The organism is Paraburkholderia caffeinilytica (assembly GCF_046030355.1).
Classification (GTDB): Bacteria; Pseudomonadota; Gammaproteobacteria; order Burkholderiales; family Burkholderiaceae; genus Paraburkholderia; species Paraburkholderia caffeinilytica_B.
Map to the genome: position 1 here is coordinate 1 of NZ_JAQQCQ010000029.1, position 104,692 is coordinate 104,692.

Genomic DNA, 104,692 nt, shown 5'->3' on the forward strand with positions numbered 1-104,692 from the left:
GCCGCCGTGAGACCCTGCCCGGTGCAGCTCCTGTTCCGTCAGCGTCACGCCCTTCAACATTGCCGGAAAACCCCCGGCAGGGAGTCCCCTGCCATCCTATGTCTCCGATCCGGGTTAGGCCCTTTTCCGCATCGGTGTCTGATATGACAAGCCCGCGGTGAAGCGGTCGAGTCGCTCGCTGGCATCGGTGATCGCCCAAAGGGGGGCGCTGTGTAGTTGCCGATCGTAATTCGTTGCGATTTCGGCGAAAAGCGTGAACCCTGCGCTATCCAATCTCCACTCGCCGGTCTCGCGGCCCGTGTCGAAAACCGCCGACACCACGCTCTCCGCCGCACCGATCTGCTCGGCCGTCGTCGAACCAAAACCGGATTCCGCTAGAAAACCCGTCAATAGCATGACTTGCGTGAGCGTTTGCGCATCGCTCGTGCTGCCGGCGCCGCGGCGCAAGGCGTCGAGCGCCAGATGCACGCGCAGGGCAAGGTCGTCGGCGACCTGCCGGGCGATCGGCAACAGCATGGCTTTGTCGTGACGGGCACGTGCTGCGCCAGTATTGCGGGAAAACGGAATGGGTTGTGCCATGACGGTCCAGTGTTATGCCTGTGCAGATGCAATAACGGCGCCGGCAGAAAAAGGTTGAGTCTTCATATGACTACCGTAACCCGATCCGTTGTCGCAAGCGGCGGCGGGATGGCTCTCCTAATCCAATCGGCATAGGTCGACTGGCACGCCCGAGCTTTCATTTTGGTCGTCCGGATTCCTTTGATCCCCATGGTTTTGTCACAGTATCGAACTGAACAGCCTCTCAAACTGCCAAGTCCCACATCTCAACGATTTCGGACAGACCAGAACTGCTCGATCGTTGTGTCCAGTCGTTTGATCGATCGCGGAAACACTATTAGTACGCTTTCAACCTAGGCAAGCAGCACACACTCCGCTGCAGGCGCCGCAGCATCCGGCCGCGACACCTGTCAAATCGACGTCACTCCGGATCCGCCTCATCAGCCGGCGCCACACTACGCGCCCTCACCCGCCGGCGGATCTCCGAGTCGAGAATCAACCGGCCCCGCAGCTTGCCCTTCATCCGCTTCACATAGCGTGGCGCCTCGGTCATGTGAATCACCATCAACTCACGCACCTTTTCCACGTCGCGTTCGCGTGCCGCTTTCGTGATCGCCTTGTGGATCTTCACGTTGGCGAGACCGAAACGTTCGTGTTCGACCTGCGGCGTGTCGTTACGAAACTCGATCAATTGCCGGATCATTTCGTTGATCAGCTCGCAGCTGAAGCGCAGGAACGGATTGGGATTCGCCGCTGCGAGGATGTCGTGAAAATTGACATCTTCCTGACGTTGCCGAACGATGTCCTGCCCGCCATGTGGCGAGGCCGGCCGATCGCAGCACGCAATGCTTGCTTCGAGCGCTTCGAAGTCCTGCTCCGTCAGATGCGGCACCGCACCCGCCGCGAGCTCCGGCTCCAGCAATTTGCGCACGGTGTAAATGTCGTCGATCGATACGTCCTTGAAGAACAGGTAGTTCTGCAAGAGCTGTAACGTGCGGTCGAGCGGCACTTCCACCACCATGCCGCCGCCGCTTGGGCCCGTGGTCACCTTGATGAGACCTTGCACTTCGAGCGACTTCAGCGCCTCGCGAATCGTGCTCTTGCTCACCGAAAAGAGCTGCTGCAATTCCACCTCGCGCGGCAGGCGGTCACCCGGTTTCAGGTCCTTCTCGGTGATGAGCCGCTTGATCTCCTCGGCGACCAGGTCGCCGCGCTTTTGCTGCTTGATCTCAATCGCGGCGCCAGCCTTGGCGCGATCCATGGCCATTTTCGTTACTCCCAGTTTTGTCCTGCACGTTCTTTCGATGGGTCGCCGGCCCGTCCTAACACGCAAAGCCGTGTCGTTGCCGCCAGGAATTTTGCCTTATTGACACCAGAATTTATTGTACCTACGATCGAGTCCAACCTATTTATCATGATAAATAGAACAAACGCCGTATGGTGGAAAACCTCTCGGCGGCCAGCAAGCATTCGTCCTCGTTGGCGCAGTCTTTCAGTTTCGCAGTCGGTCAGTGCGTGTCTCTTTCCTAAGGAGCGTCATTTTGAATCGCCGAAATATGTTGAAGCTGGCCGCATTGTCGGCCGTTCCGGGGACGTTGGGCTCGCTGGTTTCGCGTAGCGCGTTCGCCCAGGCTGGGGTCTTGCAGTTTGCCTGTCCGGTGCCGATGTCAGGCCCGTTCGCTGCGAACGGCAAGTACGCGGACCTCGGCATGAAGCTCGCTATCGAGCAGTACGGTAAGGTACTCGGTCAACCGCTCGCGTACACGGTGCTCGATACCGAAGGCAAACCCGCGACGGCCGTGCGCCGCGTGCAGGAAATCGCACAGCAGAAGAATGCGCGTTTCTTCGCGGGCGGTATTTTGTCCTCCGAAGCTTTGGCGATGGGCAAAGAAGTGCAGAAAGCCGGTGGCATCTTTATCACCACGGCGGGCGCGGACGAAATCACCGGCAAGGACTGCAACGACGCCACTTTCCGCTGGTCCGTGCCGACCTACGGTGCAATCGAACAGACCGTGCGCCCGTTGATCCAGATGATGCCGAAAGCAAAACGCTGGTACACCATCACGCCGCAATATGTATTCGGCGACGGTTTGCTCTCGGCGGCCAAGGCGATTTTCAAGGAAAAGGGCATTGAGCATGTGGGCAATAGCTACCACTCGCTCAACGAGAAGGAATTCAGCGGTTATCTGACGAACGCAGTCGCCGCGAAGCCTGACGTGTTGCTGATTCTCAACTTCGGATCGCAATCGTCCGACACGTTGCGCCAGGCTGTGAGCTTCGGAATGAAGAACAACTGCACGATTCTGCTCGCGTGGGCTTCTGGTCTGGAGCAGTTCGAATCGCTTGGTGCGGACCTGTGCGACGGCGTCTATTTCGGCGCACAGTATTGGCACGGCATCGACTCGCCGCTCAATCGCGATCTTGTCAAACGCAGCAATAGCGCGTTCAAGGCCAATCCGAACTACAGCCTCGCGGGTTCTTATATCTGCACAAAGATCTTGCTCGATGGCATTGTGAAAGCGGGCACGGTCGATCCAAAGAAAGTGGTTGCAACGCTCGAGGGGATGAAATACGACGGCTTGACCGGCGCGGAGGAAGTCCGCAAGGGCGATCATCAGGTACTGAAGAACTACTATCTTCTGAAGGGCAAGGCGAAGAGCAAGATGAAAAACGCCGACGACTACGCAGATATCGTGAGTTCCGGTCAGTCGTTTCTGCCACTCGACAAGACCGGCTGCAAGATGGCCTGATGCATGCCCGCGTGCCGCAGCCCCACAAGCGAGCGCGGCACGCTCATTAACGACGCCCCATTGCTACACCCTTTAGACGGACGCCATGAACGTTTATCTCCTGCAGATCGTCAACGGCATCGGAGTGGGGATGCTGTATTTCCTGCTTGCGGTCGGTTTGTCGATCGTGTTCGGCCTGCTGCGCTTCGTGAACTTCGCGCATGGCGCGTTCTATTTGCTCGGCGCTTACTTCTGCTATCAGGCGATGCAGTGGTCGATGAATTTCTGGACCGCGCTCATCGTTGTGCCGATCGTTGTCGGCGCGCTTGCATGGGTCGTCGAGAAGTTGATCTTGCGGCACGTCTACGCGCAACAGCATGAGTTTCATATTCTCGTGACGGTCGGTCTCGCCCTGGTCGTGCAGGAGTGCGCGATCCTGATCTGGGGGCCGCTCGGCGACAACGTGCCGGTTCCCGACATGCTGAACGGCGTGGTGATCTGGGGCAGTTTCGTATACCCGAAATACCGTCTGTTCGTGATCGGCTTCACGGCCGTGCTGGCTGCGCTGTTATGGTGGGTGCTGGAAGGCACGCGGCTCGGGAGCGCGGTGCGCGCCGGTAGTGAATCGACGGAGATGGTGTCGCTGCTCGGCATCAACGTGATGCGTGTCTTCAGCCTGGTGTTCGCGCTAGGCGCAGCTACCGCTGCCCTGGCCGGCGTGCTTGCAGCGCCGATTCGCGGCGTCGATCCGTTCATGGGCATCGAGGCGCTCAGCGTCGCATTCGTGGTGGTGGTGGTCGGCGGGATGGGCAATTTTCTGGGTGCGCTGGTCGGCGGGTTGCTGGTTGGCATCGTGCAGAGCGTGATGAGTACATTGTGGCCGGAAGGCGCGCGGCTGATGATTTATGTCGCGATGGCCGCGGTATTATTGCTGCGGCCGAACGGCTTGCTCGGGAGAGCGGCATGATTGATACCTCTAAGCCCGCTGTGCAAGACGCGTCTTTCCAGCCGACGCAGCGCAGCCTGAAGCATGCATTGCATCGTTATCGCTTCCTGCTGCTTGCGTTGCTGGTCGTGTGTGCATTGCCCCTCACGCTGCGTTCGGGATCGTTAGCTACTGAAGTACTGGTGTTCGCTCTTGCCGCACTCGGTTGCAATCTGCTGCTTGGCCATACAGGTTTGCTCTCTTTCGGGCAGGGCATTTTCTTCGGACTCGGCAGCTATTGTGCGGGCCTCGTCCTGACGAAAACAGCCATGCCGATCCCCGTGGCGCTGCTTGCCGCGATCGTGATCGGCGCGGCGGCTGCCGCACTGGTTGGCTGGTTTTCGATTCGTCAGCGCGGCACTTACTTCGTGATGTTGACGCTCGCATTCGGGCAACTGTTCTACTTCCTCGCCTACACCACGCCTGATCTGACCGGTGGTGACAACGGCTTGCTCGATATTCCACGCCCGGCGCTGGGGTTATTCGGAAAAGCACTCGTGCCGTTGACGTCGCCATGGCAGTACTACGCTTTTGTCGCTGTGCTGTTCCTCGTGGTGTTCTGGTTGCTGATGCGCGTCTCGCACTCGGTATTCGGCCGCACGTTGCTGGCGATTCGCGACAATGAGGCGCGCGCGGCCGCGGTTGGCTACGACGTCAAGCGCTTCAAGCTCATGGCCTTCGTGATTTCCGGCGCGGTGACGGGCCTCGCGGGCGCGCTGCATGCGCTGATGACCGGCATCGCGCCGCTGTCCAACATCGACTACCACACGAGCGAGATGATTCTCGTGATGACGGTCATCGGTGGCACGGGCAATCTGTTCGCGTCGGTGCTGGGCGCGGCGTTCTATGTGCTGTTCGCCGATTGGCTGTCCACGTTGTGGCCGCGCTGGCTGTTGCTACTCGGCATTGTGCTGATCGCCGTTAGCCTTTTCATGCAGCGCGGGCTATGGGGCTTGGGCGAACGAATCTGGCAGGCATTGCGGCGCAATTCATCCGCCGGTGCCGACAACAATGCAGATAACCACGCAGATAACCACGCAACCAGGGAGCGCACATGAGCGAAGCGATTCTGCAGGCGAGCGGCGTGGTGAAGCGGTATGGCAAATTCACGGCGCTCTCCGAGGTCAATCTGCGCATCATGCCGCGCACCGTGCATTCGGTGATCGGCCCGAATGGTGCCGGTAAAACGACGCTCTTCCACGTTTTGACGGGCACGTTGCCCATCACCGAAGGGAAGATCATTTTCGCCGGTCATGACGTGACGCATGAACCCGACCACAAACGCGTGCGCCGCGGCGTGGCGCGTTCGTTTCAGGTGACGAGCCTGTTCGCCAATCTGAGCGTGCGCGAAAATCTGCGGCTCGCCGCGCAGGGCGTCGACGCGGTGCGTGCGTTGAACGCGTGGACGCCGCCTCATGGCGCTCTCACCCACGCAGAAACGGTCGACAGTGTGCTTGAACGCCTCGCTCTGCAGCGTTTTAGCGGGGTATCCGCGGGCGCACTGTCGCACGGTCAGCAGCGGCGGCTTGAAGTCGGCATGGCGCTCGCCGCGCGGCCCAAGGCGATCTTTCTGGACGAGCCGACTTCCGGCATGGGCATCGACGACCTCGACGACATGAAGCAACTGATCCGCGGCCTGCGTGACGATTACACCGTCGTGCTGATCGAACACAACATGGGCATCGTGATGGACATTTCCGACACCATCACCGTCATGCAACAAGGACGCGTGCTGGTGGAAGGGCGCCCGGACGATATTCGCGGCGACGAGCGCGTGCGCAGCGCCTATCTCGGCAACATGATCACTGGAGGCCGCGCATGATTCTCGACGTGCAGCAGATTCACGGCTTCTACGGCAAGAGTCACATCCTGCAAGGCGTGTCCCTGCAGATCAACGATGGTGAGACCGTTACGCTGTTAGGCCGTAACGGCGCAGGTAAGTCGACCACGCTGAAAGCCATTGCCGGCGTCGTCACACCGCAACGCGGTACGGTGACATTCAACGGCGTTGCCATTAACGGTATGCCGCTGCACAAGATCGCTTCGCGCGGCGTGTGCTTCGTGCCCGAACATCGCGGTGTCTTTCGTCTGCTGACCGTAGAGGAAAACCTGAGGCTCGGCGCGCGTAAAGACTCACCATGGCAACTCGACGATATCTACCGCATATTCCCGCGTCTGAAAGAGCGGCGCACGAACGGTGGCGCACAACTCTCGGGCGGCGAACAGCAGATGCTCGCGATCGGTCGCGCGTTGATGAATCATCCGCGGCTGTTGATGCTCGACGAACCGGTTGAAGGTCTCGCACCGGTGATCGTCGAAGAGATCGTCGCGCAACTCAAATTGATCCGTGAAGCGGGCGTCGCGATTCTGCTGGTCGAGCAGAACCTGGAAGTTTGCACGCAACTCGCGGATCGCCACTACATCATCGAACAGGGGGTGATCGTCTACGAAGGCGATAACGCTTCGTTCGCCGCCGACGATTCGATCAAGGACCGTTATCTGGGCGTCGGTGTCGTCTGACACTCACGCTGTCTTCACTACGAGGAAGCATCGATGCAAGTTCATGAATCAACAACCGTCGCGACACGCGCTGATCTGCGCGTCGACGGCGCGCGGCTCTGGGACAGTCTCATGCAACTCGCGCAAATCGGCGCGACGGATAAAGGCGGTGTGTGCCGGCTCGCATTGACTGACCTGGACCGCAAGGCGCGCGATCTTTTTATCGCGTGGACGAAAGAGATTGGGTGCAGCGTGCGGATCGACGCGATCGGCAATATCTTCGCGCGGAGGGCGGGTTTGCGTGACGACCTGCCGCCGGTAATGACCGGCAGCCACATCGATACGCAGCCCACGGGCGGCAAGTTCGACGGCAATTACGGCGTACTGGCCGGTCTCGAAGTATTGCGCACGCTGGCCGGTGCCAACATACGGACACTCGCGCCGCTGGAAGTCGCGGTGTGGACGAATGAAGAGGGCTCGCGTTTCGTGCCGGTAATGATGGGCTCAGGCGTATTCGCCGGCGCGTTCACGTTGGAGCATGCCCTTGAACAACGCGATCGCGAGGGCATCTCGGTGCGCGACGCACTGGCGTCAATTGGTTATGCGGGCGACAGTGGAACGCCCCATGCAGTCGGCGCATATTTCGAAGCGCATATCGAACAAGGGCCGGTGCTGGAGGCGCATGACACGACGATTGGCGTCGTACAGGGCGCGTTAGGACAACGCTGGTACGACGTGACGGTGCACGGCATGGAAGCGCACGCCGGGCCTACGCCGATGGAACTGCGCCGCGACGCGTTGCTCGTCGCGGCGGATCTGATTCACGCGGTGAATCGCATTGCCCTTGATCACGCGCCGCATGGACGCGGGACGGTCGGCTGGCTCGACGTGCATCCGAATTCGCGCAACGTGATTCCAGGCCGCGTGACGCTGACAGTCGATCTGCGTGCGGCCGATGATGCCTCGCTCACAGAGATGGATGCCGCACTACGCGCTGCCTGTTTGGCCGCAGGTGAGAAGGCAGGCATCTCCGTCGACGTGGAACAGGTGGTGTATTTTCCGCCTCAACCGTTCGCGGCGGATCTGGTTGCGGCGGTTCAGCAGGGCGCGGATACGCTCGGTTTTTCGTCGATGGACGTTATTAGCGGTGCGGGTCACGACGCGGTTTATCTCGCACGCGTCGCGCCCGCAGCGATGATCTTCGTACCGTGCAAGGACGGCATCAGCCACAACGAAATCGAAGACGCGCGCGCGGACCATCTGGAAGCCGGCTGCAACGTGCTATTGCAGGCGATGCTGAACGCCGCGCAAACGGCGGGGAGCGCCGAAGCATGAAAGTCCTGATTGCAAGGATGAACCACGAGACCAACACGTTCTCGCCAGTGGCCACGCCGCTCGCCGCGTTCGGTCGAAACGGCCCGAGTTATGGCGAAGACGCGTTTAACGAAAACAAGGGCATGCAGACCGCAATGGCTGCGTTCATCGATGCAGCCGAGCGCGAGCATGCCGGCATCGTAACGCCCATTTCCGCATCGGCGAATCCGAGCGGACCGGTGGAGGCCGCTGCTTACAACACGATCTGCGACGCGATCGTTGCGGCCGCAACAGGCTGCGACGCCGTGATGCTCGACCTGCACGGCGCAATGGTCGCTGAGAATACGAACGACGGTGAAGGCGATTTGCTCGAACGCGTGCGCGCCGCGCTGCCGAACGCGCCGATCGCGGTGGCACTCGATCTGCACGGCAACGTCACGCAGAAGATGATCGACAACGCTGACGTGATCGTCAGTTTCAAAACCTATCCGCACGTCGATATGTACGAGACCGGTGCGCATGCGGCGCGTCTGATGTTCGACCTGGTCCACGGCAAGGCGAAGCCGGTGATCGCATGGCGCCAGCCGCCGCTGCTCGCGCATACGCTGCGCAGCGCGACGGCCGAAGGCGCGATGAAGCGTGCGGTAGACGCCGCGCGCGCAGCAGAGACCGATGGCATGCTTGCCGTGTCGGTGCTGTCCGGTTTTTCGCTCGCGGATATCGAGGCGCCGTGTATCAGCGTCGTGGTGGTGGGAAACGGCGAGCGTGAGCAGGCGGAGGCCGTGGCTGAACGCATCGCGCGACAGATCTGGGCTCAGCGCGAGGATTTCGTTTATCGCAGCGCGCCGCTGGCCGAGTCGGTCGCCCAGGGTGCTACGCTCGCACAGGGCGTGGATAAACCCGTGTTGTTGCTCGACCACGGCGACAACTGCATGTCGGGCGGCACGTGCGACACGATGGATCTGCTGGAGGAAGCGCTTAAGCAGAAGCTCGAAGGGATCGTGAGCGGCCCGCTGTGCGATCCGCAAGCCGTCGCGGCGCTGATGGCGGCGGGCGTGGGCAGCACGGTAACGGTGACGATCGGCAACAAGGTCGCAAGCAGCGCGGTGACGCCGCAGCCGCCGGTCGCCGTGACCGGCATCGTGCGCGCGCTGACCGATGGCGAATACGTGATCAGCGGCCCGACCTATACCGGCCAGCGTGCGTTCATGGGGGGCGCGGCGGTGCTCGACACCGGCACAGTCAAGCTCGTCGTGACCGAGCGTACGCACGAACCGTGGGACCTCGGCGTATTCGAGAGCGTCGGCATCGATCCGCGTCGCGCGCGTTTCCTGTTGCTCAAATCACGCATGTACTGCCGCCCGGTCTTTGTGCCGATCGCCGCGGCCCTGGTGGAGTGCGATAGCCGGGGTGTGACGAGTTCGGATTATGGGCTGTTCAAATTCGAGCATGTGAAGCGGCCGGTTTTTCCACTGGATACGCAGACAGAGTGGGCGTCGACGAACTGACGCACGTTGAGCGACGAACGCGCAACGAATTACGCAACGAATCGATGGACACCGTTCGTGAACTTACTTGCGGCGCAGGGCTTGTGCGACGCGCCCGGAGTCTCTATAATTCGCGCCTCTAAAGGCTCGTAGCTCAGTTGGTTAGAGCACCACCTTGACATGGTGGGGGTCGTTGGTTCGAATCCAATCGAGCCTACCAACGCATAAGTGACGTAGACGAAAGCGGTTCCGCTTTCGTCTGCTGTCATGTTCTTGCATCACATCGGCGCACTTCATTATCGTGCGGCTGTTCTGTCAGTCTCCCCTTCCGTATTGCCTGTATTTTGCCGTGGCCCGATTCGTTCGCCGACCAACTCGTTAGAGAGCATGCTGCGATACGTTTCATCGCTTAGAAGCCCAAAGCGACAGCCAATAAACCGCTGACCACCCCGCAAATCACCACCGCCAGCGCCACCACCGTCAGCACGCGCCTGGGGAACGAGCGCCCAAGCATGGCCATTGACGGCACGCTGATCAGCGGCAGCGTCATCAGCAACGCGCCGGCCGGACCGGCAGCCATGCCAAAGGAAAGCATGGCCTGAATGATCGGCACTTCGCCGGCAGTCGGAATCACGAACAACGTTCCGGCGATCGCCAAAGCGACGATCCACAGCAGGCTGTTGTCGATGCCGGGTCCGATGTGCGGAAACAGCCACGCGCGCGCCGCGCCAAGAATCAGCACCAGCACGATGTATTCAGGAATCAGCCGCAGCGTCATGGTTCCGAGGATTTTCACCCAGCGCGTGAACGCGGTGCCCGGTTCGTCGCTGGACACCAGTTGCGCCATGGCTTCGCGCGACGCGTCGGCTTCCTTCGGCGTGACCATGCGGTTCACCAGATAGCCGAGGCCGAACACCATCACAAGGCCAAGGGCGAGCCGCAAGCCCATCCATTGCCAGCCCAGCACGAAGCCCATGAAAATCAGCGTAGCCGGGTTAAGCGCGGTATTGCCGAGCCAGAACGCGATCGCCGCGCCCGGTGCGGCCTGACGGGCGCGCAAGCCGGCCACGACCGGCGCCGCGCAGCACGTGCACATCATGCCCGGCAACGACATCAGGCCGCCCTTCACCACGCTGCTGAAATCGGTCCGGCCGAGCGCGCGCGCGACCCATTGCGGCGGAATCAGCGCCTGCACCGCCGAGCCCAGCAGCAGGCCCAGCACCATGGCTTGCCAGATTGCCTTGCCGTAGGCCAGTGCGTAATCGATGGCCGCCTGCCACGAGGCCGGTGGCGCGCTCGACGCCGTACCCATCAGGATCGACTTGCCGATGGAATGCTGGCCCGCGGCGACGAAGGCGCGGTTGTAGTACGGAAACCACTTCACATAGAAGAGTCCGACGACCGCGATCAGCACAAACACGATCCAGCCGAGGGCGACACGGGGCTGCCGAAGGGTTGATTGCATGATGAATGGTCTTGAATTAACGTTAGTTTTTAGTCAGATGACGGTGAGCGCACTGTTGTCGAGTTGAGCAAGCAGGACTTTCGCCTGTTCAACGATATCGGCGTCGTTGGGCCGAAAACTCATTTCCAATGCATGCGGCAACTGCACGAAATGCTGATGGCTGCTGCGCGCATAAGCGGGATCATAGTGCTGTTCGATCAACTCGTGAGCGAGTTCAGCCCGGCTATTTTCATCCACGAGGTGCTGCCAGCCCGCGATGCGTTCGCGGCTATGCAGGCCGATCATCTTCTGCAGCTGCGCTTTCAGCGCTTCAGGATCGTCGAACAGATGCGCATAGTCGTGCAGCAGGAACGTCGCGCGGTCTTCGCGGCTCGATAACACCTCGACGCAGGCGCCCTGGTGGAACGTGTCGAGGAGCGCGAGCGGCAGCGTAATCGAACCGATCCGCCGGCTCTCCGCTTCGACGAACACCGGCCGTTTGGGATCGAACGTGCGCAGGGCAGTCATGAGTAGCGTGTCGAAGCGCTTTTGCGACGGCTGTACAACCCCGGCCCATGCGCCGAGCAGCGAGCCGCGATGGGCAGCCAGCGCTTCGAGATCCAACGTCTGCGCGCCCGCCTGACGCAGCGCCTCGAGCAGGCGTGTCTTGCCGCTGCCGGTCGGACCCACCAGCGCGATGTAGTTGAACTGCTTCGGCAATGTGTCGAGGGAGTCCAGTGTCGCGCGCCGGTAGCTTTTATAACCACCGTCCAGCTGGCGTGCCGGCCAGCCGATCATATTGAACAACGTTGTGACCGAACCTGAGCGTTTCCCGCCGCGCCAGCAATAGATCAGCGGCCGCCAGTTGCGTGGCCGGTCGGCGAAGGTGGTTTCCAGGTGATGCGCGATGTTGCGCGCAACCAGCGCCGCGCCGATCCGCGTGGCTTCGAATGGCGAGACCTGCTTGTAAGTCGTACCGACCAGAACGCGCTCTTCGTTGCTCAGCACGGGTGCGTTGAGCGCACCGGGAATGTGATCTTCGGCGAATTCGAGGGGCGTGCGCACGTCGACGATTTCATCGAAATCACCGGCTTTGTCGAGGCTGACGAGTAGGTTTTTCAAGGGGTTGCGGACGAAGCGGACCAGCGGGAGAAGCGAAATTATCGCATGCACCGTCAATGCAGGCTGGCCGCGCAGGGCCGCCCCGCTTCCAGACCCTGCGCCTCACCTTCGCCGACGAAACCCGCTCGCAGCTCAGATAACTTCGACTCGTCTGTCTCCACTGACCATTTCGCCGATCACGCATGCTTCGTCGAAACCGTCGGCGCGGAACAGGGCGAGCACGTCGTCGACGGCTTCCGGCGCGCACGAAACCAGCAGGCCGCCGGAGGTTTGCGGATCGGTGAGCAGGGTCCGCGCCGTCGACGGCAATGAGGAAGTCAAAACAATGTCCTTGCCGTAAGCGTCCCAGTTGCGCCCCGAAGCGCCGGTAAAAATGCCGGCCTCCACGAAGCCGGCCACGTCCGGCAGCCAGGGCAGATCCGCATAGCGCACGCGGGCGGTCAGATTCGACCCGCGGGCCAATTCCAGCGTATGGCCCAGCAGGCCAAACCCGGTGATGTCGGTGAGGGCATGCACGCCGTCGAGCGCGGAAAGCGCCGCGCCGGGCCGGTTGAGCTGGGTCGTGGCCGCGATCATCGCGGCATAGCCGTTTGAATCAAGCCGGTTTTTTTTCAGCGCAGCCGACAGCACGCCCACGCCCAGCGGCTTGCCGAGGATCAGCACGTCGCCCGCCCGCGCACCGGCATTGCGTTTGACGCGCCGTGGATCGACCACGCCGATCGCAACGAGGCCGTAGATGGGCTCCACCGAATCGATCGAATGCCCACCGGCGAGGGGAATGCCGGCCTCGGCACAGACGGACTCACCCCCCTTCAGCACCGCCGCGATTACGTCGTGCGGCAGCACATTGATCGGCATGCCGACAATCGCCAGCGCCATGATCGGCTTGCCGCCCATGGCGTAGACGTCGGACAGCGCATTGGTTGCGGCGATACGGCCGAAGTCGAACGGGTCGTCGACGATCGGCATGAAGAAATCTGTCGTGGCGACGACCGCCTGCTCGTCGTTGAGCCTGTAGACGGCGGCGTCGTCGGCCGTATCGTTACCGACCAGCAGATCGGGAAAGAACGGCAGCGGCGCGCTGCGCTTGAGCAGGTCGGCCAGCAGGCCGGGGGCGATCTTGCAGCCGCAGCCTCCGCCGTGCGACAGGCTGGTCAGGCGGGGCGAAGGGCTTGCGGTGGGGCGGGTGTCGGTCATGGGTGGCGCGGATTCCGGATGCTGAATAACCCCATTATGGCGGTTGTACGCGCGCGGCGCAGGAGGGCGTCCGCCCACTCCGCCCACGCCTTGGCGGTTGCGGACACAATCAACGTATGCAAAAGGAATCATGCCCGGTTCTGTTAAACCGGCTGCATCACTTCATATTTAACAATGCTTGGGAGTTGAGCAGTCTGGCTGCAGGACTTCATATCGGCCTCTATAATCGTTATCAGTATCCCAAAAAGAGCCGAGGCCGCTACATGACCCACATGTCCCGGCGACAGTTTCTGAAGGTCTCCGCTACCACGCTCGCCGGATCAAGTTTGGCCCTCATGGGCTTCTCTCCGGCACCCGCGCTAGCCGAGGTCCGTCAGTACAAGCTGTCGCGCACAACCGAAACCCGCAACACTTGCCCATATTGTTCGGTGGGCTGCGGCATCCTGATGTACGGACTCGGCGACAACGCCAAGAATGCAAAGTCCAGCATCATCCACATCGAAGGCGATCCCGATCATCCGGTGAACCGCGGCACATTGTGCCCGAAGGGTGCGAGCCTGATCGACTTCATTCACAGCCCGAGCCGTCTGAAGTATCCGGAGTACCGCGCGGCAGGCTCGAATGAGTGGACGCGCATTTCGTGGGAAGACGCGCTCGATCGTATCGCCAGGCTAATGAAGGAGGACCGGGATGCCAATTTCGTCGAAACGACGGAAGACGGCAAGAAGGTCAATCGCTGGCTGACCACCGGCGTGCTCGCTGCATCGGCCGGTAGTAATGAAGTGGGATATTTGACGCACAAGACTGTCCGCAGTCTTGGCATGCTCGCATTCGATAATCAGGCACGTGTTTGACATGGCCCGACGGTGGCAGGTCTTGCCCCGACGTTTGGCCGTGGAGCGATGACGAACCATTGGGTCGACATCAAGAACGCGGATGTGATTCTCGTGATGGGCGGCAATGCGGCCGAGGCGCACCCGTGTGGTTTCAAGTGGGTCACGGAAGCGAAGGCGCATCGCAAGGCAAGGTTGATCGTGGTCGATCCGCGCTTTACGCGCACGGCTTCGGTGGCGGACTACTACGCGCAGATTCGGACCGGCTCGGACATCGTGTTCCTGGGCGGGGTGATCAACTATTTGCTCACCCACGACAAGATTCAGCACGAGTACGTCAAGAATTACACGGATATGCCGTTCATCGTGCGCGAGGACTTCTCGTTCACGGACGGCCTGTATTCCGGTTACGACGCGGATAAACGCAGCTACGACAAGAGCACGTGGGACTACGAGCGCGGCGACGACGGCTACGCCAAAATCGATCCGACGCTGCAACACCCGCGCTGCGTCTATCAGCTGATGAAGCAGCACTACTCGCGCTATACACCCGAACAGGTCGAGCGGAGCTGCGGCACGCCGAAGGACAAATTCCTCAAGGTGTGCGAGATGCTGGCGTCGACGGCCGTCCCCGGGCGTGCCGGCACGATCCTGTATGCGCTCGGCTGGACGCATCACTCGATCGGTGCGCAGATCATCCGCACCGGCGCGATGGTGCAATTGCTGCTGGGCAACATCGGCATTGCGGGCGGCGGCATGAACGCGCTGCGCGGTCACTCGAACATCCAGGGTTTGACCGACCTGGGTTTGATGTCGAACCTGTTGCCGGGCTACATGACGCTGCCGATGGAAGCCGAACAGGACTTCGACGCCTTCATCACGAAGCGCGCGAGCCAGCCGCTGCGGCCGAACCAGTGGAGCTACTGGCGCAACTATCGCGCCTTCCACGTCAGTTTCATGAAGTCATGGTGGGGCGATAACGCGACCGCCGAGAACAACTTCGGCTATGACTATCTGCCGAAGCTCGATAAGTCGTACGACCTGCTGCAGGTTTTCGAGCTGATGAATCAAGGCAAGATGAACGGCTACATCGCGCAGGGCTTCAACCCGCTCGCCGCGGCGCCGAACAAGGCGAAGATCGGCGCGGGCCTAGCCAAGCTGAAGTGGCTCGTCATCATGGACCCGCTCGCTACGGAAACGTCGGAGTTCTGGAAGAACTTCGGCGAGTTCAACGACGTCGATCCGTCGAAGATTCAAACGGAAGTTTTCCGTTTGCCCACCACGTGTTTCGCCGAAGAACGCGGCTCGCTGGTCAGTTCCAGCCGCGTGCTGCAATGGCACTGGCAGGGGGCCGTCGGTCCGGGCGAGGCGAAGAGCGATCTTGAGATCATGTCGGGGCTGTGGCTGCGGATTCGTCAGGCTTATAAGGAGAAGGGCGGCAAGTATCCCGATCCGATTCTCAACATGAGCTGGCCGTACGCCGATCCGGAAAGCCCGACGCCTGAAGAAATCGCCATGGAGTTCAATGGCCGTGCACTCGCCGACGTAACCGACGCTACCGACAAAACCAAGGTGCTCGCCAAAAAGGGCGAGCAGCTGGCGGGATTTGCACAGTTGCGCGACGACGGCAGCACGGCAAGCGGTTGCTGGATCTTCTGCGGTGCATGGACTCAGGCAGGCAACCAGATGGGCCGCCGCGACAACTCGGACCCGACCGGTATCGGCAATACGCTGAACTGGGCGTGGGCGTGGCCTGCGAACCGGCGGATTCTGTACAACCGTGCTTCGTGCGACGTCAGCGGCAAACCGTTCGACCCCACGCGCAAGCTGATCGCGTGGAACGGCAAGACGTGGAGCGGTCCGGATATTCCCGACTTCAAGGTGGACGAGCCGCCTGAAAACGGCATGAACCCGTTCATCATGAACGCGGAGGGCGTGGCGCGCTTTTTCTCGCGCGACGGTCTCGTGGAAGGTCCGTTCCCCGAGCACTACGAACCGTTTGAAACGCCGCTGGGCTATAACCCGCTGCATCCGGATAACAAGGCGGTTGTCAGCAGTCCGGCAGCGCGCGTGTTCCCGGACGACCGGGCCGCCTTCGGCACGCATGAGAATTTCCCGCATACGGCCACCACGTATCGTCTGACCGAGCATTTCCACTACTGGACCAAGCACGCGCGTTTGAACGCGATCGTGCAGCCGCAACAGTTCGTGGAGATCGGCGAGGATCTGGCGAAGGAAGTGGGCGTGGTCGCGGGGGATCGCGTGAAGGTGTCGTCCAATCGCGGCCATATCATTGCGATTGCGCTCGTCACCAAGCGGATCAAACCGCTGATGATCGAAGGAAAGAAGGTACAGACAGTCGGGTTGCCGCTGCATTGGGGCTTCAAGGGGCTCGCGAAACCGGGCTATCTCGTCAATACGCTGACGCCCTCCGTGGGCGACGGGAATTCGCAAACACCGGAATTCAAGTCGTTCCTCGTCAAGGTCGAAAAGGCATAAGGAAAAGAGATGGCACTGCAATCACTGGATATCAAACGCCTCTCGGCCACGACCTTGCCTGAACCCCAGGTGCGTGAGCCGGTCACGGGCACGGTTGCCAAGCTCATCGACGTATCGAAGTGCATTGGCTGCAAGGCGTGTCAGACGGCCTGCATGGAGTGGAACGATCTGCGCGACGAGATCGGCACGACGACAGGCATCTACGACAACCCGCGCGATTTGTCGGAGCATTCGTGGACCGTCATGCGGTTCTCGGAATACGAGAATACCGAAGGCGATCTCGAGTGGCTGATTCGCAAGGACGGCTGCATGCACTGCGAAGACCCGGGTTGCCTGAAGGCCTGTCCGTCGCCGGGCGCGATCGTGCAGTACACGAACGGCATCGTGGATTTTCACGAGGAAAATTGCATCGGCTGCGGCTATTGCATAACCGGTTGCCCGTTCAACGTGCCGCGCATTTCGAAGAAGGACAACCGTGCGTACAAGTGCACGCTGTGTTCGGATCGCGTGGCTGTCGGTCAGGAACCTGCATGCGTGAAGACCTGTCCGACCGGCGCGATCATGTTCGGCACCAAGGAAGACATGAAGCAGCAGGCAGCGGATCGAATCGTCGATCTGAAGGAGCGCGGGTTCCAGAACGCTGGTCTGTATGATCCTGCCGGCGTGGGCGGCACACATGTCATGTACGTGCTGCATCACGCCGACAAAGCCAACCTGTATCACGGCTTACCGCAGAATCCGAAGATCAGCGCGATGGTTTACCTTTGGAAAGGTCTGGCGAAACCGCTGGCGCTGGCAGGTATTGCGTTCGCTGCGTTAGCAGGCTTCTTCCACTACACGCGTGTCGGTCCGAACGAGGTGACGGAGGCGGAAGAGGCCGAAGCACAGCACGAAGCTGACGAAGCACGCCGTTCGCAGGAGGCATCCGATGAAGCGCACTGAAAATCACGAGCATGTCGTGCTGAAAGACGTGAAAGGCAACAGCCTGATCGAGCGCTACACGCCGAATGAACGGACGAATCACTGGATCACGGCGATCACGTTTGTCCTGCTGGCGCTGTCCGGCCTTGCAATGTTTCATCCGGCGATGTCGTGGCTGTACGCGATTTTCGGCGGTGGGCAATGGACACGGATTCTGCATCCGTTTGTCGGCTGTGTGATGTTCCTGTCGTTCCTGATTCTTGCGTTGCGCTTCTGGCATCACAATCTGCTCGACCGCGCCGACATCCAGTGGATGAAGCAGATCGACGACGTGCTCAACAATCGCGAGGAAAAGCTCCCTGCAATCGGAAAGTACAACGCCGGTCAAAAGCTGTTATTTTTCACCATGGTGATTTGCCTGCTGCTCTTGCTGGCGAGCGGCATCGTGATCTGGCGGCGCTATTTCTCGTTCTATTTTCCGATCGAGATCGTCCGTCTCGCGGCGCTGGTTCATGCTGCGGCTGCGTTCGTGCTGATCGTCGGCATCGTCGTGCATATTTATGCGGCGCTGTGGATCAAGGGATCGATCGGCGCGATGACGCGCGGCACCGTGACCTACGGCTGGGCGAGAAAGCATCATCCGAACTGGTTCAAGGAAATGATCGGCAAGTAGGATCGCTAAAGGATAGGCAGAAGATGCGGTACAACTTGCCGCGCGCCGCATTCCGAGCCGCCGCCCTTGTTCGATGAACGGCGGCGGCTTCTCCGTTTTCAGCGCAGTTTTCAGAGGTCGATACTTTGGTTCAACGCATTCTCGAGGCCGGCGACATCGAGTCGCTCGATCACACGGCGATTCCCCGTATCCGTACGCCGGAGCGGCTGGCGGTCTTTTCGGCGCGCGCCGCGCGGTTGCGTCAACTGGCGGCGCTCAGCAATCCGATTGCCGGCTATTTGCGTCTGATGGCCGTGCTGGCGGACGCGCAGCAAACCGTCATCACCGGCTTCAAGGCGAAGCCGCCCAGCGCCGAGTTGATCGCGAGTGCGCAGCAGCATTCCATGCCGCTGATTCCGGCGCTCTCGGGCGCGCGCGATCCGGCATGGCATGACGTTTTGCTGCGGTTGATCGACAAGGTGCAAGCCGCCGGCCCGCTCACGCCGCCGCTCGAAGCGCTTTTTGAAAAACTGCGAGCACTCGATCAAGCCACGCTCGACCTCCAGGCCGACGCAATCTTCGCGCAGCGCTTCGAGGAAATCGATCCGGCAAGCGCGCCGTTCATCATGGCCGCGCTGCAAGTGGTGTGGACCGATCTCGCCGCCGACATCGACAAGCGCGACGTGCCGTACCTGGAGACGCTCGGCCTGTGTCCGGTATGCGGCTCGCATCCGGTAGCGAGCGTGGTGCGGGTGGGCGGTGCGTATGACAATTACCGCTATCTGCAATGCGGTCTGTGTGCGACGGAGTGGCACATGGTCCGCACGAAATGTTCGAACTGCGACTCGACCAAAGGCATTGCCTATCACGCTGTCGGCTCGCCGGACGCCGACGAGACCACCCGCGAAGCCGATTCCAGGAACGCAGCCTTGAAGGCGGAATCGTGCGACGAATGCCATACTTACCGGAAAATCGGCATTCAGTCGAAGGACTACGATTTCGAACCGTTTGCGGACGATCTCGCCAGTCTCACATTGGACCTGCTGATGGGAGCGGAAGGTTACCGGCGCGCGTCGCCGCATCCGTGGCTCTGGCCGGAACAGGCCGGCCCCGCGGCTGACGACTCTTCCGGCGTATCGGGCTGAAGCGCGACTGAGAAAGAGGATGACCTCGTGAGCGATGTAACCGGCTCTGAATTGCGGGCGTTGATGGCGCGTGTGCCCTCGGTGGAAAAGGTGATGGCGTCGGCGGAGTTTGCGGCGTTGCTGACAGAATTCGGCCGTACGCAGGTGCTGAGCGCACTGCGTCACGCGCTCGACACCTGGCGCAGTAGTGCGCAGTCGGGCGACGCGTCGGTGAACGCGCTCGATATCGCACAACTGCAGGTATCGGTCGAAGCGGCGCTGCGCCGGCGCAACGCCGCACGTTTGCGCAGCGTCTTCAATCTGACCGGCACCGTGCTGCATACCAATCTCGGCCGCGCATTGCTGCCCGACGAAGCGGTGCAAGCCGTCATGAAGGCGCTCACGCAACCGGCTAACCTCGAGTTCGATCTCGGCACCGGCAAGCGCGGCGACCGCGACGATCTGATCGACGAACTCATCTGCGAATTGACCGGCGCCGAAGCGGCGACCGTGGTCAACAACAATGCCGCCGCGGTGTTGCTCACATTGTCCGCGTTGGCCTCGAAGAAAGAAGTGATCGTGTCGCGTGGCGAGCTGGTTGAAATCGGCGGCGCGTTTCGCATTCCCGACATCATGAGCCGCGCGGGCGCCAGGCTGCGCGAAGTCGGCACCACCAATCGCACGCATCTGAAAGACTACGACGAAGCCATCGGTCCGCAAACCGCGTTGCTCATGAAAGTCCACACGAGCAACTACGCGATCAGCGGATTTACCAAAGAGGTTGGGGTCGACGCCGTCGCGGCGCTTGCCCATGTGCGCGGTATCGCCGTTGCGGTGGATCTTGGCAGCGGCACGCTGGTCGATCTGGCGCAATGGGGCTTGCCGCGTGAGACGACTGTGCGCGAAACCATCGAAGCCGGCGCCGATCTCGTCACGTTCAGCGGCGATAAACTGCTTGGCGGCCCGCAGGCGGGGTTGATCGTCGGGCGGCGTGACCTGATCGCCAAGATCAAGAAGCATCCGCTCAAGCGCGCGCTGCGCGTCGGCAAATTGACACTCGCGGCACTGGAGCCCGTACTGCAGATGTATCGCATGCCGGAAAAACTCGCTGAGCGGCTGACCACGCTGCGTTTGCTCACGCGCCCGAGCGACGACATCCGGCTTGCCGCGGAGCGCGTACAGCCGGCGTTGCAGCGCGCGGTCGGAGAGCGCCATGTCGTCGTGACCGAGCCGATGTTCAGCCAGATCGGCAGCGGCGCATTGCCGGTCGACGTGCTGCCGAGCTACGGCCTCGTCGTCAGGATCGCCGGCGGCAAGCGCAGCGGCCGTCAATTGCTTGCGCTCGAGAAGCGCTTGCGCGAGATGGCGCGGCCGGTGATCGGCCGTATCGCGGACGATGCGTTACGTCTCGATTTGCGCTGTCTCGAAGCCGCCGATGAAGCGCAATTGATCGAGCAACTGAAGGACCTGCAGGCATGATCGTAGGGACGGCGGGGCATATCGACCACGGCAAAACGAGTCTGGTGAGAGCGCTTTCGGGCGTCGATACCGATCGTCTGAAGGAAGAAAAGGCGCGCGGCATTTCGATCGAACTGGGCTATGCGTACGTGCCGCTCGAAAACGGCGACGTGCTTGGCCTGATCGATGTGCCGGGCCACGAAAAGCTCGTCCATACGATGACCGCGGGAGCAAGCGGGATCGATTTCGCCCTGCTCGTGATTGCCGCCGACGACGGCGTGATGCCGCAAACGCGCGAACATCTGGCGATTGTGGAACTGCTCGGGATCAGGCGCGGCGCCATCGCGTTGACCAAGATAGACCGTGTCGATGTCGAACGGCTGCGGGACGTGCATGACGAGATCGCGGCGTTTCTGAGTGGCAGCGTATTGCAGGACGCGCCCGTGTTCGACACCTGCGCGACGTGTGACGGCGATCCTGGTGTGGCTGCGTTGAAAGCGCATTTGCACGCAGCGGCGGCAGCGTGGCGCATGAAGCATGACGACGGCCTGTTCCGTCTCGCGATCGACCGGGTCTTCACGCTCGCGGGTCAAGGCACGATCGTGACGGGGACCGTGGTGTCGGGGCGCGTGGCTGTTGGTGACACGATGCTGCTTGCGCCGAAAAATCAGCCCGTGCGCGTGCGCAGCATTCATGCGCAGAATCGTCCTGCGCAGAGGGGAAGGGCAGGCGAGCGTTGCGCATTGAATCTGGCGGGCATCGAGAAGAGCGCAATCGATCGAGGTGACTGGATCGTCGATCCACGGCTATCGCAAGCGTCGGAGCGCATCGACGTCATGCTGACGCTGCTCGCCGATGCGCCGTTGACACTGGAGCATTGGGCATCGCTTCATGTGCATCTCGGCACGCAGCACCAGGTGGCGCACGTCGCGTTGCTCGATGGTGAGACGCTCGGCGCAGGTCAGTCGGCGCGCGCGCAGCTTGTGTTCGAACGGCCGGTATGCGCGCTTCCCGGCGATCGTTTTGCGGTACGCAATGCGCAGGCTGATCGCACGATTGGCGGCGGTCATGTGCTCGATCCGTTCGCGCCTTCGCGCAAGCGTCGCTCGGCTGAGCGGCTGGCCTGGCTCGATGCGATTCAGGTCATGCTCGACACCGGCGCGCTGGATTCGCTGCTCGCAACGGCTCCGCATGGATTGTCTCGCTCGTTGCTGGAACGACTGGCGGGCATGCCGGCGGCCATGTTAGCGCTGCCGTCTAACACGCGCGTTGTGGAGCTTCCGGGTAACGATGCGTTATTGATTGCAGATGCGTCATGGCGTGCCTTGAATGCGCGGCTGCTTGCGACGCTAAAGCAGTACCACGAGCGCTCGCCGGATGAGCTGGGCCCGGATGTTTCGCGCTTACGGCGGATCGCGGCGCCTCTCGTCGACGATGCGTTGTGGCGTGTGCTGGTCGACGATGCGGCGGCGCGCGGTGAGATCGTCAGACGCGGGCCGTGGTTGCATCTGCCGGACCACGCGGTGACGCTCGACGATGCCGATCGCGCGCTCGCCGCGGTACTTCTGCCGGCGCTGAAAGAGGGGCGTTTCGATCCGCCCTGGGTGCGTGATCTGGCAAACGCACATGGCACATCTGAAGACCGCGTGCGGCAGTTACTGCGCAAACTTGCGCGGCAGGGCGAGCTTTTTCAGGTTGTGCGTGATCTTTTCTATCACCATGAGGTGATTCGTGAGCTGGCTTTGATTGCGGGCTCCGAAGCGCAAAAGAATGCCGGTATGGTAGCGGCCGCGCCGTTTCGCGATGTCACGGGTCTTGGGCGGAAGCGCGCGATTCAGCTTTTGGAATTCTTCGACCGGGTTGGATATACTCGCTTTCACCGTGGCTTGCATTTGATGCGCACGGATAGTCGTTGGCTTGATCTGCTTTGATTTAGTGGTTGAGTTGTAGTGCGTGGTTTAGGTGGTTCAAGTAGTTCAGGTAGTTCAATCACCGTAGGAAGGCATTCGTATCCGGTGGTGCGGCTGGATTTCAAATCCAGTTGAGGGCGTCAGACGTCCTTAGGTCGGTTCGACTCCGGCTGCCTTCCGCCCTATAGGCCTTCCGGGCCATTCCGACTTCTTCCGCTGACGTCCTCCAGGTCGCTGATTTTAAAGCGGTTTATGGGTAACGACGTGCTTGCGGCTACCGTTGACGTCCCGCACAATTTCCTCACGAAGTATGGGTAGCGATGTGGGTTTGTGGGTAGGGAGGGCAACATGGCTGGACGACAGTTGCATCGACTCAGCGCACTGCGGGTCGCGAAAGAGGTGACGCCGGGGCATTACGCGGATGGCGGTGGCCTCTACATGCAGATCGCGGACAGTGGTGCGCGTTCATGGGTGTTCCGATTCAAACTGAACGGTCGCGTGCGGGAGATGGGTCTTGGTCCGCTCTCACGGGTCCCTCTGGGCGAGGCGCGGAAGCTGGCTGGCGGGTACCGTGACATGGTCAGGGACCTGATCGATCCCATCCTTGCGCGGCGTGAGCAGCAGCGAAGGCAACTGCTCGACATGTCGCCGGATGCCGACGTGACGTTTCGTGAAGCAACTGAAGCGTTTATCCGTGCGCATGAGCCTCAATGGCGCAATCGCAAGCATGTCCAGCAGTGGGGTAACACGCTCAAGACCTACGCGTATCCAGTGATCGGTGAAGTCCGGGTACGCGACATCGACACCGCGATGATCGTGCGGATTCTTCAGCCTATCTGGACGAAAAGGCGGAAACCGCGAGCCGCGTACGGGGCCGCATCAAGGCGATCCTCGATGCAGAGACGGTGTTGGGTCATCGCATCGGTAGCAACCCGGCACGATACGTTGACCATCTGCAACTTGTGTTGCCGCGGTCGAAGAAACGCTCACAGGTGAACCATCACCCTGCACTGCCATGGGAGGACTTGCCTGCGTTTATCCGCGAGCTTGAGCAACGTCCGCGGCGTGCTGCACGTGTGTTGCATCTGCTCATCCTCACGAACGAGGTGCGTTTTGCGCGGCCCGAGGAGTTTGACCTCGCCGCCCGCACATGGTCAATTCCTGGCAATCGTACCAAGAGCGGCCGACCGCTTCGTGTACCGCTTTGTGACCGTGCGGTCGAACTCGTGCGTAGCGCATTGCCCAAGGCAAAATACGGCTATCTGTTCCCGGGCTGCAAGGAAGGGCGTCCGTTGTCGAACATGGCGATGCTGACGCTTCTGAGACGTATGTCGCGACATGGAATCACCGTACACGGTTTCCGCTTGACGTTCCGCGACTGGGTTGCCGAATGTACGGACTATCCCGATTCGCTCACAGAGGAAGCCTTGGCACACGTCATCGTATCGCAGACAGTGGCAGCCTACCGGCGTCGCGACCAGCTCGAACGTCGGCGCGGGATGATGGCAGATTGGGGACTTTATTGCGGAAGCCCGCGTGAGAACGTTGAGACGGTCAGGGAACCAGTGTCTGCCTAAACATCATTCGCAAATCCGCCAAACCTTCACCGCTGTGGGTGCCGTTCGCGATCAGTTGCGCTGGATGCGTGAGAACCAGTCTTCCACGCGATTGAGCCAGAACAAGAAGTCGCTATGAAGTGCGACCGATGATTTCCCGAAGAGATGATCGAGTGGGAGTTGCATGCGATCGATGAATTTAACAGGGCATAGATGACATCGCCATTTTGGCGGAGAGTTTTGCACGAATCCGCTAGCCGATGACCGACCGCCGCTACGGCTTGCAACACGCTGATAGCCTCTGCCCTTTAGAATGCAAGCAAATTGAAGCAAATTCACTACGACCCCGACGGCGCCCTCACGTCCTCAATGGGATTTTTCAAGTGGCGAGTAAGGACTACGGCAGAGACTGAGAGAGATCCACTAGGAAGTTTCGCAACCATCGGTGCCCCTCATCCGCGTGACTGCGCATGTGCCAATATAGCGAAAGCACGATCTTTGGCAACTGCAACGGGGGCTCATAGACCTTGATTGGTAGCGTCCTCGCTCCGAAGCTCGCCAGGCGAGCTGGTACCGTCGCAATGAGATCGGTGAAGGCGACTACCGATAGTAACGGCACAAAGCTCGGTTGCCTCAATTCGACATGACGGACTAGACCACGCTCGTGTAACGCCATATCGATCGGTGTCGAATACATATTCGCATCGAAAGGAAAAACTTGGACGTGGCGGAGTTCCGCGTAGAGATCCAAGGAAATGGAATCTGACCGAATAGACGGATGATTTTCGCGGGCGATACAGACATAGCGATCCTCAATCATGACGCGCGTGCGTAGCTGTTGCGCGGCGCTCGGAATGAAGCCAATCGCCAGATCAATATCTCCGTCGCTCATTAGGGCTTCCATCCGGGAGACGGGGGATTTGAAAACAATATTAACTGCAGGCGCTTTCCTGGCCAGTTCGACTACCAGCGCAGGTAGCAGAAACTGCTCGACAAAATCGGTGCCGATGACGGTGAAGGTTCGGCGACTGGTCGCAGGGTCAAAGTCGAGCGGGGACTCCAACATGTTCTCGATATCAAGTAGCGCGCGATCCAACTGACCAAGCAGTTGCTCGGCTTTTTGCGTCAGGATCATGCCTCTCGAGGTCCGCACAAGAAGTGGGTCGTCGAACAGAAGACGCATACGCGCCAATGCCGCGCTCATCGCTGGTTGTGTAATGCCAAGCTTATCGGCGGTTCGCGTGACGTGCCTCTCCACGAGGAGTTCGCGTAGCGTCACCAGAAGATTTAGGTCGACATTGCGCAATTTCATCTGGTTAGATTAACACACTCACTTTGGCCGAAACTAATCACTCTGGGGCGTGACGACGAAAGCCTTCTGATGAACAGCAGATGCGACTTCTGAACGACGTGGTAGCACGCTTCGCCAAGGCGTAGCCTCGCAGCATCCGGTAGCGAAGCCCCATTGGTGATCCACGCATTCATCATATTGATGCTCTCTCCGCTCGCCTGTCGAACACGAGATTCAATCCGCCGTCCGGTGGATTGACCGTAGGCTATCAATGGAACCACGGCTGGCCAGCGGTGGCCGCGACGTGGCGGCAAGGTGCTTGAAACCATCCGGTCGCTATGAGTTCTTCCCTTATGATTTGTAAAGCTGAATTTAATAGAAACCCGTTTTTTCCACCATGCTACGCTCGCTGAATGAATCTGCGCCAAATTGACCTGAATCGGCTTGTGGCCCTGCGTGAAGTGCTGACGGAGCGGCACGTCACGCGGGCAGCCGAGAAATTGGGGATCACGCAGCCTGCAATGAGCGCATCGCTGGCGAGAATGCGGGAAGTATTCAAGGATCCTCTACTTGTCCGGAACGGGGCGAGTTTAAGTCTGACTCAACGGGCGGAGAAGGTCCTCGAAAATCTGGACCGAGCGCTCCTCCAGATAAACAATCTTCTGTCGACCCCGGCCGATTTCGATCCGAAGGAAAGTCGCCGTGTTTTCACGATCATCGGCACGGATTTCGTCGAGCAGATTCTCTTGCCGGAGGTCGTCACACCTCTGGCACGCTTTGCCCCGCACACGACGATCGTCTCGCGCCCTCCACTGCAAAAATTCGACGCGCTGATGGGCGATGGCGAAATTGACTTCGCCATCGGCTGCATCCCTAGCGCTGCCCCCAGCTTATTTACGCGATTGCTGCTGACAGAGCGATACGTGTGTATCTCGCGAGATGGACACAGCGGTGTGGGGTCCGACGGCCCCTCCTTGGACGAGTATGTGGCGTTGCCGCACGCGCAGGTATTTCCATTCGATAAGGATATCTACTCAAGTCCAATAGAAGAGGCGCTGCAGGAGAAAGGCTTAAAGAGAAACGTTGTCCTGAGGCAGTCCAGCTTTGTCCCACTGCTCTCGGTTGTCGCAAATTCTGATCTCATCGCTACTGTCCCCGAGCGGCTAGCGCGCTTCGGCGAAAGGATCTTGCCGTTGAAAGTCCACGAACCCCCTCTGGACATTACACCGGTCCCAATTTCGCTCTACTGGCATGCGCGGACGCATGACGATGAAGGACACAGATGGTTTCGGGACTTTTTGGTCGATCATTACCGCCCGATGGAGCTACGTTAATTGCTGGCGGGTACCGCGAGTCCGGGCGGACATCCTGGTTGAGGCATGCGCGACGATCGCGAATACAGGGAGCTGATGAAGTTGTTTCATTGATAAGCATGGTAACGCGAACTCCGGCGAGCTTATCGGGAGGACCTTGGCAATCTTGTGCAAGCGTTCGGGAAAGACGGTTCAACGGAACGAAGCTACGCTCGATTACCCAGTGGACCGGCACTGCATGGCCATCGAGCATCTTGACGCACGGTGCGCGATTCCCGCTCACAACGACATTTACCGACAAACAGGGGACGTCGCTGCCAGGCAGGCCGCCAGTCGTGTCGATGATAGCTCCTGCGGAGGTGCGCCGTCGCGTTGCAGTAGTCCGTGCGGCACCTTTCGGCGCGGGGGGGGCCTCTGGATCGGATGAACGGGTGGTGCTCGTCATGCGCCACCTTGATGAGGTCGCTGTCAGAAAAGGTGACGGATACCCACCCGCGCGAGTACCTGCGAGGTCGAGCCGGACGAGAAGCCGTCGGCGGAATCGCCGACGGAAGCGGTCGCTGTCACGACATTACCGTACGCATCAAGCGTCTTGCCGCCGGAGTGCTGATAGGCGGCCGCCACATACAGCATGGTGCGTTTAGACAACAGATAATTGCTGCTGAGCGTCAACTGTTGGTAGTGCGGGCGGGACGCTGCGCCGTCTACTGAGGTGCCGCGCGTGTAGTTGTAGCCGAAGCCAAACCCGAGTGCGGCAGTCGTCTGATAAAAGGCGCTAAGACCGGCGGAGTTGTACGTCAACACCCGCCGAAACAGCGATACTGCCGACGGCGTGTAGTTGACGTAGCCATAGTTCAGCCCGAGCGACAGTGCACCAAGCTGATATTTCCCCGCTACGTCGATCAGTTGCACGCGCCTCGCGCCCGCAAATCCGTATGTGACCGAGCTGATAAAATTGCCGACCGTCGAGCCGTTCCATGTGTTCGCGGTCGAGCCGCTGTTGTCGGAGCGCAGATAGCCGACGCCAATGCCGAACGTGCCGTTGTCATACTGAAGAGCCGCACTGATCGTGCTGTCCTGATTGAGCGAGCCTGCGACGCCGCCAAACCCGTAGAGCAGTTCACCGGTGACTCCGTCGATCGTCGGCGAGCGGTACTTAACAGCATTGTTCACGCGGGCATAGCCGTCATACTCGTTGATGTCACCGGCGTAGTCTGATACGTAACTGCCGAAGAAAAAACAGGGGCCGTATGGCACCACCAGGTCAAACATCGCATCATATTGGCGACCGAACGAGAGAGCGCCGTAACGCTTGTTTGAAAGACCCACGAATGCCTGGCGATTGAACTCGACGCCGCTCGACGCGAACGCACCGGTGTTGATGCTGAAGCCGTTCTCAAGCTGAAAAAACGCCGCATTGCCATCGCCGAGGTCTTCGCTGCCCCTAAAGCCCCAACGGTTCGCCTGGTAGCCGTTACCACTCTGGCTGACGAGCGCCCGGTTCCGGTAGGTCGCCGGGTGTCCGGTACTCCCCGCTGATTGGGCAACGCCAACGTTGTTGATGTAGTTCAGATCCGCATCAATGATGCCGTACAGCGTAATGCTGGATTGTGCGTGTGCGCTTGTGGCGATACCTGCCAGCAAGAACAGGGTAAAGGCTTTCTTTTTCATTGTAATGTTCATCGTAATGGTTGGCGAATCGTTTAGGGGCCATCGTCGATCCCACATCGGTTTTGCGATTTCAACAGACGGGGACAAGCACCGGAGTGCGGCTCTCCGGCAAATGAATACGCAACTTTGCGACGTTTTCCTGCAGGGCTGCAGGGACAAGATAAGTGGGTCGTGCCCACGTCGCCATCCAGTTAAAAATATGAGCGTCATAAACGCGAGCGATGAGGCGCCGAGCCGCTACGCGCGGTCCCGCGGAGGAAGACGGTTGCGTCTTAAGCTTCAGACAGCCGCAATCATCGATTGAGGTTATGGCCTCCATATTTTCGTCCGTATGGCGCTGCAGTCCTCAGCCGGACTATCTTTTAGCAACGCGAGAAAAGTAAATGCGCCGGATGCTGGCCTGCTGAATCAGGCAAATCTCACAACAGGATGTGCGGACTAACGATGCGGTTTAACCGGAGTAGCTGAATGAACTGGGTGCAAGAGACTGCGATAAGGAAAGCGATGTTCAGGCTCGTGCCGTTTCTGATCGTCTGTTATTTCTTTGCCTATATCGATAGAGTCAACGTAGGGTTTGCGGCACTGACGATGAATAAGGCGCTCGGACTTGATTCCGCGGCATTCGGCTTCGGCGCAGGCGCCTTCTTTCTGACGTACTTCGTGTTCGAAGTACCGTCGAATCTGCTGCTGGAACGGGTTGGCGCGCGCAAATGGATCGCACGCATCATGTTGACGTGGGGCGTGCTGTCCGGGCTGATGGCGGCCATTCCGACGATCGCCGCAGAGACCGGCTTGTCCACCACTACGGTGTTCTACGCACTACGGATGGCGCTGGGCGCCGCCGAAGCGGGTTTCTTTCCCGGCATACTCTACTACCTCATGCTGTGGTTTCCGTCGGTCTACCGGGCGCGCATCATCGGCTATTTCATGGCTGCGGTGCCGTTCTCGTCGGTGATTGGTGCACCACTATCCGGCCTGTTAATGAAGCATATGAGCGGCGTCGCGGGGCTTCAGAACTGGCAATGGCTGTTCATCATCGAAGCGGTTCCCACACTGATGCTGTCGGCCGTTGTGCTGCTCTACCTTACCGACCGGCCGTCCGATGCGGGTTGGCTTTCGATTCCCGAACGCGAGTGGCTGGTGAGGCGGATGGATGCGGAACGCCGCCGCCGCGAGGCAATCCGAAAATTTAGCGTCTGGCAGGCGCTTGGACATACCCGCGTGTTGCTGCTGTCCTGCGTCTGCTTCGGCATGGCCGCGGCGATTTCGGGGATGGCAATCTTCCTGCCGCAAATCGTGCGCAACTTCAATCTCTCACTGACGGCAGTGGGCTTCGTCACGGCGATTCCATATTTGCTCGGCACGGTCGGGTCGGTCTGGTGGGGACGGCGCTCTGACCGTCTTCGCGAACGGAAGGAACACGTCGGGCTCGGGATCCTGATTTCCGGCGTCGCGCTCGCCGCATCGACGGCCATAGATGACCCCGTCGCCAAGATGATTGCGCTTTCGCTGACCAGTTTCGGCGTCTGCGCTGCGTTGCCAGTGTTCTGGACACTGCCCGCGGCGTTTCTATCCGGCTCTGCGGCCGCGGGCGGTTTCGCAATCATCAGCGCGCTCGGTAACCTTGGCGGTTTTGTCGGCCCCTATCTGATGGGCAACATCAAAAACTCGACCGGTAGCTTCACGATCGCTCTGCTTGCGATTGCCGCACTGGTTGTGCTTGCAGCATTGCTTGCCTTGACGTTGCCCCACGAGGAAGAAGCCGAAACAGGATTGGACGAAGTGCACGTCGAGCCGGACGCGGCGCGGCAAGCCGCGTCCGGGTGCGCCACTACAGTTGCCCCTACTGCAAAGGGCAGCGGGTGCATCGACGTCGCTACGACAAGCAAGGCCGACGCGGCCTAACCCTAGGCGGGCTACCGGAACAAGCGCATAGCGCATGCTCGCGATTCCGTGCAGTCCCGTGACCTACGTTGACAGGAGAAAGCAGCTTGGAAGCCGTGATGCCAAAGACCTTTGAACGGGATGCCCTGGTTCGGGCGCGGAGTTTAGGGCCCGCAATCGATGCAGCCGCAGATGAAATTGAACGGATTCAAGATTTCCCAACGTCACTGCTCGAGCAGATCCACGAGTCCGGTGTCGCGCGCGTTCTGCTTCCCCGCTCGATCGGCGGAGAGGAAATCGCGCCGTGGGCGTATGTTGAAGTGATCGAGGAATTGAGCCGCCACGATGGTGCGGTCGGCTGGAATATGTATGTCGCTAACAGCCATGCGCTGATCGTGCCGTACATCCCGCTGGAGACGGCGAGCGTGATTTTTACCGACCCGTGCTCGATCATTGCGTCCGGGCCGCCTCATCAGTTCAAGGCAATGGCGGTGGCGGGCGGCTATCGCGTGAGCGGTGAAGCGCATTTCTGCAGCGGCATCCGGCAGGCTGACTGGCTTGCCGCGCACTGTCAAGTCGTTGAGCCAGACGGGTCGTTGCGCATAAATCGCTTCGGTCGTCCAACGGTCCGCTCGTTGCTGTTCCGCAAGACTCATACGGAGTCGGTCCAGGACTGGTGCACGCTCGGCATGCGCGGCACGGCGTCGGAAGGTTACCGTGTCACGGACTTGTTCGTTCCTGAATCCCACAGCGGCACGTTCGGCGAAGATCCGTCATTGCGGCGTGAACGAGGACGTCTTTTTGCGTTCACCACCCAAGGACTGCACGCGGTTGGGGTGGCGGCAGTTGCATTGGGCATTGCCCGCGCAATGCTGGATGCGTTCGCCGAACTCACCCTTCACAAGGCACCCCGGGGACTAAAGCGCCTCGCGGACAACCCGGTCGTACACGGAGATTTCGCACGGCAGGAAGCTAATTTTGCTTCGGCGCGTACTTGGTTGATCGAGATCCTGAAACAGGTTTGGTCGAACGCGGACGATATCCTGCCGATTGGTCTCGAAGACCGTCTTCGTGTACGTCTCGCTTCCACGCACGCAATCAACACGGCGGTCGATGTTGCCAACTATGCTTACCGTTCCGCGGGAACAACGGCTATTTTCAAAGGCACGTCATTCGAGCGTCGCTTTCGTGACATCCACACACTGTCTCAACAACTGCAGGCGCGCCAGGCACATTTCGAAGCAGTCGGACAGGTGATGCTCAACGGAGATCCAGACGAGCTTTTCCTGTGACGCCGACTCACGCCGCTCGGCCAGAACGAGATACAAACACCCAAGGAACGAAGGAATGAATACCATGCTGCTGGATCACATCGCCTGGGGCGCGCCGGACCTTGATGAGGGCAGTGCGTTATTTCAGGCGCTCACTGGTGTGACACCCGTCACCGGCGGAAGTCACGCAGGTTTCGGGACGCGCAACCGGTTGTCCAGTCTTGACGAAATAAGCTTCTTCGAAATTGTTGCGCCGGACCCCGCTCAAACGGAATCCCGAAGTGGTCTGGCTGTGTCCATCGGCGCACTCAGTCGTCCTGCGATTCTGAGCTATATGGTGCAGACCACTAATCTCGACGCAGCGTGCGTAGCCGCCGAAGCGTGCGGACTCATCGTGACAGAGAAACTTCCGATGTCACGCACGCGACCGGACGGCGTACGGCTTGCCTGGACGATTGCCAAGTTCAGTCACCCCGACTATGGCGCCGCCATTCCGTTCGCTATCGACTGGCAAGGATCGCCCCATCCGGCGGCAACCACGCCAGGCGGTTGCACCCTGAAGCGTTTTGCCGTCCTGCATCCGAAACCAGCCGGACTGGCGAGAATCTATCAGAAGATGTGCATCGACGTGGACGTGCACGGGGCGGTGGCTCCCGGCTTCGTCGCTGTGCTGGATACGCCGAATGGCGAAGTGTGCATGACGTCGAAGTGAGTTTGACTGCTCCCCTCATGACGAACCCTCCAACGCTGCCAACTCTTCACTTGCACCGATGAGCACTTCTGCTGCTGCCGCGCTCGATCATGTCGTTATCAACGTCCGCACTCGGCTTGACGAGGCGCAACAACTCTATCGCCGGCTCGGCTTTCATCTCACTCACCGCGGTCATCACTCGATCGGCACCAGTAACCATCTGGCCGTCTTTCAGAGCAACTATCTGGAACTGCTCGGGTATGTGGGACCCGACGCCGAGCCGCCGACAGATCTGGTCGACACGCCGGCCGGGCTGAGAGCCCTCGCGCTGAAGCCTAACGATCCGGCGGCTGTCGAAGCGCAGCTTGTCGCGAGGGGGTTACTGGCGGAGCCGCCGGCAGATTTTAGCCGACAGGTTGCTCATTCCGAGGGTATAGGCACTGCGCGCTTTCGCATCCTCAAGGTGCGGGGTGACTGGGTGACGGACGGAAGCATTTTCTACTGCCATCACTACACCCCCGACCTGGTCTGGCGCGACGAATGGCGCCAGCATCCGAATGGTGTGACCGACGTCATGGATGTGTTCGTCCGCACGCCGCACGCCGAGGACACTGCTGCGGCCTATGCGGAGGCCACCGGTGGCACGATCGCGAAAGACGTCGGCGACGGGACAGTTCATGTCGAGGCCGGCGGTGCACGCGTTTTTTTCATGTCGCCAGAGCAAGCGACCTTGTGCCTCGAAGTTGCTCCACCCGTGGCGGAATGGTCAGATCCCGCTGCGGACCAAATGGTGGGGCTGCGTCTGCTGACTGCTTCGATACTGATGACGCGCGAGGTGCTCTCTCACAACCAGATTCCCTTTCGCACGCTAAAAGACGGTTCGGTCCTTGTCGATGCGCGCAACGCGTTAGGTGTCGCGCTTATCTTCACCGATTCGGACGACTGAAGAAAGATTTTCATCCGTGCCTGGCAAGGCCGCGACACCGCATAGGAAAGCCATGAGTTTCCCAGAAAACGACGCGTTCGGCCGCTGGAATTGTTTCGCCGAGCGCCTTGGTGGTTCACGCACTCAACCCATGTGAATTCGCGCACCAAACGTGCAGTCCGCATTATGGCGAATCTGACCGTTCCAAAGACGTCTCGTCGCGCATGCTGCCGGCTCGACTGTGATCCCGTCCGTGAAGACCAGGAGGAATGAATTGTGGCAGAAATGATTTTTAATGCCTTCGTGATGAACACCGGCTCGCATATCCAACACGGGTTGTGGCGTCACCCGCAGGCGCGACAGCATGAGTTCGACGACATCCGTTTATGGATCGATATGGCGAAGACGCTTGAAGCGGGACTGTTCGATGCGATTTTCTTTGCTGATGTTGTTGGCCTGTATGGACCGGTGGATGGCGACTACGCAATCAACGCGCGCGAAGGACTGCAGATCCCGATCAACGATCCGTCGATTGTGCTGGCTGCGCTGGCCACGCATACCGAGCATCTCGGCCTCGCGTTGACCAGTTCAGTGTTGCAGGTCCATCCGTTCGAATTCGCGCGGCGCGCGTCGACGCTCGATCACATTAGCAGCGGGCGGCTCGCGTGGAACATCGTCACGTCGACACAGGAGAATGCAGCGCGTAACTTCGGCCTCGACAGGTTGACCGAGCATGACGAGCGTTATGTCTGGGCCGAGGAGTATGCCGACGTCGTTTACAAGCTTTGGGAGGGCTCGTGGGACGATGCGGCGCTTTTGAAGGACAAGGTCCGAGGCATCTTCTCGGATCACCGTGGAATCCACAAGATCCATCACATCGGCAAGCGTTATCGTGTCGAGGGACCACATCTGTCGGCACCGTCGCCGCAGCGCACACCGTTGCTGTTTCAGGCCGGCTCGTCGTCGGCGGGCGCGCAATTCGCCGCGCGCCATGCGGAAGCGCAGTTCATCTCGGCGCCGCATTTGCAGGCTGCGATCGACCTGACTTCGCGCACCCGCGCGATGATCCGCGCGAACGGGCGCAGCGATGCCGACGTCAAGTTTCTGCAGAGCTTCGCGTTCGTGATAGGCAGTACGGAAGAAGAAGCGCGACGCAAGGAGGCGGAACTTGAAAGTTATATCAGCGTCGACGGCTTCCTTGCCGCGTCGAATCTTGGCGTCTCCCAAGATACAGGCGAACCGTATCCGGCCGACACGTTGCTGGCCGATATCCGAACCAACGGGGCGCAAAGCCATATTGAATGGCTGCGCAAGATGCAGCCGGAGCGCGAGCCGACCATCGGCGATCTCGCGCTGCTGGTCGCACGTAGGCATCCCCGACTCGTCGGAACGCCGGAGACAATCGCTACGCAGCTCGCACAGTGGCAGCAGGCCGGCGTCGATGGAGTCAATCTAATCAACTGGTTGCTGCCGGGAACTTATGAGGAATTCAACGCATATCTGCTGCCCGAGCTGCAGAAGCGCGGATTAGCGAAACGCGAGTATCGGCGAGGCACGCTGCGCGAGAAGCTCTTCGGCCGCAGCCGTTTGCCGGATTCACATCCCGCCGCCCATTATCGTGGATTTTTTAGCACGCCCCGCGCAACTGATGCGGCCACAGATCCCGCTGGTTGAGCGAACCACGCGAGCGAAATGCGCCCGACGTGGCGCGCAAACGACCACACAATCATGGAGAGGGTAATGGGTTTGATCAAAGATGCCAATGACTTCCTGGCTGAACTTGAGGCCGAATATCAGATTCGGCAAGCGATACTGCGCTATTTTCGGGGCGCCGACCGGCTCGATTTCGAGCTGATGAAGTCCGCGTATCACGACGACGCCTATGACGATCACGGTGGCTATAAGGGCGATGTCCTAGGACTGATCGAATGGGTGAAGGCTCGGCACCAAGCGGTCGATCCGTCCAAGGCCGTCGATCAGAGTCTGCACATGGGTGGTAGCTCGCTGATCGAATTCGTCGACGGCAAGGCATTCGTCGAGACTGCCGCGATTCTGGTCCAGCATGGCCGAGTCGGCATCTTGCATTTCTCGACGCACAAGCCGGTGTACCACCGATACACGTTCGGCGTGCGGTACGTCGACCGCTTTGAACAACGCGACGGACAATGGAAGATCCAGCACCGCGTAGTCGTGTTCGAGTGGGCCGACGAACAATTGGCGGAATTGAACCTCGGTGCTGACTGGGAAACCGCGAGGCGATCACAAGACGACATGGTGTTTCGCGCGCGCAAGCTGGACGCATGAGCCGGGGTGGTCCGCTAATTTTCCCGTATTTAAAATTCAACGATAAGGATAGCTTATCGTTAGAGACGGTGTAAACGGAGAGGGACAGTACGATGCAATTGAATTTGGCGGGAAAGACTGCACTGGTGACCGGTGCTAGCGCCGGGATTGGGAGAGAAATTGCTTGTTGTCTGGCGGCTGAGGGAGTGCATCTCGCGCTCACCGCGCGCCGCGAGGCGTCATTGCGCGAGTTCGCGGCCGATCTGAAGGCGGCCGGAGCGCAGCAAGTCGCGGTGATTCCGGCCGATATCTCCGAGCGCGCCAGTCATCCGCTGGTGGCGTCAGCAGCAACCGAAGCGCTAGGGCGGGTCGACATCGTGATTAATTGCGCGGGCGCTTCGCGGCCAATCGATCTCGATGCCGACGACGAAATCTGGGACGACTCGTTCGCGCTGAACTTCACGGCCGCCCGGCGGCTCACAAAGTTGTTGTTGCCGGGGATGCAGGCGCGCCGCTGGGGACGGGTGATCAGCATCAGCAGCTCAGGTGAGCCGCGCAGCCTCAACGCAGCGGGCGTCGCAAAGGCCGCGATGCACGCCTGGGCCAAGGGTCTTGCCAGTGCAGTCGCAAAAGACGGCGTGACGGTCAACACAATCGCGCCGGGCCGGATCTGGAGCGAGCAGGTCCGCGAGCGGGTACATCTGAACGAGCAGGAACGTCAGGCGTTCATTGCCGCCAACATTCCGATCGGGCGATTTGGCGAGCCGGAGGAACTCGCGGTGGTCGCGACGTTCCTGGCGTCGCCGCTCGCTTCTTATGTGACTGGTACCGTGGTTCCGGTCGATGGTGGGATGCGGCGTTTTTCGCTCTGAACGAGGCTCGCGTATCACCGGGACGTGGCTGGGACCGGCATATCGCGCACAAGGTAGATCAATCACAACGCATTGAAAGGAGAGGGTAAGTGCAGCCTGATCAGCAAGACCTACAGTACGCCACATCACGCGCGCTGCGCCGGATCGTGCCGTTCATCACGCTGATGTTCATCCTGTCGTTTCTTGACCGTGTCAATGTCAGCTTCGCGAAGGCGGGTTTGCAGCAGGCGACCGGGATGAGTGACGCGGCGTTCGCGTTCGGGCTTGGACTGTTCTTCGTCGGCTATGCGCTGTTCGAGACGCCGAGCAATATCGTAATGCATCGGGTCGGCGCGCGGGTCTGGCTCGCACGGATCATGATCACATGGGGTCTCGCGTGCGCGGCGACGATGTTCGTCACCAGTACGCCGCTCTTCTACGTGATGCGTTCGCTGCTCGGGATCGCTGAGGCAGGCTTCTTCCCCGGTGTGCTGTATTACTTTACATACTGGTTTCCTGAGCGGGTGCGGGCGCAGGCGGTCGGCCGACTATATTACGGGTTGTCGCTGGCGTTCGTGATCGGTGGCCCGGTTTGCGGTGCGCTGCTCGATCTCGATGGCCTTGGTGGGCTGCATGGTTGGCAATACATGTTTTTGATCGAAGGGCTGTTCACAAGCATCGTCGGCCTGGCCGGGCTCTGGTATCTAATCGATCGGCCGGCCGATGCAAAATGGCTAACCCCGATGCAGCGGCTGGCGCTCGAAGAGGAACTCGCGCGGGAGATTCGTGCGTACCAACAGGTGCCGGAGAGCAGCGCATGGCAATTGCTGCTGAACGCGAAAGTGTTGTACTGCTCGCTGATCTTTTTCATCAGTGGGATTGGTCTCTATGGAGTGACGTTTTTTCTGCCGTCGCAGATTGCGCAACTTATGCATCGGAACATGGGCTTTGTCTCCGGCTTGGCCAGCGCGGTGCCGTGGATCTGCGCGTTCGCACTCACCGCGACGATTCCACGCTGGTCTGATCGAACGGGTGAACGGCGCTATACGTCCGCCGCCTGTATCGCTCTCGGAGTGTTCGGGATTTTGCTGGCCGGCGGGGCGTTCGGCCCGGTCGGCGGCTTCATCGGGCTGTGTATCGCGACAGCGGGAATTGTCGCGGCGCAGCCCGTTTACTTTGCGCTGCCGGCGTCATTCCTCTGCGGACGCGATGCAGCCGCTGGCCTCGGGATCATCACTTCGGCTGGCTCGATCGGTGCGTTCGTCGCCCCGAATCTGCGCGTCTGGGCCGAACACTACTTCAATGCACATGCGTCCGGCTTGTATGTGATTAGCGCGACGCTCGGCCTGAATGTGCTGCTGTTGCTTTGCTTGCCGTTCGTCGGGATCGGCGACGCGCGCATGCGGGTGAACCCCGATCCGCTCGCGCGCTGAAACTCGGCCGCGCTGGCGCCGATCACCGATGCGTGGTCGGCCAAGATAGTTGAGGTTTTTGAGAGCAGATCGGTGCGGTTCGCTAGTAGCATGTTGACCACGTTCGGGATGTACTCCACGGTCGTTGGCGGGCGCCGGGATCGCCCAATTCGGTGAAGACCAGTCGGGCGTCGTCAACAAGAACGCGCGTCTAGTCGAATTCGCTGCCGCGGTATGCCTTGCTTAGCGCCGACGTGGCGACGCTATCGGTACCGTAACCCAGCATGAGCTCCGTAAAGTCGGCTCCGAGGGGCACAGACCAAGAAACGGCATAGATTGCGTGGTGGGTTTGCTGACCGGCTGATGACAAGGGTTGCAGTTAACTTTGCTCCCGACCGCCGCATGGGAGGCGCGTTATCGATGCGAGCTATGACGCTCATATTTTTGTTCGAATTGTGTCGCGCGAATCACTCACGCTATGTTGTCTGCGTCGTCTTGAAAAGAGTCCAAACGATACTTGGACTCTATCCGTTAGCGAGCTTGATTCGAGTATTCATCTTGAATCTCGGTACTTAACCGAGCTAGGACAATTTCATGAAACGGCATAAGTCACGCGCGAACTGAGTCCGATGAAAAACAAAGCCATAAACATCCAACAGCGGTTCCGGCCGCAGAGCCTCTGCATGTCGACTTCATAAGGAATAGATCAATGGAGACCAGTCAATCGCTCAATGTCGAGGTAATTGACAACAGTGAGCAGTATCGTCGTGATTATCGAAATGCAATGGCGCGTCTGGGTGCGGGGACGAACATTGTGACCACGGACGGTTCGGCCGGACGTGCGGGGTTTGCGGCGACAGCCGTTTGCAGCGTCACGGATACTCCGCCGACGTTACTGGTCTGTCTCAATCGTGGTTCATCCGCATACGCGGCGGTACATGGCAACCGTACCCTATGCGTCAATGTGCTAGGCGGGGAACATGCTGAGCTGTGTCGGATCTTCGGCGGCGGTACTCCCGTTGATCAGCGTTTTGACACGGTCGCTTGGGCCGCATCGGAAACCGGGTGCCCTCGGCTGCCCGATGCACTGGTCTCCTTCGATTGCCGCATTAGTTCGATGACGGCTTGCGGCACGCATGACATCGCACTCTGTGAAGTTCAAGCGATTACCATTGGAGAGGCTAAATCAGCGCTGATCTATTTCGAGAGGCGATATCACGCTATTTGTCGTGAAGGGGAGCTGTAGTGACTCGGGCTCCTGCTGTCTTCGCGCAAGATCCTGTGGCAGCCCTGCGCGTTTGTCTTGAACTTTGAGACGAAGGATGCGTATGGTGGATGCCATGTAGCTATACGGATGTTTTTCCTTATAGCCCCCTCAATCTCTTTAAAATCAGAATAGTTCTGCTGCGCTGTCCACGCAGTCCTTTCGTTGCTAGCCTGAAGGCCACGGTTTTCAGGCTGGCCCGGGATAAGGCGCGAGTCGGGACCTTACCTCACACTGATCCCCGTTCGCGTCCGGTCTGGTTGGCAATACTACTTGACCCTCCCTTTAGTACGATACGCAGTGAATCGAAATTCCTTAGCAATTGCTCAGATCCGGCCTTGCGACGCAGTCATTGATGCCTGGGCCGTATGAACGAAAGGAATCCAGATGGCGATTTTCGAAGCTAACTTCATTCTGCACATCAACATGGTTCGTAGCGGTCTCACGGGAAAGAGCCGATCATCCTCCTTCACCCGGTTGGATTGGACCTCACGTACTGGGGTGATCAAATTGCCGCCTTTTCCCGAGACCACGATGTAGTCGCGTTTGACTTACCCAATCACGGGAGGTCGGGAGCACTGAGTCAGCCGCCGACTTTCGATCTGCTTGCCGGCGTTCTCGAGAGCGTGCTTGGAAGAATCGGAGGGAAACCGGCCCATCTGGTCGGCGTGTCAGTAGGGGGCATGATTGGACAGGCGTTTGCACTTCGCAGGCCCGCCCTTGTGAAGTCATTGACGTTGGTCGCTACTCTTTGCACATTCTCCGACGAAGTGCGAGCGACATTGCGGGAACGCGCAAACGTCGCAAGAACGTCAGGTATGGACCGCATCGCTGAACTTTCCAACGCCCGTTGGTTTACAGGCGATTTCGGTCTTCGACGTCCCGACCTGCTTGACCGCACGACCAAATCTCTTCTTCTTCAGGACCACGAATTCCACGTGTCCATGTGGGGCATGCGCGTGTACCACACGAGCAGACGAGTCTTTGAACCAGTGGTGGAGAATGCGGATAGCCTGCAGCATATGCCGATACGTTTGTTTCTCCGTACCGGCACATCTGTGATTCTCTTTGAGAAATCAGCGAACCCATGATCTGGTTGCTGCGTTCGACGCACACTGCGCCGAGATCGAAGCTGAGGCAAGCGTTTTCTTGACGAATGCGATTCGCGAAACGCTGCCTGCTGAGGACCGCGTTCCGCGGAAGTGCCGCAGATACCGAAGTAACGACGATTTTGGCCTATGGTGTACCGGGTGTTCCCCTGCGCCGCTTTGCCGCCGAAACATTCGCCAGCTTCCTGCTGCGCTCCCGAATCAATTCGGTCAGAATTTGTGCTTCCGGCGAAAGTGGGACACCCGCCAGTGTGATGAGCCCGAGTCTGAGTGGGCGAATCCGGTCCTCGATCGGCAGCGCGGCAATCCGGTCTGGCAGATGTTCATAGAGCGGAGGAACCAGCAGGCCGAGCAGATTGCTTTCCGCGATGCTCGCCTGCACGCAGGTGATCGCATCGCAATGCATATCAATTCGTGGTGGCGGCAAACTGTGCTCAAGAAAGAGCTCCTCGACCGTTGAGCGATTTTTGCTGGTGGCCGCGCCTACGATCCATGCAGATCCAGTGAGATCAGTAAGATGTCGGCAGTCAGCTAATGGATGATTTTTCCGACCCACCACGCGAAGCGGATAGGCGATCAACTCCTCGAAGTGAAATGCCCGCGTGTCCTTTCCGCCAGGTGGAATCTGCGCGAGGATAAATTCAAGGCCCCCCTCCCGAAGATAAGAAGCAAGGTCGTGGAACTGCCCCTCCGTCACGCTCAGATGCACCCCGATTACGTTGCTCTGCAACGAGGTGAAAATCGGTCCGACGAGTTCGGTGGCGGCAAGGGGCGACGCGCCGATCGCAATGGAAGCGACCGCGCGGCTATTGATTTGCGCCATCTCGGCCTCGGCGCGGCGAATATGATTGGTGATGGTGCGGGCATGGACCAGCAGCGCGCGTCCGGCAGCCGTCAAGGTCGTACCACGCGCCGTACGATTGACTAGCGTCGCACCCAGGTCCTGCTCGAGTTCAGCGATTCGCGCGCCTAGCGCCGGTTGGGTCAGACCCAATACTCGCGCAGCACCACGAATACTCCCCTCGTCGACCAGAGCAATCAGCGCATTCAACTGATGAATTTTCATTGCAGTGCGGAAAGAAGAGAGATTCTTTTTATCACCGTCGTTTGCCACCGTCCATAGTAGACGCGAAGTTTGCGGGGGTATTTACCCTAACGACGGGTAGTTACGAAACGAACAGGTGAAAGATTTTATTTATCTCTATTAGCAGGCTCTGTCTGGTAGGTGCCGTCGGCGCGAGATAACCTTTAATCACGCTAATACGGAGACATGCTAATGAACACCAATCCCGTCGTCCTCCCGCAAACTCTAACCGTGAACCCTGTCGCGGCATCATGGTTCGAAGACCTCACACCTGAATTGCTCGACAAATGCGTCGAACTCGGCGTCGGGGTCATCGGTTGCACGGCCAACGATACGTGGGACGACACGCTTGAGTGTATGGAAAACCTCCAGACGGTAAAGCGCGTCATCGAAAATTATCCGAATGCTTCCATCATCACGCGACGCGAAGATCTGCACAGTCTTCAATCGGGGCATGTCGGTGTAGTGCTGGGCTTCCAGAATCCGAAAGGCTTGAGCGATAGCCTGAATTTTCTCGAAGCGTTCATTGATATGGGGTTGCGCTGCTGCTCCCTGGGGTTTCGCGACAACAGCTATTACGGCTGCGGCTTTTCTGCACCTGTCGATACGGGTTTGAGTCACATCGGTAGTCTGGCCGTCCGGACCATGAATCGCCGGGGCGTGATCATCGACCTTTCGCACTCAGGAGACAAGACTGCGCTCGATGCAGTGGAAGCGTCCGAGCATCCCGTCATCTTTTCCCATTCGCTTGCCCGTGAGTTGATGGCACGTGGACCAAAGATCGAATGGGCTGGTGTGAAGAATAACGCCGTCCTGCGCGCGGCACCCGACGAACTGCTCGTCGCCGCAGCAAAAAAGGGCGGTGTGATCTGCCCGGACGCGCGCGTTGCCGGCGACATTGAATTGCTGCTCAAGCATGTTGATTACATGGTGCGGCTCGTGGGAATTGACCACGTCGGTATTTGCGCGCAGGACGACTGGCATCGTTCACGCAAGGACGTGCATCGCATCCAGCCGTATCTACCGGGCTATGATTCTGTCGCCGGCAAAACCGAGCGCAAGTTTGGCAGCGAGTACCGCATCTACCGGATGGAAGACCAACTGGGTCCCGACGTGCTCACGGCTGGTCGCCTCGGCGCGCAGTTGGCGGATATCTATGGCGCGGGCGACACAGCAAAGATCATGGGTGGAAATGTTCAGCGTGTGCTGGAAACGGTTCTGCAATAACTGCCTGTATGGCATCGCGAAAGGACATGAGCATGTCAGACAGCACATTACTCAGCGACCGATTGCATCCCGACCTCCGGGAGCGCGTCGCACGCATGCAGGCACCGACGGCCAGGCCAGCGCATTTGCAGGATCCCGCCGAGGTGCGTGCCGCTTTCATGGCTGCGCGCAAGCCCTTGCAGAGAATTGCTCAAGGGCTCGACATCGAGGACGGGTTCATCGAACGTGCTGATGCACCGATTCCCATTCGCACCTATGTGCCACGCGATGAGCGGCTGCTTCTTGCAGCCTTCGCATATTTTCATGGAGGCGCCTTCACGACAGGTGACCTGGACAGCCATGACGCGATTGCCTGCCAGCTCGCGTTGCAAGCGCGTTGTGCCGTGGTTAGCATCGACTATCGCGTGATGCCCGAGCATCGCTTTCCGGGAGCCTTTGACGACGCGGTGCACGCGCTGCGCTGGCTGCCAGGCTGGGCCGAGCGCCTCGGTATCGGCGAGATGCGAATCGCGGCGGGCGGTGACAGCTCGGGCGCCAATCTGGCGGTCGCGGCTGCGCTCGAACTTGGGGGCGAGTTGTGCCTCAGGGCGCTGTGGCTCGCCTATCCGTTCATTGGTGTCGACTTCAATACGCCGTCGTACCAGGAGAATGCAGAGGCGCCGCTACTGACGCGCGCGCGTTGCCAGCGCATTCTTGCCGATTATGCCGCGCGCCCGATAACGGATAAAGATTGGCGCATCGCGCCGCTCCTTCACCGCGATCTCAGCGGCTTGCCGCCCGTCGTTGCAATAGCGGGCGAACTCGATCCACTGCGCAGCGATGCCGAGATACTTCTGGAGCGGATCCCCGCGAATGCTGGTTCGGTGCTCGTCGAGGCGGAAGGGATGCCGCACGGCTTTCTGCGCTGGATCAACGAGAGCGAGCCCTGCGCGGCGGTGGCCAATGCGAGCTTCACTACGTTACGCGCACTTCTCAAGGCGTGACACGTTTTCCAGGGAGACGAATTTTGAATGCATGTATCACAACTGTTCGCGATCAACTGGCTTCGGACGGTGTTTTGCGCGTGGGACTGAATCTCGCCAACCCGCTACTGGTATCTGGCTTCAGCGAGTTCGGCGGTTGGCAGGGTGTCGCACCTGACCTCGCGCGAGCGGTTGCGGCGGAACTGGGTGTCCCGATACGCTTTATCCCCTATGACACGCCCGCTCTGCTGGCCGCTGCTGCGGACCGGGACGAATGGAGCATCGCGATGATTGCTGCGGATCCGGCCAGAGCTGCGGCCATCGCCTTTACGGACCCGTACAGCCGGATAAGCGCACATTACCTGGCACCGGCGTCGTCCTCCATGCGGATGGTGACCGACGTCGACTGCGCCGGTCTGCGGATTGCTGCGTTCGAGGGTAGCGCATACGGTCTGTGGCTTGAGCGGAACATCCAGCACGCGACGCTGGTGCGGGTCGCGAGCTTTGACCACGCATGGGCTTGTCTCGAGTGTGGGCAGGCGGACGTCGCTGCGGGTCTTGCCGTGCAGTTACACGAAATCGAGGCGTCGCGTGAGGATTTCCGGATGCTGAGGCCTGCCTTCATGACGGTCAACCAGGCGCTGGCGATTGCCGGCCATCGTCCCGAACCACTTGTCTTCCTGCAGCATTTCTTGCAAAAGGCACGCGCGAGCGGCCTTATCCCATCGTTGATCCGCACGCATGGAATCGTAGGATTGGAGGCGATCATGGACTAAGCGTCGTCCAAACGCGAGGAGACGGGACGCCGCGCGCGTCACTGAAACTACCAAAAAAATGTCGGAGACAAATATGGATATGGGTGGATCGACCACTGAAGCCTATGGGCTGCCTGACGAGCGCAAACCAAGCCGCTTCCAGATCATTGCGCTGGCGCTATGCGGCCTGTGCGTGGTGATGGATGGCTTCGACGTGCAGGTGATCGGCTACGTTGCTCCGACCATCATCCGCGACTGGGGGATGGCGAAGGCGGATATCGGCGTGGTTTTCAGCGCGGGGTTGCTCGGTCTCGTGATGGGCTCGTTCGGTCTATCGATGCTCGCGGACCGGATAGGTCGCCGCCCGCTGCTGATTGCGACCATGTCGCTGCTAGGCGTCTTCTCGATTTTGACGGGACTTGCGAACTCCTTGCCGGAGCTGATGCTGTTTCGCCTGCTGAGCGGGCTCACGCTTGGATCTATATTACCCAATGCGATGGCGCTTGCCGGAGAGTACAGTCCACCCCGGCATCGGATCTCCGCGATGATGATGGTGTCGGTCGGCTTTACGGTCGGCGCCGTACTGGCTGGTTTTCTGTGCGCGCTTCTGATGCCGAAGTTCGGCTGGAGAAGCGTGTTCTTCGTTGGCGGCATCATTCCGCTCGTTAGCGTGGTTCCGATGGTCCGCCATCTGCCGGAATCGATCCAGTTTCTGCTTGCACGCAACCGGTTAGCGGCTGCCGACAAATGGCTTGAGCGGACCGGTCAGCCGACGCCTGATCACGATGCAACCGCAGCGCAGCAGCCTTTCGAGGCGAAACGGACGATTCCCATTGCGAGTCTTTTTTCGGACGGGCGCGGTTTCACCACGTTGAGATTATGGATTGCCACTGGCCTGAATCTCGTTGCGGTGGCCTTTCTGTCTAATTGGGTGCCGACGCTGGTCCTCGACCTGCACGCGACGCAGTCGACCGCCATCCTGGCCGGGACGGTGCTTCAGACGGGCGGTGCGCTCGGCGCACTCGTCATGGGTCGTCTGATCGACCGTCGCGGTTTTCGCGCGATACTCGGGCCGGCCTTTGTGCTGTCGGCGATCTGTCTCGCGTCGTTCGGCATTCACGGCGCTAGACTGTCTATCCTACTGATGGCGATATTCGTCGTCGGCTTTTGCATCGTTGGGGGACAGTCGGGTCTGAATGCGATGGCTGCCGCCTATTATCCGCCATACGCGCGAGCAACCGGTATCGGATGGTGTGTCGGCGTAGGGCGCCTCGCATCGGTATTCGCTCCGCTTCTTACCGCAATGGCAATCCGCGACGGGTTAACGTCTGGCACCATATTCATGCTGGGCGGTGTGGTTCCGCTCCTTTGCGCGGTGATCATGGCATCGCTTAGGATAAGTTCGTCATCCATATCGTATTGACTGTCGAATCGGGATGCAAAACGGTCTTTAGGACAGTCTACAAAACTATATTTTGAGGTTTGGAGAGTCAGGATGAAAGTCTTGAGGATAGCGCTCGCGTGTGCGCTTTGCATCTACGTGCCTTTCGCGGCGGCTGATAGCGTTACGCTTTATGGCAACCTGGACACAGGGCTCGAATACGTGTCACATGTCGGCGCGAATGGGAACAATTTGTTTCGCATGCCTGGCGTGACGGCATCGCTGCCGTCATTCTGGGGATTCAAGGGCGTCGAAAATCTTGGCGCTGGTTATAGTGCTGAATTCACCTTGGAAAGCGGTTTCGATGTCCGATCTGGCGTGTTGGGACAGGGTGGCCGCCTCTTCGGTAGGCAGGCTTGGGTCGGCCTGAATACGCCGTATGGGCGCTTCGCTTTCGGCCGTCAATACACTGCACTTTATTATGCGCTGTTCTCGAACGACGTAATAGGTCCGTCGATTTACAGCGCCGGTTCGCTCGATGCGTATCTTGCGAGCGCAAGAAGCGACAACACGGTCTCCTATCTCTGGAGCGCGTCGGACTTCACAGTAGCGGGCACGTATTCGTTTGGACGTGATTCAACGGGTACGGGAAACACACCTGGACAGGGCACGTGCGTAGGAGAAAATGCGGCATCGTTCACGCAATGTACGCAATGGTCTGCCATTGCAAAATACACCGGCCCAAGCTTTGGTGTGATCGTTGCATATGACGAGCAGCATGGCGGCCCGGGCGCCTATGCGAACTTCTTCGATGGCATAGCGCCGGAACCCTTGAGTGTCGGTGCTGATGTGGACCGGCACCTTTTGGCCAGCGGGTATGTGAACGTGGCGAAGCTGATTTTTTCGGCGGGCTGGATCTCGCGCACGGTGGATTTCTCGAAGATGGTTCCTTCCACGGTGCGTACCGACCTCTGGTTCGCTGGCACGTCATGGACTGTCGCACCTGACATCATATGGGCGACGCAGGTGTACCGCATTGTGAACGCGGAACATGACACGCGCGCCACGCTCGTCACAACACGGGCCACGTACCAGTTGTCAAAGGCTTCTGCCGTATATGTGCAGGTTGGCTACCTCGCGAATAGCGCGCATGCGGCATACAGCGTCAGCACGGGCGGCGGCGGCACGACGCCGCTGCCGGGTACGAACCAGACGGGTGCGATGCTAGGTATTCGCCATTTCTTTTGATTCGCAGGGACATGACCATGCGAAAGCCCTGCACCGTCATGGGTGAGCAAGGGTGTTGCGTAGAGGTATTCCCTCTGGAGTAAACGGCATGCGTATCTTGCAATTACCTACTTCGGTTCAGGGCGAGTTCATATCCCAGCTGAGTGTCGGTGAGCCGCCGCATGCCGCACCACATAACGGTACTGCCTGGAGGCGCATCGCTGGCTTGGGCGAGATATTCCCCAAGCTGGGCGACCTTGACCAGGTTTCGCGGGAGTGGCGATGCTTGCGCGGTAAGCGGCAAGTCGGGGACCACGCGTTCGAGCAATTCTATCTCCGTTGAACTGAAGACTGGTTTTCAATCGCTTTCCCGGACGGTTTTGTTAGAGAATGAAAGGGACTTCCCCGTCCCGAGGCTGCGGCGGAGGCCGCGACGTGACCATCGAGGGACTGTTTCGGGTCCAGAGTGTGTGAAAACGCATTGATCGCCTAAACTGAATCAACGCACTCAGACCGGGCGACTCATGAAGCGATTCGTTGAAGGCGATGACTGTTGATTTGCACCGAATCCTGACCACGCGAGGTGCGGACAAAATCCTGGTAATGAGATGGTCGCCCCCACCTCGAACGGTTACGCTTAAGGGGTCTTTCCACCGAGGAGGCCATCATACAAGGTACGACGCTGGTTGGAATCGATCTGGGGAAGCATTCATTTCATCTGCATGGCCAGAGCCGCACGGGCACACAGACGCTTCGGAAAAAAGTGACGCGCAAGCAATTGCTCGAATTGTTCGTGACAGCCAAAACTTGCACTGTGGTAATGGAAGTGTGTGCGGGATCGCATCATATGGCACGTACGCTTGCGGCGCTAGGGCATACGGTTAAACTCATTTCACCGCAGTTCGTTAAGCCGTTTGTGAATAGTAACAAGAACGACTTCGTTGACGCCGAGGCCATCTGCGAAGTAGCCGCGCGGCCCGTCATGCGATTCGTCACGCCCAGGACTGAAGCCCAACAGACGTTTTCCGCCTTACACCGCGTTCGTGAGTCGTTCGTGCAAGACCGCGTAAAAACGGTAAATCAAATCCATGGGTTCCTACTTGAGTTTGGCATCAGCCTGCCAGTTGGCAACGCCGTTATTGCCCGTTTGCCTGCCGTTCTGTCAGAGCATTCGTTGCCACCAAGAATGGTAAGCATCCTTGAACGCTTACACGCACACTTTGGTTACCTTAGCGAGCAAATCGCCGAGTTGGACAAGGAAATGGGGCGCCAGTTCGCCGAGGATGATCTCGGCACCCGCCTGATGACAATCCCGGGAGTTGGCCCCGTCACTGCCAACCTGCTTGGTATAAGCAAGCGTGGAAACAAAACTATTCGACGTCTGCTAGTTCAATGCGCAAGGGCCTATATGCGACGCCTGGAATACGAATGGTGTCATGATCTGCCGGCCGCCTACGTCCGTTCGACGCCAAAGTATTCGGTCGAACAAAAGAACGCGGCCGTCGCGTATTCCGTCACACAGGGCCTGAACCCTTCATCCACATAGACCGACATGGCAATCTCCCGCCGAACGTCCGAGTCATCAGGATGACAAGTCATAAGCTGGCGGTATGTGGGAAAACCGGCATTTGCAATGAAATGGACGAGACTTTGTCCGGTCTCGCGAGCGCGAGCGTTGCCCGCCGCCGTCACGCGTCTGCGCCGGCAGAAACAGCGCACGACGTGAGAAAGGCGCCGTGCCGCTCACGCCACCTTGCGCGCGTTCGTCCAGGACCACAAATCGGCCGGCGACAACGCTTTCGAGAACAGAAAGCCCTGCAGTTCGTCGCAACCGATCGTGCGCAGGATGCGCGCCTGATGCTCGCTCTCGACACCCTCGGCGACCACGCGCAGACCCAACTCGTGCCCCAGTTCGATGATCGCGCGGACGATGGCGAGGTCCGCGCGGGCATCGAGCATGTCGAGCACGAATGCCCGATCGATCTTGAGCCGGTCGAGCGGAAAGCGGTTCAGATAGCTGAGGCTCGAGTAGCCGATGCCGAAATCGTCGAGCGAGAGCTTGACCCCGAGCGCGCGGATCGCGTTGATCATGGTGAGATAGTTCTCCGCGTTGTCCATCAGCACGGTTTCGGTGATCTCGAGTTCGAGCCGCCACGGGGCGACGCCATGCCGCGCGAGACTGTCCGCGAGCGTGCCGATCAGGTCCGGATCGCGCAACTGGATCGCCGAGAGGTTGATCGAGACGCGCAGCGGCGTCATGCCTTCGGCGTCCCATGCGGCAATCTGCTGGCAGGCTTCGTTTATCACCCACGCGCCAATCGGAATGATGAGCCGCGTATCTTCCGCGACCGGAATGAACTGCGCGGGCGACACGATGCCGATCTGCGGGCTGTTCCAGCGCAGCAAACCTTCCACGGCCACCAGTTCGCCCGTATGCGCATCGACGCACGGCTGGTACTCAAGGCGGAACTCGTGCATTGCGATCGCACTGCGCAGGCAGGCTTCGAGCGTCAGCCGGTAGCGGGTGCGCTCGGCGATGTCGGGCGCGAAGAACTTAACGAGGTTGCGCCCGGCGCCCTTCGCCTGGTACATCGCGGCGTCGGCGTTCTGCATCAGCGTCTCGATGTCCTCGCCGTCGTCAGGGAACAGCGCCACACCCACACTGCACGACACCTGCAGCGTGACGCCGCCGACCTCGTGTGGCTGGCGCACGAGCGGCAGCAAACGCTCCTCGATCGTGCGCGTGACGTCCGCCGCGTTGCTGACGCTGTTCAGGATCACCGTGAATTCGTCGCCGCCGAGCCGGCTTACCGTGTCGTTGGTGCGCACGGCCTGCAACAGGCGTCGCGAGACCGAGCGCAGAAGGCTGTCGCCGATGTGATGGCCCAGCGAATCGTTGATGTTCTTGAAGCGGTCGAGGTCGATGAACAGCACCGCGACGCGCTGTCCCGTGTGGCGCGCGTTGCCGAGCACGACACCAAGGCGCTTCACGAACAGCTCGCGGTTCGGCAACTCCGTCAGCACGTCGTGTTCGGCGAGGAACTGGATGCGCGCCTCGCTCTTCTTGCGGTCGGTGATGTCGATCAGCGTGCAGATGTAGTGCGACAGGTTCGCGCGCCGGTCGCGCACCGCGCTCACCATCAGCCACGCCGGATAGTCGCTGCCCGCGCGCCGCCGTACGTGCGCTTCGCCATGCCATACGCTCAGGCGATCGACGGAATCGATCACGGCCGGAAGAATGTCGTCGTGCTCTTGCGTGCCGAACAGGAAAGCGGGTTCCTTGCCCGTCACGTTGTCGGCGCGATATCCGGTCGCGCGATAGAACGATGCGTTTGCGGTTACGAGCCGCCGTTGCGCGTCGAGAATCAGGATGGCTTCGGATGACGCCTCGAACACCTTGCCCCACAATTCGAGGCGCTGTTCCATCAGCTTGATCTGGTTGATCGGTGTGAAGGCGGTCAGCACGGCGTCGCGCCCCTGGAAGTCGAGACGCCGCGCCGACAGCATTGCCCAGGTGGATTCTTTGGCCGCCTTCCAGTGCACCTCGAATTCGTCGACCGCCTCGCGGTCGGAGAGCTGCTGGAAGAAACGCGCGCGCACCTCCGAGTCGAGACCGACGGCCCACGGATCGACCGTGCAGCCATTCAGCCAGTAAAGCGCGGGCTTGTTCGCATGCAGCACCTCATGCCCCGGGATCGCCGTGACGACCATCGGCACCGGAGTCGCCTCGACCAGCGCGTACTGCGCGGCCGACGCGCGCGCTGTCGCCGCGAGCTCCTTCTGCACGTCGCGCTCGCGATCGAGCTGCGCGAGCATGTCGTTGAAGCCTCGCACGAGCTGGCCGATCTCGTCCTGGCTATGCCATCTGGCGCGCAGCGAGTGGTCGCCCGTGCGCCGCACCGTGTCCATCACGCGCGCGAGCTGGCGCAGTGGCCGCGAAATCTGCTGCGCGACGAAATACACCATGCTCAGGATCGCGCACAGCAGGAACAACGCCGTGCCGAGGTGCAGCCACATCCGCTCGAAGAGGCCGCGCACGCGTTCATGCAGCAGTCTTTCGAGCTGATTGCCGGTCGCGCTCCACGCGTCGCTCACGCTCATCACCACGCCCTGCTGCGCGGCATCGAGCGCCGTGAGCGTGGCGGCATCCGAGTTGGCGTCGACTGCCGCACCGGCCACGCGGCGATATGCGTCGATTGCGGCGAGCATGTGCGTGATCGGTGGACCGATGGTTCTGGTCAGCGTGGCGTTCGTGGCCGCTGCCTCCGCATAGTCGGAACGCAGACCCTGCAACACCGCGTCGAGTTGGCCTTCGAGCACGAGGTAGCGGGTTCGCATCTCGTCGTGGCTCATCCGTGCGGTGCGAAGACTCGCGCCGGCATCGTGCAGATGGCGGCCGATCCGGTTGACGTCGCTGAGCAGCTCCGGATAGCGCAGGATCGACAGCGACATCGAGTAGTAGCTGTCGAGGTCCGGGTCCAGAATCAGGTTCGACTGGTTGCCGACCCGCGTCACCAGTTCGCGTGTCGCTTCGAGCCCGCCGTCCACCGTCGCGGCGGTCGCGTGCGGCGCGGCGCTGGCCGTGAGGGCCGCCAGCACGCGCGCATTGATTTCGGCGCTCTGCATGTTCGCGCCATAGCGGCGCTCCGCGTCGGCGAGCCAGCTCGCCGTGCGTTGCAATTGGGCCGGCGTCTGCGGCTTTCCGGCCCCCGCGAGCGCAAAATCGACGAGCGCGTCGTGCACGGCCGCGACGTAGGCATTGCCGACCAGCTCCTTGTCGGAGAAGTCGATCGCAATGTATTTCTCGTGGATCAGGATGCCGCTGATGTACAGCACTGCACTCAGGTCGAGCAGATAGATCAGCAGCAGCTTGCGGCCGACGCGAAGGCGCCCGAGAAACCGGAAGAACAGGTTGCGTTTCATGGGCGTTGCCGCTCGAGCGCAAAGTTTTCACCGCGGGCGCCATAAGCCAGACGTTTCACTGCGTTTCTCCATGCGGGGAACGCCGGACCCTGGGTCAGGTCCGGAAGCGGGAAAACCCCCTAATCATGGTATCGACCAGTTGGCGAACTTCTTTAGTCTTCGCTTAAAACTCACCGGGACGGTGCCGGAAACGCTGCATGACGGTGCGGATATCGAGGTTGGTGCACCCTCTCTCAGCGCGGCGCCGCGTCGAGCCGCACGATCCAGCCTTCGGTTTCCTTGCTCTCGGCCGGATAACGCGTCAGCACGGCCGGGTCATGGCCGGGCACGACGTGTTGCGCGGAGTCCGCCAGTTCGTGCGCGCGACGATAGCCTTCGATCATGTCGCCCACGTTGTACACGGCGGGGAACGGGCGGTTCTGCTCCATGTTCGCGTACAGGTGCGATGCATCGGAAGCGAGCACGACCCAGCCACGCTCCGTATGCACACGCACCACCTGCAGACCGTCCGTATGGCCGCCGACGCGGTGCACGCTCAGTCCTGCGGTGAGGTTCGATGCGCCGTCGTGAAACGCCACCCGGCCGTCGAAAACTCGGCCGACCATGGATTTGACGTCTTCCGGATCGAACGGGTGGTTCAGTGCGCCATGACACATGCAGCGGCCCGTGCAATAGGCCATTTCGCGGTCCTGCACGTGGTAGCGCGCTTTCGGGAAGAGCGAACGGTTGCCGGCGTGGTCGTAGTGCATGTGCGTGATGATCACGTCTTCGACCGTGTCGGGGCGAATGCCGATCGCGCCGAGCCCGTGTTCGACGGAGTGCGTGATGGTGCGGCGGCGTTTCATACCGCCTTCGACGTCGAAACCCGTGTCGACGAGGAAGGTGCGGCTTTCGCCGACCACCGCCCACACGAAATAGTCGAGAGGCATGTTCACATCGTGCGGATCGCCGCCAAGGAAGTTGTCGCGAGCGGGACGGTCGTGATGCGCATACTTGATGGCGTAAATCTTGTAGTTTTCGGGTGCGGCTGTCATGGCAGCTGTCTCCTGTTCCCAATGTATGAGAGCGCTATCATAGCAAGCAGCCGGCAGCTTGTGTTGTGTCGTTGCGGGCACGCTTGGAGCGGTGCCCGGCTTCATCAGTCGCCGCAAACCCGCGCGGAACGGCGCCTGGCATACGCTACAATCGGCTATCAAATCAAAGAGCCGGATGGGCGAGTGAAAAAGCGTGTGACGGCCGTCGAGGACGGGAAGATCAGGTTGGCAGGCGGTCCGGGCGGCGAAGTGAAAACCGCGTCGAAAGCCGCGCGAAAAACGGGCAAGGGCGCGGGCACGACTGCGGCCAAGACACGCCCGGGCGGGCAGGCGGTGCGCATGATCGACGTTGCGAAGGCGGCGAACGTGTCCCTGATGACGGTGTCGCGCGCGCTCAACGAACCTGAACGGCTCTCGAAGGAAACCCGCAAGCTAGTGCTCGATACGGTGCGCCGCATAGGCTATGTTCCGAATCACATTGCATCGAATCTCGCGTCGGCGCGCTCGAATGTGGTCGGGCAGATTGTTCCGAGCATCCAGAACTCGTTGTACTCGCATAGCATCAAGGGTTGTGCCGACGTGTTGCGCTCCGCGGGCATGCAGTTGTTGCTGGCCGACAGCGGCTACTCGCTCGAAGAAGAAGAGGCGCTGATCGATGCGTTCATCGCCCAGCGCGTGTGCGGGCTCGTGCTGCACGACACCGTGCATACGCCGCGCGCCGTCCAGTTGATCCGCGCCGCGGGCATTCCCATCGTCGAAACGGGCGACCTGGCTCGCACGCCGCTCGACATGGCTGTCAGCTACTCGAATTTCAACGCGGCCAAGGAAATGACGCTGTATCTGGCTGGGCGCGGCTACAAGTCGATCGGGTTTGTCTGCCTCACCACCAAGAACAACATGCGCGCCCGCGAGCGCCTGAAGGGCTACTACGCGGCGCTCGAAGCGCTCGGCCGTGAGCGCAGCCCCGGCCTCGTGCGCGAAGTGGAGGGCGGTCTGACCTCCGGCGCACATGCGATGGTGGACATGATGCAGCGCGTGCCCGAAGTAGACGCGATCTTCTTCGCCGGCGACGTGCTCGCGGTCGGTGCGCTGTTCGAAGCGCAGCGGCGTAACTGGAAAGTGCCGGAGCGCATCGCGATTGCCGGTTTCGACGATCTCGACATCTTGCGCCACACGGTGCCGCGCCTGACCTGTCTGAACCTGCCTCGCCTGGAGATCGGCCGGCGCAGCGCCGAAGCGCTGCTGCAAAGAATGCGCAATGAACCTGTCGTGCCGGCCAGGCTCGATCTCGGTTTCGAAATTATCCAGCGCGAAAGTACCTGAAGCAGCGGTTTCGTCGACGGTGAACACATGGGGCGCACAATGCGCCCCTTTCTTTTTGTGCCGTTCGAAAGGCTTGCCGCGCCGCGCTGTCATGCCCGTCCGGCGCTGCCGCGCCCAGTTCCGTCGTACTCTCTTTTGTCTGCTCCCGGGCAATTCCCCAGGTTGCAGCGCTGCGCCTTTTCGGTTAAGTTAGCGCTATCATTCAGGAGCGGCGAACGTTTGTGTTTCGCCTGCTGCCTGGCAACGGGCATGCTTTCGACAGGGAAAATCGCGGAATGAAGGGGAGAATTGCACTCGTAACAGGCTCGTCGCATGGGTTGGGTCTAGCGATGGCCGACGCGCTTGCGGGCGCCGGCTGCCGGGTCGTGCTGCACGGCGTCGAGACGCCCGAGCAGGTCGAGCCGGCGCGCGCAGCCTTCGAGCAGAAACACGGTTATCGCGCGGATTATCTGCAGGTGGATCTCGGCGATGCGCGAGCCGTCGAGCGGATGATGTTCGAGACGATCGAACTCGTCGGCGCGATCGACGTGCTGATCAACAATGCGGTGGTGCGCCATTTCGCGCCGATCGAAGCGTTTCCCGTCGACAAATGGGAGCAGGCGCTCTCGGTGAATCTGAGCGCGGCGTTTCACACCATCCGTCTGGCGCTGCCGGGCATGCGCGAGCGCGGCTGGGGGCGCATCTTCAATATGACCTCGGTGTACGGCATGCGCGGCACGGTCAATCGTGTCGATTACGTGACCACCAAATCCGCGCTGCTCGGTCTGACGCGCGCGGTGGCTGCCGAAACAATGGGGCAGGGCATTACCTGCAATGCGGTCTGTCCGGGCGCCGTGCATACGCCGACCAGCGAAAACCGCATCCAGGTGCTGATGGAAGAGGAGAGACTCGACCGCGAAACGGCGATCGAGCGCTTTCTGACCGGCAAACAGCCGACCGGCCATTTCGTGCAGGCGTCGCATGTCGCGGATCTGGTGGTATTCATGTGCAGCGACGCGGCGGCGGAGATGACGGGCGCGATGCTGCCAGTCGATGGCGGCTGGCTGGCAACATAACTTGCCTATTCATGTGTTAGCGCTATCCGGAATTGCCCGCTCAACGAGGATGCGCGAACTGGCCACGCCGACGTAAAAATAGCGTTGGCAGCCTCTACGTCGCAGCCAGGCCGATCAAAGACAAACCGGCTAGCGGTGCGAAGACACGCCTGATCCTCATGCACTGCAACACAAAAAGAAGCCACGGAACAGTCAATATCGTCTTGACCGATTGTATGACAGGAATATAATCCACCTTAATGTTACCGCTCACATTCGGCGATGAAAGCGGCGGCGCAAGGCAAGCGGTGTTGGAAGCTACGGAACCAGAACAAAGACATTCACGGAGACAGCATCCATGCAGAACGAAGCAACGATTGGATACCGGCTGGACAGCCTGCCGCTGTCCGGTTATCACTGGCGGTTGCTCGGGCTGATTGCCGCGGGCATGTACTTCGACTCATTCGATATCTATATCGCCGGCACAGTGCTTGCCGCGATGATCCACAGCGGCGAATCCACGCTGAAGCTCAATGCGATGTTCGTGTCGGTCACGTTCGTCGGCATGATGTCGGGCGCCTGGCTCTCAGGCGTGCTCGGCGATCGCTTCGGGCGGCGCTTCTGCTACCAGTTCAACCTCGGCATCTACGGCTTCGCGTCGATCGCCGCGGCGATCGCGCCATCCATGTACTGGCTGATCTTCTTCCGCCTCGTGATGGGAATCGGCATGGGCGCGGAAATCGTGGTCGGCTACGGCACATTGAGCGAATTCATTCCGGCCGCGTGGCGCGGCCGCTTCGGCACGATCCTCAACCTGATCATCAACACCTCGCTGTTCCTGTCGACCTTTCTCGGCTGGCTGATCGTGCCGCACTACGGCTGGCGCTGGATGTTCGCGATCGCCGGTTGCGGCGCGCTCTTCGTGTGGTTCCTGCGTAAATCGATGCCGGAATCGCCGCGCTGGCTGGCTTCGCGCAATCGCGCCGATGAAGCGGACCAGGTGGTGTCCACCATCGAAAAGGCCTGCGGTGTCGATTCCGCCACAGCGATCGCGGCGGCCGCCCAGCAGCCGCGTCGCGTCGCGCCGGGTAACGGCCGTCTCGGTGATCTGTTCACGCGCCGTCTGCTGACGCGCACCATTACCGGCATCACCGTGCTGGTCGCGCTCTTTGTCGTCAACTACGCGTTCGTCAGCTGGATTCCGACCTTCCTCGTCAAGCAGGGCCACAGCGTGTCGAATTCGCTCGGCCTGACGAGCGTGATGTTCGCCGGCGGTCCGGTCGGCTCCCTGATCGCCTTTGCGCTCGCCGAGCGTGTCGGCCGCAAATGGGGCATCGTATTGTTTTCGCTGATCTGCGCGGCGTTCGGCGCGGCCTATCCGTTCGCGCAGTCGGAAGTGATGATTACCGCGCTCGGTTTCGCGATTACCTGCTGTATTTACGTGCTGTCGTCGTTCAGCGTCGCGACCTATGTGCCGGAACTGTTCCCGACCGAACTGCGTCTGCGCGGCTCGGGCGTGTCGAATACCGCCGGCCGCGCGGTCAGCATCGCCGTGCCGTACGTTGTGGCGTGGGCTTTCACGGGCTTCGGCATTGCCGGCGTCCTGACGTTGATCGTCGGCACATTGCTCGTGCAGGCATTGATCGTGGGTGTGCTCGGCACCGAGACCAGGAAGCGTTCGCTCGAATCGATCGCCGCCGAAGTCAGCGACACGACCGACGCGTCCGGCCAGCCGGTCAACGCCCGCGCGGCTTCGGCCACCGAACCGTAAGCGCGTCCTCGCGTGCGGCGAGTCCGCACGAGGTGTCGCAGCGAATCAAGAGAGACATCCGGTAGAGGACAACCTTGCACATGGCAGCACAGTCAGACAGCAGTTCAAGCCAGGCCAGCACGAACAGCGACGCCGGTCACGTGACGCAGCGCGTCGCGCAATGGGTAGCGGACACGACGTGGCAAGACGTGCCGGCCGCCGTGCGCCACGAAGCCAGGCGCTCGCTCGTCAACTATCTGGCGGTTGCGCTGGCCGGCTGCTCCGACCCGACGCTCGGCAAAGCCGTGCGCACCTATCAGCGCTTTAGCGCGGGCGACGGTTCGAGCGTGATCGGACGGCGTGAGCGTTTCGACATGCTGAACGCCGCAGCGCTCAACGCCATGAGCGCGAACGTGTTCGACTTCGACGACACGCATATTCCGACGATCATCCATCCGACTGCACCGGTCGCCGCTGCCCTGTTCGCCTTCGCCGAGTCGCTTGCGGACTTTGCTCCTGACGCTCGCCCGCTGACTGGCGAGGCGCTGCTGCTCGCGTTCGTTGTCGGCGTGGAAGTGGAATGCCGGATCGGCAACGCGGTTTCGCCCGAGCACTATCGGCGCGGCTGGCATATCACGTCGACCTGCGGCGTGTTCGGCGCGGCTGCGGCGATCGCCAAAGCACAAGGCCTGAGCGCGCAACAGATCGCGTGGGCACTCGGCAATGCGTCGGCACAGGCCGGCGGTCTGGTGGAGACGCTCGGCACGATGTCGAAGAGCATCAGCGTCGGCAACGCGGCGCGCAACGGCTTGCTGTCCGCGCTGCTCGCCGCCGCCGACTTCTCCGGCCCCGATGCGCCGCTCGAAGGCACGCGCGGTTTTCTGCGCGTCGCCGCCACGAAGCCGGATGTCGAGGCGTTGACGCGTGAACTCGGTCACGAATGGGCGCTGCTGTCGAACACCTATAAACCGTACCCGTGCGGCGTGGTGCTGAACCCGGTGATCGAAGCGTGTCTCGATCTGCGCCGCGATGCGAACTGGACCGTGGACGACGTCGAGCGCGTCGAGCTGACCGGACACCCGTTGCTACGCGAACGCACCGACCGGCCGAACGTGCACACCGGCCGCGAATCGCAGGTTAGCGCGCAACATGCGGTAGCGGTCGCGCTGGCCACCGGCAAAGCGGGCCTTGCCGAGTTCAGCGACAGCGCGGTCGCCAATCCGTCGCTGCGTGCGTTCGGCGCGCGTTTGCGTTTTATCGACGATGCATCGTGGCCGGTGGAGTCCGCCCAGGTGGCCGTCGTGCTGCGCTCGGGCGAAACCGTGTCGCGGCGCATTCATGCGGCGCGCGGCAGTCTCGCGGCGCCGCTCGCCGATGTCGAACTCGCGGCGAAACTGCGCGATCTGGCCGCTTACGGCGGCTCGGGCGTAGCGCCGCAACCGCTGATCGACGCGCTGTGGCGTTTCGATAGCGAAACGGATGCCGCGTCGCTCATGCGGCTCGCGCGTGCGGCCTGAGCCGCGCAACGAAAACAGCTTCCCAACAGATAAGGACAGTCATGTCGAGCAGTGATCAAGGCAGCAACACGATCGGTTTTGTCGGAGTAGGCGTGATGGGGCGGCCTATGGCGCGCCGTCTCATCGAGGCGGGCCATAGGCTCGTCGTGTTCGATCGCGATGAGCAGGCGGTCGCGGAATTGACGGCGATCGGCGCGCGCGCGGCGAAATCCGTGAAAGATGTGGCCGACACCGCGCGCATCGTATTCACGAGTCTGCCTACGCCGGCAATCTTCAGGCAGGTCGCGCTCGGCGAAGGCGGGTTGATCGACGGCAGCGCGGTGAAGATTCTCGTCGACCTGTCCACGGTCGGATCGCGCATGGAAAAGGAAGTCGCCGACGGCCTGCTGGTAAAGGGTATCGATACCGTCGATGCACCGGTGAGCGGCGGCGCTGCCGGAGCGAAGAAGGGCACGCTCGCGATCATGCTGGCCGGCAAGCCGGCTGTACTCGACCAGGTGCGCGGGCTGTTCGAAGTGCTCGGCAAGGTATTCGTGGTCGGCGACCAGCCGGGCCAGGGGCAGTTGCTCAAGCTGCTGAACAACATGCTGTCGTCCACCGCGTTTGCGATCACGTCGGAAGCGTTTGTTGCCGGCGTGCGCGGCGGCCTCGATCCGGAGGTGATGATGTCGGTGATCAATTCGGGCAGCGGCAAGAACGGCGCGACGATGGACAAGTTCCCGAAGCATGTGCTGCCGGGCAGCTTCGATTTCGGTTTTCCGGTCGGCAGTGTGTGCAAGGACATCGGCCTCGCGGTCGACGAATGCCAGGCGCTCGGCGTGCCGATGTGGGTGGGCAGCGGTGCCCGTCAGGTATGGAATTACGCGGCCATGCAGGACGGCTCGAAACGCGACATGACAGAACTGGTCAAGTACGTCGAACGCTGGTCGTCCGGCGAGGGACTGGCGGACTGAATCGGCCGCGAGCAAAACTCATGGGCTTTGGCCATCTGATCATCCCACAAGGAGATGTACATGATCGTTGAAATGCGTATCTACCACTGTGCGCCGACGCGCCTGCCGGCGTTGCTCGATCGCTTCACGTCGAGCACGCTCGGCTTTTTCGAAAAGTACGGTATCGAACAGATCGGTTTCTGGACCACGCTGATCGGTCCGAGCAATCACGCGCTGACCTATATGCTGAAGTGGGAAAGCCTCGCGGAGCGCGAGCAGAAGTGGAACGCGTTCCAGGCCGACCCCGAGTGGATGGCCAAACGTGCGGCGACGGAAGCCGACAAGCCGATCGTCGAGCGCATCGAGAACCACTTCCTCGCGCCGACCGCCTTCTCGGCGCTGCGCTAGGAGAGCTTTCTCATGACACAAGCCAAACGTGTCGGTTTCATCGGCCTCGGCATGATGGGCGCGCCGATGGTGCAATGCCTTCGCAAGGCAGGCTTCGAACTGTTCATCGACGATGCCGACGCCGCACGCGCCGACGCGCTGGCGGAACAGAGCGGCTCGCACCGCTTGAACGCGGACAACGCGGCCTCGCTCGACGCGCTGATCACCATGCTGCCCAACTCGGCGATCGTCGAGGCCGTGGTGCTCGGTGAGGGGAACAACAAGGGCTGGGCCGCGCGGCTCGCGAAAGGCGCCGTGGTCATCGACATGAGTTCGTCGGAGCCCGAGCGTTCGCGCGCACTCGGCAAGACGCTCGAAGCGCAGGGTCTCGCGTATCTGGATGCGCCCGTGTCGGGCGGTGTCAAACGCGCGAAGGAGGGCACGCTGGCGATTCTGGTGGGCGGCCATGCGGACGTGCTCGCGCGCTGCAAGCCGCTGCTCGACGCGATGGGCACGAACGTGCTGCATATCGGCACAGCGGGCGCCGGGCATGCGGCGAAGGCGCTCAATAACTACGTGTCGGCGGCGAGCGTGGCGGCCACGGTCGAGGCGCTACAGATCGCAAGCCGCTTCGGTATCGACCCGCAGGTGATGACGGACGTGCTCAATGCGTCCACGGGCCGCAGCAATACGTCGGAAAACAAGGCTAAGCAGTTCATGCTGAGCGGCACTTTCGCTTCCGGCTTCGCGCTGCAGTTGATGAACAAGGATCTGAAGATCGCCCGCGCGCTCGCCCAGGCCGTGGGGCATCCCATGACGTTCGGCGCCACCTGTGTCGAGGTATGGGGCCAGGCGGCGCAGCGCTCCACGCCCGCCACCGATCACACCGAGCTATACCGGCTCCTGCCCGGAGCCGCATCCTGAACCTGCATTCCGATTCATTGATTCCGGAGCCTGTCATGTCTCATGCAGCCCAGTTCTATATCGACGGACGTTGGGTCGAGCCCGCGTCCGCCGTCTGGTTCGATATCGTCGATCCGTCGACGGAAAGGCCTTTTGAAAAGCTTGCGATGGGCAACGCGGAAGATGTCGATCGCGCCGTCGCCGCCGCGCGCCGCGCATTTGCGGCCTGGTCGGCGACCAGCGTGGCCGAACGCGTCGCGTTGCTCAAGCGCATTGTCGGTATCTACGAGCGACGCTACGACGAATTCGCCGAGGCGATGCGCCGCGAGATGGGCGCACCGATCACGTTCGCGCGCAACGGTCAGGCGGCGCGCGGTCCCGCGCATTTGAATGCGCTGATCGACGTGCTCGAACGCTTCGAATTCGAGGAACAGCGCGGCAGTACGCGCATCGTGCTCGAACCGATCGGCGTGTGCGGTCTGATCACGCCGTGGAACTGGCCGGTCAACCAGATCGTCGTCAAGATCGCGCCGGCGCTCGCGGCCGGTTGCACGATGGTGCTCAAGCCGAGCGAGTATTCGCCGCTGAGCGCGCTGCTGTTTGCCGACGTGCTCGATGAAGCGGGCGTGCCGGCGGGCGTGTTCAATCTCGTCAACGGCGACGGGCCGGGTGTCGGTTCGGCTATTGCGAGCCATCCGGATATCGACATGGTGTCGTTCACCGGTTCGACCCGTGCCGGCGTGCTGGTCGCACAGTCCGCTGCGGAAACGGTCAAACGCGTCGCTCAGGAACTGGGCGGCAAGTCGGCTAACATCCTGCTCGACGACGTCGATCTGGATCAGGCGGTGACGCGCGGCGTTGCCGCCTGCTTCACGAACTCGGGCCAGTCGTGCTCGATTCCGACCCGCATGCTGGTGCCGCGTCATCTGATGAACGATGCCGCGCAGATCGCGAAGCGTGCCGCGCAAGCATATCGGCTCGGACCGACCGACGACCCGGCCACGCAACTCGGCCCGCTCGTCAACGCGAACCAGTTCAAGCGCGTGCAGGCGTTGATCCAGATCGGCATCGACGAAGGTGCGCGTCTCGTCACGGGCGGCGCGGGGCGGCCGGACGGTATCGACACGGGCTATTACGCACGCCCCACCGTATTCGCCGATGTCACGCCGCAAATGACCATCGCCCGCGAAGAAATTTTCGGACCGGTGCTGTCGATGATTCCGTACGACTCGGAAGAGCAGGCGATCGACATTGCCAACGGCACCGACTATGGCCTCGCGGCCTACGTGCAATCCGTGGACCTCGCACGGGCTCGCAAGGTCGGCCGCGCGTTGCGCGCAGGCGGCGTGCATCTGAACTACCCGCCTGCCGATTTCGGCGCGCCGTTCGGCGGCTACAAGCGTTCGGGCAATGGCCGCGAATGGGGCGAAGCGGGCCTGCGCGAGTATCTGGAAACCAAGGCGCTGGTCGGCTACGGCGTGGATTGACGCACGACGTAGCGCACGGGGATTCGCGCGCTACGTCGAAAAAAATTTCTTCACCTGGCTTGTCGGACAATCATCCGGGCAGGCAATACGAATCCGTTTGAACTACAGAGGAAATACGATGGATACCAACGACCGCTTCAACAAGGGTTTTGAAAATCGCAAGGAAGTACTGGGTGCGGCTCACGTCGAAAAATCGTGGGCCAATGCCGACGACTTCAACCGGCCGATGCAGAAGTTCGTCACCGAAAGTTGCTGGGGCGACATCTGGGGCGACCCGACGTTGCCGTTCAAGACGCGCAGCATGCTGAACCTCGGCATGCTCACGGCGATGAGCCAGCACCACGAATTGTCGGTGCACGTGAAGGGCGCGTTGCGCAACGGCGTGACCAGGGAAGAAATCCGTGCGGTGCTGATGCAGGCCGCCGTGTATTGCGGCGCGCCGCTCGCGCTCGCGGCTTTCCGCGTTGCGAGCGAGGCGATCAAGGCATACGAAGCGGAAACAGCATCCGCCTGACGCGGCAAAACACCCGGACGGCCAGGGGCTGACAGCACACGGGGAAGCGCAAGGAGAATCGCACCGCACACGGTGCGAATAACGAATGGAGACAGAGATGAAAGCGTTGACTGGAAATGACATTGTAATGTCGGAGGGCGAGCAGTCGATCGAAACGAAGAGGCGCAACGCGATCAAGGGCGCGTTCTTCTCCGAGTTCATCGACATGTTCGACATCTATCTGCCGGTGGTGGTGCTCTCGCCGGTACTTGGATATTTCCAGCCGCCGCATCTGTCTACCGGCATGGAAACGATTCTTGCGTCGCTGGTATTCATCACGACGCTGCTGGGTCGTCCGGTCGGCTCGTTGCTGTTCGGCATGATCGCGGACCGCATTGGCCGGCGCATGGCGTCGATCTGGTCGGTATCGGGCTTCGGCGTGGTGACGCTGCTAATCGCGCTGCTGCCCGGCTATGAAAGCATCGGCATCGTGTCGTACTGGCTGCTGGTGCTGCTGCGCTTCGTCGACGGGATTTTTCTGGGCGGCGGCTACACGGGTGCGATGCCGCTCGCGATCGAGTACTCGAAGAAAGAGCAGCGCGGGTTTGTCGGCGGCTTCATCATTTCCGGCTTTCCGGCCGCATACGTGACGATCAACCTCGTCGCGATGCTCATGTTCGTGCTCTTTCCGCTGAACGGCATGCATTCGCCGTACGCGCAATGGGGCTGGCGCATTCCGTTCGTGCTCGGCGCGGCGCTCGCCGGCCTGCTGACCCTGTACTACGTGCGCAAGGTCGCCGAATCGGAGATCTGGAAGAGCGAAACCGCCGACAAGGCGGCCGTCGCCGAAAAGCTGCCGCTCTCCGACCTGCTGCGCGGCAAGAGCGGCCGCAACCTGCTGCAGGTGCTTCTGATGATGACGGGCTTCTGGCTCACGCAAAACATCATCACGATCTATCTGCCGACCGGCCTGCTGGTGAAAACGCTGCATCTGAGCGGCTTCCAGATGACCGCGACGCTGATGCTCACGTATTTCGTGCTGTTTTTCAGCTACATCGGCTCGGGACTGATCGCGCAGCGCATTGGCCGGCGCCGCTTCTTCGTGATCGTCGGCCCGCTGATCGCCACGGTTGGCGCGGCGCTGCTGTACGTGCTGGCGAACGTCGACGGGCTGTCGCTGCCGGCCATCATGGCGCTGGTGTGTGTGCTCGCCGTGCTCGTCACGTCGCCGTGGGGCGTGATCGTTACGTACATCAACGAGCGCTTCGTGACGGATGTACGCGCAACCGGCTTCGGCGTCGGCTTCAGTCTGTCGGTGATTATCCCTTCGTTCTACGCGTTCTATATGAACTGGCTCGGCGCGTTCATGCCGCTGCGGCTGACCTCGGTCGTGCTGCTGTGCGTGGGCGGCCTGATCGGCATGATCGGCGCGCTGATGGGCCCGGAAACGAAGGATGTCGATTTCTGATTTTGAAGGAGGAGTGGAATTCATGAACAAGGAACGGGTCGGCTTTATCGGTCTCGGCAACATGGGCGGGCGCATGGCGCGACGCCTCGTCGACGCAGGCATCGCGGTGCTCGGCTACGACACCGCGCGCGAACGTGTCGACGCGGCGGGCGCGAAGGCGGCGGGCACGGTGGGCGAAGTGCTCGCGTTCGCGGACGTCGTGATGATGTCGCTGCCGGACAGCAAGGTGATCGAAGCGGTGGTGGAAGGCGAGGATGGCGTGCTCGCGCACTGCCGCGAAGGACAGATCGTGGTCGATCTGAGCACGGCGGCCGCCAGTTCGACGATCCGCCTCGCGAAACGCTTCGCCGAGCGCGGCGTGCGTTATGTCGATGCGGGTATTTCGGGCGGCGCCGCGGCTGCGGAGAAGGGCTCGCTGACGCTGATGGTGGGCGGCGCCGCCGATGCGGTCGCCGCGCTGCAATGGGCGTTCGCGCCGATCAGCTCGAAGGTCGCATACATGGGAGAGAGCGGCGCCGGCCACACCACCAAGCTGCTCAACAATTTTCTGAACGCCGTGAGCCTTGCCGCCAGTGCCGAAGTGATGGTGGCGGGCAAGAAGGCGGGGCTCGACCTGCATCTGCTGCTCGACGTGCTGAACAGCAGCAGCGGCGTCAACTTCGCCACGCTCAACCGGTTTCCGAAGATCGTCGACGGCGACTATCTGGAAGGCGGCCTGACCGGCAAGCTGATGACCAAGGACGTCGTGCTGTACGTCGACCGCATTCGCGAACTCGGCGTGATCTCGCTGAATTCGGCCGGCCCGCTGGCGAGCTTCGGCCTCGGCACCGCACTGGGTTATGGCGATGTGATCAGCAACCGTGTCGTCGATGCGATCGGCGACGTGTCGGGCGGCGTGCGGCTGTTCGACGGAGCAAACAAGGAGAAAAACGCATGAAGGTCTTTCACGGCAGAGCGGCAGGCGCGGTGTCCGAGCGCCGTAGCGACACGTTTACCGGCACCGTCTGGGCCGATCCGGTGATGCCGGCTACCAATGGCGTCACCATCAACACGGTATTCTTCGCACCGGGCGGACGCACCTACTGGCACACACACGAGTACGGCCAGGTCTTGCAGGTCACGGCCGGTCAGGGCTGGATCTGTCTGGACGGCGAAGAGCCGCAGCCGATCCGCCAGGGCGATATCGTATTCATCGGCCCGAACGAGCGGCACTGGCACGGTGCGAGCGAAGGCAGCTACATGGTCCACATTGCGACGTCGATCGGTAAGGGCACGTGGCAGGAAGAGGTTGCGGAGCAGGATTATCCGGCAACCGCCGTGCGCTAGCGCGAAGCAGTGACCGCGCGTGCGGGGCGTTCGCTGCAAACGCCCCGCACGCGCCGATGAATCACGCGCTGTATTGCAATGAGGGAATTCAGATCATGACCCAGACCATACCGCAGCCCGATCCGTCCCGTCTGCGTGACGAACTCGTCAGGCTGCACGGCAAGGCAAGTCCCGAGTGGGACAGCCTCGTGCGCCTCGATCCGCGTTTCGTCGACGCATACCTGAAATTCGCGGGCGTGCCGCAGCGCAGGAATCATCTCGACGACAAGACGCGCGCGTTCATCGCGCTCGCCGCGGATGCCTGCGCGACGCAACTCTATGCGCCGGGTGTTGCGCGTCATATCGACCGGGCGCTGTCTTTCGGCGCGACGCGCGAAGAGCTGATCGAAGTGCTGGAGCTGATCAGCACGATCGGTATTCATACCAGCAACGTCGGCGTGCCGGTACTGCTCGAAGTGCTGGAGGAAGAGGGCTTGCGCAATGGTGCGCCGCCGCTCGACGAACGCAGGCAGAAGCTGAAAGCCGCGTTCGAGACGAATCGCCGCTACTGGCATCCCACATGGGAAGGTCTGCTCGAACTCGACCCCGACCTGTTCGAAGCGTATGTCGAGTTTTCGTCGGTGCCTTGGCGCACCGGCGTGCTGAGCCCGAAAATCAAGGAATTCATGTACTGCGCGTTCGATGCCTCGGCCACGCACCTGTATGTGCCGGGCCTCAAGCTGCACATCCGCAACGCGCTGCGCTACGGCGCGACCGCCGAAGAACTGATGGAGCTGCTGGAGATCGTCAGCGTGACGGGGATTCACGGAGCGGAGCTAGGCGCGCCACTGCTCGAAGCCGCATTGAAACGCAGCGGCGCTGCAACGGGAGAGCCGCATGCGTAATCCGGCCATGCGTGACATGCGTGAGCCCGTTTTTTCCGTGGGGCCGGCGCCGCGCGAGCGAAGTGTGCCGCGTGTGTCGTCTTTGCCAGCCAATGCGAAGTCCTGGCCGAGTGCGAAGTCAGGGCCGGACCGCTCGGCATGGCGGGCAATGCAGAAGCCGCCGCTTTCGGTGCTCGCGTCCAACAGCAGCGAGCATGCGCACGTGTTGGCCGTCGCGATTCTCGGCTACAACTGAGCCGGGCATCGAGATGACTCTTCAAATGGGCACTCTGGTCGTGCTGCGTCATGGCCAGTCGATATGGAATCGCGCCAACCGCTTTACCGGCTGGAGCGACGTCGGTCTGTCCGTGCAGGGCGTGGCCGATGCGCAGCGCGTCGGCGAACGGCTGCGCGAAGCGGGCTTTCGCTTCGATCTGGCGGTGACCTCGGCGTTGCTGCGCGCCACCGATACACTCGCGCACGTGCTGCGAACCCTTGAGCAGCCGCCGCCCAGAACCGTGCGCTCGTGGCGGCTGAACGACCGCCACTACGGCATGCTGACAGGCATGGAAAAAGATGAGGCCGCGCTCGCCTATGGCGCGGAGCGGGTGCGGCAATGGCGGCGCGGTTTCGACCTGGCGCCGCCGGCGCTCGATGCGGACCTGCACGCGGCGCTGGTGCGCGCCTTGCACGACGACGCGATGCCCGAGGCCGACGCGCTGCCCCGCACCGAAAGCCTGCGCGACACGTTGCGGCGCGTGCTGCCGCTGTGGGACGAATGCGTGGCACCCGTCCTGACGCGTGGGCAGTCGGTGCTGATGGTGGGGCATGGCAACTCGCTGCGTGCGCTTTTCAAGCAACTCGACAACATCGGCGACGACGCGATCGCTTCGGTCGAGGTCGCGCATGCGGAACCGTTGGTCATGAAGTTCGACGCAACGCTCTCGGTGATTTCGCGCACACCGCTTGCCGCGCTGGCAGCCAGCCGCTGAAACGCACGCCGACTTGCTGTTTTTCTGGCCTTTGCGCATCAAAGGCTGCCGGTGACGAAGCCGCTCACGTATCATGGAGGCTGAATCTTGTCGGACGGGAATACAATAATGTCAACGGACATGGGCTTGGTCAGACCCGAGACGCTGCGGCATCACGTAGAGAACGTGCTGCGCCAGGCAATCGTGAGCGGACGTTTCGCGCCGGGCGCGCGGCTGATTGAACGTGAACTGTGCGAATCGCTAGGCGTGAGCCGCACATCGGTGCGCGAGGCGCTGCGCAGGCTCGAGGCGGAGAAACTGGTGCGCAGCGTGCCGCACAAGGGCCCCATCGTTGCGGTGATGTCGAAGGAGGAGGCCGTCGAGCTATACGCGCTGCGCGGGCTGCTCGAAGGTTTCGCCGCCCACGAATTCGCACGCCTTGCAGACGACGATGCCATTGCGCGCTTCGGTGAAGTGGCGAAGGAACTGCGCGTCGAAGCCGCTGCGCAAAACCAGGCAGGCGTTCTGCGGGCCAAGACCGCGCTTTACGATCTGTTGCTGGAGAACTGCGGCAACGCGTTGGTGCGGGAAATCCTCAACAGTCTCTATTCGCGCATCAATCTGCTGCGCACCACCTCGCTGATGCATCCCGAGCGGCTGCCGGACAGCCTGCGCGAAATCGACCGGCTATACAAGGCATTGAAGGCGCGCGACGGCGAGGCCGCGCAGGAGATCGCGCGGCTGCACGTCGCCAATGCCGAGAAAGCCGCGCTGCGGATGCTGGAAAGCGCGGAATAAAGGCCCGCGCGCTACGCGCTACATTCAGGCGCGGCCTGCTTGCCCCACCACATTGCGCGGCTTGCCCGCGACAAAAGCATCCACGTTATCGAGCAACTGATCGGTGAGTGCCTGGATTGCTTCGTCGCTTGCCCAGGCGACGTGCGGTGTCAGCAGGAAATTGGGCATCCGGATCAGCTTCTGCCACGGATGCGAAGCAGGCATGGGCTCTTCGGTCACGACGTCGAAGCCCGCGCCGGCAATCTGGCCGCTTTGCAATGCGGCGCCCAGCGCGCTCTCGCTGACGAGACCGCCGCGCGCGGTGTTGATCAGAAGCGGATGCTTCGCCATCTTCGCGAACTCGGGCGTATCGATCATATTGCGCGTGGCCGGCGTCAGCGGGCAGTGCAGCGTGATGACGTCGCTTTCGGCGAGCATTGTCTCGAACGGCGTGTAGAGCGGTCCCATGCCGTCGACACCCTTGTAGGCCGACATCAGCACGCGCATGCCGAGCGCGGTGCCGATGCGTGCCACCTCGCGGCCGAGCACGCCGTCGCCGATCACGCCCAGTGTCGAGCCCGACAGGTCGCGGATCGGATGATCGAAGAAGCAGAACTGTCTCGCCTCCTCCCAACGTCCCGCCAGCACCGATTCACGATACGCAACCAGCGAGCGCCGCAACGCGAAAATCAGTGCAAAGGTATGCTCGGGCACCGTATGCAGCGCGTAATTGCGGATATTCGACACGACGATGCCGCGCGCGTCGCAGGTCGCGATATCGATAACGTCGGTGCCGGTCGCGGCGACCGCGATCAACTTCACGCGCGGCGCGCCGGCGAGTGCGGTCGTGTCGATCTTCACCTTGTTGGTGATGACGATGTCCGCGTCGGCAATGCGCGCGGCCACCTCGGCGGGCGAGGTCGAATCGAAGGTGACCAGCTCGTGTTCGAACGCGAGCGAGCGGAGTCGCGTGCGCGGCGAGATCGTGCCGCGGTCGAGAAAGACGATACGCTTCATGTCGTAACGGGCCCGCAAAAGGTGATGGACATCAGCGCGAACTCGCGGCCGGCGGAATGCGGATGCCGATCAGCGGTTCGTGCTGCTGCGCGCCATACACGTCGCGGTCGCCGGGTGCGCCGGACGTGGGCCCGGTGCGCGGAATCGTGATCTTGATCGCGTTGGCCGCGTCGAACGCAACGATGCTGACATCGCTCTGCTCGACATGGTACAGCGCGCTCACCAGTTCCGGGGTCAGCACGCGGCTGTCGAGTACACGACGGTACGCGGCGGCGTCCGGAAAGATCATGTCGAACGTCAGGTACAGCGGGCCCGCGTTCTTGCTGCGCATCACTTCGGCGAGGTCGTAGAGGGGGGCGCCGTGGGAGGGGTCGAATACGTCGGGCAGGTTCATTGCATCACCCGATCTGGGTCGTGGTTACGGGAAAGAGCGCGGCCGCGTCGGGAACCTGCATCACGTGATAGATCGTGAACTCGTACACCGGCCCGCCGACCAGGTCCGACGGCGAGAACGGAAACGCGAGATTGCCGGCGGTCGCCTTGCGGCCCTTGAAATAGCCGTGCAGGAACGAGCTGCGCGCGAGCGAGAGCGCCATGTTCGCCAGCTCCTGGGTCGGCGCGATCGCCTCGATCACCATGCCGATCTCGTGCGCGAGATGCGGCACCCGCTGATCGACGCGCACGCCGTTGCGGCCGTAGTAGATGAAATTGAGCTCGTACTCGCCGGGCTTCATGTCGTGCGCGGTCAGGCGTGCCACGTCGTCGCGCACGCGCGCTTCGACCTGATCGACCGCGGCGAGCAGACGCGGGTCGGTCATGCCGGCTATCGTGATGGTGCGGTAGCCACGCAGCTTCACGCCTTCGAGCTTGATGCTCGGCGGCATCTCGACGAGCTTGCTGCCGCTCACCCGCACGCGCCGGTCGTCGAGTTTTTCGATGTGCGTGTGTTCGAGGTCCACGAGCCCTTCGGGTTCGTAGAAGTGATGGGGGTCGGGCTGTTCGTACATCATATGCGCGGCCACTGAAACCGGCGTCACACCGCGCTCGGGGTTCATCGGTTCCAGTTCGAAATGATCGCGCCTTAGCGTGCCGAGCAGGCAGTCGTTCGCGGCGAGCGGCACCGCGCATTGCGCTCCGCATTCGAGGAGCTTCGCCATATGGAACGCGAGCCCCATGTCGAAGCCGCGCCATGCGGCGAGGCTCGCATAGATAGCGGTATCGCATGCGCGGCCGGCGATGATCACATCGGCGCCCGATTCGAGCGCATTGACGAACGGATCGGTGCCCATCTGCGCGACGATGCGCGTTGCGTCGTCGACATCCTGTTCGGTGAGTTCGGGCAGCACGCCCATCGACTTCACGCGGCCTTCGCGAATGGCCTGCTTGATCACGTTCCTGTCGATGTCGGCGGGGATCGTCGCGAGCTTGTAGCGCAAGCCGTCGCGGCGCGTGACTTCGTCGAGCACGTCGAGGAATTCTTCCAGATGCGGCTGGGCGCCGGCGGTGCCCGCCGTGCCGATCACGTAGGGCACGCCCGCATCGCGCGCGGCTTTCAGCGAGAGTCCCAGATCGCGGCGCAACTGTTCGCGCTTGATCAGTGACTTGCCGCTGCCGAGATAATACGGTCCCGGATCGGAGGAGCCGTTGTCCGCGCCCACCAGATGCGGCTTGCGCGCGATGCCGTTACGCAGCGATGCTTCGGGAAAGCCGTAACCGAGATTGCCGGCCACGGCCATGATGCGCAATTCGTCTTCCATAGCGAGTTATCTTCCTGGTCTAATGATGTTTCTTCAGGCGGGGTTCATTCGGCGTGGCTGACTGGCGCCACGTCGAGCCGCGCGACGATCCCTTCGAGTTCGCGGGTCGGTGCCGGATAACGTTCCAGGACTTGCGGATCGTGCCCGGGAATCACGTGCTGCTTCGAATCGGCGAGCAGGTAGACGGTGTCGAACGCGTCGAGCATCTTGCACACGTCGCAGGCATTCGAAAACGGCCGGCGTTTCTCGATGTTGTCGTAGAAGTGCGACGCATCCGATGCGACCACGACCCAGCCGCGCGCCGTTTTCACGCGCACGATCTGCAAACCGGGCGTATGTCCGCCGACCGGCTGCAACTGGATGCCCGGCGCAAGTTCGGCGGGGCCGTTGTGCATCACCACGCGTTGCGCAAAGTTCATCTTCACCATCGCGGCCACGTCGTCGGGCTCATAGTGATGGGCGAAATGCGCGTTCTTCATATGGCGCCCGGTCGCGAAATGCATCTCCGGTTCCTGCAGATGAAAACGTGCCGAAGGCAATAGCGTGAAGTTGCCGACGTGGTCATAATGCAGATGCGTGATCACGGCGTCGCTGACAGAATCGGGATCGATACCGACGAGCCTTAGCGAATCGATCGGACAGCGCAGCACGCCGCGCCCGCGCTTTGCCGCGACTTCGGCGTTGAAACCCGTGTCGATCAGCACCACGCGTTCGCTATTGCGCGCGACCCACACGTAGTAGTCGAGCGGCATCGCGCTACTGTGATCGTCGTCGCCGCCGATGAAGTTGTCGCTGCGCCAGCCGTCGCGGCGAGCGTACTTGATCGCAAAGAGTTCATAGGTGTCTGAAGCGCCTGTCATTTACATGCCTCCAATATTAAGGGGTTTCTTTACGTCGATGCCCGAGTCGGCGCCCGGCTGCGCCTGCACTTCCTCGAGCGTGCGTTGTTTGGTTTCGACGCCGAGCGTGATGAGAATCACGACGAGCAAGGCGAACAGCGCGGCGATGAATGACACCACGCCGAGCAGTCCCGCGAGTGCATACACGGCTGCCACCACGTACGGCACGCCGACGTTGACCGCACGCCCTGCCGCGTTCGCGAGGCCGACACCGCGCAGCCGCAGCCGGGTCGGGAACAGTTCGGTCACGTAACACGCCACGCCGAGCGCGGAGGTGACATAGATGCACGTCGTCACCCCGAAGCCGACCAGCGCGATCGTCACCGCATGCGTGACGTACGGATACGCCATGCCGATCACCGCGCCGAGCGCGGAGAAGATCACGAGCCCCCATTTGCGGCCAATCCTGTCGGCGATCGCCATACTGATCAGCGAACCGGCCGGCCCGCCCGCGAACATGGCCGACGTGATCAGCAGGGAATGGGTAATGTCGAAGCCCTGCTTGACGAGAAAGGTCGGCACCCAGGCGACGAACGCATACATCGCCGTAAAAGAAATACAGATCACCGAGATCCCGACCACCGTGCGCGATAGCTGCCGCGCGGCGAACAGATCGCGCAGACGGCCGGGCTCTTCTTCCTGCGGCGCGACCGGCAACGGCGCATCGCGGCGCACGCTCTGCGCTTCGATTTTCTCGACCACTTCGCGCGCTTCCTGATGGCGTCCGACCGCCGCAAGCCAGCGCGGCGACTCCGGCATCTTCTTGCGCAGATACCAGATCACGAGGGCGCCGATACCGGGAATCGCGAACATCCAGCGCCACCCGAAATGCGGAATGATCAGGAAGCCGCACGCCGCCGAGACCAGTACCGACGAGTTGGTGACCAGGTTCAGCAGCGAAGCAAAGCGACCTCGCGCATGCGCGGGCATGAACTCGTTGAGCGTGCTATAGCCGACCACGATCTCCGCGCCGAGGCCGATGCCCATGATGAAGCGCAGCACGATCAGCCATGTCATGGAAGGGGCGAACGCGGCCGCGATCGAGGTGAGGCCAAAGATCAGCAGATTGAACTGATACGAAAAGCGCCGCCCGAAGCGATCGCCGATCACGCCCGCGCCCCATGCGCCAAGCGTCAGACCGGCAAAGCTCATCGAAATGAATAGCGCGTTCATGTGCATGTCCGACAGACCCTGCTGCACGAGCGCGCCGAGCACGCTGCCGGCAAGGAAATTGTCGAATGCGTCGAAGAACATGCCGCCGCCGATCAGGCCGAGCAGCCGCCAATGAAACGGTCCGGTCTCGAGCGCATCGAGCCGCTGCGCCACGTTTGCTCCATAAGCCGACATTGTCTGTCTCCCATGTTGTTGTCGTCGCAAGCACCTTTGGCTTCAAAGGCGCGGAACCGTGCATGCCGCGGAAGGCGTTCAGGAAAACGCCATTTGCGCGGCAAAAAACATTGCTTCGATCAGCGGCTCTTCGCGGCGCCGCGCAAGGCTGATGAACGACAGCGGAATTTCGATCGGCACTTCGCGCGAGATCGCGGCGCCGTATTTCTGCGCTTCGTCGATCGCGACCGTCTCGCGCGCCAGCGACAAACCCACACCCGCTCGCACCAGTTCGATCATCGAGGCTTCCAGATCGACCTCGGCCGCGACTCGCGGCTTCGCGCCGACCGATTCGAATGCGTGCGTCAGCAGCCGGTGATGCATCGACGTAGGCGGCGTCCAGATCCACGGCAACTCGGCCAGTTCCGCCCAGCCGCGTCCGTTGATACGTTCCTGCCAGCCTTTGGGTGCGATCACGTAATAGGTGATCGGCATCAAGGCAATGGCATGCAATTCGATGCCGTCGCTTTCCGCTGGCGTGCCGAGAAAGAAGCCAACGTCGAGCGCACCGCTCGCAAGCTGTTCGAGTATCTGCCCCGTCATTGAGTGACGCAGGCGCGTTCGCACTTCCGGATAGTGGTTCGCCATGTATTGCAGCACTGCGCCCAGCCGAATCGTCTGCGGATTGAGGATCGTGCCGATCGAGACCGTGCCCGACAGAATGCTGACGAGGTTGTCGGCGGCGACGTCGAAATTGCCGATTGCGTCGAGAATCTGTTCGGCGTAGGGCAATAGCTTGAGACCGTCGGCGGTCAGCGTGAGACCGCGTGGCGAGCGCGTCAGCAAACGCAGCTTCAGTTGATCCTGCAGATTCTTCAGTTGCACGCTGACGGCGGGCTGCGTGAGATTGAGCAACCTGGCCGCCTTGGTCAGACTGCCCTCGCGCGCGACCGCGACAAACGCGCGAATGTGCTGCAGATCGTTGATGCTCCGGCTTGACGGTTTGCCGGAAAAGAGCTTCGAGAGAGTCATGGGCAGGGACGCGAATGGCCGCAAACGCGGCACGGTCAACGCGCCAGGACCTGTCGGCAGCTCACGCATGGCCAGCCGCCGCGAGAATGCGGCGCGCTTGCGCGAGCACCGGCGCATCGACGAGCTTGCCGTCCACCGCGATCGCGGCACCGCTCCCCGCGACTTCGCATACGCGCGTCGCCCACTGCAGTTCGCGCGGCGTCGGGCCGAGCCCTGCCGTAACCGGCGCGATCTGCTTGGGGTGCACGCACAGCTTGGCGCCGAAACCGAAGGCGCGCGCGCGCCGCACTTCGTCGTCGAGCGCCGCGGGGTCGTCGAGCGTCGTGCAGACGCCGTCGACGGCCGGCAGCAATCCCGCCAGGCGCGTAAACAGCAGGATCTGCGAGCGATAGTAATGCAATGGCTCGCCGATTTCATTCGCGCCGATGTCGAGCGCGAGATCGACCGTGCCTAACATCAGACGTTCGACGTGCGACGCGCGTGCGAGCGCCGCCAGATTCGCGAATCCCGCTGCGGTTTCCATCAGCAGATGCAGCGCCCATGCCGGCTTCAAAGACGCGATGCGCACGATTTCATCCACATGCTCGGCTTTGGGAATCACGATGCCGTCAATGTCGAGTGCGGCGCAGGCGTCGAGATCCGCGTCGTACCACGGCGAGCCGTGGCTGTTGATGCGCACCAGCAGTTGCATGTTCAATGCGCGCGCGGTGCGGGTGAGGGCGGGCAGCGTGGTCGACAGCGAAGCGCGTGCGTGGTCCTTGCGTGCGTGCTCGACCGCGTCTTCGAGATCGACGATCACCGCGCCGGCACCGGCGCGCGCGGCCTTCTCGAAGCGCTCGGGGCGCGTTGCGGGTGCGAACAGATAAGTGCGTGGCGAAAGTGACATGGACGATTGGTTGGAAATGGATAGTGATGTCGGTTGCTCAGATCACGCCTGCCGCGCGCAGCGCGGCGAGATCCGAACCGCTGCAGCCGAGCAGTTCGCCGAATACCTCTTCGTTGTGGCTGCCGAGTGTCGGTCCGAGCCATTCGATCGCACCGGGCGTTTCTGACAGACGTGGAATCACGTTCGGCACCGCGACGTCGCCGGCACGAGACGGCATGGTGCGGATATTGCCGCGCGCCTCATATTGCGGATCGTCGAAGATGTCGGCGACGCTGTACAGCAGGCTGGCGGGGACCGAGCCTTCGTCGCACAGACGCAGTACTTCGTCGTGGTCGCGCGCACCGATCCAGTCCTGCACCAAAGCGTTGACCGCGTCGATGGCGGCGATCCGCACGGATGCGCGACCCCACTGATCGTCGTCTGACAGCTCGGGGCGTTGCATGACGTGCGCGAAGCGGCGGAATATCTTGTCGTTGGTGCAGGCGATCGCGATCCAGCGCTCGTCGCGGGTGCGGTAATGCGCATGCGGCGCGACGTTCACCGCGTTTGCGCCCATCCGTTCGCGCACCTTGCCGAACATGTGATAAGCCGGAACCATCTCGTCGAGCACGCGGAACATGGGCTCATAGAGCGCGAGATCGACGCATTGGCCGTGGCCGGTACGCTCGCGGGCCTGCAACGCGATCAGCGCGCCGATCGTCGCGTACATGCCCGAACCATAATCCGCGAGCGAGGTGGAACCCGGCGTGACCGGCACGCGGCCGGGCTCGCCCGCGAGATAGGCGAGCCCCGAAAACGCGTGCGCCACGCGCGCAAAGCCCGGTTTGCCGCGATTCGGGCCATCCTGCCCATACGCGGAAATGCGGACGAGGATCGTGCGCGGATTGAGCTTGTGCAATGACTCGAAGTCGAGGCCCCATTTCTCGATCACGCCCGGCCGGAAATTTTCGACCACGATGTCGCAGCTCGCCGCGAGATCGCGCAGCATCTGGCGGCCGCGTTCGTCGGCGAGATTGAGCGTCACACATTTCTTGTTGCGGCTCTCGGTGAGCCACATCAACGTGTCGCCGCATTCGGTCTCGGTGCCGAAGCGGCGCAGCGAATCCCCCGTTTGCGGCGGCTCCACCTTGATGACTTCCGCGCCGAACTCGGCGAAGATCGTCGTGCAGAACGGACCGGCCACGAAGGTTCCCAGGTCGAGCACTCGCAAGCCTTCCAGCGCTTTCATGCGGATTCCTGTTGCAGTTGTCATGATGGAGATGCTCGGCGCGACGAGCGCGAGCGTCCATTGAAATGTGCGAAAGGTCGATATAAGCAACGCTAAATAATGCGCTGCGTCACGCACGCACCAATTCCCCGGAACCCTTTGTCCGTAGCGCATGAGCGCGTTTCCCGGAGCGTGCCGCTGCTGCGAAGCAACAAAGCGCCCGGCGGGACATATCGGTTTGCGGTTTCGTAAGGTCGCTCATAAGATAAGTGTCACTCCCTCCGCGCAGTTCGCCCGTCGTCGGTTTGCATGCGAGGCGGCGCGCTTTCACTCCTGACTTGTCACTTTGGATGCCTAATGACTTCACTTACGCTCAAGGGCCGGATTGCGTCGTTCGTTGCCGCTGGCGGTTCGTGGCCCACCTCGCTCGATCCGCTGATCGCGATCAGCCCGGAATTCGTCGAGGCTTACCTCGCATTCGCGGGATGCGCATATCGCAACGGTCCGCTCGAACCGAAGGTGAAGGCACTCGTGAGCTTTGCGCTCGAAGCGTCGGTCACGCATCTCAATGCAGTTGCCGTGCGCCGCCATTGCCGCGAAGCGCTGCGCCAGGGCGCCACGCGCGACGAACTGCTCGAGACGCTCGAACTGATCAGCGTGATCGGCGTGCATGCTTGTGTGATCGGCATGCCGGTGCTCGAAGAGAAGGTTGCGAACGACCCGCGCAACGCGATCGACACAAGCCACGCCGATGCGCGACGTCAGGCGATCAAGAGCGAATTTACGGAAAAGCGCGGCTACTGGAGCGCGATCTGGGACGGCACGCTCGCGCTCGATCCGGACTTCTTCGAAGCGTTTACGACGTTCTCATCCGTGCCGTGGGTGCACGGCAGCCTGCCGCCGAAAGTGAAGGAGTTCATGTACATCGCCGTGGACGTATCGGTCACGCATCAATACGTGCCCGGCACGCACGTGCATATCGAGAACGCGCTGAAGTACGGCGCAACGCCGGCGGAGATTCTCGAAGTCATGCAACTGGCAAGCACGATGGGGATGGCCAGCTTCGAGCTGGCGCTACCTATCGTGCTCGACGAGATCGCCGCGCGCGAAGCGCAAGCGCTGGTCACTCCGTAATCTGCGCCAGCCGAGCGCCCATAACATCGAAAACGAAGAGGAGGCACGCAATGGACACCGCATACGACACGCAACGGATCGGAAAATCACGCTGGCTGCGGGTAGGTCTGATCGTTTTTGTCAGCTACCTCGTGGCGTTTGCCGATCGCACCAACATCGGCGTTGCGGCACCGCAGATGGCGCACGATCTGCAACTCGGCACGACGATCACCGGCGCGCTGTTGGGCGCATTCTTCTGGGGATATCTGGTCACGCAGATTCCTGGCGGCTGGATTTCGACGCGCATCGGGCCGCGCCGCGTGATCGCCGTCTCGATGTTCATCACCGGCTTGATGGCATGCCTGACCGGCATGGTGCACACGCTGCCCGCGCTGATCGCGGTGCGTGTGGTGATGGGACTCGCTGAAGGGGTGATCTGGCCGTCGTTTTCGGTGATCTTCGTGCGCTGGTTTCCGGCCCGCGAGCGGGCGCGCGGCATTGCGTTCGCGCAATATGCGCTGCCGTTGTCCTCAGTGCTGATGGCGCCGCTTGCGGGCTGGATGATCGACGTATTCCACTGGAAGACGATGTTCGTGCTGCAAGGCCTGCCTGCGATCTTCATGGCCGTGCTCGTGTGGATGTTCGTTTCCGACGATCCGACCACCGACCGCTGGCTGTCCAGCGCGGAGCGCGACTTCATCACGCAGCAGCGTCTCGCGGGAACCGGTGCGGACGGCAGCTTCGGCAGCGTGCTGAAGCGCTCGACGGTGTGGCTTCTCGCGATCGTCGCGCTGTCGTGGATCATGGTAATTTTCAGCTTCGGTCTGTGGATGCCGAGCCTCATCAAGCAATATTTCCCGCACGGTTTCGCGGCGGTAGGCTGGTTGACGGCGCTGCCTTCGCTGTTTGGCGCATTGTCGATGTTCGTGAACTCGTGGCTGTCGGACAAGCCGTCTACCATTTCGCGCGGCTGGTTCGTCGCCGTGCCGCTGGTGGTGGCCGGCGCGGCGCTGCTCGCGCAGCACTATATCGAAGGCGGCGTGGTGTTCACGATGGTGATGTTCTGTATCGCCGGCGCTGGGCTTTTTTCGCCGGCCGGCACGTGGTGGGCGTGGGTGATCAGCAAGGTGCCGCGCAATCAGGCGGCGCCGTCGGTCGCGATGATCAACATGTTTGCCAGCTTCGGCGGCGTGGTCGGGCCGCTGATCGTTGGCTTCTATGCGCGCGGCGGCAATCTGTCGAGCAGCTTCTACATTCTCGGCTACTTCCTCTTCGGCGCTGCGGCCGTGATCGCGCTTCTGATTCATCGTACGCAGCAGCGGGATATCGAAGCGCCTGCAGTACCGCTTGCGCTGCATTGAGATTTTCTAGCGCAGTTTTCACCCGCGATGTCCGCAGGACGGGGGGGCGTAGGCACCCTCCGGCGCGACGTAGTTCTACTTCATCACCTCGGCATTACGCACCGCATTGCGAGCCGTTCCAGACCGTTCGGCGGCCGACTTCGACAACGCGATCGCCACACCGCCCAGCAGCGCAGACGCGCCCAATGCGAGCAGCGAGAGCTTGTAGTCGGACGAAGCCGCGCGTACATAGCCAACCATCAGCGGCCCGAGGAACTGTCCGATCAGATTGCCCACACCGCTCACGAACGCTACGGCAGGCATGGCCTTCCTCATCGGCAGGATCTCGGTGAGCCGGGCGAAGACCAGCGGCATCAACATCTTCAGCGTGAAGCCGAGCGCAATGAACAGCGCAATCTGCAAATAGAACAGCGGAGCGGGGACGAACGCGGCCATTATCATCAGGACGCCGGTGAGCATGGTCGGAATCGCCGCATGCCAGCGGCGCTCCTGGCCATGCCGGTCCGAGCGGCGGCTGATATAGTAGATGCCGAACATCGACATCACGAACGGCGCGCCGGACAGAAAGCCAATCGTCGTTTCGCTCAGCTGTCCGTAGGACTTCATCACCGAAGGCAGCCACAGCGTCGTGCCGTACAGCAGGATCGTATTGAGTCCGAAGCCGAGCGTCAGCAGCCAGACGGCGGGTTCGTTGAAGATCGTCCACCACGGGTCGTGCTCGGGCTTCGTGTAGCCCGCCTGTTCCGTGGCGAGATCGCGGCGCAGCACGTCACGGTCGGCGGCTGAGAGCCAGCCTGCCAGGTCGAGGCTTTGCGGGATCGCCTTGAACCACACAAGGCAGAAGATCCATGCGGGCAGGCCTTCGGCGATCAGCATCACGCGCCAGTCGAAATGGGCGATCAGCGCGCCGGAAATCGGGCCGGCAAGGAAACCGCCGAGCGGTGCGCCCAGATTCCAGATACCGAAGGCGCGCCCGCGTTCGGGCCTCGTGAACCATTGCGCGAGAAGCATCGAGGTCGCCGCGTAGATCGGACCTTCGGCGCAGCCGAGCAGAATGCGCACCGCGACGATCTGCCAGAAAGTCGTCGCCACGCCGGTCAGCATCGCCGCGCCGCCGAATAGCAGCAGACAGATCGCGACGAGCCGGCGCGGCCCGAACTTCAGCGACATATAACCGCCGAGCAGCTGCGTGAAAGCATAGCCCCACGCGAACGCGCCGCCGATCCAGCCTCCCTGCACGGACGTGAGGCCCAGTGCTTTCGTCATGTGCGGCAATGCCATCGCGATGTTCACGCGATCGAAATAGGACAGCATGTAGACCGCGAAAACGATCGGCAATACGATCGTCCATCGGCCGCGGCCGACGCCTTTGAAATTGTCCGGATCGGATGGGGTCACGGTAGTCTCCTTGCATGTTGTTCTGGTGATGCGTCGCGCGAAGCGTGTTTGTGTTCATCGGGACGTTTCGCGTTGTCGCGTCCCGATGCCTGCTTCATTGATCGAGCGGGGCGCCGTCGATCGTGCTGCGCATCGACACCGGCCGGTGCAACGGCGCACGGCGATGCTCCACGTCGTCCACCAGTTCGACGCCGATACCCGGCGCGTCCGGCACCGTGATGAAGCCTTCCTTCGGCACCGGATGATTCTTGACGAGATCCGAGCCGAGCAGATTCTGCCCGGACTTGAGCACTAGGTTCTCGAAGCCGGTCGGGTATTCCTGGATCGCAAAGTTCGGCACTGAAGCGGCCACCTGCATGCACGCCGCGAGGCTGATCGGCGACAGGGGGTTATGCGGCGCGATGTCGACGTTCTGCGCTTCCGCGAGTGCGGCGATCTTCTTCGCGCCGGTGATCCCGCCGCACACGCAGACCGACGTGCGCGCATAACGTACCCCGCCGCCCGCCAGTTGCAGATGGAATTCGGCTGGCGTGCTGAAGCGTTCGCCGGTCGCGACGGGCACACGGATCGCGTGACCGACGGTCGTCATCTGCGTGTAGAACTCGGGGCGCAGCGGGTCTTCGAGCCACATCGGCGTGAGCGGTTCCAGCACCTGGCCGATCGCGATCGCTTCGGCGGGATTCAGACGGCGGTGCATTTCGATCAGCAGATCGACGTCCGGTCCCACTGCCTCGCGAAAGGCCATTACCCGCTCCTTCGCGTCGCGCACCTTGCCGGCAAAGGAGCGGAAATAAACATCGCCTTCCGGCTCGTCGAGGAACGGGTTGATATGGCCTATTGCGGTGAAACCTTCCGAGCGCAAGCGCCGGCAATCCGCGAGCACTTCGTCGAGCGTTTCGGCGTAGACGTGACCGTACACGCGCAGCTGGTCACGGTACGCGCCGCCGAGCAGTTGCCACACGGGAACCTGCAGCCGTTTGCCGAGCAGATCCCAGAGTGCGATGTCGATCGCCGACACGGCCGCGTTGACCGCGGTGCCGCGAAAATGCGAGAAGCGCTGCATCACGTTCCAGTGCCGCTCGATCTGGTTGGCGTCCTTGCCGACCAGATATTCGCCGAACTTTTCGAGGGCGGCTTTCGCCGCCTCGATGTGTCCCCACGAGCCCGCCTCGCCGAAACCGGTCAACCCGGCTTCCGTGCGGATCCGGGCGTAGAGAAACTGGCCGACGTGTAGCGCTTCGACAGAGGTGATGCGGTGAATACTCGATTTCATGGATGGATCCAGCCAGCGGCCTTGATGAGGTGATGGGAAGTCGTTGTGCATGCACCGATACCCACGCCGGTCAATCGACGCGGGTGGACGTAGTGCCGGGCCGCAGCCCAATGGCAGCGACGCTCGTCAAGGCTCAACTCTAGGTATCCGCCGATGCGTTGGGAATCAAATTCTGTAGTGTTATTTCTATATTCTCTATAGAATTAAACGATGACCCAACTTGATCTGAGTCCCGCTTTCGTCCGGCTTGCGCGCCACATGCGTGAACGAATCGTTGGCGGCGAATGGATGCCTGGGCAGTTGCTACCGGGCGAAGAAGCGCTCGCCAAAGAGCTGAAGGTGAGCGTCGGCACCGTGCGCAAAGCGTTCGACGTGCTGAGCGGCCAGGGCCTCGTCGTCCGCCAGCGAGGGCGGGGCACGTTTGTCGCCAGAGCCACCAACGAGCGCGCGTTTACGAGTTTCTACCGTCTCGTCGACCGGCGTGACGATATGCGCCGCCTGCCGGTCGATACGATCCTGCTGCGCGAGCGGGCCGCAGCCCGAGACGACGAGCGTGCCGCGCTGCGTCTCGAAGCGGGGGATCTTGTCTATCGGCTGCGCAGGCTTCGTTCGCTCGGCGAGACACCGCTGGTGCTGGAGTCGATCGCGTTCCCGTATGCACGTGTGGGCGGCAAGGAATGGGGAAGCGACGATGCCCCGGCTCACCTCGTGTATTCGTTTCTGGAGCAGCAGTGCGGCGTGTCGGTGAGCCGGGTCGAAGATCGCCTGCAGGCCTGTGCGCTCCCTGAAGATGTCGCCGCAGACTTCGGTCTTCCGGCGGGGCAGCCGGTGCTGCTGAGTATTCGCGTGGCGTTCGACCTGCAAGGCGCGCCGGTCGAGTTCCGGCGTTCATGGGCGTCGACTCAAACTCATGACTACCTGAGTGAATTGCGCTGGATTGGTGCTAATGAGGATACCTGAAGTTTTTGGCGGGACCGTGCTCGATCCAAGGCACAGAATAATGAAAACGCGAAGTTCACAATCACGCGGCTAGAGAATGGAAGGGACTTCCCCGTCCCCAGGCTGCGGAGGAAGCCTGAAGAGAAGAGTCGCACAGTGGATCGGGACCGCGCAGAGAGCTTCGGCTTTCTGGAATTCGACTTCCGTCGACTCCGCGGCGTCAAGAAGCACGTGTGGCGAGCGCACTACACGCCCAAGCTGAAGAAGCGGACGGCATTATTGCGCAAGTGCAAAGAGGTGTTCCGGCGATACCAGTCGCAGCCGGTGGATCGGGTGGTAGAACTAATCAATCCGGTGTTACGCGGTTGGGTGAAGTACTTCGCTGTTAGACATTCCAGCGAGTGCCTCAGCTTCATCCTCAGGACAGATAGCAGCTCTGATAGCGGATAGGTTTGTTTCAGGGCATCAACCAGCGTCGTCTTCTCCCGGTTGCTCAGGAGCTGCGGGTCGATGCCCATCCCTTTTTTTACCAGTTCGACGTCTTGACACGAATACCGCGCGCGAGTCCCTCCTCGCCGAGATAGCTGCCCCAGGGCCACGCGGCGATGCCGACGTGGACCGTGTTGTCGCGTGCACCGAGGCCCATCTGTTCGCTGCCAAGCCATACGAGGGGACGCAGATAGCACGCTGTCAGCTGATTGCGGCGCACCACTTCCAGTTGCGCCTCGCGAATCGTCTCCATGCCGAAGGGCACAGCCATTTCGAAGATCTTCGCGGAATTGAAAAGTCTTTTCGTGTGGTCGTCGAGGCGGAAGATCGCTGGACCCGCAGTGGTCTCGTATGCCCTGACACCTTCGAATACGGCCATGCCATAGTGGAGCGAATGCGTCAGAAAGTGGAGTTGCGCATCGCGCCATTGCACCAGTTCACCGTCTAGCCAGATCACGCCATCACGATTATGCATTGTCGATTTCATAATGCTTTTTCGATAAGTTGAGAAGATGAATAGAGTTGCTTGCCAGTTGCATCGGTGCGGTATTCCGCCAGCCAGCGTTCGCGTTTAGCCGTCGCAGCGAGCACGTTGCGCTCCTTGACATGACCGAAGCCGCGAATTTCGTCCGGCAGGTTGGCGAGTTTCATCGCGGCATCGAAACGGGCTGCGTCGAGCGTTGCGCAAAATTCGTCGACCAAGGCGAAGTACTGAGCGATCAACTCACGCTCTCTGCGGCGTTCTTCCGTCTTGCCGAATAGGTCGAATGCCGTGCCGCGCAGGAACCTGAATTTCTCGAGCACGCGAAACATCGTGAGGGTCCATTGTCCGAATCGCTGCTTTTTCAGATGGCCGTGCTCGTCGCGTTTGGCGAGCAACGGCGGCGCGAGATGAAACGCGAGCTTGTAATTGCGGCCCGGCTCGCCTTCGAACTGAGCCCGCAGCTTGTCCATGTAAGCCGGGTCCACATAGAGACGGGCCACTTCGTACTCGTCCTTGTAGGTCATCAGTTTTGCCAGATTGCGCGCGATTACCGGCGTAAGGCGCGGTTTTGCCGAGCCCATGACCGCCGTTTCCTTCGTGCGCAGCCGTTCGACCGCTTCGACATAGCGGGCCGCATAACGAGGGTTCTGGTACGTACTCAGCCGCTCGACGTTGCGCTCTATCAGCCGGTCCAGCGATTCGGGCATCTGCACGACAATGGCCTGCTGTTTTGCGGGTTGCGGCGTAAAGGCATCCACGGCTGCTTCACCGTGTTGTGCGACATAGCGTCCCCATTCGAACGCCAGACGATTCTTTTCGACGGCCACGCCATTCAGTTCGATCGCGCGATCGAGGCTGTCGTAGCCGAGCGGCAGCCAGCCGCGTTGCCAGACAAAGCCGAGCAACAGGGGATTGGCATAGAGCGTGTCGCCCAACAGCGCGAGCGCGAGACGATTGGCGTCGATGAAGTCGCAGTCGTCGCCAATGCTCGCGCGCAAAACCTGTTGCGTTTGATCAGCCGGAAAACTCCATTGGGGATCCCGCACGAACTGCGCGGTCGGCGTGGCGCCGCTGTTGATCGCCGCCTTCGTGATGCCGCGTTGCGTGCGGGCCAGCACTTCGGCGGAAGCGGAAACGATCGCATCGCAGCCGAGAATCAGGCGCGCTTCACCGGCCGCAATCCGCGTAGCGTGCAATTGCTCGGGCGCCGCGGCGATCTGCACGTGACTGAGCACGGCGCCGCCTTTCTGCGCGAGCCCGGCCATATCGAGCACGGTGACGCCCTTGTTTTCGAGGTGCGCCGCCATGCCCAGCAAGCCGCCGATGGTCACGACGCCGGTTCCGCCGACGCCTGTCACCAGCACGCCGTACGGCTTCACTAGCGAGGCTATCGAAGGTCGAGGCAGCGCCGCGAAATCGGGCAACGCGGCTGAGGGCGCGGGTTTGGCGGGCTTTTTCAACTGTGCACCTTCCGCCGTGACGAAACTCGGGCAGAAGCCTTTCACGCACGAAAAATCTTTATTGCACGACGACTGGTTGATCTTGCGCTTGGTGCCGAGCGGCGTTTGCAGCGGCTCGACCGACAGACAATTCGACTGCACCGAGCAGTCGCCGCAACCTTCGCACACTGCATCGTTGATAAAGGCGCGCTTCGCCGGATCGGGATACGTGCCGCGTTTGCGGCGCCGGCGTTTTTCGGTCGCGCAGGTCTGGTCGTAGATCAGGATCGATGTGCCCGTTATCTCGCGCAACTCGCGCTGCAGGCGGTCGAGTTCGTCGCGGTGATACACCTTCACGCCTTCTGGCAGGCGAATGTTCGCGTCGTATTTCTCCGGCTCGTCGGTCACGATCAGCACGTGCTTCGCGCCTTCCGCGACGACCTGGAACGCGATCTGCGGGACGGTGAGCACGCCGTCCACCGGCTGGCCACCGGTCATCGCGACCGCGTCGTTGTACAGCAGCTTGTAGGTGACGTTCGCGCCAGCCGCGATGGAAGCGCGAATCGCGAGCAGACCCGAATGGAAATAGGTGCCGTCGCCCAGATTGACGAACACGTGCCTCTCATTCGTGAAATGCATCTGGCCGGTCCACGCGACGCCTTCGCCGCCCATCTGGCTGAAGGTCTCCGTCTTGCGGTCCATCCACATCGACATGTAGTGGCAGCCAATGCCGGCCAGTGCGCGCGAGCCTTCCGGCACACGTGTCGAGGTATTGTGCGGGCAGCCCGAACAGAACCACGGTTGCCGCTCCGTCACGGAGCGGGGCGTGGCCGCCTCGCGTTCCTTGGCCTCGATCACCGCAACGCGTGCTTCGATCCGCGCCCGCAGATCGGCGGGGAGATCGGCCTTGGCGAGGCGCCGGGCGATCGCTTTCGCGATCAAGGCGGGCGATAGTTCGTAGTGCGCGGGCAGCAGCGTCTGCCCACGCGGCACGGACCATTCGCCGCCTTCGTCGTCGCGTTGATCGAACTTGCCGAACACTTTTGGCCGCACGTCGTCGCGCCAGTTATACAGTTCCTCCTTGAGCGCGTATTCGAGAATCTGGCGTTTTTCTTCCACCACCAGAATCTCGTCGAGTCCGGTTGCGAAGTCGCGCGCGTTCTGCGCATCGAGCGGCCATACGCAACCCACTTTCAGCACGCGTATGCCGATGCGGGCGCAGGTTTCGTCGTCGAGCGAGAGGTCGGCGAGCGCCTGCCGCACGTCGAGGTACGCTTTGCCTGCGGTCATGATGCCGAGGCGTGGGTTGGGGCTGTCGATCACCACGCGGTTCAGCTTGTTGGCGCGAATGTAAGCGAGCGCCGCGTACCACTTGTGGTTCAGTAGACGCGCCTCCTGCGCGAGCGGCGGGTCGGGCCAGCGGATATTCTGGCCGCCTTCGGGCATGTCGAAGTCTTCCGGCAGCACGATCTGCAAACGCTCCGGATCGATGTCGATCGACGCACTCGATTCGACCACGTCCGTGACGCATTTCATCGCCACCCACAAACCCGCGTAGCGGCTCATGGCCCAGCCGTGCAGACCGTAGTCGAGATACTCCTGCACGCTGGCCGGGTACAGCACCGGAATGCCGCTCGCCACGAACATATGCTCCGACTGATGCGCGACCGACGACGACTTGGCCGCGTGATCGTCGCCCGCCAGCACCAGCACGCCGCCGTTCGGATCGGTGCCGGCCGCATTGGCGTGCTTGAAGACATCGCCGGTACGATCCACGCCCGGCCCTTTGCCGTACCACATGCCGAACACACCGTCGACCTTGGCGCCCGGCCAAAGATTGAGCTGCTGCGTGCCCCACACCGCGGTTGCGGCGAGATCCTCGTTAACCCCTGGTTGAAACACGACGTCGTGTTCCTTCAGATGCTTCTTGGCTTTCCACAGACCCTGATCGAGCGCGCCGAGCGGCGAGCCGCGATAGCCGGACACGTAGCCCGCGGTATTGAGGCCGGCGCGGCGATCGCGCGCCTTCTGCAGCATCGGCAATCGCACCAGCGCCTGAGTGCCGCTCATATAGACGCGGCCTTTTTCGAGGGTGTATTTGTCGTCGAGCGATACGGAGGCAAGCGCGTCACGTAGTGGCGGCGTCAGCGGGGCGTTCATGGGGGGCGTCTCCGGGCGGCTTTATTAGAGGCGGAGTATAGGAAGCGGAATTTCCAACGTAAAATCACGAATACCGAATCCTGCTATTCGAAAAACACATGTCAAAAGACGTTACCTTGCGGCAGATGCGCTACTTCGTGGCGGCAGCCCAGAATGGGCAGTTTTCGATGGCGGCAACGGCCGAGCATGTGTCGCAATCGGCGATTACCAATGCGGTGCTCGCATTGGAGGAAACCCTGGGTACGCGGCTCTTTGAACGCCTGCCTCAAGGCGTCACGCTGACGCCGGACGGGCACGACTTTCTGAATCACGCGAGACACATACTCGACTCGGTACGCGACGCGGTCTACAAGGCGCCGTTCCGCTCGCACGATCTGAAAGGGACCGTGCGTATGGCGGCGTCGTATACGGTATTGGGCTATTTCCTGCCCGAGCTGATGGCGCGTTTTCGCGCGACGTATCCCGACATCGTGATCGATCTGCACGACCTGGATCGCGAGTCGATCGAACAGGCCGTGCTCGCCGGCGACGTCGATCTCGGGGTCGTTCTGCTGTCCAATGTCGAAAATATCAGGCGTTTCCGCCACCATGTGCTGATCCGCTCGCGCCGGCAGTTGTGGACCGCGCCGACTCATCCTCTCGCGCAACTCAATACGCCTTCGCTCGCGGATATTGCGAGCTATCCGTACATCTTGATTACGGTTGATGAAGGCGAGCAGTCGACGCTGCGTTACTGGAAGCAGAACGACGTCGAGCCGAATATCGCCTTTCGCACCAGTTCAATGGAAGCGCTGCGCGGTCTGGTCGCGCATGGTTTCGGCGTGACGATTCTGTCCGACATGGTATTTCGCCCCTGGTCGCTGGAAGGCAAGCGGATCGACGCGCGGCCCATTCTCAATGCGATTCCGCAAATGGATGCGGGCATGTTGTGGCGCAAGGGCGCAACGCTGGATACGCCGGCGGTGGCGTTTCAGCAGTTCCTCATTCATGCATGCGGGAGTTGAAAGCAGGGCATGAGCAGCCCCGGCGAGCATGACGCGGCATGCCTTGGACTGAAGCTGTTGATCCCCAGGCGTATCTGTTTTTCGCATAGCCCGACAATCGTTTCCCCTATGCACGGACGGCGGCCAATTCCCGTCGCAAAGCCGCGTCGCCATCGGCGGGAGCCGGGACGCACTATAATCGCCCCGATGCATCGATTCATTGAGAATCGATCGACGACCTTTTCGCCTTCCGTCATGCCCAAAGAGAGCGCCAGCAAACCCGTCAAGCCTGCATTGCGCAGCCGAAAATCCCCGCAGGGTTCGCCTACCGTGCAGGACGTCGCGCGTCTCGCGAAGGTGTCGGTCGGCTCGGTGTCGCGCGTGTTGAACGGTCGCGAGAATGTGGCGTCGGCCATTCAGGAGGCGGTGCGCGCCGCGATGACCGAGCTGAATTTCGTGCCGAACGTGGTGGCGCGCAGCATGCGCAAAGGCAGTTCGAGCGCGATTGGCTGCCTGATTTCCGACATCACGCAGCACACCGCCGCACAGATGGTGAGCGCCGCCGAAGAACGTCTGCGGGCAAGGGGTTTCGAGATTCTGATCGCCAATTCCCACTACGATCTCGAGCGCGAACGGGCCATTCTGTCGAGCCTGAAGCAGCGCCGCATCGACGGATTCATCGGCGCGATTTCCGACGACGAGACGCCTTCCTATTTCAACTTCCTGCATACCCTGAATATGCCGGTCGTGCTATGGGAGCGCGATGCCCAAGGCGAATTCAATTCGGTGCTGACCGATCACGCCGACGGTTGTCGTCAGGCCGTGCGCTATCTCGCTTCGCTCGGGCATCGCGCCATTGCGCTCGTGGCCGGCCACGAAAACACTTGGGTGGGCCGCGAGATGGTGCGTGGCTATCAGGCCGCGTGCGAGGTGGCCGGCATTGCGCCCGATCCGGCGCTCGTGCTGCGTACCAGTGCGTTTGACAAGGATGTCTGCCGTGCTCTGCTCACCGGCCGCGGGCGACCTACCGCCATCATCGCCACGCTGAACGACGTGGCCATCGTGCTCGAAGTGGTGCGGGAAACCGGGCTGTCGATCCCGGCCGACCTGTCGGTGATTTCCATCGGCGAGCACGAGTATTCGGGCATCGCGTCGCCGGCGTTGACCGTGGTGACGCAAAGCCCGCGCGACGTCGGCCGCGAAGCAGCGGACATGATGTTGCAGCTGATCGACGGCTCCGCGCCATCCGGCATTCGCCGCTCGAAACACCCCATGCGGATGATCGTGCGCGAGTCGTGCGGGGCGCCTCCCGGCCTGGCACGCCGAAAAAAGCGTTAGCCGGCTTCGATTCCCCAGGGTTTATCCGACCGCCAAGTCGCTTGACAGCGGATTTTTCGCCGCCGACATTGCGTGTGTACCGTAAATGAATCGATTCACCAAATCTGAGGCGCAATATGGGCGACAGAAAAAACGGGTTACAGTCGAGGCAGGAGAACAGCAAGGAAGGCGGTGCAGGCCGTCGACGGTTTATGAAAACGGCAGGTGTGCTGGCAGGTGCGGTGGCGACGGGTCTTGGTCTCGATGGCTGCGGAGACGGCGGAATCAGCGCCGCGTCCGCGCAGAGCGTGGGTGCGCCGTTGCCGGCGATCGTGCCGACGCAAACGGCGCTTGTCGTGATGCATTATCAGACCGACATCCTGGGGCTTTTCCCATCGGTCGCGCCTACGCTGCTCGCCAACACGAGCAAGTTGTGCGATGCCGCGCGCGCCAAAGGCGTCAGCATCTATTTCGCCAAGATCCAGTTCAGTCCGGGCTATCCGGAAGTCAGCCCGTTGAACAAGAACGGGCAAGGGCTCAAGCAACTTGGTCTTTTCATCGACGACAAAATCGCGCCGGAACTCGGCCAGAGGACCAGCGAACCGCTCATTATCGGGCATCGTGTGAGCGTGTTTTTCGGTACCGATCTGCAGGCGCGGCTTTCTGCCCAAGGTATCGACACGCTGATCATGGTCGGCATTGCGTCGACAGGTGTTGTGCTGTCGTCGGTCGCCTATGCGAGCGACGCGGACTTTCGCTTATATACCGTCAAGGATTGCTGTTACGACCCGGATCAGGTTGTGCACGATCATCTTTTTTCCACGGCATTCGATTCGCGCACGACGGTGCTGTCGCTCGCCGATGCCTCGTTGTTGCTCGCCTAGGCCAGCAGCAGCGCGTTCTGATCCGTCAGCCAGGGTTTCCGATATTTTTGAAAAGTTGACTCGCCGCACCAACCTCACTATTGTCTGTGAATCGATTCACGAAAAATGGCGAATCGGGCGGCATTGAAAAAACAGAGGATTTCATGACTTTCAGCAGCAGGCGTCGACAAGTGCTCCGTGCGGGCGCCGCGGGCATCGCGGGGCTTTCCCTGCCGTTCGCATTCGAAGGCCGCGTCTTCGCGGCCGAAGCAGGGGTGCTGTCGGTCGCCATTCCGAGCAATCCGCAAACGCTCGATCCGATCAACCAGCCGAATCACGACGTGATGGCGATCAACCAGCTGATCTTCGAGAATCTGGTCGGCATCGACGCGCGCGGCCAACGGGTGCCGCAACTGGCGCGCGCATGGACCATTTCGACGGACAAACTCACGTACACGTTCGATCTGCAGCGCGGCGTGAGTTTTCAGAACGGCCAGCCGTTCACCTCCGCCGATGTGAAATACAGCTTCGACTACGTGCTGAATCCCGCGAACAAAGCGTTCCGCCGCCCGTTCTGGACCGTGATCGAATCGGTCAGCGCACCGGACGCGCACACCGCCGTGATCCGCCTCAAGCGTCCTTACCGGCCGTTGCTCGACTACATGTCGAAGTACATGGGTATTTTCCCCGTAGGCAGCCGCGAGCAACACCCGGCTGACTATTTCAGGCAGACGCCGATCGGCGTCGGTACCGGCCCCGCAGTCTTCGTGCAGTCGAAGGCGAACGACTTTGTCGAGTTGAAGCGAAATCCTGCTTACTGGGGAAGGGGCGAGCCACATTGGGACAAGGTAGTGTTCCGCATCATTCCGGAAGAATCGTCGCGGCTTGCGTCGCTGATGTCGGACCAGACGCAGATCATTAGCGCGCCGCCGGCCCAGACGTTCGCGCAGATCCGCACGTCGGCGGGCCTCGCGGGCGACAGCCGGCCCTCGCCGACCAGCCCGCTGATGATGTGTCTGAACAATCGCAAGGCGCCGTTCGACGATCCGGCATTTCGCCGTGCGGTATCGCTCGTGCTCGACCGGGTCAAGGTCTGCCGCGATCTGTGCTACGGCGCGGTGAAGGCGAGCAGCATGCCGTTCGCGCCAGAGTCCTCGTGGTATGACGCGGGCTCGGCCGCAAGTCTGGCGTTCAATCTGGACCAGGCGCGAGCGGCGTTGAAAAGCTCGAAGTATGCGAGCGGCGCATCGTTCGATCTGCTGTACGTGCAGCCTGCGTATCTGATCGATACAGCGTCGACGGCGCTGTTCATTCAGGCGCAACTGGCGTCGCTGGGTGTGCGCGTCAATCTGCGCCCGCTCGATTTCGGGCAGATGATCTCACAGGTGCTAGTCGGCAACCACGCTGCGGCTTTGACCGGCTTCATCGCGCCACCGGAGCCAACGTATCTGCTCAATGCGCTGTTCCGGCCAACCGAAAGTCTCTGGAAAGCGAGCGGCTACGAAAGCGCCGAACTGCTGAAACTGATCGACGACAGCTATCTGGTCGACGATCCGGCCGCGCTCAAGCCGATCCTCGCGAAAATTCAACAGGTGCTGGCGCGCGACTGTCCGGCCGTCTGGATCGGCGCACTGGAAGTGCAGAACCTGTGGCGCAGCAACGTCAAGGATTTCCAGGTGAACACCGGCTTCTCGCTGAAGCTCGACAACGTTTATCTCGCGAAGGCATGAGGTCGATATGAAAGCCGTTTCGAGGCTGTTTTCCTCCATGCTCGTGCTGCTTGTCGTGAGCGCATTGCTATTCGCCATGTGTCGCGCGACACCCGTGTCGCCCGCGCGCCTGACGTTGGGCAGCGACGCCAGCGTCGAACAGATTGCCGCGTTCAATCATCAATACGGACTCGACCGGCCTGTCGCCGCGCAATACGGCCGCTGGCTGAACGGTGCGCTCGCGCTCGACTTCGGCAAGTCGTACGCGACCGGCAACCCGATCGGCCCGCAAATCGCCGATACGTTGCCGAATACCATCGAGCTCGTCACGCTGTCGTTCGTGTTCACGATCGTGGTGTCGATCGTGCTCGGCACCGTGGCAGCACTGAAAGAGAACAGCGGCACGGACCATCTTCTGCGAGCCGTGGCGATCGTCGGTTTATCCGTGCCGTCGTTCTGGCTGGGGTTGCTGCTAATCCGCTATGTCGCTTTGAAGACCGGCTGGTTTCCTGTGGGCGGCCTCACGCCCTGGTCGGACGGCATGGCGTCGCATCTGCTCGCACTGGTGCTGCCCGTACTGACGATGTCGGTGTACTACATCTCCGTGTTGAGCCGCCTGGTGCGGGCGAACATGGTCGACGCACTTTCGCAGGATTATGTGCGGACCGCCAGAGCGCTCGGTTTGTCGCCGTCGCGTATTCGCCTGTATGCGCTGAAGAACGCGTTGCCTTCGCTGGTGAGCACGGCCGCGATGAGTTACGGCTATATGTTCGGCTGGGCGTTGATCGTGGAGCAGATTTTCAATTTGCCGGGCGTCTCGCGTGCGTTGCTCACGGCGATCTTCCAGCGCGACTATCCGACCGTGCAGGCCATCGTGCTCGTGATCACGACGATCTTCATCGCGTCGAACACGTGCGCCGACGTACTGCACGGTTATCTCGACCCGAAGGCGAACCGAACATGATGGCTGATTCATCCCTACCCAACGTGCAACGCAAACCGTCTGCGCTCGGCACATGGCTTGCATCGGCCGGCCACTTGCTGCGCGCGCTGATGCGCGAACCGGCCGGTGCGATCGGTCTCGTGACGATTGCGCTACTGGGCGTGATCGCAGTGTGCGCGCCGTGGCTGCCGTTGAAAGACCCGCTGCAGCTCTATATCGAACATCGCCTGGAAGCGCCGAGTGCGGCGTTCTGGCTCGGCACCGACCAGGTGGGCCGCGACATTTTGAGCCGCACGATCTGGGGCGCTCGCGCGTCGCTGTCCATCGGACTGTGCGCGGTCGCCATCGGCCTCATGCTCGGCACGGGCATCGGCCTCGTGGCGGGCTACAAGGCCGGCTCCTGGCTCGACGAGACGCTGATGAAAGTGATGGAAGTGCTCGCGTCGATTCCGCTGTTGATCTGGGCGATCGCGCTCGTCGGCATTACCGGCACTGATACGCTGCATGTTGGATTTCTCGCCATTTCGAATGAAACCAAGCTCGTGCTGTTGATCGGCGTGCTCTATGCGCCGGGTCTTGCACGGCTCACTCATAGTCTCGCGAAGACCGAGTCGCAAGCGGAGTATGTCGCCGCACGGGTTCTGCAAGGCGCGAGCGGGGCGCGCATCATGTTCTCCGACGTTTTGCCCAACATCATTTCGCCGGTGCTGATCCAGGCGTCGTTGCTGCTCGGCGTGACGATCATCGTGGAGGCGTCGCTCAGTTTCATTGGACTCGGCGTGCAACCGCCGACGCCGAGTTGGGGCGCGATGCTCTCCGACGCACGCGCACTGATTTTCACCGACAACTGGTGGGTATCGGTGTTCCCGGGCGCTGCGGTGTTCGTCAGCGTGCTCGCCTTCAATCTGTTCGGCGACTCGATGCGCACCATTCTCGATCCGCGGCGGCGCAATGCGCATGCGGTGAATGTGCCGGGAGCGTCGCTATGAACGAAGCGCTTCTGTCGATTGAGAACCTGCGCGTCACGTTCGGTTCGGGTAAGACGCAGACCGAAGTGTTGCATGGACTCGATTTGCAGGTGGGACGCGGTGAAGCGGTCGGTCTCGTCGGCGAATCGGGTTCGGGCAAGAGCGTCGCCTCGCTGGCGGTGCTCGGCTTGCTTGGCAACGCGGGGCGCATCAGCGGCGGCCGGATCATGCTGGATGGCGAAGACGTGGGCCGTGCGTCCGAGGCACGCATGCGGGCATTGCGCGGACGGCGCATCTCCATGATCTTTCAGGATCCGGCGACGGCGCTCAACCCCGCCTTCACGATCGGCGCGCAACTCGCCGACGTGATCCGCGCCCACCGTCCGCTGCGCGGCCGCGCGATACGCGACGAAGTGCAGGCCGTGCTCGCGCGCGTCGGCTTCAAAGACCCGCGCACCACCGAACGCGCGTATCCGCACGAACTCAGCGGCGGCATGAAGCAGCGCGCGATGATTGCCGCCGCGATTGTCTGCGAGCCGGCGCTGCTGCTCGCGGACGAACCTACTACCGCGCTCGACGTGACCGTGCAGGCGCAGATCGTCGAATTGCTGCGGACGTTGGTGGACGAGATGGATCTCGGCCTCGTGTTCATCACGCACAACCTCGACCTGATGGCGGAATTGTGTTCGCGCGCCGTCGTGCTGAAACAGGGGTACGTGGTCGAAGCCGGCCCGGTGGAGGACATCTTTCTGCGGCCTTCGCACGACTACACGCGGCATCTGATCGCCAGCATTCCGCGTTTGCCGGCTACGCGTGCTGCGGGCCGTCATCAACCTGAGGAGCCCCGCGATGTCCGCTAACGTGCCGAATGCCGCCTTGGCCGCGCAGCCGATCTTCGCGCTGCGGGAGGTCGGAAAATCCTATGCGCTGGCGCGTTCCCCGCTCGAGCGCATGTTCAACCGGCGCCGCTTTCATGCCGTGTCGGGCGTGACGCTCGAGGTGGCGAAGGGCGACGCGCTCGCTATCGTCGGCGAAAGCGGCAGCGGCAAATCGACTGTCGCGCGCATGATGGTTGGCCTCACTGCACCGACCACCGGCTCGATCTGTTTCAGAGGCGACGCGCTGAACTCAATGACCCGCGCGCAGAACGCGACGTTTCGTCAGCGCGTGCAGATGGTGTTCCAGAGCACGACGAATTCGCTGAACCCGCGCAAGATGATTGCCACGACGCTGGCGGAAGCAATTGGCAACGACGGCGTGCCGGTGCGTGAATTGCTCGACATGGTGCGTTTGCCGGCATTCGTGCTGGCGCGCTATCCGCATCAACTGTCGGGCGGTCAGCGCCAACGCGTCGGCATCGCGCGGGCGCTCGCGCGCCGTCCGGAACTGGTCGTTGCCGATGAACCGACCTCCGCGCTCGACGTATCGATTCAGGCGGAGATCATCCGGCTGCTGCGCGATCTTCATCAAAGCGCCGGTGTCTCGCTGGTCGTGATCAGCCACGATCTGGCGCTGGTCGGCGAGCTGTGTCAGCGTGCGGTGGTCATGCGGGAAGGGCGTGTCGTCGAAGCGGGCGCCGTGGATCAGGTGCTGTTCGAACCACGCGAGCGCTACACGATGGAGTTGCTGGCGGCGATCCCGAAAGGCATCGGCCGGCGCCCCATAGGGATGGGACCAGAGTAAGTGTTAAAGCACTAACTCTGGTCGACAGAGGAGAGGCGGTCCGAGCAGTAGAGAAAAAGATCCGGGTCAAGCAGTGAGCCGGCCCACCTTGGGATATTTCTTTAGCCCAATGGTGAATCGATTCATTTGCTATCATCAATCGATCGCTAGCCGACCGGGGTGGCGCGATTCCTTGTTTGGAGAAGAGCGGTGAAGGAAAAGTTATTCATCATGGCGGCTCTGCTGGGCGGGAGCGGTCTCGTTCATGCGCAAAGTTCAGTCACGCTGTACGGGATCATCAACGAGGCCATCACTTACTCGTCGAATCAGGGCGGCCATAGCGCGGTGCAGCTGACCGGCAACGGCGAATACGGCAGCCGCTGGGGACTGCGAGGCGCCGAAGAACTCGGCGGCAACACCAAGGCGATCTTCACGCTGGAGAACGGCTTTAACCCGGTCAACGGCGCGCTCGGTCAGAACAACCGCATGTTCGGACGCCAGGCCTTCGTGGGTTTTTCGAATCCGGACTACGGCACGCTCACGTTCGGCCGCCAGTACGATGCGATTGTCGGCACCTTGCAGACGATGACGTCCAACGGTGCCTGGGGAGGCGTGATGTTTTCACATCCGTACGACAACGACAACACCGACGACTATCTGCGCGTCAATAACTCGGTCAAATACGTCTCGCCGAATCTGAAGGGTTTCACCGGCACGGCGATGTACGCGTTCAGCAACGCGCCCGGCGCCTTTGCGAACAATCGCATGTGGTCGGTCGGCGGTATCTATTCGCAGGGCGCTTTTTCGATTGCAGCGGCGTACTCGCTCTACGACGAACCGGGCGTGAACACCACGGCGAACGTGAACACCAACGGCGCGATCACCTGCTGCGATGCGCCGATCACGTCCAGGCGCGAACAGATTGCGGGCATCGGTGCGTCGTATGTGATCGGACCGGCCAAGCTGAGCCTGATGTACAGCAATGCGATCTACAACAACGTCGGCACGACGTTGACGAGCGGCATCAACTACCGCTTCAACAACTATGAAGCGAATGCGCGTTTCACGCTCGATCCCACACTGTTCTTCGGCATGGCCTACACCTACACGAGCGACAACATCACCGGCGGTCCGGGCGGACCCACGCAGGTGCACTGGCATCAGGTCAATCTGCTGGTCGACAAGTTCCTCTCCAAGCGCACCTCCATCTATACCGAGGTGATCTATCTGCGCGCGGCGGGTGGCGGCTTTCCGCGACCCACGGGCGGACCGTTGCCGGCGACCTCGAACGGCCTGCTGGCCTCGCAGATTCAGACCATGTTGCCGTCTTCGGGGCAAAACCAGACCGTGGTCAGCGTCGGACTCGTGCACAAGTTCTAGCAGCGCTGCATTGACCGGCGCAAAGCGGCAACGCGTTTGCGCCGCATCGACTAACAAGCAAGGTGTGTAATGACTGAAAGACTTTACCGGGCCGGTGTCGATATCGGCGGGACCTTCACTGATATCGTCGTGATCGGCGATGACGGCGTGATTCATACGAGAAAGGTTTCGTCCACGCCCCAGGACTACGGCATTGCGATCGTCGCGGGTTTGCAGGCATTGCTGGCCTCGCTCGACGCACAACCGCGCCAGATAACAGAGCTGGTTCATGCAACCACCATCGCCACGAATACCGTGCTCGAAGGCAAAGGCGCGCGCACGGCGCTGATCACCACGCGCGGCTTTCGCGACGTGGTGGAGATCGGCCGCCTGCGCGTGCCGATGCTCTACAACCTCGCGTATCAGAAGCCGGAGCCGCTCGCGAAACGCCGGCACCGTTACGAGGTCGACGAACGGCTGCTCGCCGACGGTTCGATCGACACGCCGCTCGACGACAAGCAGGTGCTGGACATCGCGCAACGTATCGCCGACGAGAAAATCGAAGCGGTAGCGATCAGTCTGATCCACGCGTATGCGAATCCCGAACACGAGATCCGCATCCGCGATCTGCTGCGCGGCGTGTTGGGCGACGCCGTCTATCTGACCTGCTCGCACGAAATCTTGCCGGAGATCCGCGAATACGAACGCACCAGCACGACCGTCGTCAACGCGTATCTCGGACCGGTGGTGGTCAGCTATCTGCATTCGCTGATCGACAAGCTGCGCGGCATCGGCATGACCGGCCCAGTGCAGATCATGCATTCGAACGGCGGCGTGATGAGCGCGGCCATGGTCATGCAGAAGCCGGCCACGATCATCGAGTCCGGGCCGGCGGCCGGCGTGATCGCGGGCGCCTCGGTCGCCGCCGCATCGGGTTACGCCGATTGCATTACGGTGGACATGGGCGGGACCACGGCGAAGGCGGCCATCATCGAGAAGGGCGAGCCGGCGCGCACCACCGAATACGAGGTCGGTGCGGGCATCAACGTCAGCAGCAAGCTCGTCAAGGGTGGCGGCCACGCGGTCAAGCTGCCGTTCATCGACGTCTCGGAGATCGGCGCGGGCGGCGGTAGTCTGGTGCGAATCGACGCGGGCGGACTCGTCAAGGTCGGCCCGGATTCGGCGGGCTCGGTGCCCGGGCCCGTATGCTACGACGCGGGCGGCACGATTCCGACGCTCACGGACGCCGTGCTGACACTCGGCTATCTGAATCCGGCGTTCCTTGCCGGCGGCGAGTTGCGCATCAACCAGCAGAAGTCGCTCGAGGCCATGCGTACGCAGATCGCCGAGCCGACGCACACGGATCTGTACGAAGCCGCCTATGGGGTTTTCTCGATCGCTGCCTCCACGATGACGCGCGCGGTGAAAGCCGTGTCGACGTATCGCGGCCGCGATCCGCGCGAATTCGCCTTATTCGCTTTCGGCGGCAATGGCCCGGTGATCGTGCATGCGATCGCCGAATTGCTCGACATGAAGACGGTCATCGTGCCGCCGAGCCCCGGCGTGTTCAGCGCGCTCGGCCTGCTGTTCTCATCGACACAACACGAGTTCATGCAGACGATGTTCTGCCGCCTCGATCATTCGGCCGCGGTGGAATTGGGCAACACGCTCGAAGACCTGGTGGCGCGGGCCACGGCGGACATGACGGCGGAGGGTAACGCGTTCGACGATATCGCCGTGACGTGCGCGCTGGATTTGCGCTACACAGGTCAGGCATACGAATTGACTGTGCCGATCGAATGGCATGCCGGTCAGCCGCTCGACATTGCGCCGATCGCCGCCGCGTTTCATGCGGAACACGAACGCACCTACGGACATGCATCCGCGGACGAGGTGATCGAACTCGTCAATCTGCGCGCGGTCGGTTCGCTGCGCTCACAGAAAGACCACGCCTACGACGCGCAACGCGCCGGCGGCAGCCGGGCGAGTTCATCAGGGGCGCGCGCGCCGTTGCGGCGCCGGGCGTATTTCGGTAAGACCCATGGCTTTATCGACACTCCAGTGATTTCGCGTGCCGATCTGCGCGCCGCGCCGATGATCGGCCCGTTGATCGTCGAAGAGTATGACTCGACTTGCGTCGTGCCGCCGAATGCCGGCGCGTGCGTCGATGCCCACGAAAACATTGTCATCACGTTTCTGGAGCAATCCGTATGACTACCCAGCAGGCCGCTTCCGCGGGCACCGATGCCATCACGCTTGAAATCGTCAAGAACGCGCTCGGCTCGATCGCCGACGAAATGGCGCTTGTCGTGCTGCGCACGGCGTATTCGCCGATCGTGCGCGATTCGATGGACTTCTCCACCGCGGTGTTCGACCGCACCGGCCGCGTGATCGCGCAGGGCCTGACCTTGCCGATTCACCTCGGCGCGTTTCCGGCCGCGATGGACAACGTGGTGCGCCGTTTCGGCACGGCCGGCAAGCCCGGCGACATCTACATCATGAACGACCCGTACACGTCGGGCGGCATGCATCTGCCGGACGTGTATCTGATTCAGCCGGTGTTTTACGCGTCGCGTATCGAAGGCTATGTCGCGACCATTGTCCATCACGCCGATATCGGCGGCATGGCGCCGGGCAGCATGGCGATCGGCGCGACGGAAATCTATCAGGAAGGCTTACGGATTCCGCTAATGAAGCTGTGCGATGCGGGCGCTGTCAACGACGCGCTCGTCACGCTGCTGGAAACGAACTCGCGCATGCCGGGCCAGTTGCGCGGCGATCTGCGCGCGCAGGTGGCCTCGTGCAAGGCCGGCGAGCGCGGGCTCGTGCAGTTGCTCGACAAATACGGCGCGGATGGTTTCGGACGCCTGGTCGAAGCGTTGCACGATTATGCGGAACGCCTGACTCGCCAGGCCATCGGCGCGATGCCCAATGGTGAATACCGGTATGAAGATTTTATCGACGGCCTGGGCGATACGCCCGTGCCGATCGCGTTCCGCGTCAAGGTGACGGTGGCGGACGACACGATCCGCATCGACTGGACCGGGACCGATGCGCAGGTGCAGGGCGCGATCAACGGTCCGTTCGCGACCACGCAATCGGTCGCGTATGCGGCGGTGCGCTGCGCGATCGGCGTCGATGTGCCGAACTGCGAAGGTTTTTCGCGGCCCGTGGAGGTCTACGCGGAAAGCGGCTCGATTGTGAATCCGGTGGAACCGGCCGCTTGCGCGGCGCGTGGGATTATCGCTTACCGGATGTTCGACGTGCTGCAAGGTGCCTTTGCGCAGATCGTGCCGGATACGATTCCGGCGCTGGGTGAGGGCGGGCCGTCGGTCGTGTCGATTTCCGGGCGCAACCCGGATGGCGAGGGCGGCGCGCGTGGCGGCAACTGGCTGATTACCGACGGCGTGCTCGGCAGTTGGGGCGGCGGTCGCAATGACGGTTGCGAAGGCATTGCGAATCCGCTCGGCAATCTGTCTAACCAACCGGTCGAACTGATTGAGGCACGGCTGCCGCTCAAGATCACTGAGTACGGCTTCGTAACCGACTCGGGCGGCGCGGGCCGGCATCGCGGCGGCCTCGCCATGCGCCGCGCGTATGAATTGCGCAGCGACCACGCGTTGCTCGGGCTGCGTTCGGACCGGCGCGCGCATCGGCCGTCGGGTTCGCATGGCGGGTTGAGCGGATCGCCGTCGCTCAATCTGCTGACCCGCGACGGTCAAAGCACCTTGCTGCCGACCATGCCGAGCACCGTGACCGCGCTTCTCAAAGGCGATCGCTTCTGCCATATCGCGGCGGGCGGTGCGGGCCATGGGGATCCGTTGACGCGCGCGCCGGAAGCCGTGCGTGAGGACGTGCTGGACGACCGCATCACGGAGCAGATGGCGCGCGAAGTGTACGGCGTCGTACTCGAAGGCGCGCGGCGTGACATAGACGGGCAGCGCACCGCCGAGATGCGTGGGCGCCTTCAGACGCTTTCCGGGCAGGAGCGCGTCGCGAAGCAGGAGGCGCTGTTCCTGCAATCGACCGGTGCCGATGCTGCGGCTATCGGCAAACTCTGACCACGACAGGGCGTTATCTATGTCCGCTTCAACTATCGAGTCGGTCGTCGACACGCAACGCGTGCGCTTGCTGCGCCCCAGTTGGGCCGAGCTCGACTATGGCGCCATTGCGGCGAATCTCGCGGTCGCGCGTGAACAGGTGGGACAGGCTACGAAAATCTACTTCGTTTGCAAGGGCGACGGATTCGGCTTCGGTGCCGCGAAGGTAGCGCGCCTCGCGGCGCAAGCGGGGGTCGACGGCTTTTGCGTCGGTAGTCCGGAAGAGGGCGTGGCGATTCGCAACGCAGGCATCGATCGCGAGATTCTGCTGTTCGCCGCGACCTTGCCGGAGGATGCTGCGCAGGTCGCCGCGTTAGGACTGACGGTGACGATCCAGAGTCACGAAAGTCTGCGTGCGTTCATCGATGCCGGCGTGGCCGTCGATGCGTTCATCGAGATCGATCCGGGCTTCGGGCGCTTCGGTTTTCTGCCGTCGCAATGGCAAACCGCGTTCGAGGCACTGCGCGATCAATCGACCGTGCGGCTCAAAGGCGTCTACACGCACCTGAGTTCGCCAGAGAGCGATGACGTGACGCGCCGGCAGGCCGGCGTGTTCGATGCCGCGCTGGCCGACGCGCGCGCGGCGGGATTCGATAACGTAACGGCGATGCTGGCGAGCTCGCGCGTCATGCTGGCGCATCCGCATCTTGCGTATCAGGCGGTCGACCCCGGGCGGTTTCTATACGGCGCGCTCGACGCCGACTGGATGGCGCGCGCGCCGCTGCGGCCGATGTTGCGGGCTGTGCGCGGGCGCATCATTCACGTTCAGGAGCATCCGGCCGGATCCGTGCTTGGGATCGGCTATGCGGAACCGATCCGGCTCGAACGCGGCGTGCGCATCGGCGTAGTGCCGATCGGTTTCTGGGACGGGCTGAATCATGTGCCGCCGCTGGGCCGCGCGCTGGTGCACGGACAGGCGGCGCGCATTCTTGGGCGCCGCTCGTTCCAGCATACCGTGATCGATATCACGGAGATTGCGCAGGCCCGGACCGGAAGTGTCGTCACCTTGCTGGGTCAGGACGGCGACCAGTCGATAACGATCGACGAGATGGCGGAAACGCTGCGGCTGCCAGTCATGGAGTTGATCCCGCGGCTAGTGAGGAGCCTGCCTCACGTCGGCGTGAAAGCGACGGATCTGCCGGGCAATAACCGATGTGCCTGTCGCCTACCAAACTGACTCGAATGGCAGTTGTGCATCAGAACCTGCCGGCGAAGGCGGCTGACCTGAAGGGCGAGGACGGGTCGACTTCTGCCGAATGCCGTCGGATCGACGACAACCTCCGTCGCCGGTTCAGCATCGGACCGCGTGCGGCCAGTTCCGGACACTGGAATCACGCCAAGCAGGACATTCGAGCGTCTGCTTATTCTTCGACTACGGACTTTCTCCTGGCGCTGACGATTACATATCGTTCAATACCCTTTCCAGCCACCCATTTCTGAAAGTGAGATCTCGCGTCCGCGCTGTAATAGTGGCAGCCCAGCAAGATCAGCCCTTCAGCGTCTTGCTCCCGTTCTTTCGCGGAGGTTTTGGAAGCGCGCGCCGGGGCGAGCAGGCGTCCGAGCCGGCTCTCTGAGCAATCTGTTTTCTGGTTCAGTGCGCTTGCTACGGCCCGTGCGCCGTGAATCGGCAGCGATCTCAGATATACATCTCCCCGTTTGCTGATGCCGAGCAGTACCTGTTTCCCGCCACTCGAATGCTGACGCGGCACGAGTCCAATCCACGCCGCCATCTGCCGGCCGCTTGCAAAACATCGGGCGTCGCCTACTGAGGCGACCAGCGCAGTGGCCGTGATGGGGCCGATGCCGGGAATCCGGGCGAGTCTGCGGCATGCTTCGTTCTCCCGATGCCAGATCTTTATCTGGCCTTCGAGCAGAGCCACCTGCCGGTCCAGTTCATGCAGATATTCGAGTTGATGCGCGACCAGTTGCCGGAATGGACCAGGCAGTTCATTGCTGGCCCCTTCCAGAAGCTCAGGAACATCCTGAAACAGGTGATTGATGCCCTGAGGCAGAACCAGGCCGTATTCGGCAAGCAGACTGCGAATCTGATTGGCGTGCGCGGTACGCGCGGTAACGAAACCCTGCCGGACCCGATGCAGCGCCAGGATCGCCTGGTGCTCAACGCTCTTGACAGGCACAAACCGCATGTTGGGTCGCGTTACCGCTTCACAGATTGCCTCAGCATCCGCGGCATCATTTATGGAAGCGATCGCGGCAGGTGATGCGTGGGACTCCTTCGGAGCACAGTTGCGCAGCATCTTGCCGTCGAGCAGTCACTGCACTTCGCTCACCACTGTTGCGGCGCGAGTTGTATCGCTTTCTGTTTGGAGGCGCGGCTTGTTCAAGCATTGCCAGGACCGCGCTGGAATGTGGCTGACAGTATCCGCGAAAAAGTCGTATTCGGATGCCCAACGTTCGCGATAATGGAACGGAGATTCATGTTGAATTCTCCGATGCAATCTCCCTAAAGCTGATAACTGCTGACCGGATTTTTCGGTATCGCTAACGGCATCGTCGCTACCTGATCGGACGGAAGAGCCATCGACGCAAGGACCCCGCCCGCAGGCTGACCGTCGAGTGGGAATGATCGGGTGGTGATTCGATGCCAGTTCGCAAGGACCGGATCGGAAGCGCCCGCGTGGCATTTTCTGGTCTGTCCAGGCGATTGACCTTGCTGTATGGGTAGGATGATGGGTAGGCCATCGTCAGGCAGAGTGGGAGTCAAACCCGGCGGGACTTTGCGGGCCACTGTTGGAATCGGCTGCCTTCCGCCAGACATGGCTTCCGGGCAATTCCGATATCTTCCGAAAACGTCCTCCAGATTGCTGATTTCAAAGCGGTTTGTGGGTAACGACGTGCTTGCTGCTTCCATCAAGGTCCCGCACAGCGTAACTATGGTGATGTATACGCAAAATCAGCGGATTCGCCAGGAGGCGCTATTCCACGGCGTGGGCAGATGGTTCGAACATTGGGTCGGTGATATAGATTCCACGAGTGGTGTTCCGTTAGTCAGCCGTCGCGGCGGCCGTGGACGGCGCGTTGCTGATCCCAACGTTCCAGCGTTATTTCAGTCGCGCCGTCGAGCATTTCCAGGTTAATCGTTCATTGCAGCGCCTTTTGCTCTACATTTTCCGCCGTGGCGGTATCAACTATATGTGGCACGGTGATATCTTTGGTTCGACGAGGTCGGATAGATAGGTGACAATCCACAGATCGGTCGAGGCTATTTCGGCATTCGGGAAAGGGAGCAAGGGGCGCGCTCACTCGAAAGGGAGCGGCATGCTGCAGCAAATGCATCCACGTATTACTGTCCAGCGCGCAATTGCGGCTTATATAGTCGCGATCCTCGCTGGCAGTCTGGCCGTCGCGGCGATTTTTCTGGTGAACTGGTTGCGTGCGAATGGTTACGAGCCGTCACGCGATCATCATCTCTTTGCAGCGACATTCCTGTTCCCGTTGTTGATCGCGGGCGTCATTTCGCTTGTGGGGATAGCCCCGATCCTGCTACCTATCTATGTGTTTTGCATAATTGCTATTCAGAAATGGACGATACGAAGTTGGGCGGCCTTCGTAGGTATGGGCATCGTCTTTTCTTCCGTGGCGTGGTCGGTAGTGTCCGCGTATTACTGCTTGAGATCGACTTGTTCCACCATCACGCTGGCGTCCATCGCCCACATCCCGCTCGAATCCATGGTCGGAATAGTCGTCATCGGCGCAGCAAGCGGCTTAGCGTGTCGGAGCGTGCTGGTGCATTGATCCCCGCAAGTCCTCTCTCGATGATCGTGACTTAACGGTTGTTCACGACGTGCGACTGTCCATTGTCTGGAAAACTGACCAGCCGTTGTGGGTCGGTTTATGCCTTGCGTGTACCGGGTGCAGTCAGCGATCCATCGAGGTATCTATCGGACGGCGTTCGGCCAGTTTGGGACGT

84 protein-coding genes, 2 tRNA genes and 4 pseudogenes are annotated in these 104,692 nt (G+C 61.5%); 67 read left to right on the forward strand and 23 right to left on the reverse strand.

Annotated features, from left to right (window positions below; genetic code table 11):
* Positions 1-114 precede the first annotated feature (114 nt).
* Together PQQ95_RS31450 and PQQ95_RS31455 are read right to left on the reverse strand one after the other, a co-directional pair.
* Entirely contained in the window at positions 115-579 is a 465-nt protein-coding gene (locus PQQ95_RS31450; protein ID WP_408444875.1) for a hypothetical protein, read from the reverse strand.
* Between the two features lie 400 nt (positions 580-979).
* Entirely contained in the window at positions 980-1,825 is an 846-nt protein-coding gene (locus PQQ95_RS31455) for a FadR/GntR family transcriptional regulator (RefSeq protein ID WP_408444878.1), read from the reverse strand.
* A 274-nt stretch (positions 1,826-2,099) separates the two neighbouring features.
* Between PQQ95_RS31455 and PQQ95_RS31460 the strand changes: the two genes are divergently transcribed.
* The 8 genes from PQQ95_RS31460 to PQQ95_RS31495 all read left to right on the forward strand — a co-directional run bounded on the left by PQQ95_RS31460 (position 2,100) and on the right by PQQ95_RS31495 (position 9,792).
* Positions 2,100-3,308, forward strand: a complete 1,209-nt coding sequence (locus PQQ95_RS31460) for an ABC transporter substrate-binding protein (RefSeq protein WP_408444880.1) — start codon at positions 2,100-2,102, stop codon at positions 3,306-3,308.
* Positions 3,309-3,393: 85 nt separating this feature from the next.
* Entirely contained in the window at positions 3,394-4,254 is an 861-nt protein-coding gene (locus PQQ95_RS31465; protein WP_408444882.1) for a branched-chain amino acid ABC transporter permease, read from the forward strand.
* A complete protein-coding gene (locus PQQ95_RS31470; protein ID WP_408444884.1) occupies positions 4,251-5,330 on the forward strand; it encodes a branched-chain amino acid ABC transporter permease in 1,080 nt (359 codons plus the stop codon). The genes PQQ95_RS31465 and PQQ95_RS31470 overlap by 4 nt, the downstream gene beginning before the upstream one ends.
* Positions 5,327-6,094, forward strand: a complete 768-nt coding sequence (locus PQQ95_RS31475; protein ID WP_408444887.1) for an ABC transporter ATP-binding protein — start codon at positions 5,327-5,329, stop codon at positions 6,092-6,094. The genes PQQ95_RS31470 and PQQ95_RS31475 overlap by 4 nt, the downstream gene beginning before the upstream one ends.
* Positions 6,091-6,792, forward strand: a complete 702-nt coding sequence (locus PQQ95_RS31480) for an ABC transporter ATP-binding protein (protein ID WP_408444889.1) — start codon at positions 6,091-6,093, stop codon at positions 6,790-6,792. Before PQQ95_RS31475 ends, PQQ95_RS31480 begins: the two co-directional genes overlap by 4 nt.
* Before the next feature lie 33 nt (positions 6,793-6,825).
* A complete protein-coding gene (locus PQQ95_RS31485; RefSeq protein ID WP_408444892.1) occupies positions 6,826-8,106 on the forward strand; it encodes a Zn-dependent hydrolase in 1,281 nt (426 codons plus the stop codon).
* On the forward strand, positions 8,103-9,593 hold the full coding sequence (locus PQQ95_RS31490) for a M81 family metallopeptidase (protein WP_408444893.1): 1,491 nt from the start codon (positions 8,103-8,105) through the stop codon (positions 9,591-9,593). Before PQQ95_RS31485 ends, PQQ95_RS31490 begins: the two co-directional genes overlap by 4 nt.
* Before the next feature lie 122 nt (positions 9,594-9,715).
* A tRNA-Val gene (locus tag PQQ95_RS31495) sits at positions 9,716-9,792 on the forward strand.
* Positions 9,793-9,981: 189 nt separating this feature from the next.
* Here the strand turns inward: PQQ95_RS31495 and PQQ95_RS31500 are convergent.
* From PQQ95_RS31500 to selD, 3 genes are all read right to left on the reverse strand, one after another.
* Positions 9,982-11,037 (reverse strand): permease, encoded by a 1,056-nt coding sequence (locus tag PQQ95_RS31500; protein ID WP_408444895.1) that lies wholly within the window; start codon positions 11,035-11,037, stop codon positions 9,982-9,984.
* Positions 11,038-11,070: 33 nt separating this feature from the next.
* The gene (mnmH, locus tag PQQ95_RS31505; RefSeq protein ID WP_408444898.1) at positions 11,071-12,138 is read right to left on the reverse strand and encodes a tRNA 2-selenouridine(34) synthase MnmH; all 1,068 of its coding nucleotides are present in this window, start codon (positions 12,136-12,138) and stop codon (positions 11,071-11,073) included.
* Between the two features lie 132 nt (positions 12,139-12,270).
* The gene (gene selD, locus PQQ95_RS31510; protein WP_408445058.1) at positions 12,271-13,335 is read right to left on the reverse strand and encodes a selenide, water dikinase SelD; all 1,065 of its coding nucleotides are present in this window, start codon (positions 13,333-13,335) and stop codon (positions 12,271-12,273) included.
* Positions 13,336-13,598: 263 nt separating this feature from the next.
* Here selD and fdnG point away from each other — a divergent pair, with 263 nt between their 5' ends.
* From fdnG to PQQ95_RS31550, 8 genes and pseudogenes are all read left to right on the forward strand, one after another.
* Complete coding sequence (gene fdnG, locus PQQ95_RS31515) at positions 13,599-16,667, forward strand: formate dehydrogenase-N subunit alpha (RefSeq protein WP_408444901.1); 3,069 nt, start codon at positions 13,599-13,601, stop codon at positions 16,665-16,667.
* Between the two features lie 9 nt (positions 16,668-16,676).
* Entirely contained in the window at positions 16,677-17,609 is a 933-nt protein-coding gene (fdxH, locus tag PQQ95_RS31520) for a formate dehydrogenase subunit beta (protein WP_408444903.1), read from the forward strand.
* Positions 17,596-18,261 carry a formate dehydrogenase subunit gamma gene (locus PQQ95_RS31525; protein WP_408444905.1) on the forward strand — a complete coding sequence of 222 codons (666 nt, stop codon included), beginning with the start codon at positions 17,596-17,598 and terminating at the stop codon, positions 18,259-18,261. The genes fdxH and PQQ95_RS31525 overlap by 14 nt, the downstream gene beginning before the upstream one ends.
* Before the next feature lie 125 nt (positions 18,262-18,386).
* Positions 18,387-19,385, forward strand: a complete 999-nt coding sequence (gene fdhE / locus PQQ95_RS31530; protein ID WP_408444908.1) for a formate dehydrogenase accessory protein FdhE — start codon at positions 18,387-18,389, stop codon at positions 19,383-19,385.
* A 27-nt stretch (positions 19,386-19,412) separates the two neighbouring features.
* Positions 19,413-20,843 (forward strand): L-seryl-tRNA(Sec) selenium transferase, encoded by a 1,431-nt coding sequence (gene selA, locus PQQ95_RS31535; protein ID WP_408444911.1) that lies wholly within the window; start codon positions 19,413-19,415, stop codon positions 20,841-20,843.
* Positions 20,840-22,753 (forward strand): selenocysteine-specific translation elongation factor, encoded by a 1,914-nt coding sequence (selB, locus tag PQQ95_RS31540; protein ID WP_408444913.1) that lies wholly within the window; start codon positions 20,840-20,842, stop codon positions 22,751-22,753. The genes selA and selB overlap by 4 nt, the downstream gene beginning before the upstream one ends.
* Positions 22,754-22,819: 66 nt before the next feature.
* Positions 22,820-22,912 (forward strand) — tRNA-Sec (locus PQQ95_RS31545).
* 168 nt (positions 22,913-23,080) lie between these two features.
* Positions 23,081-24,309 (forward strand): annotated as a pseudogene (locus tag PQQ95_RS31550) (tyrosine-type recombinase/integrase).
* 376 nt (positions 24,310-24,685) lie between these two features.
* Here PQQ95_RS31550 and PQQ95_RS31555 read toward each other — a convergent pair.
* Positions 24,686-25,600: a LysR family transcriptional regulator gene (locus PQQ95_RS31555; RefSeq protein ID WP_408444916.1), complete on the reverse strand. Its 915-nt coding sequence runs from the start codon at positions 25,598-25,600 to the stop codon at positions 24,686-24,688.
* 392 nt (positions 25,601-25,992) lie between these two features.
* Between PQQ95_RS31555 and PQQ95_RS31560 the strand changes: the two genes are divergently transcribed.
* On the forward strand, positions 25,993-26,913 hold the full coding sequence (locus tag PQQ95_RS31560) for a LysR family transcriptional regulator (protein WP_408444919.1): 921 nt from the start codon (positions 25,993-25,995) through the stop codon (positions 26,911-26,913).
* 447 nt (positions 26,914-27,360) lie between these two features.
* Here PQQ95_RS31560 and PQQ95_RS31565 read toward each other — a convergent pair whose 3' ends face one another.
* Positions 27,361-28,620, reverse strand: a complete 1,260-nt coding sequence (locus PQQ95_RS31565; protein ID WP_408444921.1) for a porin — start codon at positions 28,618-28,620, stop codon at positions 27,361-27,363.
* A 411-nt stretch (positions 28,621-29,031) separates the two neighbouring features.
* Here PQQ95_RS31565 and PQQ95_RS31570 point away from each other — a divergent pair, with 411 nt between their 5' ends.
* From PQQ95_RS31570 to PQQ95_RS31615, 10 genes are all read left to right on the forward strand, one after another.
* Complete coding sequence (locus tag PQQ95_RS31570) at positions 29,032-30,468, forward strand: MFS transporter (protein WP_408444924.1); 1,437 nt, start codon at positions 29,032-29,034, stop codon at positions 30,466-30,468.
* A 95-nt stretch (positions 30,469-30,563) separates the two neighbouring features.
* Positions 30,564-31,739, forward strand: coding sequence for an acyl-CoA dehydrogenase family protein (locus PQQ95_RS31575; protein ID WP_408445060.1), 1,176 nt, complete (start codon positions 30,564-30,566; stop codon positions 31,737-31,739).
* Between the two features lie 55 nt (positions 31,740-31,794).
* Positions 31,795-32,430, forward strand: coding sequence for a VOC family protein (locus tag PQQ95_RS31580; protein WP_408444926.1), 636 nt, complete (start codon positions 31,795-31,797; stop codon positions 32,428-32,430).
* A 58-nt stretch (positions 32,431-32,488) separates the two neighbouring features.
* Positions 32,489-33,355, forward strand: a complete 867-nt coding sequence (locus PQQ95_RS31585) for a VOC family protein (RefSeq protein ID WP_408444928.1) — start codon at positions 32,489-32,491, stop codon at positions 33,353-33,355.
* Between the two features lie 264 nt (positions 33,356-33,619).
* Positions 33,620-35,008, forward strand: coding sequence for an NtaA/DmoA family FMN-dependent monooxygenase (locus tag PQQ95_RS31590; RefSeq protein ID WP_408445062.1), 1,389 nt, complete (start codon positions 33,620-33,622; stop codon positions 35,006-35,008).
* 66 nt (positions 35,009-35,074) lie between these two features.
* Entirely contained in the window at positions 35,075-35,638 is a 564-nt protein-coding gene (locus PQQ95_RS31595) for a nuclear transport factor 2 family protein (RefSeq protein ID WP_408444930.1), read from the forward strand.
* A 92-nt stretch (positions 35,639-35,730) separates the two neighbouring features.
* A complete protein-coding gene (locus PQQ95_RS31600) occupies positions 35,731-36,489 on the forward strand; it encodes an SDR family NAD(P)-dependent oxidoreductase (RefSeq protein ID WP_408444933.1) in 759 nt (252 codons plus the stop codon).
* Between the two features lie 89 nt (positions 36,490-36,578).
* On the forward strand, positions 36,579-37,901 hold the full coding sequence (locus tag PQQ95_RS31605; RefSeq protein WP_408444935.1) for an MFS transporter: 1,323 nt from the start codon (positions 36,579-36,581) through the stop codon (positions 37,899-37,901).
* Positions 37,902-38,589: 688 nt separating this feature from the next.
* Positions 38,590-39,126, forward strand: coding sequence for a flavin reductase (locus PQQ95_RS31610; RefSeq protein WP_408444937.1), 537 nt, complete (start codon positions 38,590-38,592; stop codon positions 39,124-39,126).
* 479 nt (positions 39,127-39,605) lie between these two features.
* Complete coding sequence (locus tag PQQ95_RS31615) at positions 39,606-40,235, forward strand: alpha/beta fold hydrolase (RefSeq protein ID WP_408445064.1); 630 nt, start codon at positions 39,606-39,608, stop codon at positions 40,233-40,235.
* A 145-nt stretch (positions 40,236-40,380) separates the two neighbouring features.
* Here PQQ95_RS31615 and PQQ95_RS31620 read toward each other — a convergent pair whose 3' ends face one another.
* The gene (locus PQQ95_RS31620; protein WP_408444940.1) at positions 40,381-41,319 is read right to left on the reverse strand and encodes a LysR family transcriptional regulator; all 939 of its coding nucleotides are present in this window, start codon (positions 41,317-41,319) and stop codon (positions 40,381-40,383) included.
* A gap of 210 nt (positions 41,320-41,529) precedes the next feature.
* On the opposite strand from PQQ95_RS31620, the gene PQQ95_RS31625 reads away from it, so the two are divergent.
* The 6 genes from PQQ95_RS31625 (at position 41,530) to PQQ95_RS31650 (ending at position 48,435) form a co-directional block, all read left to right on the forward strand.
* On the forward strand, positions 41,530-42,564 hold the full coding sequence (locus PQQ95_RS31625) for a dipeptidase (protein WP_408444942.1): 1,035 nt from the start codon (positions 41,530-41,532) through the stop codon (positions 42,562-42,564).
* A gap of 158 nt (positions 42,565-42,722) precedes the next feature.
* Positions 42,723-43,547 (forward strand): alpha/beta hydrolase, encoded by an 825-nt coding sequence (locus PQQ95_RS31630; protein WP_408444944.1) that lies wholly within the window; start codon positions 42,723-42,725, stop codon positions 43,545-43,547.
* A 23-nt stretch (positions 43,548-43,570) separates the two neighbouring features.
* Positions 43,571-44,302: a transporter substrate-binding domain-containing protein gene (locus PQQ95_RS31635; RefSeq protein WP_408444946.1), complete on the forward strand. Its 732-nt coding sequence runs from the start codon at positions 43,571-43,573 to the stop codon at positions 44,300-44,302.
* Positions 44,303-44,375: 73 nt separating this feature from the next.
* Entirely contained in the window at positions 44,376-45,704 is a 1,329-nt protein-coding gene (locus tag PQQ95_RS31640) for an MFS transporter (RefSeq protein ID WP_408444949.1), read from the forward strand.
* Positions 45,705-45,776: 72 nt separating this feature from the next.
* A complete protein-coding gene (locus tag PQQ95_RS31645) occupies positions 45,777-46,910 on the forward strand; it encodes a porin (protein WP_408444952.1) in 1,134 nt (377 codons plus the stop codon).
* Between the two features lie 646 nt (positions 46,911-47,556).
* Positions 47,557-48,435, forward strand: coding sequence for an IS110 family RNA-guided transposase (locus PQQ95_RS31650; protein WP_408445068.1), 879 nt, complete (start codon positions 47,557-47,559; stop codon positions 48,433-48,435).
* 197 nt (positions 48,436-48,632) lie between these two features.
* On the opposite strand, the gene PQQ95_RS31655 is transcribed toward PQQ95_RS31650, so the two are convergent.
* Together PQQ95_RS31655 and PQQ95_RS31660 are read right to left on the reverse strand one after the other, a co-directional pair.
* Complete coding sequence (locus PQQ95_RS31655) at positions 48,633-51,812, reverse strand: bifunctional diguanylate cyclase/phosphodiesterase (protein WP_408444954.1); 3,180 nt, start codon at positions 51,810-51,812, stop codon at positions 48,633-48,635.
* Between the two features lie 233 nt (positions 51,813-52,045).
* The gene (locus PQQ95_RS31660) at positions 52,046-52,846 is read right to left on the reverse strand and encodes an N-acyl homoserine lactonase family protein (protein ID WP_408444957.1); all 801 of its coding nucleotides are present in this window, start codon (positions 52,844-52,846) and stop codon (positions 52,046-52,048) included.
* Positions 52,847-53,029: 183 nt separating this feature from the next.
* Here PQQ95_RS31660 and PQQ95_RS31665 point away from each other — a divergent pair, with 183 nt between their 5' ends.
* The 16 genes from PQQ95_RS31665 (at position 53,030) to PQQ95_RS31740 (ending at position 68,098) form a co-directional block, all read left to right on the forward strand.
* The gene (locus PQQ95_RS31665; protein WP_408444959.1) at positions 53,030-54,169 is read left to right on the forward strand and encodes a LacI family DNA-binding transcriptional regulator; all 1,140 of its coding nucleotides are present in this window, start codon (positions 53,030-53,032) and stop codon (positions 54,167-54,169) included.
* Between the two features lie 275 nt (positions 54,170-54,444).
* Positions 54,445-55,224: an SDR family oxidoreductase gene (locus tag PQQ95_RS31670; protein WP_408444962.1), complete on the forward strand. Its 780-nt coding sequence runs from the start codon at positions 54,445-54,447 to the stop codon at positions 55,222-55,224.
* 337 nt (positions 55,225-55,561) lie between these two features.
* Positions 55,562-56,974 (forward strand): MFS transporter, encoded by a 1,413-nt coding sequence (locus tag PQQ95_RS31675; protein ID WP_408444965.1) that lies wholly within the window; start codon positions 55,562-55,564, stop codon positions 56,972-56,974.
* Between the two features lie 80 nt (positions 56,975-57,054).
* A complete protein-coding gene (locus PQQ95_RS31680; RefSeq protein WP_408444967.1) occupies positions 57,055-58,470 on the forward strand; it encodes an MmgE/PrpD family protein in 1,416 nt (471 codons plus the stop codon).
* Positions 58,467-59,423: an NAD(P)-dependent oxidoreductase gene (locus PQQ95_RS31685; RefSeq protein ID WP_408445070.1), complete on the forward strand. Its 957-nt coding sequence runs from the start codon at positions 58,467-58,469 to the stop codon at positions 59,421-59,423. The genes PQQ95_RS31680 and PQQ95_RS31685 overlap by 4 nt, the downstream gene beginning before the upstream one ends.
* A 60-nt stretch (positions 59,424-59,483) precedes the next feature.
* Complete coding sequence (locus tag PQQ95_RS31690; RefSeq protein ID WP_408444968.1) at positions 59,484-59,810, forward strand: NIPSNAP family protein; 327 nt, start codon at positions 59,484-59,486, stop codon at positions 59,808-59,810.
* A gap of 12 nt (positions 59,811-59,822) precedes the next feature.
* Positions 59,823-60,713 carry an NAD(P)-dependent oxidoreductase gene (locus PQQ95_RS31695; protein WP_408444970.1) on the forward strand — a complete coding sequence of 297 codons (891 nt, stop codon included), beginning with the start codon at positions 59,823-59,825 and terminating at the stop codon, positions 60,711-60,713.
* Positions 60,714-60,748: 35 nt separating this feature from the next.
* Positions 60,749-62,179 carry an aldehyde dehydrogenase family protein gene (locus PQQ95_RS31700; RefSeq protein WP_408444973.1) on the forward strand — a complete coding sequence of 477 codons (1,431 nt, stop codon included), beginning with the start codon at positions 60,749-60,751 and terminating at the stop codon, positions 62,177-62,179.
* Between the two features lie 118 nt (positions 62,180-62,297).
* Positions 62,298-62,693, forward strand: coding sequence for a carboxymuconolactone decarboxylase family protein (locus PQQ95_RS31705; RefSeq protein ID WP_408444975.1), 396 nt, complete (start codon positions 62,298-62,300; stop codon positions 62,691-62,693).
* 97 nt (positions 62,694-62,790) lie between these two features.
* Positions 62,791-64,140 (forward strand): MFS transporter, encoded by a 1,350-nt coding sequence (locus tag PQQ95_RS31710; RefSeq protein ID WP_408444978.1) that lies wholly within the window; start codon positions 62,791-62,793, stop codon positions 64,138-64,140.
* 22 nt (positions 64,141-64,162) lie between these two features.
* Positions 64,163-65,077: an NAD(P)-dependent oxidoreductase gene (locus tag PQQ95_RS31715; RefSeq protein WP_408444980.1), complete on the forward strand. Its 915-nt coding sequence runs from the start codon at positions 64,163-64,165 to the stop codon at positions 65,075-65,077.
* Positions 65,074-65,466, forward strand: a complete 393-nt coding sequence (locus PQQ95_RS31720; protein WP_408444982.1) for a cupin domain-containing protein — start codon at positions 65,074-65,076, stop codon at positions 65,464-65,466. The genes PQQ95_RS31715 and PQQ95_RS31720 overlap by 4 nt, the downstream gene beginning before the upstream one ends.
* Positions 65,467-65,561: 95 nt before the next feature.
* A complete protein-coding gene (locus tag PQQ95_RS31725) occupies positions 65,562-66,350 on the forward strand; it encodes a carboxymuconolactone decarboxylase family protein (protein WP_408444984.1) in 789 nt (262 codons plus the stop codon).
* Entirely contained in the window at positions 66,343-66,585 is a 243-nt protein-coding gene (locus PQQ95_RS31730) for a hypothetical protein (protein ID WP_408444986.1), read from the forward strand. Before PQQ95_RS31725 ends, PQQ95_RS31730 begins: the two co-directional genes overlap by 8 nt.
* Before the next feature lie 13 nt (positions 66,586-66,598).
* Positions 66,599-67,321, forward strand: coding sequence for a 2,3-bisphosphoglycerate-dependent phosphoglycerate mutase (locus PQQ95_RS31735; protein WP_408444987.1), 723 nt, complete (start codon positions 66,599-66,601; stop codon positions 67,319-67,321).
* 108 nt (positions 67,322-67,429) lie between these two features.
* On the forward strand, positions 67,430-68,098 hold the full coding sequence (locus PQQ95_RS31740) for a GntR family transcriptional regulator (protein WP_408444989.1): 669 nt from the start codon (positions 67,430-67,432) through the stop codon (positions 68,096-68,098).
* Positions 68,099-68,122: 24 nt separating this feature from the next.
* Here PQQ95_RS31740 and PQQ95_RS31745 read toward each other — a convergent pair whose 3' ends face one another.
* The 8 genes from PQQ95_RS31745 to PQQ95_RS31780 all read right to left on the reverse strand — a co-directional run bounded on the left by PQQ95_RS31745 (position 68,123) and on the right by PQQ95_RS31780 (position 76,222).
* Positions 68,123-69,094, reverse strand: coding sequence for a D-2-hydroxyacid dehydrogenase (locus tag PQQ95_RS31745; protein WP_408444991.1), 972 nt, complete (start codon positions 69,092-69,094; stop codon positions 68,123-68,125).
* A gap of 31 nt (positions 69,095-69,125) precedes the next feature.
* Positions 69,126-69,488, reverse strand: a complete 363-nt coding sequence (locus PQQ95_RS31750) for a DUF4387 domain-containing protein (RefSeq protein WP_408444994.1) — start codon at positions 69,486-69,488, stop codon at positions 69,126-69,128.
* Between the two features lie 4 nt (positions 69,489-69,492).
* Positions 69,493-70,851, reverse strand: coding sequence for an acyclic terpene utilization AtuA family protein (locus PQQ95_RS31755; RefSeq protein ID WP_007177733.1), 1,359 nt, complete (start codon positions 70,849-70,851; stop codon positions 69,493-69,495).
* A 44-nt stretch (positions 70,852-70,895) separates the two neighbouring features.
* On the reverse strand, positions 70,896-71,711 hold the full coding sequence (locus tag PQQ95_RS31760) for an N-acyl homoserine lactonase family protein (RefSeq protein WP_408444997.1): 816 nt from the start codon (positions 71,709-71,711) through the stop codon (positions 70,896-70,898).
* Positions 71,712-73,097, reverse strand: coding sequence for an MFS transporter (locus PQQ95_RS31765; protein WP_408445000.1), 1,386 nt, complete (start codon positions 73,095-73,097; stop codon positions 71,712-71,714).
* Positions 73,098-73,175: 78 nt separating this feature from the next.
* Positions 73,176-74,108, reverse strand: coding sequence for a LysR family transcriptional regulator (locus PQQ95_RS31770; RefSeq protein WP_011492274.1), 933 nt, complete (start codon positions 74,106-74,108; stop codon positions 73,176-73,178).
* 61 nt (positions 74,109-74,169) lie between these two features.
* On the reverse strand, positions 74,170-74,994 hold the full coding sequence (locus PQQ95_RS31775; protein ID WP_408445004.1) for an HpcH/HpaI aldolase/citrate lyase family protein: 825 nt from the start codon (positions 74,992-74,994) through the stop codon (positions 74,170-74,172).
* Between the two features lie 37 nt (positions 74,995-75,031).
* Positions 75,032-76,222: a CaiB/BaiF CoA transferase family protein gene (locus tag PQQ95_RS31780; RefSeq protein ID WP_408445006.1), complete on the reverse strand. Its 1,191-nt coding sequence runs from the start codon at positions 76,220-76,222 to the stop codon at positions 75,032-75,034.
* 336 nt (positions 76,223-76,558) lie between these two features.
* On the opposite strand from PQQ95_RS31780, the gene PQQ95_RS31785 reads away from it, so the two are divergent.
* Positions 76,559-77,335, forward strand: coding sequence for a carboxymuconolactone decarboxylase family protein (locus PQQ95_RS31785; RefSeq protein ID WP_408445008.1), 777 nt, complete (start codon positions 76,559-76,561; stop codon positions 77,333-77,335).
* Between the two features lie 50 nt (positions 77,336-77,385).
* Positions 77,386-78,675 (forward strand): MFS transporter, encoded by a 1,290-nt coding sequence (locus PQQ95_RS31790; RefSeq protein ID WP_408445011.1) that lies wholly within the window; start codon positions 77,386-77,388, stop codon positions 78,673-78,675.
* A gap of 75 nt (positions 78,676-78,750) precedes the next feature.
* Here PQQ95_RS31790 and PQQ95_RS31795 read toward each other — a convergent pair whose 3' ends face one another.
* Together PQQ95_RS31795 and PQQ95_RS31800 are read right to left on the reverse strand one after the other, a co-directional pair.
* Positions 78,751-80,073, reverse strand: coding sequence for an MFS transporter (locus PQQ95_RS31795; protein ID WP_408445014.1), 1,323 nt, complete (start codon positions 80,071-80,073; stop codon positions 78,751-78,753).
* 94 nt (positions 80,074-80,167) lie between these two features.
* Positions 80,168-81,346 carry a mandelate racemase/muconate lactonizing enzyme family protein gene (locus PQQ95_RS31800; protein ID WP_408445016.1) on the reverse strand — a complete coding sequence of 393 codons (1,179 nt, stop codon included), beginning with the start codon at positions 81,344-81,346 and terminating at the stop codon, positions 80,168-80,170.
* Positions 81,347-81,556: 210 nt separating this feature from the next.
* Between PQQ95_RS31800 and PQQ95_RS31805 the strand changes: the two genes are divergently transcribed.
* Entirely contained in the window at positions 81,557-82,306 is a 750-nt protein-coding gene (locus PQQ95_RS31805) for a GntR family transcriptional regulator (protein WP_408445019.1), read from the forward strand.
* 312 nt (positions 82,307-82,618) lie between these two features.
* Positions 82,619-82,735 carry a group II intron maturase-specific domain-containing protein gene (locus PQQ95_RS31810; RefSeq protein ID WP_408445073.1) on the forward strand — a complete coding sequence of 39 codons (117 nt, stop codon included), beginning with the start codon at positions 82,619-82,621 and terminating at the stop codon, positions 82,733-82,735.
* 79 nt (positions 82,736-82,814) lie between these two features.
* Here PQQ95_RS31810 and PQQ95_RS31815 read toward each other — a convergent pair.
* Positions 82,815-83,261, reverse strand: a pseudogene (locus PQQ95_RS31815) (aminotransferase class IV); the annotation flags it as partial.
* Positions 83,258-86,857: an indolepyruvate ferredoxin oxidoreductase family protein gene (locus PQQ95_RS31820; RefSeq protein WP_408445022.1), complete on the reverse strand. Its 3,600-nt coding sequence runs from the start codon at positions 86,855-86,857 to the stop codon at positions 83,258-83,260. The pseudogene PQQ95_RS31815 and the gene PQQ95_RS31820, both read right to left, overlap by 4 nt.
* Positions 86,858-86,955: 98 nt before the next feature.
* On the opposite strand from PQQ95_RS31820, the gene PQQ95_RS31825 reads away from it, so the two are divergent.
* The 12 genes from PQQ95_RS31825 to alr all read left to right on the forward strand — a co-directional run bounded on the left by PQQ95_RS31825 (position 86,956) and on the right by alr (position 101,938).
* The gene (locus tag PQQ95_RS31825) at positions 86,956-87,861 is read left to right on the forward strand and encodes a LysR family transcriptional regulator (protein WP_408445025.1); all 906 of its coding nucleotides are present in this window, start codon (positions 86,956-86,958) and stop codon (positions 87,859-87,861) included.
* Between the two features lie 234 nt (positions 87,862-88,095).
* A complete protein-coding gene (locus PQQ95_RS31830) occupies positions 88,096-89,178 on the forward strand; it encodes a LacI family DNA-binding transcriptional regulator (protein ID WP_408445027.1) in 1,083 nt (360 codons plus the stop codon).
* Positions 89,179-89,369: 191 nt separating this feature from the next.
* Complete coding sequence (locus tag PQQ95_RS31835; protein WP_408445029.1) at positions 89,370-90,041, forward strand: cysteine hydrolase family protein; 672 nt, start codon at positions 89,370-89,372, stop codon at positions 90,039-90,041.
* Positions 90,042-90,184: 143 nt separating this feature from the next.
* A complete protein-coding gene (locus PQQ95_RS31840; protein WP_408445032.1) occupies positions 90,185-91,750 on the forward strand; it encodes an ABC transporter substrate-binding protein in 1,566 nt (521 codons plus the stop codon).
* Positions 91,751-91,757: 7 nt separating this feature from the next.
* The gene (locus PQQ95_RS31845) at positions 91,758-92,693 is read left to right on the forward strand and encodes an ABC transporter permease (protein ID WP_408445035.1); all 936 of its coding nucleotides are present in this window, start codon (positions 91,758-91,760) and stop codon (positions 92,691-92,693) included.
* A complete protein-coding gene (locus PQQ95_RS31850) occupies positions 92,690-93,661 on the forward strand; it encodes an ABC transporter permease (protein WP_408445038.1) in 972 nt (323 codons plus the stop codon). The genes PQQ95_RS31845 and PQQ95_RS31850 overlap by 4 nt, the downstream gene beginning before the upstream one ends.
* Entirely contained in the window at positions 93,658-94,500 is an 843-nt protein-coding gene (locus PQQ95_RS31855) for an ATP-binding cassette domain-containing protein (protein ID WP_408445040.1), read from the forward strand. Before PQQ95_RS31850 ends, PQQ95_RS31855 begins: the two co-directional genes overlap by 4 nt.
* The gene (locus PQQ95_RS31860) at positions 94,490-95,323 is read left to right on the forward strand and encodes an ABC transporter ATP-binding protein (protein WP_408445042.1); all 834 of its coding nucleotides are present in this window, start codon (positions 94,490-94,492) and stop codon (positions 95,321-95,323) included. Before PQQ95_RS31855 ends, PQQ95_RS31860 begins: the two co-directional genes overlap by 11 nt.
* Positions 95,324-95,512: 189 nt before the next feature.
* Complete coding sequence (locus PQQ95_RS31865) at positions 95,513-96,682, forward strand: porin (RefSeq protein WP_408445045.1); 1,170 nt, start codon at positions 95,513-95,515, stop codon at positions 96,680-96,682.
* Between the two features lie 69 nt (positions 96,683-96,751).
* On the forward strand, positions 96,752-98,875 hold the full coding sequence (locus tag PQQ95_RS31870) for a hydantoinase/oxoprolinase family protein (protein ID WP_408445047.1): 2,124 nt from the start codon (positions 96,752-96,754) through the stop codon (positions 98,873-98,875).
* A complete protein-coding gene (locus tag PQQ95_RS31875) occupies positions 98,872-100,722 on the forward strand; it encodes a hydantoinase B/oxoprolinase family protein (protein ID WP_408445049.1) in 1,851 nt (616 codons plus the stop codon). The genes PQQ95_RS31870 and PQQ95_RS31875 overlap by 4 nt, the downstream gene beginning before the upstream one ends.
* 19 nt (positions 100,723-100,741) lie before the next feature.
* Positions 100,742-101,938, forward strand: a complete 1,197-nt coding sequence (gene alr, locus PQQ95_RS31880) for an alanine racemase (RefSeq protein ID WP_408445052.1) — start codon at positions 100,742-100,744, stop codon at positions 101,936-101,938.
* A 184-nt stretch (positions 101,939-102,122) separates the two neighbouring features.
* On the opposite strand, the pseudogene PQQ95_RS31885 reads toward alr, so the two are convergent.
* Positions 102,123-103,025: pseudogene (locus tag PQQ95_RS31885) on the reverse strand (IS110 family RNA-guided transposase); the annotation flags it as partial.
* Positions 103,026-103,770: 745 nt separating this feature from the next.
* Between PQQ95_RS31885 and PQQ95_RS31890 the strand changes: the two are divergent.
* Positions 103,771-103,950, forward strand: a pseudogene (locus PQQ95_RS31890) (lipid II flippase family protein); the annotation flags it as partial.
* Between the two features lie 90 nt (positions 103,951-104,040).
* Positions 104,041-104,517 (forward strand): hypothetical protein, encoded by a 477-nt coding sequence (locus PQQ95_RS31895; protein ID WP_408445055.1) that lies wholly within the window; start codon positions 104,041-104,043, stop codon positions 104,515-104,517.
* Positions 104,518-104,692: the final 175 nt, after the last annotated feature.

Excerpts from the sequence above, each read along its gene's own strand:
- PQQ95_RS31485 (WP_408444892.1), top strand. The coding sequence starts at position 6,826 with ATGCAAGTTCATGAATCAACAACCGTCGCGACACGCGCTGATCTGCGC.
- PQQ95_RS31820 (WP_408445022.1), bottom strand. The coding sequence starts at position 86,857 with ATGAACGCCCCGCTGACGCCGCCACTACGTGACGCGCTTGCCTCCGTA.
- PQQ95_RS31570 (WP_408444924.1), top strand. The coding sequence starts at position 29,032 with ATGAACTGGGTGCAAGAGACTGCGATAAGGAAAGCGATGTTCAGGCTC.
- PQQ95_RS31790 (WP_408445011.1), top strand. The coding sequence starts at position 77,386 with ATGGACACCGCATACGACACGCAACGGATCGGAAAATCACGCTGGCTG.
- PQQ95_RS31585 (WP_408444928.1), top strand. The coding sequence starts at position 32,489 with ATGAGCACTTCTGCTGCTGCCGCGCTCGATCATGTCGTTATCAACGTC.
- PQQ95_RS31800 (WP_408445016.1), bottom strand. The coding sequence starts at position 81,346 with ATGAAATCGAGTATTCACCGCATCACCTCTGTCGAAGCGCTACACGTC.
- PQQ95_RS31895 (WP_408445055.1), top strand. The coding sequence starts at position 104,041 with ATGCTGCAGCAAATGCATCCACGTATTACTGTCCAGCGCGCAATTGCG.
- PQQ95_RS31640 (WP_408444949.1), top strand. The coding sequence starts at position 44,376 with ATGGATATGGGTGGATCGACCACTGAAGCCTATGGGCTGCCTGACGAG.
- PQQ95_RS31870 (WP_408445047.1), top strand. The coding sequence starts at position 96,752 with ATGACTGAAAGACTTTACCGGGCCGGTGTCGATATCGGCGGGACCTTC.
- PQQ95_RS31850 (WP_408445038.1), top strand. The coding sequence starts at position 92,690 with ATGATGGCTGATTCATCCCTACCCAACGTGCAACGCAAACCGTCTGCG.
- PQQ95_RS31560 (WP_408444919.1), top strand. The coding sequence starts at position 25,993 with ATGAATCTGCGCCAAATTGACCTGAATCGGCTTGTGGCCCTGCGTGAA.
- PQQ95_RS31680 (WP_408444967.1), top strand. The coding sequence starts at position 57,055 with ATGGCAGCACAGTCAGACAGCAGTTCAAGCCAGGCCAGCACGAACAGC.
- PQQ95_RS31765 (WP_408445000.1), bottom strand. The coding sequence starts at position 73,097 with ATGTCGGCTTATGGAGCAAACGTGGCGCAGCGGCTCGATGCGCTCGAG.
- PQQ95_RS31705 (WP_408444975.1), top strand. The coding sequence starts at position 62,298 with ATGGATACCAACGACCGCTTCAACAAGGGTTTTGAAAATCGCAAGGAA.
- PQQ95_RS31750 (WP_408444994.1), bottom strand. The coding sequence starts at position 69,488 with ATGAACCTGCCCGACGTATTCGACCCCTCCCACGGCGCCCCCCTCTAC.
- PQQ95_RS31835 (WP_408445029.1), top strand. The coding sequence starts at position 89,370 with ATGAAAACGGCAGGTGTGCTGGCAGGTGCGGTGGCGACGGGTCTTGGT.
- PQQ95_RS31725 (WP_408444984.1), top strand. The coding sequence starts at position 65,562 with ATGACCCAGACCATACCGCAGCCCGATCCGTCCCGTCTGCGTGACGAA.
- PQQ95_RS31805 (WP_408445019.1), top strand. The coding sequence starts at position 81,557 with ATGACCCAACTTGATCTGAGTCCCGCTTTCGTCCGGCTTGCGCGCCAC.
- PQQ95_RS31875 (WP_408445049.1), top strand. The coding sequence starts at position 98,872 with ATGACTACCCAGCAGGCCGCTTCCGCGGGCACCGATGCCATCACGCTT.
- PQQ95_RS31740 (WP_408444989.1), top strand. The coding sequence starts at position 67,430 with ATGTCAACGGACATGGGCTTGGTCAGACCCGAGACGCTGCGGCATCAC.
- selD (WP_408445058.1), bottom strand. The coding sequence starts at position 13,335 with ATGACCGACACCCGCCCCACCGCAAGCCCTTCGCCCCGCCTGACCAGC.
- PQQ95_RS31755 (WP_007177733.1), bottom strand. The coding sequence starts at position 70,851 with ATGGAAGACGAATTGCGCATCATGGCCGTGGCCGGCAATCTCGGTTAC.
- PQQ95_RS31780 (WP_408445006.1), bottom strand. The coding sequence starts at position 76,222 with ATGAAAGCGCTGGAAGGCTTGCGAGTGCTCGACCTGGGAACCTTCGTG.
- PQQ95_RS31720 (WP_408444982.1), top strand. The coding sequence starts at position 65,074 with ATGAAGGTCTTTCACGGCAGAGCGGCAGGCGCGGTGTCCGAGCGCCGT.
- PQQ95_RS31455 (WP_408444878.1), bottom strand. The coding sequence starts at position 1,825 with ATGGCCATGGATCGCGCCAAGGCTGGCGCCGCGATTGAGATCAAGCAG.
- selB (WP_408444913.1), top strand. The coding sequence starts at position 20,840 with ATGATCGTAGGGACGGCGGGGCATATCGACCACGGCAAAACGAGTCTG.
- fdxH (WP_408444903.1), top strand. The coding sequence starts at position 16,677 with ATGGCACTGCAATCACTGGATATCAAACGCCTCTCGGCCACGACCTTG.
- PQQ95_RS31855 (WP_408445040.1), top strand. The coding sequence starts at position 93,658 with ATGAACGAAGCGCTTCTGTCGATTGAGAACCTGCGCGTCACGTTCGGT.
- PQQ95_RS31500 (WP_408444895.1), bottom strand. The coding sequence starts at position 11,037 with ATGCAATCAACCCTTCGGCAGCCCCGTGTCGCCCTCGGCTGGATCGTG.
- PQQ95_RS31710 (WP_408444978.1), top strand. The coding sequence starts at position 62,791 with ATGAAAGCGTTGACTGGAAATGACATTGTAATGTCGGAGGGCGAGCAG.
- PQQ95_RS31860 (WP_408445042.1), top strand. The coding sequence starts at position 94,490 with ATGTCCGCTAACGTGCCGAATGCCGCCTTGGCCGCGCAGCCGATCTTC.
- alr (WP_408445052.1), top strand. The coding sequence starts at position 100,742 with ATGTCCGCTTCAACTATCGAGTCGGTCGTCGACACGCAACGCGTGCGC.
- PQQ95_RS31470 (WP_408444884.1), top strand. The coding sequence starts at position 4,251 with ATGATTGATACCTCTAAGCCCGCTGTGCAAGACGCGTCTTTCCAGCCG.
- PQQ95_RS31595 (WP_408444930.1), top strand. The coding sequence starts at position 35,075 with ATGGGTTTGATCAAAGATGCCAATGACTTCCTGGCTGAACTTGAGGCC.
- PQQ95_RS31730 (WP_408444986.1), top strand. The coding sequence starts at position 66,343 with ATGCGTAATCCGGCCATGCGTGACATGCGTGAGCCCGTTTTTTCCGTG.
- PQQ95_RS31600 (WP_408444933.1), top strand. The coding sequence starts at position 35,731 with ATGCAATTGAATTTGGCGGGAAAGACTGCACTGGTGACCGGTGCTAGC.
- PQQ95_RS31630 (WP_408444944.1), top strand. The coding sequence starts at position 42,723 with ATGGCTGCGCGCAAGCCCTTGCAGAGAATTGCTCAAGGGCTCGACATC.
- PQQ95_RS31625 (WP_408444942.1), top strand. The coding sequence starts at position 41,530 with ATGAACACCAATCCCGTCGTCCTCCCGCAAACTCTAACCGTGAACCCT.
- PQQ95_RS31525 (WP_408444905.1), top strand. The coding sequence starts at position 17,596 with ATGAAGCGCACTGAAAATCACGAGCATGTCGTGCTGAAAGACGTGAAA.
- PQQ95_RS31715 (WP_408444980.1), top strand. The coding sequence starts at position 64,163 with ATGAACAAGGAACGGGTCGGCTTTATCGGTCTCGGCAACATGGGCGGG.
- PQQ95_RS31580 (WP_408444926.1), top strand. The coding sequence starts at position 31,795 with ATGAATACCATGCTGCTGGATCACATCGCCTGGGGCGCGCCGGACCTT.
- PQQ95_RS31610 (WP_408444937.1), top strand. The coding sequence starts at position 38,590 with ATGGAGACCAGTCAATCGCTCAATGTCGAGGTAATTGACAACAGTGAG.
- PQQ95_RS31700 (WP_408444973.1), top strand. The coding sequence starts at position 60,749 with ATGTCTCATGCAGCCCAGTTCTATATCGACGGACGTTGGGTCGAGCCC.
- PQQ95_RS31555 (WP_408444916.1), bottom strand. The coding sequence starts at position 25,600 with ATGAAATTGCGCAATGTCGACCTAAATCTTCTGGTGACGCTACGCGAA.
- PQQ95_RS31845 (WP_408445035.1), top strand. The coding sequence starts at position 91,758 with ATGAAAGCCGTTTCGAGGCTGTTTTCCTCCATGCTCGTGCTGCTTGTC.
- PQQ95_RS31830 (WP_408445027.1), top strand. The coding sequence starts at position 88,096 with ATGCCCAAAGAGAGCGCCAGCAAACCCGTCAAGCCTGCATTGCGCAGC.
- PQQ95_RS31475 (WP_408444887.1), top strand. The coding sequence starts at position 5,327 with ATGAGCGAAGCGATTCTGCAGGCGAGCGGCGTGGTGAAGCGGTATGGC.
- PQQ95_RS31645 (WP_408444952.1), top strand. The coding sequence starts at position 45,777 with ATGAAAGTCTTGAGGATAGCGCTCGCGTGTGCGCTTTGCATCTACGTG.
- PQQ95_RS31620 (WP_408444940.1), bottom strand. The coding sequence starts at position 41,319 with ATGAAAATTCATCAGTTGAATGCGCTGATTGCTCTGGTCGACGAGGGG.
- PQQ95_RS31590 (WP_408445062.1), top strand. The coding sequence starts at position 33,620 with ATGATTTTTAATGCCTTCGTGATGAACACCGGCTCGCATATCCAACAC.
- PQQ95_RS31465 (WP_408444882.1), top strand. The coding sequence starts at position 3,394 with ATGAACGTTTATCTCCTGCAGATCGTCAACGGCATCGGAGTGGGGATG.
- PQQ95_RS31675 (WP_408444965.1), top strand. The coding sequence starts at position 55,562 with ATGCAGAACGAAGCAACGATTGGATACCGGCTGGACAGCCTGCCGCTG.
- PQQ95_RS31760 (WP_408444997.1), bottom strand. The coding sequence starts at position 71,711 with ATGACAGGCGCTTCAGACACCTATGAACTCTTTGCGATCAAGTACGCT.
- PQQ95_RS31770 (WP_011492274.1), bottom strand. The coding sequence starts at position 74,108 with ATGACTCTCTCGAAGCTCTTTTCCGGCAAACCGTCAAGCCGGAGCATC.
- PQQ95_RS31825 (WP_408445025.1), top strand. The coding sequence starts at position 86,956 with ATGTCAAAAGACGTTACCTTGCGGCAGATGCGCTACTTCGTGGCGGCA.
- PQQ95_RS31655 (WP_408444954.1), bottom strand. The coding sequence starts at position 51,812 with ATGAAACGCAACCTGTTCTTCCGGTTTCTCGGGCGCCTTCGCGTCGGC.
- PQQ95_RS31840 (WP_408445032.1), top strand. The coding sequence starts at position 90,185 with ATGACTTTCAGCAGCAGGCGTCGACAAGTGCTCCGTGCGGGCGCCGCG.
- PQQ95_RS31450 (WP_408444875.1), bottom strand. The coding sequence starts at position 579 with ATGGCACAACCCATTCCGTTTTCCCGCAATACTGGCGCAGCACGTGCC.
- PQQ95_RS31565 (WP_408444921.1), bottom strand. The coding sequence starts at position 28,620 with ATGTGGGATCGACGATGGCCCCTAAACGATTCGCCAACCATTACGATG.
- PQQ95_RS31745 (WP_408444991.1), bottom strand. The coding sequence starts at position 69,094 with ATGAAGCGTATCGTCTTTCTCGACCGCGGCACGATCTCGCCGCGCACG.
- PQQ95_RS31775 (WP_408445004.1), bottom strand. The coding sequence starts at position 74,994 with ATGTCACTTTCGCCACGCACTTATCTGTTCGCACCCGCAACGCGCCCC.
- PQQ95_RS31660 (WP_408444957.1), bottom strand. The coding sequence starts at position 52,846 with ATGACAGCCGCACCCGAAAACTACAAGATTTACGCCATCAAGTATGCG.
- PQQ95_RS31480 (WP_408444889.1), top strand. The coding sequence starts at position 6,091 with ATGATTCTCGACGTGCAGCAGATTCACGGCTTCTACGGCAAGAGTCAC.
- PQQ95_RS31670 (WP_408444962.1), top strand. The coding sequence starts at position 54,445 with ATGAAGGGGAGAATTGCACTCGTAACAGGCTCGTCGCATGGGTTGGGT.
- PQQ95_RS31735 (WP_408444987.1), top strand. The coding sequence starts at position 66,599 with ATGACTCTTCAAATGGGCACTCTGGTCGTGCTGCGTCATGGCCAGTCG.
- PQQ95_RS31690 (WP_408444968.1), top strand. The coding sequence starts at position 59,484 with ATGATCGTTGAAATGCGTATCTACCACTGTGCGCCGACGCGCCTGCCG.
- PQQ95_RS31490 (WP_408444893.1), top strand. The coding sequence starts at position 8,103 with ATGAAAGTCCTGATTGCAAGGATGAACCACGAGACCAACACGTTCTCG.
- PQQ95_RS31695 (WP_408444970.1), top strand. The coding sequence starts at position 59,823 with ATGACACAAGCCAAACGTGTCGGTTTCATCGGCCTCGGCATGATGGGC.
- PQQ95_RS31785 (WP_408445008.1), top strand. The coding sequence starts at position 76,559 with ATGACTTCACTTACGCTCAAGGGCCGGATTGCGTCGTTCGTTGCCGCT.